Origin of the sequence: Bartonella rattimassiliensis 15908 (assembly GCF_000278215.1) — a bacterium.
Classification (GTDB): Bacteria; Pseudomonadota; Alphaproteobacteria; order Rhizobiales; family Rhizobiaceae; genus Bartonella; species Bartonella rattimassiliensis.
Genome location: NZ_JH725064.1, coordinates 301258 through 416600, shown reverse-complemented (window position 1 = coordinate 416600; position 115343 = coordinate 301258). Strand labels below are relative to the sequence as shown.

Here is a 115343-nt window from a genome sequence, read left to right as displayed (position 1 = left end):
GCGAAGATAATTGGTTAAGCGCTCTCGCAATTCTTCCACATCTACTTGGCATGCCTGAATAACGGAATTTGCATCGGCATCATCTAATAGTGCAAGGAGAAGATGCTCTAATGTTGCATATTCATGCCGCGCTTGAGTGGCAATTGTTAATGCACGATGCAAAACCTCTTCAAGACTAGGTGTAAAAGATGGCATAATTCCTCACTTCCATTCCATTACACATTGTAACGGTTGTTTATTTTGACGCGCACACTCCCTCACTTGTACTATTTTCATTTCAGCAACTTCACTAAGTATAAGCTCCACATTCACCTATCCCCTTGTGATAAGCATTTAACATAATCCGTGTTTCTTCTTCGAAACTTTTTTAAAAAAGTTTTTCAAAATGAAAACAAAAAAATCCATAGATGCATAATTATCATTGAGTAAAAGAACTTGATATAATCTAGTTTTTTTGAGTTTTGCTCTAGCCTTAGACATTCTAACCGCACCATGCCTCCCTTCGTTCTAATTCTTGCCCTTTTCATTATGCATAATACTTCATTATGCATAACATGAAGTCTAGAGCTTATTATGAGCGTTTGTTCCATTATAGTGTTCCATGCAGCACATATTTTATTAATTTTAAGTTCTTTCTTAACTATTGCAATACCTGTTAGTATAAGAAAAAAGCTTTCCCCCTAATGATTGGCTTCAAGTCGCTCATAAAATAACTTCTGTAAATAAATTAGTAATACCGTTCGTCTAAACTGCATCAACAAGTTACAAAAAAGGAAACTTTATAGGTCCTTAAAATAAATGGAGAAATAGGATACTGCAAGTGTATATTAACTGTAAAAAAATTATGCGCTGCTATAAAAAAATAGCAATTTCTTTTGTTATGTTAGTTTTTTCTTGTTGTTGGGCATTAGCTACACCTCAAGAAGCATATCCTGATAAGTATGCTGCTATTGTCATAGATGCTATTACAGGAAAAACTCTATTTCAAGCTAATGCGACACTGAAACGTTATCCTGCTTCTTTAACAAAAATGATGACACTGTATCTACTCTTTGAAGCTATACAGATGCGTCGTGTGACACCAAATACACCAATTCCTGTTTCACATGATGCTGCAATGCGTCCACCAACCAAAATTGGATTTAAAGCAGGCCAAACGATCTCTGCAGAAGCAGCTGCTAAAGCACTCATTACAAGATCCGCAAATGATGTTGCTGCTGCCATTGCAGAATATCTTGGAGGTAATGAGAAAAAATTTGCTCAAATGATGACAGCAAAGGCTCATAAACTTGGTATGAAGCATACACATTTTGCAAACGCTTCAGGACTTCCGGATGTGCGCAATTATTCTACGGCGCGAGATATAGCTACTTTGTCATTAGCTTTGCGTAAACATTTTCCAAAACAATATAAGTTATTCAAAATAAAAAGTTTTAATTTCCGTGGACATACGATTAATAACCACAACAAACTCGTAAAAATGATGAAAGGTGTTGATGGAATTAAAACGGGATACACACAAATGTCAGGTTCTAATTTAGCAACTTCGATACGTCTTGAGGGACGCTCTGTTGTCGCTGTTGTTATGGGAGGTAAATCATCTACCGCACGTGACAAGCATATGGCTAGCTTATTAAATCAATATTTACCAAAAGCAAGTCAAATGAAAAATGATGGACATTTAATGGCCTCTGTACATTATCACTTACCCACTGGTGCAAACACTCCTATACCAACTATTAAAGCTGATTCAAGCAATTTTGATGATGAAATTTCGACTATGTTGACAGCATTTGCAGAACAACCTAAAAATTCTAATATCGCAATAACTGCTGTTAATAAAATAATTATACCAATACCTAATCCTCAAAAAGCTATACTAGTTAAAAATGATAAAATGGTAACTGTCTCTTTTTCCACAAATGCTGGATGGGCTGTTCAAATTGGTTCTCTTCCTAGTAAAGAACAAGCAAGAGCTCTGCTCTTAAAAGCAAAAAATACAGCATTTCCCACTTTAAAGTACGCATCTTCACAGATGCAACTATTTGAAAAAAATGGGCAGCATTATTATCGAGCGCGATTTACAGGATTTCAAACAAAAAAAGCTGCATTCGATGCTTGTTCTACATTGAAGAAAGCAAATTTTAACTGCTATACTGTAGCTTATTAAAAGTTCTTGAATTCTGCGTTAGGATAGTACTATGATAGATAATGCTTTTGCTTCATTCTATGAAAAAGAAATTTTATTGAAGCAATCATATCTCCTTTCATTGCGTTCTCTTCACGATGCTGCTGTAAAACTTACTGGTTTGAAATATAATTCAACTGCATTAGATACACAATCTCTCATTAATTTTCTCATTTGCCAGACAATGCGCAATCATCGCCTCATAATGCCTCCTGTACGCATACATTTACGCGTTGCGAGTCAAACCGGTAATGTGCCTATTAAAATCCGTCTAGGAGCAACAAATATTTAAATTCTACAAACTATCTAGAATTATTTCACTATTAACACCATTATCTAAAGTTCAAGACTTTGATAGACATACTTTTTTTCTTAAATTGTAGAAATTGCTTTAATGATTTTTCCAGTTATCCCAGTAAATACCTTTAAGATTCCAATCAAATCATTTTTTTAGAATATAAAAAATACCACATATTTTTCTACTTTTTGATTTAAGATCAAAAATTATCCTTGATACTTCTCTATACAAAATAAATGATTTAATTAGATGAAAACCTATCACGTTAGAGAGTATCATAAAAATTCAATAAAGAAAATTCGCCTTAAGAACGCATAAATTTACCTTGCAACTTCGTTTTATAAAAAATATTAAATGCCAAGAATTTTTATTATAAATTGAAAGCTGATAAACGAAGAATTGGTGTTGATTTACTATCTTCATCAATAAAAATGTCACTATTCAATAAATTTTGCACTATTCGCGCGCGTTATTGTGAAATAAATTTAAGATTGAGAGATATTTCTCTTTAAAGTTTTCTTTTTAAGGTATTTTTTTCATCATACCAAATGCTCAAAAGATTTTCTCGTCTAAAAACTTAAAATCTTTAATATCTTCTCTCACCTCGTCATAATCATTCAAATTAAAAAAAATTTTTCTTAGATACTGATTCATATCTTCTTTTACTTAAGGATATTGTTATGGCAAGCTTTTAAACGCAATAAAACCTAGAAAAAGTAATAGCAGATTGATCACTAATTTTACTTTGTACTTTTTTATTTTTTCCAAATTAAATTGTTTTGGCATTTGAGAGTCAAATTCAAACAGATATAGGCAAGACTCTTTCTTCAATTTCCCACACAAAAGTTACTCGTTAAGGAGACACTCCCCCCTCAAACTTATTTCATGCATGTTGCTAAATTAAATTTGAATTCCGATTTATATGTAACAAAAAATATAAGCTCTAGCAGGAAGACAAAATAATCCCTCTCCAAATAATTTAGTCCAAACAATCTTGTTATGGATTGACAAACGTTCTAGCTCTTAACAAGATATTGTATTGACTGCAAGGCCACCTTTACTTGTTTCTTTATAGCGTTCACTCATATCATGACCAGTTTGGCGCATTGTTTCTATACAAGCATCAAGAGAAACAAAATGATCTCCATTACCATATAATGCAAGAGAAGAAGCCGTTACCGCCTTAACAGCTCCCATTGCATTACGCTCAATACAAGGAACTTGGACAAGACCTGCAACAGGATCACACGTCATTCCCAAATGATGCTCAAGGGCAATCTCTGCTGCATTTTCAATTTGAGCTGGTGTCCCACCTAACGCTGCAGTCAATCCTGCTGCAGCCATTGAAGATGCCGTTCCAACTTCACCTTGACACCCAACTTCTGCACCAGAAATAGAGGCATTATGTTTGATAACACCACCAATAGCTGCTGCTGTTAATAGAAAATCATGTATTCCCTTTCGATTTGGATCATCATTAAATTGAATATAGTAACGCAAAACGGCTGGAATAACACCAGCAGCCCCATTTGTTGGTGCTGTAACAACACGACCACCTGCTGCATTTTCTTCATTGACTGCTATAGCATATACCGAAAGCCAATCATTTGCCCAAAGTGGATAATTACAATTTTTCTTTTGATTTTCCAAAAGCGTTTCATGCAATTTTTTAGCACGTCTTGGAACACGCAAGCCACCAGGCAACTCACCTTCTTGTGAAAGACCTCTATCAATACAATTCGTCATAGCTGAAAAAATCTCATCGAGTCCTGCATCAAGAGAAGAACGCTCTATCTTTATTTCCTCATTTAAGCGCTTCATTTCAGCAATTGAAAGACCTGACTTTTCTGCCATTGATAACATTGTACGAGCAGAATCAAAAGGATATGGCACCTCAAAAGCTTCTGGTTCTATATTACCATTCACCTGGCTTAATTCATCCTCAGTCACAACAAAACCACCACCGATAGAATAATAAATCTGCCGCAAAACAACACCCCCATCAGTATCAAGTCCTTCAAATGCTAGTCCATTCGTATGTCCAGGTAGAGTTTCCTTTCGTTCAAAAATAAGATCACGTTGCAAATCAAACAGATAAGCGAGATGCCCTTCTGGTTGTACTTTTTTTTCATGTATAACTTTTTTTAACAGGAATCCCACGTTATCAGGATCAACAGTAGAAGCTTTTTCTCCTAAAAGTCCTAATATGATGGCCCTATCTGTCGCATGACCAATACCCGTGAAAGCCAAAGAACCATAAAGATAAACACGTATACGAGAAACTTGAATATCAGACGTCTGAGAAAAATCTCGTATCTTTTGCAAAAACATATTAGCAGCTGTCATCGGCCCCATCGTATGCGAGCTAGAAGGACCAATACCAATTTTAAAAAGTTCAAAAACAGATAAAAACACGCACCACCTCAAAACTCTAGCATAGTTTGAGCACACGCTTTTCTATAATAGTTGCCTCGTCTAAAATCAAATTACGAGATAAACTAAAAAAATGACAGCAATAAACAAGAATGTTGCTCGTCTCGCCACCATCCAACACTTTCTTTCTATAGCGCTTTCCATTACCAACCTTCAAAATGGACAATGCCCCTAGAGCCATTACTTTCTTAATATTTTAAACGTAATAAAATGAATGTTAACATAACAGTATCAGAATTCAATAAAAATAAAAGATTCTTACCGAAAATATTCCTTTATAATGCACTAAGCTCTTCAAAGCATATGCTTAATTATATAAAATATTTTATGGATATGCTTCAATAAAGCGGACAAAGTTTTCTAACGGTTCTCGTTCTGTCTCAAAATTGTTTTCTGGAGCACTTATATCACGGTAACCAAGCGCCATACCGCAGATAATGTGGCGATCCAAAGGGACAGATAAAAGTGTACGAATCTGTTTATGATAATCAGCAAAAGCTGCTTGGGGACAGGTATCTAACCCAAATCCACGTGCTGCTAACATAATGGTCTGCATAAACATACCCAAATCAAGCCAACTCCCCATTTCCATGTCGTGATCCATTGTAAATAAGAGTCCTACGGGTGCATCGAAAAATAAAAAATTTCGCGCCCTTTGATAAAGTACTTTTTCTTCATCTCCTTTTTGAATTCCAAGACTCTGATAAAGTTCTAAACCAACTTTTCGGCGCCTTGAAATATAAGGCTCACGCCACTGACGTGGATAATAATTATATTCACGCTCTCCTTTTACACCTGAAAGCACAAGTTGTGAAAGCTCTTGCCCTACTTTCTGTAATACATTTCCTGTAAGCACGATCACTTGCCATGGCTGAATATTTGTTCCAGATGGTGCACGTGCCGCAAGTTTTAAGATCTCTTTGATTGTTTCCAGACTAACTGGCTGGCTGGTAAAAGCGCGAATTGATTTTCGTGATAAAATAGATTGAAAAATACTCATAGGAGAAACTGCCATTCTTTTTTCTTTCTTTATGAAAAATATTTTTTACTTATCAAGGCAATACATTGTGAAAATATCTTTGCTACTTTTTTTATACACACTACTGCTCCACATGACTTACATATTTCACGCAGTGTTAAAACCCCTCAAGTAGAAATACTAATACCTATCTCTTTTAATAGAAAGAAAATTGTCTAAAAGAAGATGAAATAAATTTCATAATTAACGATTATGCCTCAACTCCGCTAAGCTCATAAAAAAAGTCTCCTTCAATTCGCTCTAAATCCTATAGAAGATCATCAATATCACGCTACATCTTCTTTAAATCAAATTGTTTCTTATTCATTCCTTAAGCTTTTTCTCATTTTCAGGTGATTCAGCCATAAGCCAACATGTCCTATATTTTAAACAATAAAAATTTAACTCTTTTAGCATCTAATATTTGTTTTAACTGATGATAATCCATTTGTGTATAAAGCCGCGCACTTCCTATGCTGGAAAGAGATAAAAAATCTCCTCTTATTCATAATAACGAAAAATCCAAACTGTTATAAAAACTCACGTATCAATTTTTCAATTGAATAACATTTATACATTCTATCTTTATAGACTACATTATTATAAGAAATATACTTATTTTATAATACCTTAAGTCAACACTCTATCTTATATTTTCCTGAACTTTAAAATATAAATAAGTACATTGTCGTCATACAAGTATTATACAAGAAAAAGTCAATTATTTTTTTAGATACAAAAAAGATTGCTGACCGTTTATTATAAGACCTTTAAAATTTTTATAGAATATATCAATCAAAAATTTTTCTAGAATTCAAAATTTGTCATTATTTCACTTGAACCATTCTGTAACATAAAAACGCAAACGATCCATAATATTCTTTCTCTTTTCTGGCAGCATTATATTATATATTTGTCTCGTACTTTTACATAATAAAGGTGCAACTTTTACATTTGAAGAATTGCGCATCACCATATCCTTTATACCACTAATTATATGTTCTTCAAAATCTGAAACACTAAACACCATTATTTCTTCAAAGTGCCCGATTAATTTAGGATCTATTGAATTGATTGCATTTTTCGCCCAACTAAAATCTTCTCGCTTCCAACCAAAATCTTTCCGTAATAAATCCCCTATATCACTGTCTAATAGATTCTCTTCAATTTTACAACCAAGAACAAAAACGGGATACAATTGCACCATTTCATCAATATCATGATCTGTAGGAATCTCTCCATTTGCTGTATCACTATATCCTAATTCAAAAGCGCTTCGAGATTTTAGATATTCTTTTGTTTTACTTAATTTTTTTTCATACTCTCCTACTCTATACTCTCTTGCTTTATGCGCTCTATATGCTAATTCCGTTTTTTTGTTCGCTAAATCACCTAATTTTAAACTAAGCTTATAACGCTCATCATTAAGATCTCCTTGTTCTTGTAGAAGCCTATCATGCTCTATATTATGAGCGCGTATTTGCGAAAGCGTTAAATCAGCGAGTGTCTTTTCAAGAAATTTTATCCTTTTTTCAATAACTTGTAGTCTTTCTTTAATACGCTTATATTGCTCATCAAGCGTTAAACCAGAAAGCGATAACTCGGTTAAGTTAAACTCAGCATGAACGTTTTTTACGCCATATATTAAAGGGAGTAATAACAAAATTATCGTTAGTAACTTTTGTAATGAAGAAAGCATGTGTTACTTTAACCTAAATTTTTTAGAAAATTCTTATATACAAATTCTATTTATCGCGCTTATGTCATTTAAATTATTCTCTTCATTATATCAATACGTATATAATAAAGACCTATCAACAAATATTATGTAAGGTATTATTTCATTATAAACTTAAATTTTATTCTTATAAAAAATCAATAATAGATTATTTTAACAGAATAATTTTATAAAAATAAAAAATAGTTCTGAAAAGTAGAAAAACTGCTTTAAAACAAAATGTTGTTATATCATTTCTACAATTTGTGTCATAATCATTGTTGCATCAATAAGTCTGTCATCAACGGTAGCCCAATCTCGAATAAGAGCGATACTTTGATCTGGACGAATTTTTGCCATTGAACCTTGTTTTCCCACCCACTGAACAAGAGCAATACTATTGGCAAAATAGTTATTGCGAAACTGTATAACAATGCCTCTGGGGCCAGCATCTAATTTTTCTACATGTGCTTTTCGACACAATATTTTGATATGAAAAACTTTAAGGATATGTTGAACTTCAAGGGGTAAAGGACCAAAGCGATCAATTAACTCTGCCGCGAATTCATTAATCTGGTCTAAATTTTCAAGTTCTGTCAAGCGTCGGTAAAGCCCCATCCGTAATGATAAATCAGGTACAAAACTTTCTGGGATCATCACGGTTGTACCAAGTGAAATTTGAGGTGACCATTGCTTATGCTCACTTAGCTCTCCATCTTTTAATTCAGCAACAGCTTCTTCAAGCATTTTTTGATAGAGTTCAAATCCAACTTCTTTGATATGTCCTGATTGTTCCTCACCTAAAAAATTACCTGAACCACGAATATCCATATCATGGCTTGCTAATTGAAAGCCTGCCCCTAATGTATCAAGAGATTGTAAGACTTTAAGACGACGATCAGCTGCAGCCGTTAAAACTTTACTCGCTGGAAATGTAAAGAGCGCATAAGCACGCTGTTTTGAACGCCCTACCCTTCCTCGTAACTGATAGAGAGCAGAAAGACCAAACATCTCAGCACGATGCACAATTAATGTATTGGCTGTTGGAATATCAATGCCCGATTCAATAATGGTTGTCGATAGCAAAACATCATATTGCCCATCGTAAAATGCATTCATAATATCATCAAGTTGTCCAGCTGGCATTTGTCCATGAGCAACAACAAATTTGAGTTCTGGTACATGTGTTTTGAGATATTCTTCTACAAAAGCCAGATCAGAAATACGGGGACAAACATAGAAGCTTTGCCCACCACGATAATATTCTCGAAGCAATGTTTCGCGCACAACAAGTGCATCAAATGGTGAGATAAAAGTACGAACCGCCATTCTATCAATAGGTGGAGTTGTTATTAATGAAAGTTCACGGACCCCCGATAATGCCAACCCTAAAGTTCGTGGTATAGGGGTTGCTGAAAGTGTGAGAACATGAATATCGCTTTTAAGCTCTTTTAAACGCTCTTTATGTTTTACCCCAAAATGTTGCTCCTCATCAATGATAAGAAGGCCTAATCGTAAAAAATTAACTGCATCACTTAATAATGCATGAGTTCCAATAACAATATCAATTGTACCATCTGAAATACTTTTTTTAACTTGTGCAAGTTCTTTTGTTTTTACAAGCCTTGAAGCATGACCAATTTTAACCGGTAATCCTTGAAAACGCGAAATAAAAGTCTTGTAATGTTGACGTGAAAGCAAAGTTGTCGGCACAACAACAGCAACTTGATATCCATTTAATGCTGCAACAAAAGCACTTCGAATGGCTACTTCGGTTTTTCCAAAACCAACATCACCGCATATCAAACGATCCATCGGCTTGCCTGAAGCTAAATCGTCTAAAACAGCATCAATTGCATTTATTTGATCTTCCGTTTCTTCATAGGGAAAGCAAGCAACAAACTCATCAAACAGTCCAACTGGTGGAAATAAAGCAGGTGCGGCACGTGTCACGCGCTCTGCAGCTATACGGATTAATTGTCCTGCCATTTCTAATAAATGTTTTTTAAGTCGCGCTTTACGTACTTGCCAAGCAACACTTCCTAATTTATCTAAAGTTACCTCTGTTCCTTCTGAGCCATAACGTGAGAGAAGTTCAATATTTTCGACAGGTAAAAAAAGTCGATCACCTCCAGCATATTTAATTTCAAGGCAATCTCGTAAAATTCCAGTGGTTGTGATAGTTTTTAGACCAACAAATTGGCCAATACCGTGGTCGATATGCACAACAATATCGCCAGAATTCAGAGCAGAAACTTCAGAAATAAAATTTGTATTATTCTTATGCCGTTTTGGCGATCTTATAAAGCGATCACCAAGGATATCTTGTTCTGCTATAATTGCCAAGTCTTCAATCTCAAAACCATGTTCTATCATAATAACAGCTGCCAATATGCGATCTCGTGGTGTTGCTTTGACAGTCTGCAAAGATTTTGCAATATCTATTTTTTTTAATCCATACTCATCGAGAACTTGGATCAAACGATTAAGAGAACCTTCACTCCAACATGCTAAAAGCACTTTTTTGCCAGCAGCACGTAAAGATGAGATATGATCAATAACACTTAAAAAAACATTTTTTTCCTGCGCATGACGCTCTTTTACAAAATCATGTCCTTTTTTAACATTGGTATGAATAACTGTTTGATCCAAACTTTGTGGAATATTAAAAGGCGAGAAATCAATACGTTGTGAAGATTGTTGCACACATTCTAAAACACGCTCTGACGTTAAGTAGAGAAGACTAGGGTCTATTGGATGATAAGAAGTAGAATTTTCTTTATCATTTTCACGTTCTTTGCGCGCATTATAATAGTCTTCAATAAGGCGATAGCGCTCAATGAAAACTTCTTCTATGAGATGCTCAAAAACAAGTGGTAACTTACCACAATGATCAAAAAAAGTATCAAGGTTTTCATAAAAAAATGGAAGCCAATGTTCCATACCAGCAAAACGCCGACCTTGAGCAATTGCTTCATAAAGCATGTTATTTTTTTGTGATATACCAAATGTACGAGTATAATTGCTTTTAAAACGGCTGATGCATTCTGGTGTCAAAACAATCTCATTCATTGCATGTAATAAAAGTTCAGTTTTTTGCCTTGTTGTCCTTTGACTTTCTGGATCAAATACGCGGATGCTTTCTAGGATATCTCCAAAAAAATCAAGACGTAAAGGCTCAACATCCATAGGAGAAAAGATATCAAGTATTCCTCCTCTTACAGCAAATTCACCGACATCACGGACAACCGCAACGCGCTCAAAACCATTGATTCCTAGGAATTGAATTAAGTTCTCCATATTATTGCATTGGCCAACATGTAAATGAATAAGTTGAGCTTCTATCATTTCACGAGGAGGCAGCTTTTGCATAATTGCATTTGCTGTTGTTAATATAATTGCAGGATGTGGATTTTGACGTAAATTTGCTATGCGAGCCAATGCAGAGAGGCGACGGGCCATAACAGCAATTCCTGGCGATACGCGATCATAAGGCAAACAATCCCATGCAGGAAATTGAAGTACGGGCAAATTGGGCTCAATAAAATTTAAAACTTGTTGTAAATGCGCAATTTTTGTTCCGTCGCGAACAACATAAATGAGCGCTCTACCTTGTGCAATTTCTGAACTTAATTTAGCAAGCGCAAAAGCCTCAAATCCATCAGTAACTCCATCAAATATCATATGAACAGAACTGTTTTGGGGAATAACATTTTTTTTAAATATAGGCATCAGAATCAATAACTTAAGCAATTACGATAATTGACAATATCACGAAAAAGTGGACTATCAATTTTAGAGGGTGGTGAAATTTCTCCGGTAATCCATGTGAGTAAATCACGATCATCAAAAGACATAATATATTCAAGTTCAGAGAGCATTTTATCATTCATCTCAGTAATATGAGCTTCTACATAATGGCCAAAAATGAGATCCATTTCACGAATACCGCGATGCCATGCACGAAAAATCAATCGGCGACGACGCACATTCAATTGATTTTTGTCGTCGACAAAAACTGTCATAAAAAAATCTCCTTGAATTAAAGTAATATAAATTATTCAATTTGTAATATAAAATCTGTACCTTTCCTTTAAGGAAGTTCTATAATCTTTTGTTCTTTAAGTGTAATTCTACGGTGCATTTGCTTAGCCAAAGCGTAATTATGTGTTGCAATAAGAGCAGCAAGACCAGACTGACGAACCAGGATAGATAAAGCTTGAAAGACATAAGCTGATGTTACAGGATCAAGATTTCCTGTAGGTTCATCAGCCAAGAGAACTGAAGGAGCATTTGCAACTGCACGTGCAATAGCAACACGTTGCTGTTCTCCTCCTGATAACTCTGAGGGGCGATGGTTCGTACGATGAGAAACACGTAGATACGTTAATAATTTACGTGCACGATCCTCTGCTATGGATTTTTTTAAGCCTGCTATCATTTGTGGTATCATGACGTTTTCTAAAGCTGTAAACTCTGGAAGTAAATGATGAAATTGATAGACAAAACCAATATCATTTCGCCTTATAGCTGTTCGCTCGCTATCAGAGCGTTTTGCACAAGAAACGCCCCGTAACTTCACATCACCAGCCGTTGGTTTTTCTAATAACCCAGCAATATGAAGAAGTGTTGATTTTCCAGCTCCAGATGGTGCAACAAGTGCGACAAGTTCACCACGATTAAGAATAAAATTTGCTTTATTTAAAACAATGAGCGGCTTATGATTTTCGAAAAAGTGTCTTTCAATCTCTACAAGCTCTAAAATAGCTGTCATTATTCATACCTCAAAGCTTGGACAGGATCTAGCTTAGCGGCACGCCATGCCGGAATGAGAGCAGCAAGAAATGATAAGAATAAAGCCATTATAGCAACCAAAACAGTCTGTTTCCAATCAATTTGTGCAGGCAATTTTGTTAAAAAATAAAGTTGAGGATTAAAAACATCGACATTAAATAACCAAGATATAAACTCTTGAATACGATTAATATTTGCAGTCGCGATAACACCTAAAATTAAGCCTAATATCGTTCCAATAAAACCAATCATCATTCCTGTGATGATAAATATACGCAAAATTGCGCTCTGTTGGGCACCCATCGTGCGTAAAATGGCAATATCATGACTTTTATCTTTTACAAGCATAATCAGGCCTGAAATAATATTTAAAGCAGCAACAAGAATGATCAAGGAAAGAATGAAAAACATAACATTTCGTTCAATCTGTAAGGCTGAAAAAAAAGCCTGATTGCGTGTACGCCAATCAATTAAGTAGACCTGCTCATCAATCGTTTTTTCTACAACAGGTTTTATTTGATCAACGGTATCAGGATCATTTAGAAATAGCTCTAAAGACTGAACCTTATCTCCTAAATTAAAAAACATTTGTGCTTCATGAAGGGGCATAAAGATGAATATTGAATCATATTCAGACATACCAACTTCAAAAATAGCAACGACTTTATAAGCTTTCACACGCGGGGTAACGCCAAAAGGAGTCTCATCACCATCTGGAGTGATAATACGAATATCTCTTCCAATTGTAAGTCCCAATTTTTCTGCTAAACCACTTCCAATTGCAACACCTTCTTCCTTATCAAATTGAGTAATCGATCCTAATTTAATATTTTGAGAGACTATTTTGAGCTTTTCTAGATCTTGCTTGCGCATACCGCGAACTAAAGCGCCAGAACCTCCTTGAATCTCACCTTGAACAAGCGCTTGAGCTTCAATAACAGGCAAAGCAAATTTCACACCCTTTGTAGATTCTAAAGAAGAAATAAGAGTTTTATAATCAGAAAAACCAGAATCAATTGTTTGAACAATAAGATGTCCATTCATACCAAGAATACGATTGAGAAGTTCTGTACGAAAGCCATTCATCACTGCCATAACAACAACCAAAGCAAATACGCCTAACATAATCCCAATAAGAGAAATAATTGAAATTACAGATGCAACGACATGTTTCTTATTGGGAATCATATAACGAAAAGCAACCATCCACTCATAAGATGAAAAACTTTTATTTTTCAGCCTTTTCATAATATTTCCTATTAAATTATAGAAAGCTGGCTGGGGATATCTTCAACCTTTAAAATTTTTTTTACACCTGTTTTTCGATCTTTAATTTCAACTTCATTTTGTGCAATACTGTGAGGACCAACAATGATTTGCGTTGGTAAGCCAATCAAATCCATTGTTGCAAATTTTGCTCCAGGACGTTCATTTCTATCATCTAATAATGGATCAAAACCTGCATCCTTTAATCCCTGATAAAGAAATTCACATGTATGTGTACATTTTTCATCATTGGGTTTCATATTGATAATCCCGAAATCGAACGGTGCCATCGATTTTGGCCAAATAATACCATTTTCATCATGAGAAGCCTCAATAGCTGCTGCAACAAGACGTGAAGGTCCAATACCATAAGATCCCATAGAAACCACATGTTCTTTTCCATCTTGCCCCATAACTTTTGCTCCCATGGGAGCAGAATATTTAGTGCCAAAGTGGAAAATATGTCCAACTTCAATACCACGCGCTGAAAGACGATTTTTCTCAGAAATTTTAACCCATTCTTTTTCATTATGCATTTCTTCTGTCGCTGCATAAAAAGATGTCCACTGTTTGACAGTATCATCTAAAATAGCTTTATCACTAAAATCGATTGAATGATGAGGAACGGTGAGTTCAAGAAATTGTCTATCACAGAAAATAGTGCTCTCTCCTGTTTCAGCCAAAATGATAAACTCATGACTAAGTTCCCCCCCAATTGGACCTGTATCAGCACGCATGGGAATTGCTTTTAAACCAAGGCGAGAAAAAGTACGTAAATAAGCAACAAACATACGATTATATGATGTTTTAGAGCCTTCATAATCAAGATCAAAAGAATAGGCATCTTTCATTAAAAATTCTCTTGCCCGCATCACACCAAAACGTGGGCGAATCTCATCACGAAACTTCCATTGAATATGATACAAATTAAGTGGAAGATCTTTATAAGAACGAATATATGAGCGAAAAATATCTGTTACCATCTCTTCATTGGTGGGACCATAAAGTAAATCACGCTTTTGGCGATCTTTAATGCGAAGCATTTCCAAGCCATAATCATCATAACGACCACTTTCACGCCAAAGATCAGCGGATTGAATTATAGGCATCAATATTTCTATTGCACCAGCACGTTCTTGCTCTTCACGAATAATTCTACACACTTTATCAAGTACTTTTTTTCCTAAAGGAAGCCAAGAATAAATCCCTGATGTTTGTTGTTTAATCATCCCAGCACGCAACATAAAGCGATGAGAAACAATTTCTGCTTCTTTAGGATTCTCTTTTAAAAGTGGAAGGAAATATTGAGAAAGACGCATTGAAATAATTAACTCCTAATTAGATCTATCATATTGGAACAATTTAACACACCCTCTATTCATCTATAGCTGCATTCTGAATACTTGCAAATATTACGATCTTATTGTTTAAAAATTTATGTGCTCTATTCTCTATTTTCTTAATTGAGCAGTAAAATAAAAACCTTCTTTTCTCTTTTAAAACAACATAATATGAAAACTTTTTATTTTGACTGATGTAAAAAAACTGTACAGATGGGTTTTTTTTGCCAAATTTCATAAATAGCTGCTCTCACTGCACGTCGTATTGCTTCCCGCACAAGTTCATTATTTTTCCGTTTCATACGTGGAATACTATAAATTGTATTTTCAACAATATCTAAAAGAATGTCTTTCAAACTTTCCCCCTCTTCATTACTTTGAGGTAACCCAAATGTTGTTAGACCTATATCCCCTAATAATTCATACTTATTATTTATAAGAAGAGAAATAGTAACATGACCAGCGTAACTTAGTTTTCGTCGTTCACGAATCCCTAATTCATCTTCATCCCCAATTAAGCAGCCATCCTTATAAATGCGCCCAACAGGAACTTGATCAACAACTTTTATAGGCTCTGGTGCAAGACGTAACATATGGCCATTTCTGATATCCATAACAGTTTTAATACCTGCTTGACGTGCTAAAGTTGCCTGAGCTTTAAGATGCATTGCTTCTCCATGAACAGGAACAAGGATCTGTGGTTTTACCCAATCATACATTTGTAAAAGTTCCGAACGACGGGGATGACCTGAAACATGAACCAGTGCATCTTCATTCGTAATAATTCCAATACCCAAACTAATAAAACGATTTTGTACCTCAATAATCGCCTTTTCGTTTCCTGGAATACTTCGTGATGAATAAATAACTATATCACCAGCGGAAAGTGCAATATTCTTCATTCCATCACGTGACAGTTTAGCCAAAGCAGCACATGGTTCACCTTGGCTTCCTGTGACAATTAAAACAAGTTCTCTACGTGGGATGTAACCATAATCATCTTCCGTTACAAATGGCGCTAAACCATGCATATAACCAAGCTCTTGTGCAACCATAATACTTCGCTTAAGGGAACGTCCAATGACAAGCACTTTACGCCCAGAAGCTTCAGATGCAAGTGCAATAGAACGTATCCGACCAATATTAGAAGCAAAAGTTGCTACCGCAACGCGCCCTTCAGCTTTCGAAATAATCTCTGAAAGACTGGTTTGAACCTGCTGCTCTGATGGAGAGATACCATCCCGACACGCATTTGTAGAATCACAAAGCAAGGCTAAAACACCCTTATTGCCTAAAGCACGAAATCTTTTTTCATTCGTTAAATCCCCGAATGAAGGGGTATGATCAATTTTCCAATCGCCAGTATGAACCACTGTCCCTAAAGACGTTGTAATTGCCAAAGAGACAGATTCTGGTATTGAATGGTTAACAGCTATCGCCTCTACAGAAAAGGAACCTACCTGAAAACAATCACCAGCTTGAAAAATAGTAAGTGATATTTTGTGAGATTCAAAATCTGCTTGTTTTTTAATTTCCAATAATCCTGCCGTAAAAGGTGTACAGTAAATTGGAACTTGTAATTTTGGCCATAAATCAAGAACCGCCCCATAATGATCTTCATGAGCATGAGTCAAAATAAGACCGCGCACATTATGTTTTTCATCTTCCAGAAAACGGATATCAGGTAACACAAGATCTGCTCCTGGTAATTCAGGACCAGCAAAACTCACCCCCATATCAACAAGCAGCCATTCACGAAGATTTTGTGGCCCAAATCCGTAAGCAGCTAGATTCATCCCTATTTCACCTACGCCTCCCAGAGGTAAAAAAACAAATTCATTCTCATTGGCTACGGCCATAAACATCTCCCAAATCATTAAGATAATCTGATGGTGAAATAATTTTTTAATAACGGCCTGCATTAATAGAAGCAGCCGAACCAAAATGAACATCTCCAGCTGTTATAATGGCTATCTGACCATTTCTTTGTTTTATGATGCAGTTAAAATTACTATCAAGACCATCAAAAATACCCTCGATAACTTTCTCATCATTGATTATTTTGACATTCTGCCCAAGATGAGCAGAGTATAAAAGCCATTTTTCGCGAATTACATCGCTTCCTCCTGTTTGTTTCCAAAGAAGGTAATTTTTAGAAAAACACTCTGTCAAAACCGTAAATAACTGTTCTGCTTCAATATGCAAACCAATATTCTTTAAGCTTGAAGTGGGATAGGGTGCTTCTTCATAATTATATTTCACATTTATTCCAATACCAATAACCAACGCATATTGTTGTGATGACAATTTAAAAATTTCGAGCAAAACTCCAGAGCTTTTCATTCCTTTGAGCAAAATATCATTTGGCCATTTTAAACTCACAATATCATTTGCTTGCTTTTCATCTTTTATAAATTGTTTTATTGCCTCTGCCACACTTACGCCAGCAACAAAACCAAGTTGGGCAGCAGTTTGATGGACAATATCATCAATTAACAAAAGACTAGAATAAAGATTCCCTTTTGGACTAGACCAAGTCCTCCCTCTTCTCGCTCTTCCCTGTAATTGTTCTTGTGCAACAATCCAAAGGTAACCTTGATGTCCAGTTTGTGCTTTTCGTTGTGCAATAAGATTGGTTGAATCAACAATTCTATGCGATTCAACAGTGTATCCTTGTTTTTGTGCAAAATCTGATAAAATATAAACCATATCATTAAAACAGTGCTGCTGCTGCTTTTTCTGCTAACTCAGCGAACCAAACTCCCAAAAGTATATAAAATAAAATAAATAACGCAGAAAGACCAAGACAAACTCGAAGTTCATTTGATAAAGCGACAAAATGCGCTTTTGCATCATCAAACCACATAATTTTAATGACTCGCAAATAGTAAAAAGCTCCAATAACAGATGCTATCATCCCAATGACAGCGAGCGGAGTAAGACCAGCATGGACAGCAGCAGAAAATGTATACCATTTCCCAAAAAAACCGGCCATAGGTGGTATGCTTGCTAGCGAGAAAAATTGTATTGTCATCACAACGGCCATAAACGGATTTGTCTTTGCTAACCCTGAAAGGTCATAAATATTTTCAACATTACCACTCCTAGACCGCATTCCAAGAATAAAAGCAAATGAACCGATTGTCATGCCAAGATAAATAGTCATATAAAGAATAACACTTTTTATTCCAAGCATATCTCCAGCAGCTAAACCAACAAGCGCATATCCCATGTGACCAATTGATGAATAAGCCATCAAACGCTTAATATTGCTCTGACCAATTGCAGCAAATGCACCAAGTATCATTGATGTCAACGCCATAAACACCAAAATTTGCTGCCATGCAGGCATAGAACCATCAAAACTACTGAGTGGAATAAAGGTCATAACCATAAGACGAATAATGAGTGCCATCGCAGCAATTTTAGGAGCACCAGCAAAAAATGCTGTAATAGGTGTTGGGGCTCCTTCATAAACATCAGGAGTCCACATATGAAATGGAACTGCAGAAATTTTGAAAGCCAAACCAGCTAAAATAAAAACAATTGAAAAAATAACCCCCAATTGTAAATTTTCACCTTTCAAAGCAATGGCAATTTCGTGAAAACCAATTTGACCAGTAAAGCCATAAAGCAAGGAAATACCATAAAGCAATAATCCTGAAGACAACGCCCCTAAAACAAAATATTTTATACCAGCCTCAGAAGATTTTACATTATCACGATTAATTGCAGCAAGGACATATAAAGCTAAAGATTGTAATTCCAACCCCATATAAAGTGACAGCATATTACCCGCTGAAATCATCAGCATCATGCCAAGAGTTGCTAAAAGAACAAGCACAGGAAATTCAAATATATCAGACTTTTGAGAACTATTAAAACCAACAGACATAATAAGAGCAAAAAGTGCACCAATAAGCGTTAAGATTTTCATATAACGACCAAAAGAATCAATAATGAGTGCATTGGTTTGAAATAAGCCAGTCTTTGGAAAAATAATAATCATAACAATGGTTGCCACAAAAAGAGCAATGGCTAGCCCCGTTACAGATAAAGAGGAACATACATTGGAATAAACACCAACCAAAAGCAATACTATTCCCCCTAATGCTATTAAAATCTCTGGAAGAATTAAGACTAATTGCGTTATTATTTCATTTTGCATGTGCATTCTTCCCTTATCTAGTGCAGTTTATTGATGAGGGCTTCTACAGAAAACGCCATTACTTTAAGAATAGGCGTTGGATAGATACCAAAAAATATTGTCAGAACAACCATTGGATAAAGAATGAATTTTTCTCTTGAAGAGAGATCTATAAGGACTTTTAAATTCTCTTTATCCAAAGAACCAAAAACCACACGTCGATAAAGATAAAGTGCATAAGCAGCTGATAAAATAACACCAGTTGTAGCCAAAATAACAACCAATTTATTTACTTGAAAAACACCTATTAAAGTTAAAAATTCACCTAAAAAACCTGAACTTCCAGGTAAACCAACATTCGCCATGGTGAAGATCAAGAAAACAACAGCATATTTGGGCATATTATTCACTAAACCACCAAATGCTGCAATTTCACGTGTATGCAAACGATCATAGATAACTCCAACACAAAGAAACAAAGCTGCTGAAACAATTCCATGGGATAGCATCTGATAAATAGCTCCTTGAATACCTTGTTCATTCGCAGCAAAAATTCCCATTGTCACATACCCCATATGTGCTATCGAGGAATAAGCAATAAGCTTTTTTATATCATTTTGAACAAGTGCAACCAACGACGTATAAATAATAGCGATAAGCGATAATATAAAAACTAAAGGGGCAAAATCTGCTGAAGCGATAGGAAACATGGGTAAAGAAAAACGAAGAAAACCATACCCACCTAATTTAAGTAAGACACCAGCTAAAATAACTGAGCCGGCTGTCGGTGCTTCTACATGAGCATCAGGAAGCCATGTATGAACTGGCCACATCGGCATTTTAACAGCAAAAGAAGCAAAAAATGCAAGCCACAACCATATTTGCATATGTACAGGAAACGGATGATTGAGTAAAGTAGGTAGATCAAGTGTTCCTGCATCCCAATACATAGCCATAAGAGCAACCAACATAAGCACTGAACCAAGTAAAGTATATAAGAAAAACTTGATGCTTGCGTAAACACGACGTGCTCCACCCCACACTCCTATAATGATAAACATTGGAATAAGGCTGCCTTCAAAAAAGACATAGAATAATATTGCGTCAAGAGCACAAAAAACACCAATAATCGCAACTTCAAGAAGAAGAAAAGCAATCATATAAGCTTTTAATTTTTCTTTAACATTCTCCCAACTTGCTAAAATACAGAAAGGCAAAAGAAACGCTGAGAGAACAACAAAAAGAATAGAAATACCATCAACCCCCATATGATAGCTAATACCATTTCCTAACCAACTGAATTTTTCAACCATTTGAAAATTGGGATTAGTAGAATCAAATCCTATCCAAATAATTAAAGAAATAATAAAAACAAATATCGTTGTAAAAAATGCGACATTACGTATATTATGACGCGCAACTTCACTATCATCTTTGATAAATAAAATTAGAAGCACACCAACAAGCGGCAAAAATGTAACCGTAGAAAGAATAGGCCAATCGATCATTGGTTTACGCCCCCGATCATCATCCATGTGATGAGCAATGCAACGCCTATAAGCATCGCAAATGCATAATGATAAAGATAGCCTGTCTGTATTCGAACAACTCTATTTGTAATATCAACAACACGTGCTGCAATACCATTCGGACCTAGACCATCAATAATTTTACCGTCTCCTATTTTCCAAAGAAAATAACCAATTCTAAAGGTAGGACGAACAAATAGAAAGTTATATAGTTGATCGAAATACCATTTTTGGTAAAAAAAGTGATATACTCTCGGCATAATACGAGCCATTCTCTTGGGAAGAGATGGAAAAGAAATATAAAATAAATAGGCCAACATAAATCCAAGAATCATTGCTATAAAGGGAGACCATTTTACCCAATTAAAGACATGGTGGGCATCATGCAGAATGTGATTGTGGCTGCTTGTAAACAATGCTCCCTTCCAAAAAGTATCGTATAAATCACCAAAAAAGTAAGGTTGAAAAATAACACCAGAAAATATTGCTCCGATAGATAAAATAAAGAGTGGGATCAACATCACTGGAGGCGATTCATGAACATGATGCATAACATCAACGGTTGCCCGTGGTTTCCCATGAAATGTCATAAAGATAAGCCGCCATGAATAAAAGCTTGTTAATAAAGCTGCAAAAACAAGAAGATAAAATGCATATCCTGAAGCAATATTATGGGATGCAAAAGCAGACTCTATAATTGCATCTTTTGAGAAAAAACCCGCAGTCCCGAAAAATGTTCCTGGAATTCCAACACCGGTCAAAGCGATAGTTCCTATCATCATCATCCAATAGGTGAGCTTTATATGTTTGCGTAATCCGCCCATTTTTCGCATATCTTGTTCATCAGATACAGCATGAATGACAGAGCCCGCACCAAGAAACAATAAGGCTTTAAAAAAAGCATGCGTAAAAAGATGGAAAACAGCAGCTCCATATGCTCCAACACCTAATGCCACAAACATATAACCAAGTTGAGAACAGGTAGAATAAGCAATAACACGTTTAATATCATTCTGTACCAATCCCACAGTTGCTGCAAAAAATGCTGTTGTTGCTCCAACAACAATAATCACGGTCAGCGCAGTCGAAGAAAGTTCAAAAATTGGCGACATACGGGCAACCATAAAAACACCAGCCGTTACCATTGTTGCAGCATGAATAAGTGCTGATACAGGCGTAGGTCCTTCCATTGCATCAGGGAGCCAAGTATGTAAAAGAAACTGTGCTGATTTTCCCATCGCGCCAATAAATAACAAAAGACATGTAACAGTAATTGCCGTCTGACCATCAAACTGCCCACCTAAAAATGTCATATTTTGTATAAAGCTATTGTCTGCAGCTTTTGCAAAAATAGAGGCAAAATCAACTGATTGGAATAAAACAAAAATACTAAATATTCCTAGGAGAAAACCAAAGTCTCCAACACGATTAACGACAAAAGCTTTCATTGCAGCTCTATTAGCAGAATCGCGCTGAAACCAAAAACCAATTAAAAGATAAGAAGCAAGTCCAACACCTTCCCATCCAAAAAACATCTGGATTAAATTATCGGAAGTCACCAACATAAGCATCATAAATGTAAACAAAGAGAGATAAGAAAAAAAACGGGATCTTGAAGGGTCATGGTGCATATAACCAATTGAATAAATATGTACCAATGCCGAAACACTATTTACAACAATAAGCATGACAGTTGTTAATGTATCAACATGTAAAGCCCAATTAAAACTTAAATCACCAACATTGAGCCAATGTAATATTAATATATCAATCGCTGAAGTATGACCAAGTGCAAGATTGAAAAATGCTACCCACGACAATATGGCAACAATCACCATAAAGCTACATGTTATCAATTCACTTGCACGATCTCCTATTGTTTTTCCACCTAGCGCAGCAATAAGAAAACCCAAAAGCGGAAGAAAGACAATCGTATAATACATCACTGGTTAGCCTTTCATCACGTTAACATCTTCAACTGCAATGGAACCACGATTACGGAAAAAGACGACAAGAATTGCTAAACCAATTGCAGCTTCAGCAGCTGCTACAGTTAAAATAAATAAAGCGAATATCTGACCAACGAGATCATGAAGAAATGCTGAAAATGCAATAAAATTAATATTAACTGAGAGTAATATAAGCTCAATGGACATCAAGATAATAATCACATTTTTTCTGTTGAGAAAAATTCCAGCAATACCAATTGTAAACATCAAAGCAGAAACAGTGAGATAATGCGTAATACCAATATACATATTCATAGCCCCCCTTAAATACCTTTACCTGATTCAACTTGCTTGATTTCAATGGCACTTTCTACTGTTCTAGAAACTTGCTCCGCAATAGATTGTCGCTTTACTCCCAATTTATGACGAAGTGTTAAAACAATAGCACCAATCATTGCAACTAATAAAATTATTCCAGCAATTTGAAAATAAAAAACGTAATCCGTATAGAGAATATCACCTAACGCCTGTGTATTTGTTCGCTGCGCTAAATCTGGCATTGGTTGCGTAACATGTATTCTCAAGACTGGAGAAAAATAACTACCTACAAAAACAACAATCAATTCTACAGCGATAATAACGCCAATAAGAGCTCCAATAGGAGCATACCGAAGGGTTCCACTCTTCAATTCAGCAAAATCAACATCAAGCATCATAACGACAAATAAAAATAAAACAGCCACAGCTCCAACATAAACAACAAGCAAAATAAGACCTAAAAACTCTGCTCCTGCAAGTAAAAATAAAGCTGCAGCGTTAAAAAATGCGAGGATTAAAAACAAGACAGAATGCACAGGATTGCGTACTGTAATAACAATAACTGCGCTTGCTAGCATAATAAAAGCAAACAAATAGAAAAACGCCGCCGCTAGATCTGTTAGCATAGGCTTCTCCTTAATCATCCGAACAATTGGTATAACTTTAATACCAGATTACAATTTATCGGAAAACTATCCGACACCTCATTTAACGATACACTTAACGATAAGGTGCATCCATCAATATATTTCGAGCAATTTCTCGCTCCCAACGATCTCCATTCATTAAAAGCTTTTCTTTATCATAATAGAGTTCCTCACGCGTTTCTGTTGCAAATTCAAAATTTGGCCCCTCAACAATAGCTTCTACTGGACAAGCTTCTTGACAAAAACCGCAGTAAATACACTTAACCATATCGATATCATACCGCACTGTTCTACGGGTACCATCATTACGTCGCGGACCTGCCTCAATTGTAATTGCTTGCGCAGGGCAAATTGCTTCACATAATTTACAAGCAATACACCGCTCCTCACCATTTGGATAGCGACGTAGTGCATGTTCACCACGAAAACGCTCCGAAACAACTCCTTTTTCATAAGGATAATTAATTGTAGGCTTTGGTGAAAAAAATTGACGCATAGCTAAGAAAAAAGCACTCAAAAATTCCAATAGAAGGAGTGATTTTGCCGCTTGCATAAAACCTGACATCGTAAAATCTCCTCTTAAACGAAATTCGTAAACTTTAAAAAAATCGCAGTTATCACAACCATTGCTAATGAAAGAGGAAGAAAAACTTTCCAACCAAGCCGCATGAGCTGATCATAGCGATAACGTGGCACAAATGCTTTAACTATAGCAAACCAAAAAAACACAAAGCAGACTTTTAAAACAAACCAAATGATACCAGGAATCCAATTAAGCCACCAAACATCCAAGGGAGGAAGCCAACCACCTAAAAATAGAATGGTTGTTAATGCACACATTAAAACAATAGCAACATACTCACCAAGAAAGAAAAGCATGTAAGGCGTTGAAGAATATTCTACCATATGGCCAGCTACAAGCTCAGACTCCGCTTCCACCAAATCAAATGGAGGACGATTTGTTTCTGCGAGAGCGGAAATAAAAAATATAATAAACATTGGAAAAAGAACGAGCCAATTCCAATCGAGAAAACTGTTAAAAGGAAGACCAATGGTTGTACCAAAACCATGACTTTGTTTAAGAACAATTGTTGTGAGATCTAACGAACCACTTACTAAAATGACGGTCACAAGTACAAAACCAATAGAAACTTCATAAGAAACCATCTGTGCCGCTGAACGCAAAGCTCCTAAGAAAGGATATTTTGAATTTGATGCCCATCCTCCCATAATAACACCATAAACTTCAAGAGATGAAACAGCTAAGATGTAAAGCAAGCCAACATTAATCTTCGCAATCTCCCAGCCTTCATTGACGGGAATAACAGCCCAAGTTGATAGTGCAAGTGTTGCAGAAACAAAAGGAGCCAAAAGAAAAACCCCCTTATTGGCGCCTGCAGGGATAATAGGCTCCTTAACAACAAACTTAATTAAATCTGCGAAAGACTGTAACAATCCCCACGGACCAACAACATTCGGACCACGCCGCAATTGTACCGCTGCCCAAATCTTCCTATCTGCGTAAAGAAGATAAGCAACCAAGATCAAAAGACCAACCAAAAGAAGAAGTGTTTTTCCGACAATAACAAGTAATGGTAACAGCCAAGTCATAAAGAAATCATCCATCATTATTCCTTTCCCTTTGCCCTTACTTTACAGTTTGTGTAGCACGGTTTTTTGCAAGAGATGAACATTCAGCCATAACGGCAGAAGCACGTGCTATCGGATTTGTCAAATAAAAGTCTTTAATCATAGACGTAAATGTTTGACTCTCGAGAGAGGCTGTCTTTGAACCAAGTGCCTTAAGATCATTTATATTAGAAGGCGCTATATCATCAACAGCACAAAGATGTGGATAATCATTAAACAAGCATTGTCTTAATTGAGAAAGAGAATCAAAAGGTAGTCTTTTTCCTAAAATATCTGATAAAGCACGCAAAATAGCCCAATCTTCTTTCGCTTCACCTGGCGCAAAACCAGCTCGATTTGTCATTTGAACACGCCCTTCTGTATTCACATAAAGCCCTGACTTTTCAGTGTAAGCAGATGCAGGTAAAATAACATCGGCAGCATGTGCACCATTATCACCATGACTACCAATATAAACTATAAAAGTTTTCGTATTGGCTAATTCTATTTCATCAGCACCAAGCAAAAATAAAATTTCACAGGTTTTAATGATATTTGCAACCCCAAACTTAGAAATAAAGCCTATGTCTAATCCTCCAACAACCGATGCTGCATTATGAAGAACCCCAAATCCATTCCAATTCTCACTAAGAGCACCAATATTATCAGCTAATTTAGCGAGGCTTTGTAAAACAGATAAACCTTCATTTCCTGAAATAGCCCCTTCTCCAATAAGAATAAGAGGCCTCCTTGCGTCTTTTAAGACATTTAAGAAAGCATTCTCTCCACGAATAAGCGCAGTTAATGCATCACTACCAGATCCAAGATAAGAATAAGGATAACGTAAATCGGCTTCCTCTCCGATTAATGCAATAGGAAAATTTCCCATCCGTTGACGCTTTAAAATACGGGCATTTAAAACAGCAGCTTCATAACGTGGATTAGACCCCACGATAAGTAGTGCATCAGCCTGTTCAATACCCGCAATTGTAGGATTAAAAATATAACTTGAACGTCCAAATTCAGGCGATAAAGCAACCCCTCTTTGACGACAATCAAAGAGCGTTGAACCCAATGAAATCAGTAATGTTTTAAGGGCATACATTTCTTCAACAGAAGCAAGATCCCCAGCAATTGCTCCAATTTTTTCTGGCGAAAATTGAGAGATCACCATTTTAATTTTTGTAAAAGCTTCTGTCCAGCTAACAGGTTGAAGCTTTCCATTTTTGCGCACATATGGTTTATCAAGCCGCTGAGTACGTAATCCATCCCAAATAAAACGCGTTTTATCAGAGATCCATTCCTCATTTACATCTTCATTGGTACGAGGCATAATTCGCATAACTTCACGACCGCGGCTATCAATACGAATAGCACTGCCAAGCGCATCCATTACATCAATTGATTCCGTTTTTACCAATTCCCACGGACGAGCATGAAACGCATAAGGTTTTGAAGTTAAAGCCCCCACTGGGCAAAGATCAATAACATTTCCTTGTAATTCAGAAGTCATAGCTTTTTCAAGATATGTTGTAATTTCAGCATCTTCACCACGACCGATTAAACCGAGCTCAGAAATACCTGCAACCTCTGTTGTAAAACGAACACATCGTGTACAATGGATACACCGTGTCATAACAGTTTTAACAAGAGGCCCAATATATTTATCTTCTACAGCACGTTTATTTTCTGTATAACGAGAACAATCCCGCCCATAAAGCATTGCTTGATCTTGAAGATCACATTCTCCCCCTTGATCACACACAGGACAATCCAAAGGATGATTAATGAGAAGAAATTCCATAACACCTTCACGTGCTTTTTTTACCATCTCCGTATTGGTAAAAATCTCAGGCGCTTCACCGTTAGGCCCTAAACGTAAATCACGAACTCCCATAGCACAAGAAGCTTGAGGTTTGGGAGGACCACCCTTAACTTCAACCAAACACATGCGACAATTTCCAGCAATTGATAAAAATTCATGAAAACAAAAACGCGGTATTTCTGCTCCAGCTGCCTCAGCAGCCTGAAGCAACGTATAATAATCGGGAACCTCAATCTCTTTTCCATCAACTTTGATATTTATCATCAGCCATCCAACCTGCGGACAATCCACTTAAAATTTGCATTTGGTTGCTCTTAAAAAAATCTTTTATCCCACTACTTCCAAAGCAATATTTTTTCTCTGCACGACATTTCGCGTATATTCATCAATTCTACGCTCGATTTCTGGACGAAAATTACGTATTAACCCTTGCACAGGCCACGCTGCAGCATCCCCAAGAGCGCAGATAGTATGCCCTTCAACCTGTTTGGAAACCTCAAATAAAAGATCAATCTCACGCCTTTGCGCTCTTCCCTCAACCATACGTCCTAAAAGGCGCATCATCCACCCCGTACCTTCACGACACGGTGTACATTGACCACAACTTTCATGTTTAAAGAAAGCAGCTATACGCCAAATTGCCTTTATAATATCCGTTGATTTATCCATAACAATCACACCACCTGTACCAAAAGAAGATCCAACATCTCGCATTCCATCAAAGTCCATAACTGCATCAACCATATCCTCTCCACGAACAACTGGACAAGAAGCGCCACCTGGAATAACAGCTAAAAGATTATTCCATCCACCACGAATACCCCCTGTATGTTTTTCAATTAATTCACGGAAAGAAATACCAAGAGCTTCTTCAAAGGTACAAGGAGCATTAACATGACCAGAAACCATAAACAATTTCGTTCCAACATTATTTGTCCGCCCAATTGATGAAAACCACGAAGCACCTCGACGTAAAATCGTTGGAACAACCGCTATAGATTCTACATTGTTTACTGTTGTTGGACACCCATAAACCCCCATATTTGCAGGAAATGGAGGTTTGAGACGAGGTTGCCCTTTTTTCCCTTCAAGACTTTCGAGAAGAGCTGTTTCTTCCCCACAAATATAAGCACCAGCTCCATGATGAATAATAATATCGCAAGCATGACCATATTTCGTTTTTTTGCCAAGCAAACCCGCTTCATAGCATTCATCCACAGCAGTTTGAAGCGCTTCACGCTCACGAATATATTCACCACGAATATAAATAAAAGCGACATTCGCTCCCATTGCAAAAGTAGCAAGCGCACATCCTTCAATCAAAGTATGGGGATCATGCCGTAAAATATCGCGATCTTTACATGTCCCAGGCTCTGATTCATCAGCATTGACAACCAGATAATGAGGCCGACCATCATTTTGCTTTGGCATAAAAGACCATTTCATTCCGGTAGGAAAACCAGCACCACCACGACCGCGTAAACCTGAAGCCTTCACCTCATCAATGATCCAATCACGACCTTTATCAATAATCTCTTTCAGACCACTCCAATGCCCACGCAACATTGCAGCCTTTAATGATTTGTCTTTCAAACCATAAATATTGGTGAAGATACGATCTTTATCAGCTAGCATACCCTACCTTTTTTTCTATTGCCTGTAGCATTTTTAGCTTTTCCTCAAATGCAGTCTTTAAAAAATTTCTTAAAACTTTCTATTTTTAATTAAATGTTGTTATAATATGACTGAAATTATTAAATATCTTTTCAAAAAAAAACTTAACTAAGATTCCATTTCCTTATTATTATTTTTTTTTAAAGACCTGAGAGATGTCCTTTTTTCTTCATCATCAATAAGAGATGTTAAACCACTAATTGGCTCTGACGATTTACGACTATTTTGCGGACCAACAGCTATCTCAGAACCTTTTCCCGCTTCAAATGCATCAATAATTTCTTCAAGACGTTCTGCTGTGAGATCTTCATAAGTATCTTTAAAAATCATAACCATGGGAGCATTAACACAGGCCCCAAGGCACTCTACCTCTTCCCATGACAATGTTCCAGCCTGATTGGTTGCAAAAGGTTCATGATGAATTTTTTTCTGACAAACTTTAATCAATTCATCAGAACCACGTAACATACAAGGTGTTGTACCACAAACTTGAATATGCGCTTTTGTTCCAACCGGCTTAAGTTGAAACTGAGTATAAAAAGTAGCAACTTCTAAAACACGAATATACGCCATAGAAAGAATTTGAGCGATATGTTCAATTGCAGCACGCGTCACCCAACCATCTTGCTCTTGCGCACGCATTAATAACGGAATAACAGCCGATTGCTCACGTCCTACAGGATATTTTTCTATAGTATTTTTTACCCATATCTGATTTTCTTTTGTAAAAGAAAACTCTGCGGGCTGATAAACATCATCTGCAAGACGGCGTACGGACATTAGCGATCAACCTCCCCAAAAACAATATCAATCGAACCCAAAATAGCTGTAGCATCCGCCAACATATGGCCTCGGGTTAAAAAATCCATAGCTTGCAGATGAGCAAACCCAGGAGCACGCAACTTGATACGATAAGGCTTATTGGTTCCATCAGAAACAAGATAAACACCAAACTCACCCTTTGGAGCTTCCACAGCAACATACACTTCTCCAGGAGGGGTATGAAAACCCTCCGTATAGAGTTTAAAGTGATGAATCAACGCTTCCATTGAGCTTTTCATTTCGCTCCGCTTCGGTGGTACAATTTTACGATCCAAACTTGAAACGGGTCCATTCTTTTCAACACCAAGTAATCGTTCTACGCATTGACGCATAATTTTCGCCGATTGACGCATTTCTTCCATACGAATAAGATAGCGATCATAACAATCACTATTTTTACCTATAGGAATATCAAATTCCATTTCATCGTAACATTCATAAGGCTGACTTTTACGTAAATCCCATGACACACCAGCTCCACGGATCATAACGCCAGAAAAACCACGGGCCCAAGCCTCATCAATACTTACAACACCAATATCTACATTACGCTGCTTAAAAATCCGATTTGGTGTCACAAGCGCATCAAGCTTACCAAGAGAAACAAGAAATGGATCAATAAAATCACCAATGTCCTCAACTAAAGATTCTGGTAAGTCTTGGTGTACACCACCAGGACGAAAATAATTTGCATGAAGACGAGCACCACAAGCGCGCTCATAAAAAATCATCAATTTCTCACGTTGTTCAAATCCCCAAAGCGGAGGCGTCAAAGCACCAACATCCATTGCCTGTGTCGTTACATTCAGCAAATGATTAAGAATACGCCCAATTTCAGAAAACAAAACACGTATTAATTGCCCTTTTTTAGGAACTTCAATATCCAATAACTTTTCAATTGCAAGAACAAAAGCATGTTCTTGATTCATAGGAGCAACATAATCTAAACGATCTAGATAAGGACCCGCTTGAAGATAGGTTTTTGTTTCCATTAATTTTTCTGTGCCTCGGTGCAATAACCCAATATGTGGATCTACACGTTCAACAACTTCACCGTCCAACTCCAGAACCATGCGCAAAACTCCATGCGCTGCAGGATGCTGCGGACCAAAATTGATATTAAAGTTTCGAACATTGACCTCAGCCACACTCAACCCCTTGCTTAAAAAAACTTTATATCAAATATAAAAAATCTTTATCATATTCAAAATATTTAATTATTAAGAAGTACACTATTCTAATATAATACCTTATCAAAACCAATATTATTTTTTCTCATCTGTTTTTCCATCACCTGGTAAAATATATTGCCCACCTTCCCAAGGAGAAAGAAAATCAAAATTACGCATCTCTTGCCGCAAAACTACAGGTTCATAAATCACCCTCTTTGCTTCATTATCATAACGGCATTCAACAAATCCTGTTACAGGAAAATCTTTGCGCAAAGGATATCCTTCAAATCCATAATCTGTTAGAATCCGTCTCAAATCCGGATGATTTGAAAACAAAATCCCATACATATCATACGTTTCGCGTTCATACCACTCTGCTCCAGGATAAACCGCACAAGCTGAAGCAACAGGAGTATTTTCGTCAGTACGAACTTTAACACGTAAACGTAGATTTTCGCGAGGAGATAACAACTGGTAAGAAACATCAAAACGCTTATCGCGAGAAGGATAATCTACACCGCTAATGTCTGTAAGACTAATAAATTGACAACGAGAATCATCACGAACAAACATTAAGACATCGGTAATTGCATCAAGACGTGCCACAATGGTCAATTCACCAAAAGCCAGAACAGTCTCTTCAAGTTTATTTCCTAACTTATTTTCCAAATAAGCAGCAAGCTCAACTAATGATTCATCCATCATGACAAGAACACTCTCTATCGTTCTATGGATCCGGTACGACGGATTTTCTTCTGTAACAATAATATGCCGTATAATAATGCCTCAGCTGTAGGGGGGCATCCTGGAACATAAATATCGACAGGCACAATACGATCACACCCACGTACCACTGAATAAGAATAATGATAATACCCTCCACCATTTGCACACGATCCCATAGAAATCACATAACGAGGCTCTGGCATCTGATCGTATACTTTTCTTAAAGCAGGCGCCATCTTATTTGTTAGAGTACCTGCCACCACCATCACATCTGACTGACGGGGTGAAGCTCGTGGTGCATATCCAAAACGCTCATTATCATAATGAGGCATTGAACATTGCATCATTTCGATAGCACAACAAGCCAAACCAAAACTCATCCACATTAAAGAACCGGTACGTGCCCAAGTAATTAACGCATCTGCCGAAGTAATTAAAAAACCCTTATCTGATAATTCAGCATTAATATCACGAAAAAACTCATCATCAGATCCTATCAACTTACCAGTATTGGGATCGATGACTCCTTTTGGTTTTGGAGCTATAATCGTTGAATTATTAGATCTTAATTCCATTCAAGAGCTCCTTTTTTCCATTCATATATGAACCCAATAGTCAAAATCGCTAAAAAAATAATCATCGACCAAAAGCCAAACATACCTATCGATTCGAATGAAACAGCCCAAGGGAAAAGAAAAGCAACTTCAATATCAAAAATAATAAATAAAATTGATACCAAATAGAAACGAATATCAAACTTCATACGCGCATCACTAAATGAATTAAACCCACATTCATAAGCGGATAACTTTTCAGGGTCAGGAGAGCGATATGCTACAATGTAAGGTATAATCAATAAAACTCCAGCAATAATTGCTGAAACAATAATAAAAATCAAAACTGGTAAATAAGAGCTCAATAAATAAGCCATAACCCTCTTCCCTCGTAAAAAAATGCCTGAGTTTAACACAATTACTCGATATTGCGAAATCAAACAGAAAAATTTAATAATCGCTCTATTAATCCTGCCCATACTGCTTCAAAGGCATATATAGAGCGATATTCCTCTTACTGGTTTAGGTAATGCAGAGCAAAGAAAGACGCAAGCCTTATTATCATAAACCACATATAAAAAGGAAAAAAACATAATTTACCCCCTCTCCTGCATGCAACTCACAACACACGGATATCTTAAAAAATTCTAGAAGAAAAAATGAAATGGCGCGAGTGACGGGGCTCGAACCCGCGACCTCCGGCGTGACAGGCCAGCACTCTAACCAACTGAGCTACACCCGCGCAATCTTTTGAACCAATTTATTTTTACAAACGGTCGTGTAAGGCGTTCATTTGTTTATGTCAAGAAGGATTATGCATTATTTTAAAAAAATTATCAAATATCATCTTTATCCTTGCGTTTAGAAAAATTATTCCTTAAAGAGGATTCATTCGATTGCTAATCATGACATTGGGCGATTAGCTCAGCTGGTAGAGCGCCTCGTTTACACCGAGGATGTCGGGAGTTCGAGTCTCTCATCGCCCACCATTCAATTTTATGTCTTTATTAATTTATTGATTCTTCATATGTTCTTTGAAGTTAAGGGATTTGTAAATAAAAGTTTGGGAATAGGATTTTGTGACATGCTTCTACAAAGGGCACACTTCATGGAGTTGTTTATAATATTTCTTTTAGGTTTGCTAACGCTTGGATAAGATACTATTGCTCTAAACAATGTGCTAACAGTTTTACGGCTCAATAAATTAGGAAGATTTAGTTGTAAAGTTTTTTCAACAAAAAAAGCGTTATTAATATATCTAATTTCTAATCACCTCTATAAGAGATTTTAAACTGTTGATACAAATTTTACTCATTTTAGCTAAATAGTGCATTATCTAAATAGCGCAAAATATTACTAGCTAACAGATATTTCATCGTAATTCTAGCTGGATTTTTCAGTTTTTTCTATGTCTGCAAATCAGCCATTCTTTTCAAGCTATCCTTTAGCTGTACTAGACATCTAAATATTTTTTATTAAAAAATTAAAACCTTTCAAATTTTAGCCTCAACACAAAATTACCTTGAATATTCTTGAGAATGCATACAATTCTCGCAAGTTTATCTCCCATAAACTGCCAGAACAATAACATTTTCTGTACGAAAATGATTTTCAGAAATTTTAAAAATATTGCTTTGTCAAAAATTTTTAGACAGAAAAATGAAATGATAAATACCATATTTGCCGTTCATTTTTTCAGAAAGAGTTATTATGTTTAAAAGCAAAGTTATTAGATAAGACACTAAAAGAATTAATTTATCAAAAATTATTTTGCTTAAAACTTAAATAATTTTATAAAAAAACGCTTTAGAATGTGTATTAAAATGATTGACCTTTTGCAAGAAGTTTGTCAAAAAGCATATCTGATTTGGAGGGGTGGCCGAGCGGTTTAAGGCACCGGTCTTGAAAACCGGCGTGCAGGAGACTGTACCGTGGGTTCGAATCCCACCCCCTCCGCCACAGCACTTTTATCATGCTTGTAACTTGTCTGTAGCTTGTTGTAGCTTGACGCCAGGTTTTGTATATTTTGCCACTAGGTTTTGTACCAATTTATTTTTTCTCAAAAAGTTTTTAAGGTGTTCTCAAAGGGTCTTCAAAGACCTTTCAAAGATCCTTTAAAGCCTCTTTTCTTTTCTGCTCAAAATCGCAATTTGAGATGATCAATCAAATTGACTGATGATTTTTCTGTATCCTAAGCACATTATTCAAGGATATTATTAAAAAGAGAAGCGTTTAAGGAATTCGGTCAACTTGACCCAATTGTTCTTCAGTCTACAATTGTGCAATGTTTGCACTATTGCTTCTTTCAGCAATTGGTGCAACTTGCACCTATTCCTCTAAATGCCCTTTATCATCGATCAAAGGGTCAACTTGTCCCTTTGATTTTCTGTCACTGAAGAGTTTTCTTTTCTCCTGTTTCCTTTCCTTCGATTGGTGCCTCAAAGGTGATTTCTGTTGTGTATCCGCTTTGTTTTTCATAGCTGTGGGTAACGGTTGCGGCTTTCCATGGTCCATTGATTTCTCCACGAAACCCTTGTAGGAGCAGAGGTTGATCAGCCATGATTTCAGGGCGTCCGGGAAGGGTCAAAGAACCACTGCCCACTGCATGGCAAAGCCTATCCGACTCAGAGGCAGCGGCAGCTCGTGCTTCCTCTTCACAAGGGTAGCAAGTCCGCAGACGACGCACAGGACCGCTAAAACCTGTTTGATGCTTGACTTGGCACTGTTGCCCTTTTGAACGATCAAAATAAGAAGCTTCAATGATGCCGTATTGCGTGCGTGGCTCTAATGTGAATTCCCAGCTTGAACAGTCATGTTTATGGAGGGTGAGGTCTGGTAAATTGTCCCCGCTTAAAAATAAAAACTTATGGTCTTTGATTAAAAAACGCGCACGCATGCGGTCCGCAAGACGGGTTAAAAAGTCAACCGCCGATTGATCGGTGCGCACCACATAAGGAAGAATTTGTTTGGTAAATTGGGGACTGACCTTTGCTTGATAGCCATGGCGTTTGGCAAGTGTCTCGACGATCTCGCTAATGGTTTGGTGGTCAAAATGTTCACTCGCCTGTTCTTTGAGTTCTTTCTGCATCGAAGCGCTTTTGCCACAAAGGCGTAAAATCTCTCCATCACTCCCACCAAAACTGATAACCGCCTCAACAACAAAACGCCCCATAAAGGCACGAATACTGTTCTCATAGCCAAAGATAACCTGTAGAGTACTGTTGCTTGCAGGAACTTCTAAATCATGGCCACTATCATCAAACTCGGCTTCAAATGTATCGGTTTCATTGCCTGCATGATCGGTGATGGTTGCCGTTAAAAGACGCTGGTAAAAAACCTCATGAACAAGCCTCTCCCCCACCCTCACCTCAATAAAGGGATGTGTACGCATTAGTCCCATAGCCTTTTCACCACGCTGTTCTTTTCTTGGCAGACAAACTCAGGCAGAATGACTTTTAAGCCTCGTGGCAAAAGAGCTCCATATCCTGCAATACCCGGATTGGTTTCAAGTGTAGCTTCTAAATACCCTTTAAGGAAACCAACTTGAGATTTAGCTCCTAACACAGCCATGGCATGTTGAAAGCAGAGGAGATCAAGACTCATATCCTCTAGTGTTACAACAAGGTGCTTTTCTGGTATCTTCATAGCGTTTGCCCCCTTTGATCATAGCCCACTTGGAATTGCCCTTGCGGTTTTCCGCCATCAAAAAAGGGCAAGAGACTGATCGCATAGCGAATGCGTTGTGATTGACCGGAGCGGCTAATATAGTCGTGGTCTTTCGTGATACTGGTGATCACCACAGATCCATGGAGAATAGCACTATAGCCATTATCACTCAGCCAACGAATCATCTGAACGGGCCTGGCGGCATGAATGGTTCTGGTGATGGCATCAAGAGCTGCACGGTCTCCAAATTCTTCTGGAAACAATACCCCGTGGATGGTTTTGGGATCATTACCATAACCAGTAAATTGCAAACCGGGCGGCCTGCCAAAACGCTCTAGGCAAACCCATGAGGCAGAGAACTCTTCCTCAAAGGATTGGAAATTCAGCCAGTCCACATAAAAGAGATGGGGACCTAACATCATCAAAGGATCTCTCATAAGCTCCCTCCCCTCATTTTGTCATTATTCTGTCCCGCCATGCAGCGCATTGGCGCGTGCCCGTTGTAAAGCATGGGCAACCGCACGACCGGTGGCAATGGGATCACGCGCCCCATTAACATGCACTGTGACATTTTGATTGTGGGTGATGGGGGAGCGGTCTTTGTTTTTTGCTTCTATGAAAGGAACATTTGCACGCCCCGCCCCCGCAAATTGTGCTATAGGCTGGATTGACGTTTTGCCCCCCAAAAAACTTGGCAAAAGCTCTCTTACATCAATGGATCCAATCCACCCCTTAATGCGGCTGGGCAACGATTTACAAAAATCTGTCAATTGTGAGATGGATGACATAAAGCCATCGACAATCCAATGGGCCAGATCTTCGCCAGCTTGTTCCATACCAGCCTTGGCATCTTCAGAGAGTTTTTCGCGGGCAAAAAAGCCACTCAACCATCCCCAAAAATCAGAAAGCCTTTGTTTAAAACCCTCCCATAAGCTTGCAAAGCTTTGGGAAACAGAGGCAAGCCCTTGTTTAAACTTTTGCCAAGCTTGAGAAAAATCAAAAGCAGCAGCAATGATGTTTTTCCATTGGGTGATGGTAGTGGGATCAGCACCAAAAAAACGCATAACGGCTTCAAAGGCACGCCCAAAAGCCCGCATGATCCCCCGTGCAAAACCTTTAACAAAAGAAGAGAAACGATCCCAATATTTCCACAAAGCAAAGCCAGCCGCCATAATGACAGCCACAACAGCTGCAACCAAAGCCCCTATTGGGCTAAAAACAGCCCCCACAACGGCGGCAATACCGGCCCCAACCATTTCTATTGCTGTTCCAACAAAACCAAAGCTACTCACCAATGCTGCACCTGAGACGGCTACTCCCCGAAACGCAGCCACCAGTAAAGTCATGGGGCGTAAGAGTTTGAATGAACTTGCCCCAAGCCCTGCCATCAATAACTTCAAGGAACGCCCTGAAGCTGCTAAGCCCCGCCAACTTGCCTTCAGCGTGCGGCTCACACCACCAAGTTTAATAAAAGAGCTAATTAATTGAAGAAGCCCAAGGCGCGTCCCAGCAAGAGTAAAACGCAACACACGCAGAGCAATATTAAAAGCCATCAGGGCGGCAATGGTTTTGAGAATGACAGCCGTTAAAGTTGGGTGCGCATTGGCCCACGCCATTAGCCCATTGACAAAACCACCAACACTGTCCATGAGACTGTTCACATGGGGCAAGAGCACTTCACCAATGGTGACGCCTAAAGCCACAATACGGTTTTGCAACAGTTCAAATTGCCGCATGGCACCGGTTGCTTGTTTGTCGGCTTCTTGTTCTACAGAGCCTTTAAAGACTTGTGGATCTTTTACAAACTCTAAAGCTTGCCCTAACAATTCGGGGTTCCCCACCAATTTGGCAAAATCGCCGGTAAAATCCCGCCCCGCAATGGCAATCAGGGAACGCATCCCTTGTTCGGATTGACCCAATACATTAAAAAAGCGCACCAAAGTACCGGTGGCATCTTTCTCCAAATCTTCCATGAATTTCTGGCGGGAAAGCCCAATATTGGTAAAAGCATCCTCAATATGCTTACCTCCTGCCTGAATACGGGCACTCATCGCATTGAAACCACGTGCAGCACTCTCTGGAACAATCCCAGCAGAAATCATCGCTGTACCAAAAGCTGCAGTTTCGCGAGCTGTCAGTTTAAACATGGTTGCCGCACCGGTGGCACGATTGGTAAAATCAGAAACTTCACTGGCCTTTGCTGCCATGTGATTAGAGAGATGATTGATAGCATCCCCTAAATCTTCAATGCCTGCTTGATTAAGCTTAAAGACATTGCGCAATTTGGCAAAGCGCTCACCAATCTGCTCCCCAGTCATATCAAAAGCCACGGCCGCTTTGGCAGCATAAATGCTAAAAGCCTCGAGATCTTGTTCACCAATGCCTGCTTGGCTAGCACTGGTCATCAATTCTAAGACTTCACGCGCAGCCAAGGGGATTTTTGTGGAGGTCTCAAGGGCAAAACGACGCAATTCTTTTAAGCGATCAAGAGAGGCATCCAGAACTTTTTCCAAGCCCTTCATCGATTGGTCAAATTGCATGGCTTTATAAAGAGGGGCAATCAAGGTGGCGGTTTGCGCAATCGCCCCCACCATGCGCCCACGCGCATGGTTAAAAGCATTTTCTGCATTGGCTGTTGCTTCGGCAAGATGCTCAGGGTCAAACCACCCTTTAAAATGTTTTCGTGTTTGTTGTTGGAAATGCGCAACATCGGCACTAAAGGCTCTTAAGTCTCGTTTGGCAGAAGCGATCCCCTCTTGCAGATGATTGACAAAACGTACAACAAGAGAAACATCCATGATCGCATCTTATCCTAACATTTGGCTTTCATATTCTTGGGCTTTTAAGCGCGCGAGTTCTTCTCGATAAGCAATCACATCAAGCCAATCCATCTGATTAATCTCTGAAGGCGCCCAGTGATAATAAAGGGCTAGTTCTGCTCCAAATCGTCTGGCAGAGAGGATTGGCGTGTGGGAAAAAAAGCAAAAAAAGCCTTCAACACCGCAACAATATCGATAACATCAAGACGATTAATGAGTTCAACAGATTCATGAGACATATCGGCTAAAAGCACGGCTATTCCTTCCATCGCCTCATGGGTAAGCAATGCCTCACAAAGCTTGAGAATGAGAACATCATTGCTCAATGTTGTTTTATCCTCTTCTAAGCTAGGCAGAACAAGCTTTGCCAACTGCGGTCCAATCAACACGGCTAATTGGCGTGCTTGCTTGAAGTTTGGGCGATAAAAGGTCAATTTTTGCCGTATCACTTCTTTGCCATCACTCTCCTTATAAACAAGGGGCACTTGGAGCTCTATATCAAGGCTGGTTTGTAAACTTGTCATGATCAATTCCTATAAATTGAGAATAGAGCGGCGCCGTTCACCGATCTCTTGCCCGTTGCGCACAAGCCAACCACCCCGTTTAAAAGAAAAGCGGTGCAAAACAGAACCATCCCAAAATTCCGTATAGTCCCAAATATTTTTGATCTCGCAATCATAGCCTGTGGCCTTTCCAGCCGTTAAGCCTTCGCTATCCACCTTGACCAGACGCCCTGTCACATCAATGGAATGTTCATGCTCGCGCCCGTCTTCTTCAGACACCACATGCTTTTTACCGGTAAATTTATGACGAAGCCCAGGAGAACCACCAAAGATACCAATCACTTCTGGAGTGTGACTGCGGATTTTCATTTGCATGCTCAAAGCTTTGACACCAAGACCAGCAACATCAATTTGCATATCAGAGCCCCCTGGTTGATAGGTTTCTGTGATTTCTTCCAACGTAGGCAATTTGAGGGTTTCAAGATCAAGATGGAGATTGACATCATCATCAACAATCAGGGTAAAACCACGAACAATTCTTAAAGTCATATGTTGCTCCTTGCTGCTTTGCGATAACCCTCAAGCGTATCGCCAAAGGCATACGTCATTTTCTTTTGGATATCTTGCGCCAGCCGATTAAAGTAAGCACCATTGCGCCGGCTGCCAAAGCTTAAATCTTCTAGAGGAAGCACTTCTTCTGCATCAAATTCCACCCGCAACTTGCCCAGTTGTAAATTGCTGTTTGAATTTAAATCACGATCAAACCAAACCCGCCCACCAAGCAGTGCACCACGGGCAATCATATCATCAAGAAACTGTGTGAGGCTGCGGGTAATGGCAATAACATGTTGACCGGTCAAGTTTTCATCATTCGCCCAAGGGCGTAAATTGTTAATGATAGTTTTTTCCAAGGCCGCACGGGTGCGCACCACATTGACAAAACGCCAAAGCGGATCACTGGAGGTGGTATGATTGCCCCATAAAATGCGTCCATTGGCAGCCATGTTTTCTTGCGCATTTTGGCTAAGCCGTGCGGGAATAAAGGTCGCAATATCGGCTTGATTGAGACGGTTTGCCTCATGATCAATTTCCCCATCAAAGTAGCTAATCGGGCGCGCTGTCCCTAAAATACCTTTCACTTCTTGGTTGGAAGGAGACCAAAAAACACCGCCCCTTTGCTTATCACGTTTGATAAACATCGCCGCAGCAAAAGGACTTGCGGGTTTTATACTCACACCCCCATCACCATTTGCCACCCGTACAAAGGGATCAATCAGATAACAAAAGCGTGAGGAGAAATCTGCACGATAGGCAAGGCTTTCTTGCGTATTTTTACCCCCCGTATCAAACACAGCAATGGCTTGTAGCTTTTCAGCAACCTGTTCTAAAGCGTCTGCTAGCGGGTTTTTGCCATTATCAATCCGCCCTGCACTATAAGCCGGCGCTAAGAGAATTCCAGGTTCCACACCCAAATGCCCCCGCGCATGGGTCAAAGCATGTACACCGGTCAGGTGAGCATGAGAGCCCACCATTTCAGCTTGCGTTTCAGCAATAGTTGACTTTTCTTCCACCCGCACAAGGATAATTTGTGCCTCAATTCCTTGCGCACACACGGCGTTAATGACATCAAGGGCGGTGCCCCTTCGCCCAAGCTTTTGGATTTTCTCTGTCTCATGGGTGAAGACCAACACGGGCTCATTAAGGGGATAGGTTTGTGCATCCGCATCAGGGGCTGTCACAACCGCCCCTATGGCAGTTTGGCTAAACATCTCTAAAGGTCGAGAAGCTTGACCATCCTCAATGAGGCGGATACCATGATTAAATTCTATTGCCATTTTGCTCTCCAAATCAATGAAGAGACCATAACAACAAGAGCTCCCTTTCATAAGTCTGACACTGTCAGTCAAAAAGCCCTTTAAAAGGGCTTTGAAAGATCTTTAAAAAAGACTTTAAAGAAAGAAAATCATATAAGCTCGTTTATACAATAAGCACCATTTGAAATGTGCTCTCTTTGGTTATGTAATTAATCTTTCCACAATCTTATGAGAACAGCGCCATCGGCTCCAGCACCACTTGGAGAAGAATCAGAGTGAGCACCAGCACCGCCACCTCCAAAACCACGCCCTGCTTTTCCTGAACTATAGGAACCTTGTCCCATCCCACCAGAGCCACCTCTTGATGTATCGCCTCCAGCATCACCACCGTTACCACTTATACCGCTTCTTCCATTCGTTCCAGCATAACCATTGCCGCCTTTGGCAAGTCCTGGATGTTCGTCTGTTGCTAAACCCAAATTTCCACCAACTCCTCCAGCGCCACCAGAGCCTGAGTAACCCGTTCTTGATGATGTGTTATAATAAGCAGCAGTTCCATTACATCCTCCTGTAGCGGTAATAAAATTTTTGCCAATGATTGTTGTTTCTCCAGATTTACCTTGTACACCCCGCCCTGAAACAGAAGCTCCTCCCTTACCAATTGTGATATCTTCATGACCGTTTAAACTTGTTTTATAGCCATACCACACGCTGCAACCGCCACCGCCGCCACCGCCTCCCAAATATGGAGTATCCGATCCACCGCCACTACCCCCACCACCCCAAGCTTGGATCTCAACCTTGGTTTGGTTCGTTACCCAAGCTGGCCATTGAATTTTTCCATTTTGTGTATACAGCAGTTCAGCATCAGCAAGTGCAGGCCAGTTAATGATATTCTCAATCAAATCTTTTTTAATTTTTTCTCTTTCTGCCAAGATAGCTGCATCTACTTGCGCTTTCGTATAAACAAGATCACCATCGATTTTCAAAGGTCCTTTAAGCAAGCTTCCGCTTGCGCTTAGATGGGTGACCACTTCACCATTCTGAATAAGGCTAAACAGCGAATTACCCAAAAGTTCTAAGCCACCACTCATTGTGACTTTGCTGGTAAATTTATTGTAATTTTTCCATTCATTTGGGCTGGCTAAGCGCCCATAGCTGGTCAGATCTTGATTGATCTTAGCTCTAAAATCATCAAGCCCTACGATATCTTCGGTTTTATGTTGATGTGCACCTAACAATGAGACAGCACTGCCAAAGGTAAAATTATTGTTGCTTGATTTATAGAGAACATAATTGTTGGCGGCATCTTTTGCTCCCTCGATATCGCTTAAATCGGCAAAAGTGAAGGTTTTATCCGCTGCCATCTTGCTTTTAAGGGCTGTTTCAAGACCACTGACTTCGCTGATCGTATGCGTGTGTTTTGTGGGCGCTTTTCCCTTCGCCTTTTCCTCAACATCGGAAAGAGCTTGATCAAGTTTGTTGAGGTTTTCACGCAAGATTGGAAATTCAGAACTGATAAAACGTCCTTCTTGTGGCAATTCCATGTCGAGATTTTTGGTTTTGGTCATCTCTCATTCTCCCCTCATAATATACCGGCGCCAAAATCGCTCACCATGGACCGTGCGGCTGGTCCACCGGTAAGGGTCAATTTTAAGCGCGCTTGTTTGGCTGTTTTGTCACCACTGATAAATTTTCGCTCTGTCCAGAGAGGCTCCGATAACTGTTCTGTCTCATCCAGTTTTAAAGGGACAAAGGTACCATCATCCAGTTGCATCTCCAGTGAAAAGGTTGCACCGCCTGGTAAAAATGTTTTGATATAGCTCGTCAATCTTGCCTTTTCCCCAAAAGCAAAAGCCCTTGTGACATAGGTTGCTGTTTGATGGATTTTTCCTGCAATCAATTGCACAGAAGCAAATAAGACAGGCGAGAGTTTCTTTGTGCCTTTAAGAATGGCGCGAAGCCTTACCTTTTCACTGATATATTCGCTAAGGCTCAGCAATTGAAAGGGCAACAGTTGATAAATCGTGCCATTGTTTCTTTCAATTTCAAAGAGAACAGAACAATCGCTTGAAGGAAGTTCAACGGCTGCACGTACTTGCAAATCAGAGCAGTCCACAAGATCAAAGGTGCCTAAATCAACCGTCTTTTCTGTTTGTGTATAGCGGGCAGCAAGCACCCGAAAGGCTAAAGCCTCATCTTGATGAGCTGTCCAGCTCTTGGCATTAACCGAGGAAAAACGAGGACCCGTCACATAAGGGTGACTTGAGACATATCTCTGGTGTTCCTCATCAAAATCACCAAGTTTAGCCAAGGAGACGGCATGATCAGCATCATCGGTTTTAATGACAAAGGCGGTGAGACGATCATCAGGCACAAGGAGTGGCACATCATAGCGTGCTCCTGCCCATCCTTTCTTTGCTCCCTTCATAGAATAGGATGTTTGCGCTTGAATATCGGCAGTGGGATAACCGTTTTCAGTGGTGACCAAATCAATCACCAGATCATGGTTCTGATTGCCAATTTTACAAAGGTGGAAGTCAATACCGGTGATTTGCCGTGTTTCATCAGGGGTAAAGACTTGGGCTTGTGGATCATAGGCAGTCCATATTTTTACCGTTGTGGTGCGTCGCATTACCTTTACATCAATCACACCTTGACCGGTAAAAAGCCCTGTTGCAATCGTTCCACCTTTTCCTCGTGCCACAACATTTTTTGTGCCCGCAGTAATGTTTTTAGGAATCTTAAAGGTGCCTTCAAGGATGCCATAGGAATTGGCAAAAAGGGAACTATTGGGTAAAATATTGACACCATCAAAGGTGAGGGTCTCTAGTCTTTCGCCTTTAGCAAAGCCTTCAATTTTAAAATTCAACGTAATTTGTCTTAAAAAATCGATTTGTTCTTGGGTTGCATTGACCAAATTATCACGCACTTCTGTTTTAACGATTCTTCTTCCACGGTTCCAGCCCATAGTGAGTTGATTGGTGACACCAGAGAGCCAATCGGTACGCTGTTCATGCCAAAAATCTGTTGCGGGGGTAAGGGTGACTGTTCCAGGTAAGGGCGCAAAATTTTGATAAGGATTGATCTTTTCGCAAGCGGTTGTCAATTCTTGCGCAATAATCACTTCATTTGTCCAGTCAAGCGTAACGGGTGCGGTTAAGCGAGCGGTATAAAAGGTTGGATCAATGGCCAGCTGCAAAAGACCATTGCCGATAGCCCCTGTTTGCGGAAAACCTTCATCTCTCAAACTGTCATCCAGAAAAGGGTCTGCAAACATGCCTTTTTTGGCAATGGGTTCTTTAGAGTCAACATTGCTTTTAATGCGTTCTAATTGCATCAGCCGATCAAGGGAGAGCACCCGTTGAAAATAACGCCACATCTCATCATAAGGAGCAACACGTGTCCCATCATTAACCACAAGGGGGGTACTAAGCCAATTGTTGGTAATGGTGGCAAGGGATAACACATCATCAGGGACACTGGGGGCCATAGGGTGGTCTGCCGAGATGCCTTTGATATAGACGACATTGCCTTTCGTATTGAAACCAATACGGTCAATGCGGGGGAGTTTGTAAGTGTAACTGACAATAATATCACCGCCTTCAGCACCCCCTGAGACGATGATTTCTTGCTCTGTGATTTTATCAGCGCTTATGCGTGCACGGTAGCGGTAAGTCACTTTATAGCTGCTTCCTGGTAAGGGTTCGTCACCCACCGGCGCCCAATCAATGGTGTCTCCGGTTTTTTTGAAGTCTGTGCCTTCTTTAAATTCTTTGCCACCTTGAACAATTTTGATAAAAGCGGTGATGCTTTTGTCAGGAACGCCATCACGCCCTGAGGCAACTGCACCGCGGGTGACTGTGACGGTTTTTTCTTTTGTCAACAAAAGAGACTGAATATCAGCAATGGGCGCATAATAAGTTTTAAAGGTAAAGCTTGTTTTTCCTTTTTGAGGGGCAAAAATATGGGTTTCACTAGGAATAGCACTTGTCGAAAAGTCTTCCACCTCTTCATGGCGCAAAGCAGCAAGGCGTTTGCGTTTGAAACCATTGATATTGGCTTCTCCCTCTTGAATACTGAATACTTGCTTTTGTCCCTCTTGTCCCAAAGCTGTGACACGGCAGCCCCCCACGATATAATGTCCATGGGCGCGGTCATACGTCGCAATGGCTTGCATAGCGGGTTCAAGCAGAGAGGGTGATTTCTGGTCAATCAAAACGCCATCTTGTAAGATATAGACCGGAAAGAAAACACCTTGCTGGTCATCATCTTTGAGAGCCCAGACAAGTTTTGCGATCTCGCGTGCCGCTCCGGGTTCTCCTTCTGCCAAGCTGCCAGGAACTTGTCCCAATAGCTCTGGATCATCCTCATGGGTTAGCCAGCTTTTTTGAAGCTTCACACCGATTTCCACCCGCCCAATCATGGAAATATTCTCCAAGACAGCATCAGAGACGGGAAAGATGTCGCCTGCAATATAAATCTTTCCCTCCGTTAAGGTGATGCTTTGATTATCTTTGTTGACAAAAGCATCGGCGCGTTCAACGCGGTCCCCTTCTTTTGCCACAAGGCGCCCCAAACGGTCATGACGCCCTCTGATGATGGTTTGAACTTCATTGAGTTCACCCGCTTGAAGAAAAGGACGTCTGCCATAAAACACCACGCTTTGTTGTTCATCTTTGCCAACAGATCTGTCAATTGCAAAGGGTAAACCACTTTCATGCTTCATGTTAAAACCTCAATAAAATTTTGAATTGTTCGCGAACATCTGCTCGCAAAGGAATGTTGATCGGTGTTTTGAGAATTTCCACACCGCCACGCAGTTCATCAGCCCCTAACCAAAGTTTACCAGGGGGTGTCTGTTCTGCAAGGGATCCATGAACGAGAAGGGAAACAGAGGCGGCTTGTTTGTCCTCAACATCCTCAAAATTTGTGCGGGCAGCAAGAAACAGCATGGTGCCAGTTGGGGAAGGGTTAAATCTGTTGCCACAATGGCTGTAAACACCCTCTAAAGCTTGTTCAACAGGCTGTACGCTACTGCATCTTCGATACCCAATCAGAGCATTGTTTGCGTCTCTTAAAGCCAAATAAAGCGTGCGGTTTTGGAACCATTCTGCCATCAACATGTCACGCTCATGCTTTTTAACAGAACACCAGGGAAAATTTGCCAAATCCCAAGGATAATCAATTTGGTTCCAGCTTAACTCCTCGTCAAGGTCATCAATCCAGTTGCCAATAAGTTTGCCTTCTTCTTTTGTGAGCGTGTGATTGATTTGTGTTGTGCGTCCAAAGGAAAACAGAGTGCCAAGAGCTGTTAAGTGCACGCCACTCTCAAAATCCAGCATACTGTCATCAAGGCGTGACATATTGCCTTCTGTGGCTCCCACATCATAACCATAGGTCCCACGACGAAAATCAGAGCGCAAGCTTTTGGAAAGGTCGACAATGGCTTCAATCGCCTCAAGATTACCTCGTTCAGGCAACCGGTCAAAATCAAGTTGAAAGGAATTCCACCATGCACGCCCTGACCATGCGGGCTTAAAACGCGCAGAAAGCTCTAACCATCTCAAACCCATCTCTATTGCCGCAAGGGAGCCGCGAATATTTTGCCATGCAAGCCCCTGATCAATTAAATCATAAGGATTTAAAAAATAAGGGCTTAATTCTTGTAAACCATATTCATCAATTAAGAAAGGCAACCAAGATGGGGGGCGCGTGATTAATTTGGCACGAGAAATATCTTCGAGTGCCCTTTTTACTTGAACATCAACAGCCATTGCATCAGCAAGGCAGCGTTCAAACAAGCTTGAATTTGGGGGCAATAACAACGAGACCATCAATAAGCGTGCCCCCGTAATGATAAGGCAATTTCCCCTAGTGCTATCGCCTCATGAGGGGCGACCAGAATATCCTTGCACGGTTGCGTTATTTCCACATGATGCACACCCTCAACCATCAGGCGACTGAGTATCCAACTTAAAGAGAGATCACGCCCAAGCTTTTGCGCACGCGCCCATTCTGCTCTTAAATTCTGCTCCGCTCTTTCCAAAACAAAGGAGCCTTCATCCGGTAATAACCAAAAATCAGCAGAAACATTGATTATCCGCTGTACCGCGCTTTTCACAAAGATGTGGTCATTGGTCATTTTAACATGAGGCTCATCAAGAGCTGCTTGCACCTTGGCAATTAAAGCCTCATCAGCCACCCCTGAAGGAGCGTCGCTAAAAAGCGCAACATGGATAAGCGGGCTTTTCCCCACACGATAAACAAAAGCATCTTTGACATGGATATCGCTTGAGAGAGCAAAATATTGGTAACGTGGCGCTGTGCCACCTGTGGAATGTCCTTGTCTATTCAAGCGAATGCGGCGGCGCAAACGCTCATCATCTTCATCCAAAAGGCGCGTGACCCCATGAAAATCCCCCAAATGGTCTAAACTTGTCCCACGCGCAAATTCAAGCAAATTATCCCGTGCCACTTCATTGATCCGTTGGCGCAACAGCAACTCTTCATAAGCAGCCGCTTGTAATTGTATGACCACGGGGTCATAGGCGGTGTTTTCCACATTATAAGGAATATGATGGGCTGCAAAAACATCCACCAAACGCGCAATCTTTTGCTCTAAAATTGCTTCAACAGAAAGCTCTTCAATAATTTGTGGCAAAGGGAGTTGTGGAAGTGGTAAATGTTCAAGCTCTGCCATAAAAAACCTCTAAAGGAAATTGCCTCTCTTGCCCATGAGACCAATCCCCCAAATGCCCATCGGGATAAAAAACACCCCTTAAAACAAAGTGGAATGTCCCCTCACGCGTTGCTTTGGTCAGATCAATCCTTTGCAATGAGAATCCAGGCTCTCCGCATTCTGGATCATCGAGCGCGCAAGCAATGGCTTGATAAAGACGTAAGATTGTTGCAGGATCAGCATTAGCGTCTTGGAATTCTCTGACATCACACCCATAATGGCGACGCAAAACCCGTGTTCCTATCCTTGTCATTAAGCATTTATGGAGTGATTGTTGGCAATGGTCCCAATCATATAAGAGAGAGCCATCCTTTTCGCTGATCCCGCAACGCATGATTTAAGAACCTTTGGTTGCTTTTCCTGAAGAAACGGTTGGGGCCGCAGAAACAACAGGGGCTGTTTTTTCAGCAATCTGACCAAGCAGCAAAGGGTATTTTGCTGCCTCTGCACTTAAACAAATTTCCTCACCCTTCCCCGGTGAACGCTTGCCTGCAACAAAATCGGCATTGGTTAAAATAACATAAGTGTTCTCACGCATGATAAAACTCCTTTAAAGGGGGGAAGAGGTTGTGGAAGGACCGATTTTGACCCCACCGTGTTTATGGCTTGCGCCAACAGATTTTTGATTGTGCTGTAAATCTTCTGCTTGAATCTGCACACTGCCCGTTAATTCAACACGGGTTGATTGATGAGAAAGCACAAGACCTTGTGCACTCAAACGAATTTGGTTTTCTCCATGGGAGAGAATAAGTTCATCTTTTGTCATCCGCAAAGCGCCCCCAGCATAACATAGCGCCAACTCTTGGAAAGAGCGTGCGGGGTTAGGCATATCCTCACTATAGCTATCGCGCACAACCAGAGAGGCAGAGCCAATTTCACCATGGGGGTTTAACAACCGCACCGGATCACCAACATTGAAAGGCATATTGCTGGAAACAGCCCCCGCCGCTTCTTGCGCTTGCAGCCAAGGCGATAAAACCGCCTGCCCATTGGCACTCTCAGAAAAAAGTTTCACCCGCACCCTATGGCCATCAACTTGCACAACCCGCCCGATCATGTGCTGGTTGGCAAGACAGCGTTCAAGCGCATCAAGACGCTTCATGATTTGCCGAAAAGTATCACTTAACAGATGTGCATCATTCATGCCCCCACCTCATTGTCCCCCCACCTCATTGTCTAAATAAATCAACCCAGCCTTGAGTTGTCCCGCATCAGCAAAAATATCTTTTCCCAAATGATATAAATCTTGGTGCCATTCCACCACACTGATCGACACACCACGCTGCTTAATCGCCGCAGAGATAATCGGTTCAATCTGGACATCCCGCGGGGCACTCAAATGTGTTAAGCCCCACAACTGCCCGCTATGGCATAAAACCGCAATAGCTTCTGACAAAAGCCAACTTTGGATATCACGCTCTTTACCCGTAGTAATAATAAAAGCCCCTAAATGGAGATCAGCACTCTGCTGCCCAGAAGCCACAGAAGTTAAGCGACTTTCTAAAACCGCAACACGCACAGCTGGTGCCACAAGCATTTGTGTTTCCAGTTCTTCTAAATTAAAGCGTCCAAATTGACAGGCGCAATCACGCAGATCCGGCAAAGCCCTTTTAAGGCTCCCTATCACCGCCTCACGAAAGACATTAATACGCCCCGCATTTTTGACCGTTTGACTCATGAAAACACCCTCTCAAGCCAATCTTCTGCTGCTTTGACAATTTCCACTTTATTGTATTCTGAAAGCCCTAAATAAGGGCGCGCCGGCATGGTCACTTGAGGCACACAAACAAAGCGGTGTGCTTTGCTGCTTTTCAGAAAAAAGCGCAGTGTCTTGCCATTTTTCGGGCGAATAACCCCACCCAATTGATGAATCCGTGCATAAACCAATCCACTCCCCACAATCACCTTTTCTGGTGAAGCCTTCATATCAATGGAGCGCGATAGCGCCCCACTGGCAAAAAGAATGGAGGTACGGGCATGATTGTTTTTCCACTTTTCTCCTTGGGCAGAGGTTTTTTCACTTTGAATCCGCCGCCTAGTACTTTCTTGAATGAGACGACCAACCCCTTGTGCTAAAGTTCCCATCGGAGCATGAGCACTCTTTTGTAAAAAGGATAAGGCAGCTTCAAGCCCTGTCTCTTTAATCTCAATATGGGTTGAAACAGACATGTTATCTTCCCATCAAACGCGGTTTGGCATGAAAAAAAGCCCCATCACGAACCGGTCCATCTTCACTCATAATTTTAGGCTCATCCACACCCAAACCCGCTTTGCCTTCGGCAATGCGTTTCAGCAAATCAACCGCCTGTTTGTAACGATCTTCAATGGTGGTGGTCAGTGCCGTGTGGCGTATGGCTAAATTATAAACAGCAATATTGACACAAATCATACCCAAAGCCGCTGGCTGTCCAACAATGGGGACACAGTAGCGATGAGACAAATGCACATCAATCTCACCACTTGCTTGTTCGAGCGCAAGATCAATAGCTTTTCTTAAAAGAACTGGATCAGAATGCTCATCCATCCCACATAAGTCGGTCAAAAAATCAGCACCCCACAGCTCTTCAATCAATCTTTTGCTTGCATACGCCATCTTTTAAAGATTCCCTTAAACAACATCCTGCAGCAACACACCGGCATCTTTTGCGGCAACCAATTCACACACGCGTTCACCAACACGCACCCGTTTACCGCCCGACAAACCGATATCTGGATCTTGGATCACTCCAGACAAACGCTCGCCCAACTGGGCGCTAAAGCCCCAACTGATCACCGAACCATCCGCCTGTTGTTTGGTAGGATCAATATAAAGCAGTGCAATCTTATTGCCCCACACGCGTGCCAATTGTGCCGAACGCCCTTTACGTGCCAAATTCACTTGCGATTCACCAATGAGTAAACGATCGGGGTGTATTTCCATCAGATCAGCAAATTGCGCCTTGGTGACAAAACCATCAGCAGTGCCACCCCCTTTAACGGCATTAATGATTTTGGGATGACGTTTGAGTTTTGACCAAACAACTTTGCCCATCACAATGGTGTTGGGCGTATAGACGAGACTTTTATCCATGGCCTCATCTAAAACAGCGTAAGGGTCTGATTTCTCATAATCACTAAACTTATCCTCGCCTTTAAGCGTCATCACCCGTTCTGGTGCATAATTTTTATTGTCTTGCACAAGGGCTGCAACACGCACTTCACGCCCCAATTCTAGCAAATTGGCAAGTCCCTCTACAGCTGTCTTTTCGGGGTTATAACGAGAGCGTCGCTCCGCCCGTGCGCGTGCCGCTGCTTCAATATCTGAATTGGGGATAAGATCATCAAGCCCATAATCTTTAACACTAGCTTCCCGTTCAAAGGCAGAAAATTCCACCACATTCGGGCGTCCTTTCCGCCCTATCTCAAGTTCAGGAACGGTAAAATTTTCCGCTAAGGGAAACTCACTATATTTAAACACTTCACTTAAAACACAAACACGGGGTAAAACTTTATCGCCAATAAGAGAGCCAGCTGGATTACGATACCCAATAGCAATGGCGGTGAGTGTTGGATCAATGGGAAAAGGTCTGTTCATCATAAGCCTCGATTAATTAATTTTAAAAGAAATAACATCACCAGCAGAACCATCACTCATGGCAATACCGATGGTGCGGTCTGCAACTTCAGCCTTTATGGCATGCCCTTTAGCGTCAGAGGTCAAACAATCACCAAAAGAAATATTGCCCCCACACATCACTTCGCCCCAGCCACATTGACCAACATCAAGCATCTCACCAGCCTTTGCTCCACAAGAGCCCGCAGTGCCTAATAATTTATCACCCTTTCCTGAAGCCGTTGCCACCATTCCATCGGTTCGTGCTGCAACAATGCAATAAGGTGAAATTTCTGCAGCAGCGCGAAAAGATTTTATCAAAATCATCGTACTCATAATGGACGCTCCTTTTGTTCACAAATATGCTCAACCGCTTGGCTAATGGTAATATCCCACCCTTTTTTCTTCTGCTCTTCTTGATAATGGCGCGCCGCAAGAGCAATCTCTTCTGGAGCAAGCTTTGGTTCTGGCACCAAGGCACACACTTCTAAAGAGCTTGTGGAGGCCAAAGCCGGCAGTTTCTCAACCAAACTTTTAAAATGCTCCATGCCCCCTTCAAGGCTACAGAGCGCACGATATTCCTCGCGGGCAGCCGGCAAAATCTTGCCCTCTTCAATGGTCTTGTCTAAAAGACTCTCAATGGCAGTATTTTTTTGCTCTTCTTGCAAAAGCGCTAAATCTTCTCGCGCTTTTTTTAATTGGGCATTTAATTCCACGCGTTCCTTTTCGCGCGCTTTAAGCGTTGCTAAAACCTCATCCGCTTTAGCATCTTCTGCCAGCGATAGTGCGCTGGCAATGGCTGTCAAATCCATCATTTTCTCCGTCAAAGTTATAGGGGAAGGCTGTTCACGGCTTAAAGCCGTCATGACAAGGGCTGGACGGTTCACCAAACCAGCACCAGCTAAATTCAAAATTTCACCTTTCTTAGAATGGCGAAACTCAGGCGAAAGATAGCGATATTCCCGGGCCACAATCTTTTTAGCTGCCATATCAGTCCATTTAACCCGCCCCCAAATCGCACCATCCCGCTCTGCTAATTCTTCAATCCAGCCGCTTGCCGGCGCTTCCAAACCATTTCTCGCTCGGTGATGTTGCCCATGCTCATAATCAATCACAAGCGGTCCTTTATTGGCTGCAAAAGCTTTTAAAATGGTTTGCGGGTTATAATGCCACTCTCGTCCATCACGTGCCTTCACATGGGGCGCTTTGGGCAAAAGCTCTACCCACTCAGGCGCTTGGCTAACGGTGGCGTCTTCACATGAAATGTCTTGGCATAAAACGTCTGGACAGAGATCTATTAACGCAGCATGAAATGTTTCTGCATGCCCATCTTCGCCATTTTCGTGAAATTCTTGCTCCATACACATTGCCTATTGCTTTACAATTGTCATTGGCAATACAATGCATGAAACTTGCTCACGCTATAAGTCTGACAGTGTCAGTCAAAAGGGCACTTCTTTAAATAAAGCACGTTTAAATAAAACACGCGTTTTTAAAAGTATGAGTTTTTAAAAGTATCGACACTCTTTTCTGTTCTTATGACCTGTAAGAGAAAACACCCGTTTCAAACTCTCTCATAAAATCGTTTTCAAAGGCACTTCAAAGGCGATAGAGCGCTGTTGTGAAGTTAAAGGTACAATTTATCACTCCACACAACAAAGCCTCTCTCAAGCCGTTTTTTTAAAGATTGCTTTTTGGCTTAAAAACATTATATCATTGGGTGTAAGGCGTGAGCCAGTTATACCAGGACGGTTTTACCGGATCTGCGAGGAGTTGACCGCCCTCCACGCCTTCTCTTTTTCCTTCACACCTTCTCTTTCCACAAAAGCCAACTGAGCTTTCCGGTGTTCTCTACAATAACCGTTCATCCTTCTTTTCGGCAGCGTCGAGAAGACGTTTAATTTCGCTAAAGTTCTTTTTATGCATAGAGGTCAACCACCATTCTTGTTTGCTTGCTACCCATTTGACCACAAAGCGCCACCATGCCCCATCACTTTCACCAAAAAACACAACGCTCGGCACACCTTTGCGCCTGATAACGCCATGGGGATGGATAAGTGTTTGAATGGCGCCACGAAAATCACTCAAATGAAGAGCACGCACTTGATGCTCTAACAAAATATGTTTCACACTGTCTGAAGATAAACGCACAATGGAACTTGCCATTCTAGGAGCATGGGGCATTTTCAATGAATCTGCCGGGACAAAAGCATCACGCACCTTTTGTGGTATCGGTGCAATGGGAATAAATCCACGCGGCATATATCCTTCAAACATCGCTTCCAAAAGTGGTGAACTCACAATATCTTCAATGGCAATGCGCTTGCGATTTTCCGGCATAGCGTCAATTTTATCACTCAAAAAATGGCTTAAATTTTGCGCACGATGTTTTCCAGGGTTCAAATGCCAACCAGGATCAATCCCCTTTGGTATCTTTTCAACTCGTCCCGTCCGCTTATTGTGCCAAACCTTCTGTTCCACTTGAAGCGGCGCTGTCCCCTCTTCATAGCCTAAATTGTCTGCCTCATAACGGCTTACTTGCCGCACACTACATTTACACCGCCAACCATTGGGCGGATAAAGCCAATCCCAAATGGGATCATCAACAGGTGCCGTAAACCCCACCCAATTTTCATGTTCTAAACGCTTATGTTCTGAACTAGACAAAGCATAGGTGAGATAGGGCAAAAACTCTTTATTATTTTGTGTACGCTCCCATTCACCTGCCGCATGCGCACTCATGGTATTGGCCCAATAGACTGTTTCTAAGCGTCGCGGGCTCCCCAAGTGCACCACGCTCTTTTCACCCGTTTTCGGATCACGAACTAATTTTTTCCCCCACCACCCTTTTTCCTGTAAAAGCGGCATCAGATTTTTTTGAAACTCTTGCAGAGGACGTTGATGCTTTATCGCTTCTCCAACCGCTTGCTTAAAATCTTCTAAAATATCATAGCCTACTGATTTTGCCACCGTAAAGGAAAAAGCATGTTCTTCTGGTGCTATATCACGCCAATCAAAGCTTGGAACAAGAGCCTTAGCTTCAAAATAACGGGTGACCTCTTTGGGAGCCGTTTTAAAAAGTTCCTCATCCATGATAACCCAACCCACGCGCAATCATTTGCACCTTTGCCAAGCGTGCTGCTAATGCATGATGATCCATCTTACCCAATAATTCATCTAAGCCTTTGAGAATATCCTCATAACTTTTAGCCTCTCTCACAAGCTTTTTAAAGGGTTCTAAAAGGGGTTCTAAATCCTCTTCCCAGTCGCTTAAAGCTTCTTCAGAAAGCCGGTCCAATTCGTCATGATGTTTTTCTCCCTGCTCTCTTGTCACGGAAACATCAAAAGCACCCCCGCAATCAGTGCAAATATGAGCCTTTTGTCCCCTCTCATCATCAGATGTAAGGGAAGGAGCCTTTAAAACATCCTCTCCCTTTTTTGGTTGCGAAAAACCAATCTTATTGCGCACTTCTTGGGCACCAACACGCAACCCCAAGGGAACAAGTTTTTGCAGCGCATCACTTATGGCTTTAATATCTTCATTTTCCGAAATCGGCCAATAAACAAGGGGGTAGCGCTCTTGGCGTCCAAAATTAATCTCAACAAAGGGAACAATCAAATCACGATTAGCCGTCAAAGCCAATTGGCGTGCATCAGCACGAGCAATATCATGGCGTACATTTTCATGAATGCGCGCTTGCGAAAAAGACGAACCATCATCCGTCGTCATGGTTTGCCCCAACACACCTTTAGAAATCTGCCGATCTAAATATTCAGCCTTCGCAGCAAAAACCCCATTGCCACTGCCCCCTGCTGCCTCAATAAACTCAATCTCCATCTCTTTAGGAATAATCGCTGCCGCATCACTCGATAAATCACGCACAGCTTGAATAAGAACCCGTCGTTCCTCATGGGAAGAGCCTGCCCCATATTTACCAACACGCAACGGCATGCCATAAACTTCTAAGAAGGCCATCCAATCTTTCAATGTATAAGACTTGAAGAGAAATGCCCAAGCCGCAAGACGCGCAAACCCAGAACGAATAGGCAAACCACTTTTCAACTTTGGGCGGTGAATAGAAAATTTATAAGCAGGCAATTCACTTCCATGCAAAGACCCCTCTTCTTTTAAACGCAAATGAAAACCATCCCGCCGATCCAATTGAAAAAACCGCTGGTCACGCCATTTCCAAGCAACCGGCCACCATTCCTTGGCACTCTTGTCCCACAAGGTTTCAACAACCGCATAGCCTTTTCCCAAAGCATCTAACAAATCCGTCACATAATCATCAACAAAAGTGGGCGCACTAATCACTTCCCGCACCGCATCTGCTATCTTTTTGTCCTGTGCACTGTTGCTTGCGGCAATCACACCAGGTTCCACCCCTGTAAGGGCATTTTTACGCATGCCAAGTACAGCACGATAATGCAAATCACGCTCTTCCATATCATCAGCAAGTTGAAAAAACGGGTCGGGTGCCCCCCGTGCTGCCTGCTGCAAAATATCAGCAAGTTGCGCAGGAGTCAGACCACTGACAACAGTTTGTGACCATACATCACGAACACCCCCAACAGTAGGGCTTGCAACTTCTCGCCCCAATCCTTTGATATTGAGAGCCCTACCCCATTGGTCTACAAGTTGTACCATCTCATCATCCCATCAATAAATCTTTGATCGCATCGTTGAAAAAAAGGCGTTTGAAAAAAACGGGTTCTCATCAAAGCTATCCCCATCCCGAACAGGTCTATATTCGTAAATTTCAGGCGTCTGGCGACTAGCAAAATAAGCCAAAGCGCAAGCAATAGCACTATCACCATGGCGCATAAAACCGTCACTGCCTTTAAAGCGATGATGATCGGGAATTTTTACAATGCCATTGACATAAGCAAGTGCTTGATGATCAGCAATAATGTCACAATCACGCGGCAAAACAATCGTCCCATCCCCAAAGGCTTCTAAATAAGCCGGCATTTCCTTGCCATACCAACTTTGTGACAATGGCACTTCCTTCACAATAGCTCCATAACGCTGCGCCGCTTTTTCAGCTAAATAAGCCCCATTGCCCCGCGCATCTAACGCACCGCCCATCAAACGCGGCAAACCATTCACCCCATAAAATAAAATCTCTCTTTGTTGATCAAACGGCGTATTGCGCAATTCTACCATAAACCGCACACGACGCACTAAATCTTGTCCCACTTCCATCACCACAATGGAGGTGGCATCACCAGACCTAGCAAAATCAACACCAAAAACATGGTGGCGTCGCCGGTCAAGCCCAGCATGAAGAGGTTTTACATGCTTCTCACACCAAGCAAAAGCAGCAACACTTCGTTGATGTTCCGATCGGTTTTTAAAATCATCCACACAGGCAAAACGCAACACCGCAATATCTGGTGCACAACAACTTTCAATTTGCAAACGCGTTAAAGCCGCCCCTTCTTGATCGGCTGGTATGGCATCTAATTCTTGCCGCATCGCACTCAACCGCACTCCATAAGACGCACGAATTTGCTCTTCCCATTGTTGTTCAGAAACTCGACTCCACACCTCCCCCTTCATAGCGCAAACCCGTTTAAATAAGCCATTTTTAACCGCCGTACCAAAAGGGTAACGATGCACCGAAAAAGGAACCTTGCCTGCTTTCGCTTCACGGATGAGTTCATTGAAAGGATTGAGCACACCATTATGGGTGGAGATCACACGGATTTTGCCCCCCCAAATGAGCAAAGCATTCACCGCATCCAAAACAGAGCGCACATCTTGATGAAACGCCGCCTCATCAATCACCACAATACCCTGCAACCCCCGAATATTTTCAGGGCGGCTAGAAAGGGCTTCAATGCGAAACCCCGAAGCAAAACGCACACGGTACGCAGAGATATATTTCGTTGAACCATCCGCCCTTTGATCAGAGAATAAAAATTCCTCTACATCACCACTATGGCTCGTAATTGCCCTAGCAAAATTGCTCACATAACCAATAAACTCACGACCCTTTTCTTTGGTATCGCCAATATAAAAAACATTATCGCCCCCCGCTTCACGCGCCGCCGCAGCAATCAGTGTATCATCCAAAGCTTCTGCAAAAGTAATGCCGGTGCGTCGCCCCTTTTCAACCAGTTTTAACGGGGACTTATCTTCAATCCATGCCCGTTGATGCGCCATCAAAACGCCATCCGCTAAGGGATCATTCTCTTTGGGAAAAATGCTTGCCTGCCAAATATCATAGGTATTTTGATGCGCATAGGCATGACTTTTAAAAGTAATCTGTTCAGAAGATTCATGCCCTTCAGCCATGCCTCATCCCCAACACCTGCGCACGAATAGCCCGTGCACGCTCTTCTGAAAGCCCCGCTGCTGCTGCTGCTACATCAACCGCTTTACTTGCTTTTGTGACAAAATCCTGTTCTAACTTTTGTCGTCTGGTGGTCGATAAATGTTCAGCCGCCAAAACCCCTTTGAGCGCATTCGCCAACTCTTGTGCCGCTTTTGGCGAAAGGTTCTTTCCACTGCTTAACGTTGAAAAAATAAGCTCTTTAATCGCTGCTGCCGTCAACAGAGTAATATTGTCAGAAGCTTTGGCATCAAAGCGCTGAGAAAGGCTTGCCGCAATTTCTCTTGTCTGTTCTAGACGCCGTGACATAACCGCTAAACGTAAAGAATAACGATTAAAACTGGAAAAGGAGGGAATAGAAAAGTTTAAACCCGTTTCTTTTTGTAAAGCCTTCAAAGACGCTTTAAACTCACCATAAATAGCCATTTGCGTCTTTTCGCGCCCATTTAAAGCCTCAGCCGCCACTGCAATAATGTGATCACAAGCTTGCGGCAATAAATCAATCGCTGTTAACCGTCCACGACCGACCCTGCGCATCCTTCACCTCGTCTTTTATTGATGAACGTTTGGGGCGCTTAATCCCCTCAATCGAAAAGCTACGATCTAAATGACGCGCTCCTCGTTCCGTTAAAGCCGCAATTAAAACAGAACCCATACATTTTAACGTAACAGCCCCTTGATCTTCCATCCAAGCCAGTTCATTACGGACAAAATCACCATCACGCCTGATGCCGTAACTGTATAAAAGCCGCTCAATCATCGCACTCGATAAGGTTTCGCTACGCTCACAAGCAAGCCCTTTTAAAATAATCAACCGCGCTTCTTCTCGGATGATTTTATCCATATCTGCTTTCATTTCTTGGCATTCTCCAGTAAAAACTCTTGCAAACGTTCACTAATCGCTGCAACCGGTTGTAATTGTGCAGAAAGCGTGTTGAGACGACCATTTAATTTCTCCATATTAACTTCCAATCTTTGCAACGCATCACGATCAGGCAAAAAATCCATCTCCGTTTCTAACTTTTGCACCCGCTCTTTAAGCGCCGTGACATCTTTCAGCATTTCCCGCGCACCAGAAGAAAAATAAGCTTTCAAAACACCACAAATGGCAACAAGCGATAACAACAAAGATAACCAACCATTTGCCACACTAATATCCAAGTTCACGAACCCCCTCCTCATTTCATCAAAACTGCTCTCACCACAGCTTTTCGACGTTGTTCACAGATCAATAAAGCAGCACGATCACGCCCCCAATAATGCACCACTTCTTGCTCATTCAAAGCACGTCCAGGCAACAAAGACGGGCGTTCACAAGCATCCCTTGCACTTGCCGGTAAGGCAACTGATAAAGAGTGATTGAAAAGGTTACCCACCGGCTTGCTTGTTGAGCAAGCGCACACGCTCAAGCTCAATGCCACAGCGATGAACCGGTAACTTCCCATTTGCTTCCTCCATGGTGATAAGCTCTTGTCTTAAAGCAGAAAGCGCTCCTTGAGCTTGATGTTCCGCTTTCCATGCTGCTTGCCTTTGCCGCTCCTGCTCAAATTGCGCACGTGCAGAAGCTTTGGCAAGCTCAAACTGCCAATATAAATCACGCGCCTTTTCTGCCTTTAAAACTTGCGCTTTCATAAAGCCAAAAGCCGCCAATATTATAATTGCAGAAAAAAGCATCCCTAAAGAGAGTTTTGAAACAGAGCTAAACATTGCGCTTATTCCCCCACCCCGTTATCTCCACGCCATCATAGAAATTGATATGCCGCTTATGAGAAGGCTTCCTATTGGAAAAATCCACAGAACCAAAACCACGGTGCACTCCTAAATTCCCAACAATAATTGCCACCATCGAAGGGATAGAAATCGCCGCCATATCAACAATACGCGGAGCACCAAACAAACCACCAGCAATCAGCAAAAAAATAACCCCCCAAGCAAACCAAAAAGACCACCATAAATAACGTCGAGAACCACGATAAGACGGCTTCATGCTTCCACCTCGCCTCCAATTCCCAAAAGCTTTTTGGCTCGATCCAAATAGGTCAAACGTTGCACAAGTCCATTTCTTCCCCCATTAATTGCCTTAGTAATCCTGAGACAATCATCTTGATCAGCAAGCTTATTCAAGCCTTTCATTTGCCAAAACCAAACAGCAGACCAAAGAGCAGCGGGAAACTTTTCTAACTCTTCTGGAAAGGCCTCACAATCAACCGCGTGTTCATCGACTAAGCGCCAAAACTGCGTAAAACGGCGATAATTATTGCGCCCCGTTAATTGGATCAAACCACGCCCCTTAAAACGCATCCCATCCCCGGGCTTAACATTGCCTAAATCTCTTCGCCCCTCATAAGCGCGCCCTGAGGCATATTCACAAACGGTAAAAAAACCATCACTCTCATGCGCACATTGGCTTAAAAAATGCGCAAGACGCAAGGGGGGCGTGAGGGATCCATAAGATAAAGCTTCAGGCAACACCCGTACCATTTCAACAATAATAAAATCTTGACGCGCATGATGGACCAGTTTAGGCGCAAGACGATGAAGAAAAGAAGCATCTATTGAAATCATAAAAAAAACCACTGAATGAATAAAAATCCATTCGCAGTTTATCGAATTTCCAAAAACCAATATAAGTCTGACACTGTCAGTCATTGGTGTCCTGTCCTCACCAATCTCAGGACGCTATGTTACGGCATAACAAGAAAACTGCCAGGCCATAATGAAGCGTTAAGAGGATGAAATTATAGACTCATTCAATTCTGGAAATAAAAAATCTTCTGAAGCTAAAGAAGATATTTTCTTCTTCAAGCGATAAGCTGTACGCACATGCATGCCAGAAACAGCCGCCGCATCATCCGCAGACCAGCCCTTTTGCAAGGCTTTTATCATTTTTTGCCGACGGGATACATAGGTACAAAGAGGAATAAGAAGACGCACCCCCGAACCATTAAAACAAAAGTAACGAATAAGTTGCTCCGCCTCCTCAAAACCTACAATTTCAATCAACCAATCCGCATTCTCAAGACGTCCGGGTATATAAACTTGTCGTCCACCAAAAGCCCGAACCATATTCCATGCTGTCTCACAACCAGCAACCTCAGCTATTTCACGTAATATAAGGGGAAAATGGTGATAATCTTCATCTTCCATGACCAGCTTACCCCTCGCTTTTAACACCTTTACGGATTTTCCGCCCCCAAACATTCATAACACGTATAAAATCGCCCCCACTCATCTTGCTCAAAGCTTGACCGCTCACCGCCATAACACTTTGATGAAAAGCTTCCACATCAAACAAGGCACTTTGATTTAAACCCTTCCATTGGGCACACAAAATACAAAGACTTAGGTTTCTACCCCATGAATCTTGGCGGTTTTTTTCTCTCCAGTCAACCCCACCCTCACGCTGCAACCAACCCTTTAACGCCTCAATGGCTTTGCTCGCATCATCGCTATCCCGTAAAAAACGAATATGATCAATCCCTGTCTGTCTTTTCACAAAGGCAAGCAACGCCTTGTCTGAACGATCACGAATAATGCCAAGATTCCACCCAGCAATCCAGAGCGCCTGGAGCTTCTTGGCATATTTTCCCTCTAAACGCTTCCCATTCGGCTCAAAACCAAACGCTTTCATTTCAGCGATAACCAAGTGCTTTTCTGAAAAATTCAAATCTTTCGCCGATTGCTTGCCCGTCAAGCGATAGAGCAGGGCGCGATAAGTCTCATCATCAAGACCTAACGCGCGTTTGCCCATATGAATAGCCGCTAAAGACATGGTATCCCTTTACTAATTCCCTTTATGTCTTGGCTAAATCAAGCGTCACAGCCCGCCAAGGGCTTTCCAATGTATCACGCTCATAAAAACGCACATATTCCTTAGATGTCGTCACACGAATGGCTTCGCGAATAGCCCGCATCGCTTCCTTCCAACGGGGATCATCAATAGCCAAACGCAACAGCATAAAGATTTCCCCTCGATTCACCTTGCCTTCTTTATCCGTGTTAAAAGCACGCGTAATAATCGCACGGATTTCAGGGCGCGCATCCGCAGACCATTCATTCAAACACTCATCAAGAAGGCTTTTGGCAATTTGCAATTGGGGTCCAAAATCAAAGCTTTCTTGTACCTGCACCTTAATGCGCTGCAAACCATCAAAGCTCGTATACGTGCAATTGCCCTTTTTACCACGACGCTCCACACCATATTCCTGCGCAAGTAAACGATCAAAAGCACTCAAATCCGCAAGCGTATGGCTGTTAAAACGCGCAATCCTTGCCGATAACTCCTTCGCATACCCCATGACCTTACGCACCGTTTCATCTTCGAGCAAATCCGCAGGACGAATCATATCCACCGGCACCAAGGCCCCTTTCGCATCTTTCATATAACGCTTACCCTCAAGCTCAATTTGTGGATTCACCATGATCTTCCTCCTTTTTTTCTTGAAACCGACGAAACGGCACAACTTCCCCTGAAGCAGGCGCACATCCCGCTTTTATTTGCCAACGATACCGCAAAAGCTCATGACCTAAAACATGGTTATAGCCCGCAAGACGACGCAAATAATCATTCAATTCTCGAACATCTTTCGCACTCAGAAAAATGCCATTCATTTCATGCTTGAGTAAAGCAGAGCGCAAAGCAACCAAGCAATCTCTCACCATATAAGGATTCCGTTCCATTATTTGCCTCCTCCAAAATCCATAGGAATAACTCTCCCTCTCTCACCATCATCACTCTTGGAATGAGACGCTTGGCTATAACGTAAAGCTTCCAACACTTGCCCCTCCAAAACTGCATCGGCTTCGCTTAAGCGGTGAATACTCAGTTCCAATTCAAGTGATAACGCCAAATCAACACACAATTTAAGCGGCTCTCCAATATCCAAACCCCGTTGATAATCATCATAAAGACCAACAAGCGTATTCGATAATTCTCTATTGCTTATCGAGCTCATGCCAATTCCTCCACATCGCGGTTTTTCCACGCCGCTTTGACATGTTTCAACGTCACCTCACTCCCATCTCCAAGCGCTGCCATACGTGCTAACATCATCGTCTTGTCAATTTGCCGCAAAGCACCAGCTTTTAAGCCAATACCAGTCAAAAACTTTATCGCACCAACATCTTCAATCCCCCAATCATGAATGCGCGCGGCAATATCTTCGCTATAAGGCTTGCGACGTTTTAAATGCATCGCCAAGCGGCTTTTAATTTGCGCATAAGAAGGACCATTTTGACGATGCACCAAACGCCCTGAAATCTCATCATTGCCCACCAAAGCCAACCCAGTACCATTGATATCAACAAAGTGGCGCAATTGATTAATGGCTTCATCCGTTAAATTTTGCGCTTCATCCACAATCAGCAGTGTCCCACCTCCCACACGCTCTAATCTCTTGCCAATCGCACGCGTTAAGCGGGTAGGATTATATTCCACCACTTCCAATTCTGCTGCCATATCATTCAAAATTCCATGAACACTACGCGTATGCGGGCTTGCCGTCACAAGGTAAACATGCGGGCGAGTTGCGCGGTAATGCCGGCAGGTTTCTGTCTTGCCATTGCCCGCATCAAGCGTAATCATCACCATGTCCCCCGTACTTTGTGCTAGTGTTAAAGTATCAATGATCTCACTCGCTATACGATTCTTTTGAAAGGCAGGCTTTTCAGGAATCTTCTCCAAAAACCCTGCTGTCTCTTTTAAAGCCTCAACCCATTGTTGAACCTTCGCATTCTGCTTACCCAATTGCCCCGCATAACTGCCCGCATACCACTGCGAAAACGTCCCATCAGGCATCCCTATGCGCCGCGCCACCTCTGCTTTCGTCCAATCATTCATTTGTGCCAAAGCTCTCACCGCATCCACAAGCTCATTCCATAAAGCAATATCATCACTATTGCGGTTTGGGGCTGTTACACTGGGCTGGATTTTAGGTCGCGCCCAAGGATTTTTATCGACCGTTGCATTTATCGCGTTTTTCATCTATAATCTCCCTCTCGTATTGATCTAGATTCGTATTAATTTTAGATTTTATTGAATGGGTAGGCTCCCACCTACCCATTTTTTACTCTAAAGCCGTACGCGATACAAAACCGGCTCCCTTACAAATTCCCCTCTCTTTCTCACACATCGGGGAACTTGCTAACTCCACGTATCTCACCCGATCAGGCAAAGATACCTAGAAACTTCATGTATTGATTAGACTTTGAAATGGATAAGATTCCTCCCCCCCCTTCCTTTCCTATCGTTTAGGAAACTTTATCACTTCACGCCCCTCATCAGAGGCAGAAAGCCGTCTTAAAGCTTTGTGCAAATGTTGACTAAATTCTCGAGCCCCCAAAGCTTCATCATCCCCTAAATCTTCACAGCTATTGGCTTTCAAAGCCAAATTCCCCGCATGGTTTGGCATCAAGCGGCTAACCTTTGGCTTAACAACAGGCTTGGATTTTGAACCATCTTCCTTTCGTTCAAGGCGCCTATAAACATCAGCCAAGTGATCAGGCGCAAGCTTTGCTGCCAACTGTTTTTCTGCTTTAACTGCCTTCACATATTCTTTACGCAAACGCCTATTCAAACGCGCTGCCTGCTGGTCATAAAAGCCCACATCCGCAAGACACGCTGCCATGCAAAGCAACCGATTGTTCAAATCATAAACCCGCAAATCTTGGTGCAAATGATCCGGATCAAAGCGTACAATCACCCTCTTCCCCGCATACTCATTCAACGCCCGCGCCCAATAACGGTTGCCATAAAAATGGATCTCCCCTGTGCCCTTTTGCGTGCGCAATGCTTCTGAAGTCAAAAGCCATAAAGCACGCTGTGCTGCCGTTGCCTGCCGAATAATCGTCCCCTCTGCTGTCAAACTTTCTGCAAAAGTCTCATCAAAACTGCGCCCCGCACAATTGAACGCCTTGCGCCCTGCTTGACCATTATGCGCCACAATCTGCGCCCCAACATGGGTTTTGAATTCTTCAAATCCTATCGCACGTTTTCCATAATCTTCAGGCTTCGCATCCGGCTTATTGCCCGTATAAGCCCCAGCACAAAAAGGGTGTTTAGAAATCGCTTCTGCCAAATCACGCCATGCCCGCTCAATCGGTTTCGACTGTCCACTATAAGGGGTCGTCCAGTGCAATTGCACACCCAAACTCGTCAAAAGCCCCTGCGGATCATCCGGCTTAATTTTAAAGCGAAAGCGATTTTGCACGCCCCCAGAAATCCACTTGCTGGTAAAAGCACGCCCATTATCCAAGGTCATGCGCTCCGGTATCCCATAAGCCTCTACCATGTCCCCAATCACCAAACGCACGATTTCCCAACTCTCCGCATCCGACAAACGCCACGATAAAATCTTGCCTGAATAAAGATCTTGTATCGCTATCAAATAAAGCCGCACAGGTTTTTGCTCCCAAGGAACGCTCACAAAAACATCCAGCTTATGCCCATCCATATTCACCGCTTGCAGTGCATGCAAACTCGAGCGATCACGCCGTTGTGCCGGATAAAGCTTCTTGGCCTTCTCCTCTCCCTCACGCGCCAACACCACAACCGCTTTGGAAACTTGCGCTTTAAAACGCCGGCGTAACGCCCGCTCTGAAGGAATGGGCGCCCACCCTTTCTCACGCGCCACCATCACCATACGTCGATAACAGGCCGAAAAAGCAGGGCGGGACGAACGCAAATAATCCGAACACAAAACCTCCCATGCCCCCTCATGACACGGCGCAAATTGCGAAACATTCTCCTCACCATAACAAGGTGCTAAGGCTGCCAACCAATCAGGGCGTTCATACCCTTCCACCATCTGCCGCCAATGAAAAAGTGATCTGCAACTCACACCAAATTGCACCGCACACAAACTTGCCGCATCATGCACACCCATACCTGCTTGAAGCAAATCATCCATAGAACAAAGTGCCTTCAAACGCTCTTCACAACGTCTTTTATGCGCCTTTGAAAGCCCTTCATAACGCTCCCAAACACTTGTCTTTTGATCACGTTGCTCAGCTTTCTTCTCACCTTGACTTTGTTGCGCAACACACCCCCCACCACAGCGCACCAACAATGCCGTCCGTGCCCCCTCCGGTAATAAGGAAATGTGATACTCCCAAACCGGCTTCGTTTTGCCTCCCACTTTCCTTGAAAGCTCAGCATTTTTTCTCCAATATGCTCGTCCATGGTTTTCAAGACTTTTATAGGTCGATGGCAACCCTGGCAAAGCCGCCTCAGCTAATTCAGCAATAGTAAACCATTCCTTCATGACTGCCCCCGTTTAATTTGCACCGGCGTTGCACGCATGGCTTTCAATTGCGCCGCAATCTCACGCTGTTCCTGCTGGAGGCGCGCAATCTCTGCTAAACGCGCCTCATCCCCTTGCAAAAGCAACAATCCATCTTCACTCACCACCTCATCCCAAAGCCAATAGGCTTCTGTTGCCCGCACAAAGGCTTTAAAACGCGGCAAAGAAATATCAACCTGCTTACTTTCTGCCACATAAGCATCCAAACTCGCCTTACTTAAACAAGCAATCCCTAAATAATGCGCCATACGCTCGGCTATCACACTGCGCTCATGCCGGCATTCTCTCAAAGCCCGTGCCATAGCGCGCTTGATACGAGAACGAAACCGCCCCAAATCAATCTGCGCCACCGGTTCACGACAAGGAAAAACGGGCTTTTGAAAAAAATCAAGTTGATGGGAACCACGCGTCTTCATGCCTGCTCTTCCCCCCGTTCTCTTGCAAGGTAATCACAAAACCGCGCCTTTGTCTGCGCATCTGCTCTCTGCCACACACCCAACAATTGAGCAAAAATCCGTTCCTGTTCATTGATTTGCGGTGGCGTATTAACCCCATTGATCAAATCAACAGCCCGCCGCAAATTCCCCTCAACCTGTTGCAAAGCAATCGCCACCCGCCGTTGCGAAACCGGCTCCATCTTCGCAAGCTTTAACAACTGCGCTTGATTATCTGCCAAGGCCGTCCCACGCAAAACAGACCGCAACTCCGGCTGTAAATGCTTAGAAATACAGTTGAGACGTTTCACGACATCTTGAGAGAAACCAATGCGGTCCGCCACATGTTTGGCAAAGTGCAAACTTTGCACTTTACCATTTAAAGCACCATCATTTGGCAAAGAGTCAACTTGACCCTTTGCCACTTCGTTCCCTTCACACCCAGTTTCATGATGCCCTGAAGAACCATCTTTTGGCAAAGGTGCAACTTGCACCTTTGCCACTTTGTCCTTTGTATATTGATTACCGTGGTCACCGCCACGTTTAATTTCCCCATACTTCTTTTCCCACAACTCGCGATACGTCTGGACAAAAAGCGCACGATCAATCACTGATAATTCATTGCGAAAGAGGTTTTCCGCAACCTCTAAAAGCGCAGCATTGTCCTTATCCGCTTTCACCACAACCGCATCAATTTTGCTATAACCCAAAAGCTCTGCAGCCCTCAGCCGATGCGCACCAGCAATCAGCGTGTAATTGCCTTCCTTAGCATTGGGCGTATGGCGCACCGTAATCGGATTCATCAATCCCTCCCGCGCCATCGATTGCGCAAGTGCCTTGGCATGCTCATCATCCACAGGGCGTATACACTCCGGCACCACAATCAAATCTAAAGCAATCTCTTGAAACTGTGCCATCACCCCGCTGCCTTTCTGATCTCTTTAAAGAACAAATCCATCGCACGTCCTGCCCATCTTCGATAGGCTTTCGCGAAAATAGGTTCTTCCAAACGCCGATTAATTGTACGCAAAGAACGAGCAACAGCCGTGCGTTCACGCTCTTGCATGGCAACAAGACGCCGACGCGGCACCTCAAACTGATAATGCAAAATATGAATAACAATCTGTCGTGCTAACGCCGCATCAAATAAGCCATGCGGAGGGTCTATAATATACCGGATCGGCAAATGTTTAAATCCGCCACTCACCGCCTTAAAAGAACAGGCAAGCATGGCTTCCAAACGTTCAGCTTCTGAATAAGGATTAAGAATTTCTCTTTTTGCCTCGGGAGCCCATAAATTATAAGCAGCAACCATAACCACCCCCGATAAAGAAAACTTGACCAGCTAATCTTAAAAAACAACCCATCCAATCGGCTGCTCCATGATGCAACGCTATGCAATTTATCTTGCCTATTTCGTATTGATCTTTAGACATTGATAAACCTTTTTATCTTATGGTATTTAAATTCATGGCAAATGCGTATGACACACGCAAAGCCGTGTAACGAAGTTCAAGCAGCATTACCGCGCAATGCGGACTGTGTTACCGAATCTGTATGAGCGTGTTTTGCTGCTTTAAAAATGCGACGGCGACTTTTGGGGTAGCGGTCGGAGAAAACCTGCTCAACGGGCAAACCGATAAAGTCGGCAATAGCGCGTTCGGCTTTCTCGTTGGGTCGTGTCCAGATATGTTGAACGCTGGATGACGGGAGTTGATAAGCTTTCGCGAGCTCCGCCAAGGTCATGTTACGGCGGCGTAGCTCGGCTAAAATACTATGGCGATCCCATACTTGCATGCATGTTTGTGTGGTTGTCATAACTTTCGCTCCTGCTTTAAACGGATGCTCAAACCATCCGTTTTTTGTGGGGTTAAATGTACAATAAACGCCCTCAATAGCGGGCGGTAATTAAAGATATATATACAAATGGAACATTAATCAACCCCATTTGTAGACATTTATAATATGACACGACAAAAAAATGAGCCAAAAACCGCATTAGCAAAACGACTCACAGAGGTTAGAAAGCTTGTGGGCTTATCTCGTGATATATTTTCTCTTAAAATTGGTATCAGTATTCAAGGGCTTGGAAATTACGAACGCGGTGATAGAACTCCAGATGCAACCGTTTTATCATCATATAAAGAAAAATTTGGAGTGAATCTGAATTGGCTTTTGACTGGTGAAGATGGAATGTTTGTAGACATGATGATGACTCGGACTTTCAATATCTCTCCACCCACCATTCCTGCTGGACTGATGAAAAAACTTGGTCGCATAGCTTATACAACCTATCGCGATGCAAATATAAAACTCCCCCCTGAAGATATAGCGGAATTAGCGGCAGAGCTTTATGGAAAACTGCAAGAGCTTGTTCAAAACATCAACGACACAGAGGAAGTCGAACTTACTTTGCCTCTTCTAAAATTGCATTTAAAGCGTCAAATCGAGGCTGAAAGTGCACATCTAGAAACCACACAAGATACGGCTTAATGCCCCTCTAAAATCAAAACTCGATATGAAAATCTTTTTACATTAGAAAAATTATATAACTATTTGATTTATAATTATATTTTACCTATAAAAATAGATAATCATCAATAGGTGAAAATCTTTTTTGCTTTTTGGGTCATTTTTATTTGATTTTGGAATCAATTGAACTTTTGGATTGATTTTTTTCAAAGGGTCTTCAAAGGCGGTTTTCTGGGCTTTCACAGACTTTTTAAAAATCTTCAAAGGATTTTCAAAGACCTTTCAAAGCTTTCTCTTACTTTTACCATGAAAACGCGCTTTTTACCATTTTTCGCGTTTTTTGACCATTTTAGGTGTCAAAATCTATTTTGACAAAACGCGCTTTTAATGCTAAATTTTGTACATAAAAACAATAAATTATCACGTATTCCTAACTAATCCCACCTATTCCCACTTAATGCAAAACCTACTGTCAAACTACAATTAGCTTTCTTGCCAAGGATGGAATTTCTGAAGACTCAAGGGCTGCAATCAATGGTTCCCAGCTTTATTCGATGAGTAATAAGCTTGCCACGTATTTTGGTGGTCGTGCTGAATATAAAGACGGAAAACGGATAGCCCCCAAATTCCATGTTGCACAATTCAATAGTGTTACGTTGAGTGGTTTAAATTAGAATGAGGATGAAAAAGCATATGACGCACATTATCAGGGGTAGGACAGTAAGATTACACATGTAGAAGATGATAAAATAAAGAAAGATTCGAAAGATGCCATCAATAGAAGCTAACTTTGGCTAACAAATGATAGGGTTAACAAGGTTGAAAACAAGGTAGAGGGTATTGATAGGCGTGTAAAAGATATTGCCAGTGTAGTGGATGGAGCAGTTAAATATGATAAAGATGAGAAAGGCAATAAGACCAATAAAATCAGCTTAATTGGTGGAAATGAAAGTGATCCCGTATTAATAGACAATGTTGCTGAAAGGCACATTGAAAATGGTTCAAAAGAAGCTATCAATGGTGAACGATTGTATGATTACCCTAAAGAGCAGATGAAGACAGTTCTTGATGACACAAAAAAATACACAGATAAACGTTTTGATGATGTCATAGATAATGCGATGAGTAATGTTATTAATGAGGCAAAATCTTACACGGATACGAAATTTGAAGCATTAAAATATTGATATTAAGGCAATTCAGAAAGAGGCCAGACGACAGGCAGCAACTGTTGGTTTAGCAGTATCGAACTTAAGTTATTTTGATACCCCTGGATCTTTAAATTTCTCTCTTGGTATGGGTATATGGTGTGGTGAATCTGCCTTTTTATCGGTGCTAGTTATATGATAGAAGATAGTAAGATGCGTTCTAATATATCAGCAACGAGTTTTGGTGGACATTGGAGGATAGGTGCAGGCTTGAGACTAAAGCTAAATTGACGATATAGCAAACAATTTTTTTATCGGTACGTATATCCACCCTTATTTTATTGAGATAAGGGCAAAATTTCACAGCTAGACAGTACGTTGTCTAGAGATGAGTGCAATACTTAATGGTGCTGTAACAAGCCGGCACCATCATTATATTTGCCAGCCCCCAATGTTGCGACAGATCTTGCATTAAGACGGTTCATAAGAGCCATTTTTAGTCCTTTCTTATATAAATTTTATCCACACACTCATCCCGCTTTTGACGTGCAAGAAAGTGATATTAATTGATTCAATCTGAGAGGGTTTAGAATAAGAAAATCTTACTATATTCGGGGCTTTAATTCAATATGCAAAACAGTGAATTATATATATAAATCAATGTGTTGCTAACCTTAGGAGTTTACAGTATACCTTTCTGCGCTCTTGTTGAAAAAAAAGCACAGTAGAATCCCTATTACTAAAAAGCTATATTTTTATCTTGTCATTTTCGTGAATAGTCTATAGGGGTATAAAAAGGCGTGTTGATAAGACTCATTTTGATTGTATAAGTATTTCAAAGGGGAATAAGTAATGCGTAGAAGACAACAACACACCACAAAGATGTATACATATCACTATATGCCATTTAAACAGGAAAAATCACATCTAACAAATAAAACACCTCAGGGAAACTAAAATCCTTAAATATTACAATCTTTTTTACTTTACTTATTGTTAAGAAAACAATACTTTTTAATAAAGTAAAAAACATACATGCAAAAAGACATACAATATAATATTCCGCAAAGCATTTTATAGCAATCACCATCAAGTAAAACGGTAATATTAAATATGCAAAACCCTTTTTAAATTACACGACAAAACAAAATACCAACCTCTACTAGACTCTAAATATGTCACATTTATGTCCACGAAACATAAAAGTAGAGACAAAAATTTAGGTCTCAACACAGGAAACACAAACAAAACGAAGATAAAAGACTCAAAACGCTCACACCCTAAGCAATTACCCTCTACTTCAAATTTCAATAAAGTTTATAATGCTAAAATATGTCTTTTTTAAGTTTTGGAGGTGTTTTTAAATTTTTTCATCGGAGAGCTTATTATGAAAAAATTACATGCCACACAAACAGCGAGTAAATTAAAACTTTCTCGTTTTTCTTTCGTTAAAGTTTTTTCGTTGGCTACGGCAGCTATATTTCTATCGAATGTATTTCCTATTTTTTCAGCAAATCTTGATTTTAGAAATGCGTTTCTTGAAGGTGTTAAGAGTGCTGGTGTGTCGTATCCACAAAGTATTATCTCTGTTGCTGGTTTGAATACTTCTCGTATATCCAAAAACAATTATTTAACGGTACTCAATAAAGCAGGTGCAGAAAAAGCTAATGCTAGGAGCGACTATGGGAATTTTCTTATCAAAATCCTTTCTGAGGTGAGTAATGATCGTTCGGTTGTGAATATTTTAAAAACCGATAGGAATAAGTTATCAAAAAATACATTAAATACAGAGGGCCAATATAAGCAATTGATTGTTGATCAGAAGTTATTGGCGGATGGTGGCTTATCTCCCCAGTCATTCCCTCAAACTAGCCAATATACAACGATGATTAATGTATCCAATTTTTCGCAAAATAACCTTATCAGGAACATGATACGTAGTGAGGACAAACAAGAAAAAAATGGTGATCATGTTGTCATGTTAGGTCAAGACATTAATGCAAACGTTAGTCATAGTGTTCTTATTGGTGATGATTTGACGGCACGGTTTGTATCTGCTAGTGAGACTCGGCATTTGGGATGGACCACTGTTATCGGTTATAATGCGCAAGTCCGTAGAGGTGGTAGCGTTGCCATTGGTAACCATGCACTAATAACAAAAGATGGGGTTCAGGGGATTGCTATTGGTCCTTATGCACGAGTAGAGCAGCGAGGTGCTCTGGGATTGGGTTATGGGGCAAATGGGGTAGGAGAGACGAGTATTGCTATAGGTTATGCATCACAAGCTAAGATGAAGGGTTCTATTGCAATAGGCTCTCCGCAGAGTTTGAATCCTATAAAAGATGATGATCCAATTAGCGAGTTCGGAGGCCTTAAGCACACCAAGGCACTCGGTGAAAATGCGATAGCTATAGGTACTGAAGCATCTGCACTTGCTAATATGTCTATGGCATTGGGGGTAAAATCACAAGCAGAGGCGGAATCAGGAATTGCTTTAGGAGCACATTCTTTAGCTTCAGTTAAATCTGGTATTTCCGGTTATGTTCCTGTCAAAAAAGATATTAAAGGTGATAAAGAGCATGTATGGAAAAGTACAGCAGGTGCCGTTAGTGTTGGTAATGTTTCAAACGGTATGACCCGACAAATTGTTGCAGTAGCGGCTGGTACTGAAGATACTGATGCGGTCAACGTTGCACAATTAAAGGCGGTACAAGAAGCAGCGATTATAAAAGGTTTAAAAATTAACACGACTGGCAAAGATTTTGCAGATGCTACAGCTGATGCAGAAAACTCTATTGCTCTTGGTAGCAAAGCCAGCGTTGACAAACTTTCCAGCGGAGCGCTTGCTTTTGGTTATGGCGCATCCGTAAAATCGTTGAGTTCTGATATTCAGAATGGCTCTTTAAACGGCATTGCCTTAGGTACAAAAGCATCCGTCTTTGCTGATGATGGGGTTGCTCTTGGTCATAACGCACAAATTAACGGTAAAGGTTCGATTGCTCTTGGTGCCAATACAATAGCTAAGAGCGTCTCTTCAGTTGTTATTGGTACCGATGCAAAAGCTTTGTCTGGGTATGCGGTTGCCCTTGGTTCTGGTGCCTATATTGATGCAAATGCTCGATATGCAGTTGTTTTGGGTGGAGAAGCAAAAGTTGAAAACGGTTCCCACAGAGCGGTTGCTTTTGGTGACCGTGCCAGCGTTGGCAAAAACGCTGAAAATGCGCTTTCTCTTGGTAGTTCCACAAACGCCTTAGTTGATAGCGGTATTGCTTTGGGGGCAAATTCTTTAGCTAATGTTGCTGCTGGTGTTGGAGGATATGATCCTAGTACTGGAAAAAAGTCAGATAAAGATGACAGCATTTGGAAATCTAAGTATGGTGCGCTCAGTATTGGTGATTTTAAGAATGGTAAAACCAGACAGATTGTAGGTGTTTCCGCTGGTACGAACGACACTGATGCCGTAAATGTTGCGCAGCTGAAAGCTGTAGAAACTCTCAGCAAAACAGGTTGGAATCTTGCTGTTAACAATGGAGATGCAAGGCAGATTGGACCAAACAGTACAATAAATTTTGTAGCAGTTAGTCATCAAGATAAACAGAATATCAAGCTCAAACAAGAAGATGACTCTGTAAGCTTTGATTTATCGGATGATATTACTGTTAAGAATATTGAGGCACACCAATTAACGTTTCAGGATGATAATAAATCATCACTTACCCTCACAGCTGACGGGCTTAGGCTTAGTAATGGCCCACAAATAACTACCGGTGGTATTGATGCTAGCGGTAAAAAGATAACAGGCTTAGCAAAGGGTACTGAAGATACTGATGCGGTTAACAAAGCACAACTTGATGCAAGTTTGAATGATCTTTCCAACAATCTTCAGTCTGAAGATTCATCTGTTGTCCATTACGATAAAAAAGATGGTAAAACTGATTATACGAGTGTGACTTTGGGTGGTAAAGAGAAGAGCTTAGTTGGCCTCCATAATGTTGCGAATGGTCAGATTAATGAGAGTTCACATGATGCAATCAATGGTTCGCAGCTTTATTCGATGAGCAATATGCTAGCGTCATATTTTGGTGGTGGGGCTCGGTATGAGAATGGCCAATGGATAAATCCAACCTTCAAGATTCATATAGTCAAAGAAGATGGTAGTACAATTGAAGAGCAAAGTTATGATGATGTAGCGAAAGCGTTTGCTGGTGTAGGTACTTCTATCACGAATATTCATAAAGAACTTAAGAATGAGATTAGCCAAGTTTCTTGTGACAGTCTTGTTAAGCAAGATGCTGATACAGATGTTATAGCGATTGGTGGTGAAAAGAGCGGTACAGAAGTTACGCTTTTGAATACTAATGGAGCATCTCGGACTTTGTCCGGTGTGAAATCAGGAATGCTTTCTGCAGTTTCGACAGAAGCTGTCAATGGCTCGCAGCTTTATTCGATGAGCAATATGCTAGCGTCATATTTTGGTGGTGGGGCTCGGTATGAGAATGGCCAATGGACAGGTCCGACATTCAGAGTTACGCAATTTTTTGATGATGGTACTTCTAATGAGAAGACGATCTATGATAATGTAGCAGCAGCGTTTGATGGTATAAGTGGAAGTATGTCGCGTATCAATGATCGTATTACTGATATTTCCAAGAATGTTGCGCCGGATGGTTTAAATTGGAATTCATCTGAGCGTGGGTATGATGGACGTCATAATGGAGAAGATAGTAAGATTAAGCATGTAGCGGATGGTCTTATAGAAGAAGGTTCGAAGGAAGTTGTTAATGGAGGCCAACTTTGGAAGACGAATGATAGGGTTAGCAAGGTTGAAAACAAGGTAGATAGTATTGGTCAGCAACTAAAAGATATTGCGGTCTCTGCGGATGGAGCAGTTAAGTATGATAAGGATAAAGATGGTCATAAGACGAATAAGATCACGTTAGTTGGTGGAAATGAAAGTGATCCTGTAGTGATCAATAATGTAGGTGATGGAAAGATTGAAGGAGGTTCGAAAGAAGCCATCAATGGAGGTCAGCTGTATAATTACACAGAACAGCAGATGAAGATAGTTCTTGATGATGCGAAGAAGTATACGGATGAGCACATCAAAGATGCTGTACACAATGGTGTTGCTGAGGCAAAGTCTTATACAGATATAAAATTTGAGACGTTGAACTATGCTGTTGAGGATGTCCGCAAAGAAGCAAGACAGGCAGCGGCTATTGGTTTGGCAGTGTCTAACTTACGTTACAATGATACACCAGGAAAGTTAAGTGTTGCAATCGGTAGTGGTATGTGGCTCAATCAGTCTGCATTTGCCGTTGGTGCTGGTTATACATCTGAAGATGGAAATATTCGCTCTAATCTATCTGTGACAAGTACCGGAGAGCGGTGGGGGGTAGGTGTAGGATTAAGCTTAACGCTAAATTAACAATAAAATTTAAAAAACCCCCGCTTGCCCTTACTTTTTGAAGTAGGGGCAAAATTTTTTAAACATATGAACACAATAAAAATATAAATTCTACAACTGCAAAACTTTTCAGCAACTGTTACAGAAAAACTATACTTTCATCTCTACGGTGAATTATTTCTCCTAAATACTTTAAAAGAACCACTTCCTGCTGCATGGCAAAGCCTATCCGAATCAGAGGCAGCGGCAGCTCATGCTTCCTCTTCACAAGGGTAGCAAATTTGCAGACGACGCACAGGACCGCTAAAACCTGTTTGATGTTTGACTTGGCACTCTTGCCCTTTTGAACGATCAAAATTAAGAAGCTTCAATGGTGCCATATTGCGTGCGTGGCTCTAATATGAATTCCCAACTTGAACAATCATGTTGATAGAGGGTGAGGGCTGGTAAATTATCCCCGCTTAAAAATAAAAACTTAAAGGAGACTTGCGAGAATAATATTATCCGCCGATGCAATAGTTTTTACAAACTATCGTACCACAGAACTTGGATTAATCTCTACCTGATGATGATAATCTGGATTTGTCATGGGCAAAAAATTATCATGCAAATCAACCCAATGAAAAGATGCACTACATTTTACGAGATAATCCGCTAAATAATTGGCTAAAGTTTTGTCAATGAGGGTTTACATATAAATCCCAAAACAATCGCTATATTCAATAGGATTTTCCTTTATCTTTCATTCCATAGTTCACAAAAATGGTGAAGTGGTCCTCGTCCTTTACCTACTTGCAAAACAATTGAAGCCGCCAAAGCATTATTGAGATAAGATTTTGCTTTTTTTACTGCGCAAATCAAGGGAATTGTTGGCAAAAGTGCTGCAACTGCAGCTGCAAGAGTACAACCCGTACCGTGATCATTGGTCGTTATGATACGTGAAGCTTCAAGAGTTACGATACCCTCACAATCACAATAAAGATCTGGACTAGAACAATCATAATTTTCTGTACTGTTTCTGGTAAGCGTCTTCAAATGTCCCCCTTTTAACAAAACAGCATGACAACCTAACGTTAAAAGCTGTGGACCATATTGATACATAGCCTCTAAAGACCATTTTACTGCACATCCCAATAACAGTTCTGCTTCAGGCAAATTGGGCGTGATCAAAGTTGACATTGGCACAAGAACATCACGCATAATTTCAATTGCATCGTGTTCTAAAAGAACATCACCACTTTTTGCAACCATAACTGGATCAAAAACAATAAAGCGTGCTTTATGATAAGCAAGACGTTCTGCAACAACCTGTGCAATCTGAGCATTTGCTACCATACCAATTTTAACAGCATCAACATGAATATCTTCAAAAACAGAATCGATTTGATCTGCAACAAAAGAAGCATCTAATGCTTTAAAAGAACGTACGCCTTGAGTATTTTGTGCAACAATAGCTGTCACCACACTCATACCATAAGTTTTCATAGCTGAAAAAACTTTCAAATCCGCTTGCATTCCAGCGCCCCCAGAAGGATCTGTTCCCGCGACAGATAAAATCCGTGGAATAAAAAATTTATCTTTCTGTGATTCCATCACCCTCTTTCCTTATGTTTTTAAATATTAGAAAATAACTTACCGAAGAAATAGATACTTGAAAAAACATAAAGAAGATGTTTTTTCATCTGAATTATATTATATACCAAAACCTTCTTGTAGCTATAAAATGGAAAATGTGGTGCTTATCCTTCGTTCTGTTCTTTTTACATTCGCTTTTTATACAACAACTTTCATACAAATGATTCTTTATGCTCCTGTTTATTTTTTAATGCCACGCAAAAAAGCATGGATTGTCCCTAAAACATGGGCACGCGTCACGCTTTTTTTGCAAAAATACATCGCTGGCACAAGTTATGAAATTGAAGGTTTAGAAAATCTTCCTAGAGGGGCCTATATCATTGCTCCCAAACATCAATCCGCATGGGAAACCTTTAGTCTTGTTCCTTACTTTGAGGATCCTACTCTCATTCTAAAACGTGAATTGATGTGGATTCCATTGTTTGGCTGGTATATGGCAAAAACACAAATTATCCCCATTAACCGAACAACGCCCATAAAAGCCTTAAAAACGATCATACAAAAAGCAAAAGAGAAAGCAAAACAAGGGCGTCAAATTTTAATCTTTCCTGAAGGAACGCGCCGTCAACCCGGTCAAGAACCAGACTATAAGTCAGGAATTGTCGCGCTCTATAATGAATTAGGACTTCAAGTTGTCCCTATTGCGCACAATGCTGGTTTATATTGGCCACGCAATAATTTCCGCCGCTATCCCGGAAAAATTCGTGTCCGTATTCTTCCCCCAATAGAAGCCGGCTTAAACAAACGTGATTTTCTAGATCAACTTGTTCAAAAAACTGAAAAAGCGTGTGATGAACTACTTCTCTTAGCAGCTCAAGATCCTACCCCTCCTCCTATGCCACCAACTGCTATTCAAAAACTTCAAAAATTCAATCATCATGAAACAATAGAATGATTAATCAAAATAGCACATTGCTTTGTCTATTGAGTGGAGCTGGAAAAAATATAAGGGAGATATTTCAAGCTTTCTAATTCGAAATTATAAAAGACAATCTATATATAATTTTTGAAAAATAATTCTTTCTATCTTTAAAACCCTTTAAATAACAAATACAACATTGATAGTGAATAATGAATGCTAACATCTTTCTTGATAAACATACAAATGAAGTTTTCTATAATGTTATTCCTCTTACGGGCACTATCTTAAATAGAGATATGATGACTGATAAATATTTTTTTAAATAAGCATGTGAAACAGCAACAGAACAATATTCTATTTTGAGAATTGTGTCTTGATAAGGAACATATGCTCTTTTTTAAGAGATATATCTTAAAATGGAGCCGCCTATTTCATGATGGTTTCCGTGAAGAGTATAGCGATAAGGTCCTTCAGAAAAAAGATAAATTATAGAATGAATAATATAAAATTTATAGAATGCTTTCATCTTTACGCTTAACAAGCGAGCAAACCGGCATACTATTACACACTTTGCCAGCTTTTAGCTGTCGCAACGCTCTTGGATATTGGGATAACCTTTGAGTATTGCAACAACCTTTAACACGTGAGAGTGTTCATAAAAGGCATTTTTCGCCTTTTTTTGTCGTGTTTTCATCCCTATACTACCCCAATTAGTACGTATTAGAGTATGATTTTGATTGATGCAATATAACCAGATTTGAAAGACAGAAGATCTTACAATATTCAGAGCTTTGATTCAGATTAAAAATGATTGGTTATCATTATAAGTTAATGGGTTGTTTTATTCAAGAAAATACATAAATAAATAATAGAGTAGCATGTTGTTGTTCATGTGTAATATATTGATTTATAATTATAAATAATTCTTTAAATAATAGCCCCTAATATAATAAAATTGTCCCATTCCCCTCCTTTTTATATTAAGTCTCATTAAAACCACTTCCTTGTCTATCTCAAACAAAGTTCGTATGTAGGTAAGAACTTAGATAAAAAAATTATTGCAATTAGGAAAAAATACCTCTTATAGATCATCTCAAATACCAAGAGCACACCTAACAGGAGAGCGAGCAAAATATATGATTATACCATTTTGTTTCCTCCTGGGAAATATCAATCTTCCCAAAAATCTAAAATTTAGAAGAATCTTCATTATTTAAAAAGTATTTCTTGAGATACTTAAGCCATCAAACCAAATTCAAGGGGAAAATAAAGATGAGTGTTGGTTTTTATTCCTGAAACACAATCTAATACAGCAATTAACCATCTGTCCTGTTTATCCTGGATCCCAAAGCTTTGTGTGCTACATTAAAATAATTCTAAATACTGAATAAAAAGGAACTCTATTTAAATTAATGCAACGTATCTTCTATAATTTATTTTTTTCTTTCGTTTTGAGTCTGTATAGCGCAGCTGCTCTCGCACAGCCTTTTATTTCTGTTGATGTTACAACGGGACATATCTTAAAACATAACCAAGCCTTTGAGCGTTGGTATCCAGCCTCCTTAACAAAATTAATGACCGCTTATGTTATTTTTCGCGGCATGAGTCGAGGAGAAATTTCACCAAATAAACATATCACTATCAGTGAATCTGCCGCAAAAGCTCCAGCGTATAGTTCAGGCTATAAAGCTGGTTCTGTCCTCACACTTGATACAGCCTTAAGTATTACCATGGTTAAATCTACCAATGATTTGGCCATTGCCATGAGTGAAGCTGTTGCTGGTTCCCAGAAGGCTTTTGTACGCAAAATGAATAGCGAAGCTAAACGTTTAGGTATGTTTGGAACCCATTTTGCCAACGCAAGTGGTTTACCAGACCCTCAAAACTATTCCACGGCACGTGATATTGCGCTTTTAGCTGTCCAAATACGTCGAGAATTTCCACAATATGCTCATTATTTTTCTATTCCAGCCATTGATTTTGGCAATAACCAAAAAATCCAGCATAACTCAAACAATCTCATTGGCCGTTTTTATGGTATAGATGGTATGAAAACAGGTTTTATTTGTGCCTCTGGTTTTAATCTCGTTGCCTCCGCCACCCGAAATAAACGCACAATTATTGCTGTCATTCTAGGTGCTAACAACATAAGTGAAAGGGAAGAAAAAGCTGCACAACTTCTTGAAATAGGTTTTTTGCATCAAGGAAGCCCTCTATTAACACTAGCAACACTAAAACCTTATGGTAACAAATTAACACAAGCGAGCAATATGAGAGAACAAACATGCACCCCGGAAGCCATAAAAATGCATGCAAATTCATATGATGATCAAGGAAATATTATTCTCACCTCACCTTTTATTACTGCTCCACCTTCTTTTTCTCATCCTTTACCAGTACACCTCATTCATACGCCAAAAACACCTAAAAAAAAACATATTCCTTATAAAAGACGCGTAAACCATTCTTATAAAAAAGCTGTAAGCCATAATTTATAATTAATTTCAACACGTTGATTTATAATCATAATTAATTACTTTGTACCTTGAGTAAAAACTACAAATATCGGAAGATTTTCTCATTCCCAATTTGTATCTGTTGAAGAAACTAAAACCTGTCTCTTGGAGATCACAAAGTGGATTAGCATGAAGATAAAATAACTAAAACAAAGTATAAAAATTTCTCCTATAGGTTCTGCTCAGAGCCAAAAGTTATTGTAACATCGGCGCTAAAGAGATGTGTGCTAGTGCCTACAAACACCTTTATAAGCATAAGAATAGTGCTACAATAGATTTCACGGAGAATTTACTATTATATCCTTCACAATAACCATTATAAATGGATTTGGATGTATTGCAGGTATGTTTATTAAAACAACACCACGATTGATGATTAACATGAAAATAAATCGAATTCCTCTCACTCTTATTACGGGTTTTTTAGGCTCTGGCAAAACAACTTTGCTCAACCGTATGTTAAAAGACCCTCTCTTAACGGAGTATGCTGTTATCATCAATGAATTCAGTGAAATCAGTATTGACCATCTTCTGATTGAAAAAACGACAGAAGGAATTATTGAGCTTCCCAATGGTTGCTTATGCTGCAATTTACGCAGCGATCTCATCGATACATTAATTGATTTAATAAATCGTGTTCAAACAAGACAGATCAAACAACTCCATCACATTATTATTGAAACAACAGGGATGACTGACCCCACCCCCATTTTACAAATGCTTTTAAGCCACCCACGATTTATGCAAACATTGTCCATCAATGCTGTTCTTACAACATTTGCTACATTAAGTACGCTTTCCATATGCAAGCGCTATCCTGAAATATATAAACAATTAATATTTGCTGATAAAATTATTCTCACCAAAACAGATCTTACAAACTCACAAACGCTTTCAAATAGGCTCTTTAACACACTTAAAGCAATTAATCCTACAGCACAAATAATTGACGCCCATTCTGAAGATTTCTGCTCAAATCTATTAATAAATAACACACTATGGAATGAAAAAGAAGAAAACACACAACTTAAACAAAATCTTACAATTGCATCACACGATCATGTACAATCATGCCCCCATAAGACCATTTACATTTTTTCGCTGAACTGCAAAATTCCCATAAACCACAGCACCATTAAAGTTTTTTAGATCTCCTACAAAACCTTAGGTAAAATTATTACATATTAACACAATACAGCACTAACATATTAACTTTACTTGAAAAATAATCATACCCCTCACAAAAAATAGAAAAATTATTGTACGACAAACTCACGCACTTGTTTAAAAAACGTTTCTCAAAACTCATTGCCTCCATTTCAAGAAACTACCTATATATATTGTAAAATTCTCCATCAAATACATAAAAAATTCACCATCTTTACTCTATAAATATTATGCAAGCTGACAAGCATCATACGCTTGAAAGTTTAGCGTATTTTGAAAGCACTTGGCACTGTAAAGCGTTCATAAGAGACATTTTACCCCTTTCTTTAAGAGTTGTATTGACACATCAATCCAATCCATAGGATGTAAAAAATGGTTTTGATTACTTTACCACAATCAGATTTTAAGATAAAAGAAACAAGCTTTGATTTAAACTGGACCATTAAAAATCAAATTATTATTATAAGCATTTTTAATACTTACTAATCTATAATCGGATTGTTTTCTTTTGAAATTCATCTAAAAATCACTTCAGATGCTTCATTTCATAACTTCATTGGACAAATTCTTGGTTCTGAATATTCTGCTCAACCCTATATTTCTCTAATGGATTGAAACAAAATTCACGTAAGTTGAGACAAAAAAGCAAAACCAGCCAGAGGTAACATCGTATTTTAAGATGTGTGAATATATCTTATAAATAGCTCTACAAAACGACATCTTATAGCATATAAAAAAATAAAACGAGACGTGCATTTTATGTTAACTTACTTTCTACTTAAAAACGAAGATTATTACCGGTATTAATTTGCAAACCATATAACTTATTTGAGAAAATTCCTCTTGGCTTCCTACTTCATCTTATTTAGTTACATAATGCTCTATGAATAAATCCAATGCTGTAAAATATTAACCACGCAACTTTCATGTGATCACGTCTCTCATACAAAACACAATGCCCTAAAATAGAATAGATTTTGGTTACACATTCGCATGCTTTTTAAAAAGACATATTTTAAAACTCATCACACCTTTTTCGCAATAATGTACCCATGAAGGGTACACGATAAAACTCCCAAGAATAATATAAAATCTATAGAAGAGCCCCATCTTTATGCTAAATAGGCACCATCACACACTTTATCATCTCTTGGGTATTGCAATAGCCCTGCATTCTGACAGCCTTTGACACTTAAGAGCATTCATAGCACCCAAGTGCATTTATAAGAAGTATTTTTACAGCTTTTTTTCTCGTATCGCCTTCACGCTAATCCCGCCGCTTATGACATCACAAACAAAGGATTTAAATTGATTTAATACGAGAAAGTTTATGATAAGAGAGTCTTACAATTTTCAGAGCCAGTGACTCAACATGCAAAAAGTAAATTTACTATTATAAATAAAATATTTGAGCTATGACAAAAACACTTTATGCATAAAGTTTCTATACGTCCTAATATAATCACCATAAGCAATAGTGTTTTACGATGCATCAGGTTAAAATAATACTCACCGCATTAAGGAAACTGAAGTTTTACCCATATCGCGATTAAAAATATAACGTTTTTCATAAACTTCAACGATTGGAGGTTTACGATTTTCTTCAAAAAAATCATACCCTTTCTTAAGCATAACCCAAAATTTATAATTAGGGTCATTGCGATGACGTAACATATTATCCTCAGTCATACGAAAAGGAAAAGCTTGCAACTGAAATGCTCTTTGTCCTCCTTTAAAAGCATCCCGTGCAAACGCATAAATCTGAGCCATATTCTTATCACTCATAGAATAACAACCGGCAGAAAAGCAAGACCCATGCACCATAAGATTGCTTCCAGTACGACCGTTTTCTTGATCATATAGGTTAGGAAACCCTATATTAAAAGAAAGATAATATTTTGAATAAGGATTCATTTGGTTTGCGCTAATAGTATAAAAACCCTCTGGTGTCTGAAGATCCCCTTCTTTATATTTAGGTCCAAGCTTACCAGACCATTTGCAAATGCCATAGCGAGCAATCAAAATAAAAGGTCCTGAACGAGATTGTTTCCAAATTTCAGCAATATTTTCTTCCTTGAAAAACCGCATTAAAATTGGTGCATAAGGATCAATATCGTATAAAACCATTCTATTCTGGATTTCTTGCGGAAGCGGTTGCTCAACTTTAGCACGAATAGAAGCTGGTAATCTTCCTTCACATGCCGTTAATATTCCCGTTATAAACAAAACACATACAGCAAGGAATCTGTTAAATATCATTGAATAAAACTCCAAACCATCACTCCTCAAAAAAATGCCTTATGTTAGTGAGCGACCAATTTGAAGGTATTTTTCTCTTCGTTCTTGTTTAAGAACTTGACCATCTTTTCCAGCCATATCTCTTAAAGCCTCTGAAATAACCTCACCCGTTGCATCAATGGCAATCTCTTTGGCGCGATGTGCCCCTCCTAAAGGCTCTGAAATAATACCATCAATAATCTCTAAGCGATACAAATCTTGAGCAGTAATACGCATATTCATTGCAGCATCTTTTGCACGAGCTGGATCACGCCATAAAATAGAAGCAGCTCCTTCTGGAGAAATAACAGAGTAAATCGCATGTTCCAACATATAAACTTTATTGGCAGCCGCAATTGCTATTGCCCCGCCTGAGCCACCTTCTCCAATAACAACCGAGACAACAGGAACCTTCAAACGTAAAGTTGCAGCTGTTGATTGAGCAATTGCTTCTGCTTGCCCACGTTCTTCAGCGCTTACACCAGGGTAAGCACCCGCCGTATCAACGAAAGTGAGAAGAGGCAAACCAAAGCGGTCAGCCATTTCCATAATACGTACAGCTTTACGATATCCTTCTGGACGTGCAGAACCAAAATTATAGCGCAAACGCGTTTGTGTATCATGACCTTTTTCTTGACCGATATAAGCAACTGCTTCTCCTTTAAAGCGTGCAAACCCGGCTTGAATAGCCTCATCTTCAGCAAACTTGCGATCTCCTGCCAAAGGTGTCATATCACTCAATAGGCGTTTAGAGTAGTCCATAAAATGAGGACGATCAGGATGACGAGCGACTTGTGTTTTCTGCCACGGCGATAATTTTCTATAAATATCGTGCAATGCCGTTTGGGAACGTTTTTCAAGACGAGCAATCTCATCACTCATATCAAGACTGCCTTTTTCCTGAAAAATCTTTTTTAATTCAAGAATTTTCCCATCGAGATCAGCAACTGGTTTTTCAAAATCAAGATAATTATGCATTGTACCAACTCATTCAGTATCACTTATATTATAAAGTATTTTTCAAAAACATCACCTTTTCTTTAACGAGCCTTTTGCCCATCAGCAAGCGGATGATGCTCACTGACTAAACGATAAAGCCCTTCTTCCAACACATGGGTATAAATCTGAGTAGTAGAAATATCAGAATGACCTAATAAATGTTGAACAGCTCGCAAATCTGCCCCATTTTGCAAAAGATGGCTAGCAAAAGCGTGGCGCAACATATGGGGAGAAAAGTGATTACTTTTTATTCCAGCTCTTTTAGCAAGACTTTTCAATTCCCTTGCAACAACTTGACGCGCAATATACCCTGTTTCTGAATGCGCTGGAAAAAGATAAGGAGTTTTCGCATCTTTTCCTTGATCACGCAAATCCAACCACTGTAAAAGAACTTGATATGCTTTTTTTGATAATAGCACCATTCGTTCTCTCTTTCCCTTACCGCAAACCAAAATACTGTATGATTTCCCCCGCACAGCCTGAACTGGCAGACTCACCAACTCACTAATGCGTAATCCTGTTGCATAAAGCATTTCACTCAACAGCTGAAGACGCAATGCACGCAGATAATTCTTAGACCCATAAACAGCTTGATTAACCTCCAATTGCGCCGAATCAAGAAATTTTGTCACCACATCTTCACTGATAATTTTAGGCAAAGGACGCCGTTGACGAGGTGCATCAATATCATTGGAAGGATCATCTTCTCTTAGTCCTTCTGCATAAAGAAACTGATAAAATTGACGCAATGTCGATAAACGACGTGCTTGTGAAGATGCAGCAAAACCAAATGTATGCATAAGCGACAAAAGGCCAATTAAATCTTTCTTTTGTGCTGAAAGGAGCGCAACAGAATACGAAGATAATTCGTCTTGCGCCCACTGTAAATCATGTTGATAAGCTGCAAGTGTATGGGCAGAAGCGCCTCGTTCAGCACTCATCATTTCAAGAAAACGCTCTATCACCATATTATTTTTCATTAATCCATTCTCAAGGAAAGACTCAGTGAATCCAAAGGGACATCCACAGACATATCCACCGTTACGGGCTCAACAAAAATCACAAGAATGATCATTATACTAAAAAGAATAGTAAGCAAAATAGCAAGAATCATCAAAAATCTGGTCAATGTTGGCATAAAACAATAAACTTTTTCAAAATACTCTATCTCTTATTCTACTTTATAAAGATTAACAGGAATTGACTTTAAAGCAGATAAATGCCGAAATAAGCTATGAAAAATAATCGACCTCATCCTCTCCCCCTGTCACAAATAAAAAGACAAATCTTATCATCTATCGACAACCAAGCTCTTGTGTTTGTTGGTCTCATGGGAGCAGGAAAATCAGTCATCGGAAAACGTATTGCTAACATGCTTGGTTTACCCTTTTATGATTCTGATCAAGAAATCGAAAAAGCAGCACAAATGTCTATCAAAGAAATCTTTCAAATTTACGGAGAAGCGGAATTTCGTATTCTTGAACAGCGTATTATTCTCAATCTCATAAAAAAACGTCCTCTTGTTTTAGCAACAGGTGGCGGCGCTTATATGAATCAAGATACACGACAAGCCATCCATCAAAATGGAATATCCATCTGGCTGAAAGTAGATCTTGATATCCTTATGCAACGAGTTTCTAAGCGTCCAACACGCCCCCTTCTTCAAACAGCAAATCCTAAAGAAACGATGCAAAAACTCATGGAACAGCGTTATCCTATCTATGCAAAAGCAAACTTAACAATTAACAGTTATAAAGAAAGTCCCTACAGCTTGGCAAAAAATGTCATACGATCTTTACAGCACTACCTCCATACGGAAAAATAACAACAGAAAGAACAAGCATGAAAGTCAAAACCGTCACCGTTAAATTGAACACGCACTGTTATGATATCATCATTGGTCCAAATCTTATCGCACAAGCTGCTTTACAGATTAATCATTCTTTTAAGCAGAAAGATTTTCATCAAACACGTTTGGCAATTGTTACAGATACAAATGTCGCATCTCTCCATTTAGATTCGCTACAAGCAGAGTTAACAAAAAATAAAATTCACACTGTCCCTATTATTGTAGAAGCAGGAGAACAATCAAAATCATTTTCAACCCTGCAAGTTGTCATCGATAAAATTCTTGCTACGCATTTAGAAAGAGGTGATTGTGTTATAGCTTTTGGCGGTGGTGTCATTGGCGATCTAGCAGGATTTGCAGCAAGTATGATCCGCCGTGGTATGAATTTTATTCAAATGCCCACAACACTTCTTGCACAAATTGATTCCTCTGTTGGTGGAAAAACGGGCATCAACAGTCGATATGGCAAAAATCTTATTGGTGCTTTTTATCAACCGCAATGTGTTATTGCTGACACGTGTGTCCTTGATACCCTACCACTGCGTGAATTTCGTGCTGGTTACGCAGAAATGGTAAAATATGGACTCATTAACCAGCCTGATTTTTTTGAATGGCTTGAAAAAAATGGACAAGAAATTTTTTCTAATGGCCCTCTACGAACAGAAGCCATTGTTCGCTCATGCCAATTTAAAGCTGCCATTATAGCACATGACGAATACGAAACAGGCGAGCGCGCACTCTTAAACCTCGGTCATACATTTGGACACATGCTTGAAACAGCAACCGCTTATGACTCAAAGCGTTTAATTCACGGTGAAGCTGTAGCAATTGGAATAGTTCTTGCACACCAATTCTCTGCGCAACTGAATTTAATAGACTCCACACTCATAAATCGTATCGAAGTACACCTTAAAGCCATAGGGTTACCTACGCGATTAAAGGATATCCCAGGAGGTCTACCAAATGCTGAAGCTTTAATGACTCTCATTGCCCAAGATAAAAAAGTTTCACAAAATAATTTGACGTTCATTTTAACACGCGGGCTTGGTCAATCATTTATTGCAAAAAATGTTCCATCAGATGCAGTTTTATCCTTTTTGGAACAAAAATTAACAGAAATTCGTTAATTCATATTGAATATAATTGATTCGTTTTTATACTTCTATTAAAGGAATAAATATGATGATGTCTGCGTAGCTCAGCAGGATAGAGCACAGGATTCCTAAAGGAATTGGGCATTTTGAAGAGAAATCTTTAAAATGGATTTGCTCAAATTCGGGGAAAGCTTCATGGGTAACTATATGCCAATCCCGAGCCAAGCCTCTTTCCACATGAGAGGAAGGTGTAGAGACTGAACGGGCAGCACCTAAAAAGCACAAGCTTCAAGGTGAAGAGACAGTCCAGACCACGAACAGCTTATAAGGCTGGCGGTGAAAACCGAAGTGGTATGAATCCTGGGGTCGCAGGTTCGAATCCTGCCGTGGACACCATCATGCTAAGACAAATTACTTTTCATATAGGGAAGCATTATGAAAAAAACTCTACGTATTTTAGGATTTTTTTCCTCTTTATTATTTTTCAATGTAAGCTGTGCTTTGGCTGCTTCTTTAATTATTGAGGTATCAGACAATCCAGAAACAGAAACCATAACCTATCAATGTAATATGGGAGCGAATAAAGAACGCATTGAAGCAACCTATCACAACGCTGATAATATTTCATTGGTTAGTTTCAAATGGAAAGGCGATCGTATTATCGCAGCTAATGTTATTGCTGCTTCTGGAGCAAAATATGTGGGGGAGCAATATATTTGGTGGGAAAAAAATAAAGAAGTAACTCTTTACGATCTTATTCAAGACCCAGAAGAAAAAAATCCCATCCTCTGTAAGGATGAATCACTGTTATTATTTTAAATAACTAAGGAAATATCATGAAAAAAGCTTTTATTATAGGATTTTTTGCTGCTTTAAGCTTATCGCTGTTCAGTTCACTCAATGCCTTTGCTGGCTCTTTAGTGATTGAAGTACCAGATGATCCAGAGCCAACAACAGAAATTGTTTCCTATCAATGTGATACAGGCACAAGTAAAGAGCATATTGAAGTAACCTATCTCAATGCTGGTAACATTTCGCTTGTTGATTTCAAGTGGAACGGAAAACGTATCATCGCTTCTCGAAGCATAAATGCTTCTGGAGTAAAATATATGGGAGGATCCTATATATGGTGGACAAAAGGAGATGAAGCCACGCTTTCTGATCTTATTAATGATCCAGAAGGAAAAAATCTCATTCAATGTGTAGAAGAACAAAAAACAGAATAAAAAAAGCTCACTGCGTTTCAAAAATCGCTCTGGCTCGTATCACATAATATTTCTTCTGAAGCAGATGTTTGTTCTTCAATCTGACGTGATAAAAGAGCCAGCGGTTTTTCTAATTTGTTTCTTGCATAATGTCGATAAGCAGCTGCTTGTGAGACGAGCATAGAAGCAACAGGTATTGTTACAAGTAAAAAAATCATCAATAAAAATTCATGAAAAACAAAATGATGATCTACAAAAATCGAATAAAGAAATGATGCAACAAGAACACTGCCAGCGCCCCAGCTTGTACTCAATGAAAGCATATGTAAACGTTTATAAAAAGTGGGAAGGCGCACCAGCCCTATCATTCCAATTAATGTGAGACCAGAGCCTAATATCAAAAAAAATGTAACAGCAATAGCAACAACAAGCGATACATCATCATTCATTCAATAATCTCTCCTCGCATTAAGAATTTTGCCAACGCAATACTTGATACAGGTCCCAATAATCCAATAATGAGAGCTGCAACAAAATAAATGGTTGTTCCTGAACGGATATCAAATGTAAGAAACAAAAGAATAGTAATTATATAAAGGGCATCCAAACCAACAATCCGATCTTGTGCCCGTGGACCACGAATCAACCGAAACAGTGCAAGAATCATGGACAAACTTAAAAAAAACTGTGAAACGTAAAGCCCCCAATAAAGGATCACCATACTCATTAAAAAATCTCCAAAAGTAATTGCTCATAGCGTTTTTTGATCAATTGTTGGTAATCATATCCATTTTTAAAATTTAAGACATGAAGCAAAAGTTCACTATTCTTTCTACTATAGGCAATCCAAGCAGTCCCTGGAGTTGCTGAAAGAATACATGCTAAAACAGCTAAAGCTGTACGACTTTCAAGTGAAATGGGCACCACAATAAAACCAGATTGATGTTTTCGAAATTTTTTGGTTAAAATAAAGTAAGCTACTGCGATATTTGACACGATAGAATCGATAAACACGCGAAAAGACAATTGCAAAACAGCACGCCAACTTTTAATTTTTATCTTTTCCGACTCAAGAAGTCTCATCATCCATCCCCCAAACACAGCAATGATAAACCCTAAAAGCAATTGGCCGAAACTAAAACCATTTAAAATCAGCCACATAAAAACAATTGCTACGCTAGAAAAAGAATAACAATATTTCACCGGTTCATCCCCTTATTTTCAAGAGAAAAATCATCTAAAACGCTTCTGATATAATTTTGAGGTTCATACAAAGTTTTGGCTGTTTCAAGCATATAACGACTAATAGGACCAGCAACAATTGTAATAAGAAAACACAAAGCAATGAGCGCAGTAACAGAGGCAAATTCAATCACTTGCACCCGTGGAATCTTCTCTTCAAGAGAAACCCAAAAAGTCCGAATACCCGTTCTGGTCATTGCAATCAAAGCAGCAAAACTAGATAGAGTAACAAAAGTTATAAAAAGCCAATCATGATAAACGGGTAAAGCAGTAGAAAGATTTTCTCTACTATGATTTAAGAGTGCCACGAACATCATAAATTTAGCAACAAAACCAGAAAAAGGTGGTAGACCAATAATCAAAAGTGCACAAAGCCCAAAACAAGCTCCAAGAATTGCCAAATTTACCGGTAAATACGTCCCCACTTCATCTTCTTCTTGCTCTTCATCGTCACCATAAACCTCCATTGTAACCGTCAAAACATTTGCTGCTACATCTTGACAACGTTCCACCAATTCCACCAAAAGAAAAAAAGCACCAAGAGCCAAAGTTGAGGAAATAATATAAAAGAGTGCCCCTGCAATCAGGGCTGTATTGCCAATTCCAATCGCTGTCAACAATGTGCCAGAAGAGACTAAAACACTATAAGCCACCAAACGTACTAAAACTTGGCTTGCCAACACCCCAATAAAACCAAAAGCCATAGTGGCAAGGCCACCGTAAAACAAAACCATTTGACCAAAATGGCTAAAATGTCCACTTTCAGGTCCAAACCATAGCAATGTTAAACGTAGAATAATATAAATACCCACCTTGCTTAAAAGTGCAAAAGAAGCTCCAACGGGCGCGACTGCTGCACTGTAAGTTGGCATCAACCAAAAATTCAATGGCCAGATCCCTGCTTTTAACAAGAAAGTAATTCCCAAAAGAGCTGCACCTATTTCAAATAAAATCACATCACTAGAGGCTATATATTTTATTTTTACAGCCAAATCGGCCATATTGAGCGTGCCTACGATTCCATAAATGAGTGCCGCACCAATGAGAAAAAACAATGAAGCAACCAGATTAATCACGACATAATGCAATCCTGCACGCACACGTAACGGACCAGAGCCATGCAACGCAAGCCCATAAGAAGCTGTTAACATCACTTCGAAAAATACAAATAAATTAAATAAATCACCTGTCAAAAAAGCGCCATTTATTCCCACCATAAAAAATTGCATCAATGACTGAAAATGAGGACCTGCTTTATACCAATATGCTCGTGCAAAAATCAATGCTGCAGTAATCAATAGACTAGAAAGTAAAAGCATCATAGCGCTTAAACGATCCAACACTAAAACAATACCGAAAGGGGAAGACCAATTCCCAAGCCGATAAACATCTAAAGCTGGCGCAACTTCAAGAGTGCGTCTCACCAATAAAGCAGACACAACAACTAACACAGCAGCAGAAAAGATACTTATGAGTGATTTCAATTTTGAACGACGTTCATCATAGAAAAGGAGAAGTGCTCCTGTACTTAACGGCAAAAGAATAGGAAAAATAAGAAGGTGATGCACGCAAGCTCCCATCACTGTACCTCACGTCCATCAACGTGATCTGAGCCTGTTAAACCGCGCGAAACCAGAAGGATAACCAAAAATAAAGCTGTCGTTGCAAAACCGATCACAATCGCAGTTAAAACCAAAGCCTGAGGAAGAGGATCCACATAATTTGCTGTATTAATCACCGTAGTAGGATCAACAATTGGGGCAGCATTACTGCGGGGTCTACTTATTGCAAGCATGAAAAGATTAACACCATAGGAGATCAAAGACAAACCAAGAATGACTTGAAAAGTTCTGGGGCGCAAAATGAGCCAAATTCCAGATCCCACCAGAACACCAATAGCCAAAGAAAGAATAATTTCCATTAATTTTCCTTCTCTTTCAAAGCAGGTTTTTTACCGATTCGGTAACTACGAATTGATTGATGCGCAAGTGCAATTAAAATGAGAACTGTTGCTCCCAAGACAAGAGAAAACACACCAAAATCAAATAAAAAAGCAGATGCTATAGGCACCTTTCCAATCAACGGCACATGAATATATTGGAAAAATGATGTTAAAAAAGGATACCCAAAAAATAAAGCCCCTATTCCCGTTAGAGCCGATAATAACAAGCCAAAACCCATCCAACGTAGCGGCAAAACTTTCAAATGGTTTTCTACCCAATGAATATCGCGTGCAAGATATTGTAAAATAAATCCTATCGCTAAAGTCACTCCCCCGACAAATCCTCCTCCTGGAAGATCATGCCCTCGTACGAATAAGTAAAAAGAAAAAGCAATAATAACAGAAAAGAGCCATCCCATAATAGCAGAAGGAATAGCGAGATAATTCAACACTGTATCCCCTACATTTCGATCTGGCTGTGCCTTATCAAAAGCTTCCTGAATACGTTGTTGAAACGGTGCATCAATACTTTCAGGAGCAGGGCGGAATCGACGCAAAAGGGCAAAGACAGTCAGCGAAACAACCCCCAAAACCACAACTTCTCCCATAGTATCAAAACCACGGAAATCAACCAACAATACATTCACAACATTGCGACCACCAGCACCAGAATAAGCATTTTCCAGAAAAAAGTTAGAAACAGTCGTCCCTTGAGGGCGTGTCATCACCGCAAAAGATAACCATGAAACACCTGCACCTCCCATAATTGCTATGATGAAATCACGAGCACGACGTAAACGTACTCCAAAATGAACAGACGTTGGCGCAGAATTATACACACGCTTAGGCAACCAACGCAAACCAAGCAATAATAAGACAGTTGTCACCACCTCAACAACCAATTGCGTTATTGCCAAATCGGGTGCAGAAAGCCATAAAAAGGTTGCGCAAGTCATCAAACCTGCTCCCCCCAATAGCATGAGTGATGCAAGGCGATGAAACTTTGCTTGCCAAGCGACTAAAATAGCACATAATCCACCGACTAACCAAAGAGCAAGAAAAGGAATATCAAGTGGGAAAAGTGGTAATCCTCCTGCGACAATTAAACCATCACACCAAAGCAAAGAACCAACAAAAATAAAACACACACCAAAGATCCAATGCAACTGTATTTGCAAACGACGTGTTGACAAAACAGCTTCCACCGCACGCGCCCATTTCCAAGAAAGAATCACAAGAATGCGTTCAAAAATACGTGTTCCTTTCAAGTGACGAAAAAAGGGCGCTCCATCATCACAAGATAAGAAATAACGTCGCCCAGCAATATAAAGCAATCCGCCTCCTAATAAAGCCACTAAGCTCATCACTAATGGTGTATTAAACCCATGCCAAACAGCCAAACTATAAGAGATTGTCATTGGTCCTAAAACAGATACAACAGCATTATCTAAAATAGGTCCTATTGTTAAATTAGGAAAAATACCAACTGCCAAACAAATAAACACTAAAAGCTCGATTGGCAAACGCATAAAATGCGGTGGTTCATGGGGAGTTTTGGGTAATTTGTCTGGTTTTGGTCCCCAAAAGACACCATGAATAAAACGTATAGAATATGTCACACTAAAAAGGCTAGCGAGTGTTGCTACATAAGGAGCAATCCAATCGAGCCATGATTCCATATGCGTTTCAACAGCTTCAGCAAAAAACATTTCTTTTGATAAAAAACCATTAAGCAAAGGAACACCAGCCATCGCTGCACTTGCGACTAAAGCAAGAGTTGCTGTAATGGGCATAGAGCGATAAAGTCCTGTCAGTTTACGCATATCACGTGTCCCAGTTTCGTGATCAATAATGCCAGCAGCCATAAATAAAGAAGCTTTAAAAGTAGCATGATTAGCCATATGAAAAATCGCTGCAACACATGCAAGGGGACTTCCAAGACTTAAAAGCGTGGTAATCAATCCAAGATGACTAATCGTTGAGTAAGCAAGCAATCCCTTTAAATCTTGCTGAAACATAGAAAAATAAGCGCCAAGAAGAAGTGTTGAGAGTCCTGAAAAGCCAACCAGCCAAAACCAAGACTCCGTCCCAGAAAGCACGGGCCATAAACGAACCAACAAAAACAATCCTGCTTTCACCATCGTTGCCGAATGCAAATAAGCCGATACAGGTGTTGGAGCAGCCATCGCATTGGGCAACCAAAAATGAAAAGGAAACTGTGCACTTTTTGTTAATCCACCCAATAAGATACAAATAAGAGCAGGGCAATAAAGCGAACTTGACCGGATCATATCTCCAGACTGCAAAATCTTATCCAGATCAAAACTACCAACGATATAGCCAATCAATAAAACCCCAATAAAAAGGGTAAATCCACCAAAACCTGTAATCGTTAAAGCCATACGCGCCCCTTCACGCGCACTAGCATTATGATACCAATAGCCAATCAATAAAAAAGAAAAAATACTGGTAAGTTCCCAGAAAATAACTAAAAAAACGAGATTACCTGATAAAACAATTCCTGTCATAGACCCCATAAATGCCAGAAAAAAAGAAAAAAATCGTGGTACAGAATCTGCCGGATTCATATAATAACGCGCATAAACAACGATAAGCAGCCCAATTCCTGTAATGAGTAAGCAAAAAAGCCATGACAAACCATCCATTCGAAGGATTAAATCTCCTCCCCATGCTGGAAGCCAAGAAATATCTAAACGTATAGTGTGATTTTCACGAACCGACGGATAAAGCATGATTGTAAAAAGAAGACTAAAAAGAGCAATGCTTCCAGCAAACCACGCTTCATTATTTTTTGCTGTCGAACGAAAAAAACCAATAACAGAACTTCCACCAAAAGGAAGCAAAACGAGCAATATTAACATTGCTTCCCGTATTGTCATTCTTTCAGCTCCATACTGCTCTTAATATTTTATCATCGACAAAACAAAAATTTATATTTTCACACCCCCCATTCTACACTTCATGATAATAAGATTTAATAAAACTTAAAAGCATTTAAATTTTTCAAAAAACAATATTCCATGAAAATACTACGCACCGCACAAGCTTTCCCTTTAATTGTAAGAACAATAACGCTCACGACAAGAAGCAATTAAAATTTTATTTAATAATTTCTATCCTTTAAAAAAGCGCGATAAACACTGTTTACGAGCCCCATGAAAAGGCTGAAAACTATTATCATTTTTATTATAAGAGCGATAACGCGCACGACAAGATTCAATATGTTGTTTAAGCATCCATGGCTCTTTTTTTTCTAATTTTTCTGAATAAGACGTCAAAAACGTCCTTTTAGCATCTGACACAACTTTTAATGATGCGTCTTTTGCGCTTAAATGCGGTGATGCAACAAATGCTGTTTCAGGATACCACCAATTATCTTTATACTTAATATAACCACGCCGATAATTATGATAACCCTTAAAACCATTAAGTTCTCTACGTCCCGTAAAAATCAAAGGCACCGAACTCTCTTGGATAGATGTCTGAAAAGTCGATTTTGCTTTAGCATCACTTCTATTTTGCACCAAATTAACAAGCGTAGTTGTTATAATGAAAAAACTGCAAAAAAATACAAAAGCCAGAGCATAATATAATTTTTTTTTCATACGCATAACGCAAAACTCAAAATAATAAACGACACTAGGTACAGAGAAAGCCTTTCTCTTGCTAGACAGAAACAGATTCTTTTCTTAAAATTCTTTTTTATTGAGACATTCTGTTACTCTTTGTACTAAACGTTTATCTTAGCAATAAGATCCTTCAAAAAAGAATGAATGAATGATGATAAAAACCCCCTATTATCTTATAGATAAATTGAAGCTCATTAAAAATATGCAAACGATTTTTCGTTTACGGGAAATGTCAGGAGCAAAAGTTTTGCTTGCCTTGAAATGTTTTGCCACATGGAGTGTTTTTGATTTAATGTCCGAATTCATGGATGGAACCACATCATCATCCCTTTATGAACTGCGTTTAGGAAGAGAAAAATTTGGCAAAGAAACTCATGCCTATTCAGTTGCTTGGGCAGATCATGAAATTGACGAAGCCTGTGGTTATGCAGATAAAATTATCTTTAACTCAATCCAACAACTTCAACGCTTTTCTGATGCAACAAAAACCATTCAACGAGGTTTAAGATTAAATCCAGGAATGAGTGCATCGAATTTTGATCTTGCCAATCCATCTCGTCCCTTTAGTCGCTTAGGAGAAACAAATCCAAATGCTATTAAAGAAGTTTTGCCACTCATCAACGGTTTGATGATCCATAACAATTGTGAAAATGCTGATTTTAATCTTTTTAACCAAATGCTTGAGCATATGGAAGAGAAGTTTTCAGAACTTTTTTCTGCTGTTGACTGGATAAGCCTTGGCGGTGGAATCCACTTTACAGCTGAAAGTTATCCTCTAGAAGCTTTTGCAGAACGCTTAAAACATTTTTCCAAAACTCATGGTGTCACTGTTTTTCTAGAACCAGGAGAAGCCGCTATCACCAAAAGTACTACCTTAGAGGTCAGCGTTCTTGATACATTGTATAACCAAAAAAATCTTGCCATCGTTGACAGCTCTATTGAAGCACATATGCTTGACCTTCTCGTTTATCGTGAAAATGCCAAATTAGAACCCAATAAAGGAAAGCACGAAATTATGATCTGCGGAAAATCTTGTCTTGCCGGCGATATTTTTGGAACATTTCAGTTTCCAGAACTTCTTAAAATAGGGGATAAACTATCTTTCCAAGATGCAGCAGGTTATACAATGGTCAAGAAAAACTGGTTTAATGGCATTACAATGCCTGCTATTGTTCTAAAAGAGTGCGATGGCACACTAACACTGCAACGTCAGTTTAGCTATAACGACTATCAGGAAAGTCTTTCATAAAGATAACCATAAAAAACATCATATAACAGTATTACAAAGGAGATGAACCTACAATGAAGAAAAATGTTCTCATTATTGGTGCTGGAGGTGTTGCACAAGTTGTTGCACACAAATGTGCTGAAAACAACGATATTCTTGGTGAAATTCATATTGCTTCACGAACACTCAAAAAATGTGAAGCCATTATTGTTTCTATAAAAGAAAAGAACACAATGAAAAAACAAGGTGTTCTCAAAAGCCATACACTCAATGCCATGAATGTAGAAGAAACTGTAAAGCTCATCCAAAAGACCAAATGTGAAATTGTCATCAATGTCGGTTCTGCTTTTCTTAATATGTCTGTTCTTTCAGCTTGTATCAAAACCAAATGCGCTTATATTGATACTGCTATCCACGAAGATCCTCTTAAAATTTGTGAGACTCCACCTTGGTATGGCAATTATGAATGGCCACGACGTCAAGAATGCCAAAAAGCTGGTATCACGGCTATTTTGGGCGCAGGCTTTGATCCAGGTGTCGTTAACGCTTATGCGGCATTAGCCCACAAATGTTATTTTGATAAAATCACAGATATCGATATTATTGATATTAATGCTGGCAACCATGGGCGTTGGTTTGCTACAAATTTTGATCCAGAAATTAACTTCCGTGAGTTTACAGGACAAGTATGGTCATGGCAAAATAAAAAGTGGACTTCCAATAAAATGTTTGAAATCAGTCATGAATGGGATCTTCCTGTTGTTGGAAAACAAAAAGCCTATATGACAGGACATGATGAAATTCATTCACTCTCGAAAAATCTTGATATTCAAAATATTCGCTTTTGGATGGGATTTAGTGAACGTTATATCACTGTTTTTACTGTTCTGAAAAATCTTGGTCTCTTATCTGAACAGCCCATTAAAACAGCAGAAGGACAAGAAGTAGTCCCTTTAAAAGTTGTAAAAGCTGTCTTACCTGATCCTTCCTCTCTCGCTCCAGACTACACAGGAAAAACCTGTATTGGAGATCTTATTAAAGGCGAAAAAAATGGAAAACCAAGAGAAATTTTTATCTATAACATAGCCGATCATAAACAAGCTTTTCATGAAACCGGAGCTCAAGGCATTTCCTATACAGCTGGTGTACCAGCAGCCGCAACTGCTTGTCTTATTGCCACAGGCGAATGGGATGTTAAAACGATGGTCAACGTAGAGGAATTACCACCCCACCCTTTCCTTAAACATATTGATCATATGGGGCTTCCCACTTTTATAAGAGAAGAACAAGAGGATAAAAAATTACAGTTTTAAATTTATCCCAGAGAACATATGCTTGATTTCTTTAAGTTATCACAAAACTTCCCTTAAATTGTTTAATGAAATGAAAACAAACTTAATATTCTTATGAAAGGATATTTTTTCAAAAATTTTAGTTATTCGTTATTCACTTTTGGCAACATTGCGATTTTTTAACAACCTTAAAGGATAAATTATCTTTCTAAAAATGATCAAAAAAACAGAGAGGCAAAAAGAACTGATTTAATCACACTGTATGAAAAGTAGTGTCATCAGTAAAAGATATGAAAATACCGCTCTAAAAAAGAGCGGTATTTTATAAAATATTTTACACCCTCTTCACCTTAAAAAAAGATTCTTAACCCTTGCAACCATAAAATAATTCAACTTCTTTGAGAAAATTTCACTCGGCTTCCCATTTCATATATTTCATCATCCTATATAAAATATTTTATTTATAATTATAAATTATCGTTTTATCTGTGGAATCAGAGCCTTGAATATTTTAAGATTTTCTTATCGTCTCCTTTCATATTAAATAACTTAAAGCCCTTTGCTTATGACATCACAGGCAGAAGTTGGAATGAAGGTGAAAATACGAAAAAAAGCGTAAAAATATCTCTTATGAATGCACTTAAGTGTCAAAAGCTATGTCACATACAGAACTATTGCAAGATCCAAAAGTGTCGTCATACCGCGCAACGCGTCCGCATGTTTACCTTGTGACAGCAAGCCCACATACGCGTAGTGTTCATGGTATTTTGAACAATATGGCAGCAGAATTGGAAGTGGTGGAATATAATCCCACTTGCTTAACGCGTGCGATTGGCAAGAAATTAGAGCGTGTGGGAAGTGGGACACTGCTGATTATTGATGAAGCGCAAAATTTAACGGATGAAGCCATTAATCAATTGCGCCACTTTGTTGATATCAATGGTACTGGGTTGGCTTTGGGGGGCAATGATGAGATTTCGGGACGTCTCGTGCATCGTCAAAATGGTCCCTCTTATGCGCAAATTAAAAGCCGCTTGGCGATGCATTTAAAACGTCGCAAGCCTTATAGCGAAGATATTGCCGCGCGCATTCATGATTGGGGGATTGAAGATGTTGGTGCGATAAAGTTTTTGACTGGTATTGGCTTAAAAGCTGGTGCTTTGCGTCAAATTGACAAGACGATGATGTTAGCACGTATGGCAGCGCTTGGAGATGGGAGTGAGGTGACGCTAAAACATGTCAAAGCGGCATGGAAAAACCGCGATGTGGAGGAATTGGCATGCAGGCGCGTTTTTTGATCAAAGACCATAAGTTTTTATTTTTAAGCGGGGACAATTTACCAGACCTCACCCTCCATCAACATGACTGTTCCAGTTGGGAATTCACATTAGAGCCACGTACGCAATATGGCATCATTGAAGCTTCTTATTTTGATCGTTCAAAAGGGCAACAGTGCCAAGTCAAGCATCAAACAGGTTTTAGCGGTCCTGTGCGTCGTCTGCGGACTTGCTACCCTTGTGAAGAGGAAGCACGAGCTGCCGCTGCCTCTGAGTCGGATAGGCTTTGCCATGCAGTGGGCAGTGGTTCTTTGACCCTTCCCGGACGCCCTGAAATCATGGCTGATCAACCTCTGCTCCTACAAGGGTTTCGTGGAGAAATCAATGGACCATGGAAAGCTGCAACCGTCATGCATCGTTATGAGAAACAAAGCGGATACATCACACAAATCACCCTCAAAGCTCCAAACAAGGGAAAGGAAAGAAACAAAGAATAGAGGCTGGGCTGGTGGTCACCCAGCCAACGGGAACGGTTTAGCAACAAACCCGTCCGATGCCACTCAACTTAACATCGCAGCCGCTTCTTCTCACTTAAAGTAATGAGAAGACGGCTAACATAGATGAAAGAATGTTAAGAAATTATGGATATACTTCACAAAGAAAAATTAAAATCTGTTGATCCTATAGAACCAGCTGCTGCTTATGTTGGTGGCAAAATCAAGTTGGCGAAGACTATTATCAACATCATGGAAAACATCCCTCATCGCACTTATGCTGAGCCTTTTGTTGGAATGGGTGGGGTGTTCTTTAGGAGAAAATTAATCCCCTTATATGAAGTTATCAATGATCGTTCAGGTGATGTGGTGAATTTTTTTCGGGTGTTGCAACGCCATTATCACTCTTTTATAGAATTGTTAGAGTTCCAGATTAGTAGCCGTGAGGTGTTTGAACGATTACGCACACAAGATCCAAAGACGCTGACGGATTTAGAGCGTGCTTTGCGGTTTTTAGATCTGCAGCGGTTGAGTTTTGGTGGGCAGGTGGTAAAGCAGACGTTTGGCGTTGATCCTAATCGTGGTGCCCGGTTTAATCGTTTGAAACTTGAAGCTTCATTAAAGCTCATTTACCGGCGTTTAGCAGGTGTAACCATTGAACATTTAGATTGGTTTGAGTTTATCAGACGCTATGACCGGCCAAGCACCTTGTTTTACCTTGATCCACCGTATTGGGGTGTTGAGGATTGCTATGGAAAGGATTTGTTTAAGCGAGAAGATTATCAGACGATGTCCACCCTGCTTGCACAATTAAAGGGAAAGTTTCTTCTGTCTCTCAATGATGTGCCAGAAGTTCGGAAAACCTTCAGCCAATTTAAGATAAAAGAGGTCACCACATCTTATACATGTGGTTCAAATAAGCCGACTCCGGCTCAAGAGCTCATCATCTCAAATTGTGATTTTTAGCAAAAAAGAAAAAAGTGGCTTAAAAGGGTCTTTAAATGATCTTTGAAAGGCCTTTGAAGACCCTTTGACCCTCCCCTTAAAAACCCTTCGAAAAAAAATAAATTGATGCAAAATATGCTGTCAAATTGTGCAAAACCTGGTGACAAGCTACAACTAACAAATAAATCATTGGAGCGGGCGATGGGATTCGAACCCACGACCCCAACCTTGGCAAGGTTGTGCTCTACCCCTGAGCTACACCCGCTCACCGATTCGATATATTGTTTGTATGGCGTAGGATTCTATGAATTGCAACAAAAAAATATCATTTCAGTTTAATTTATTTTGTCTATGTTTTGATAAAATAAAGATTGATTTTAGAAGATTTTTCAGTAGCTAATTGTCCTCTTTTAATTTTTTATGGAGAGGGGTGGAATATAATGTTGAAAAGAATAGGTACATTGGGGGGGTATTATTACAGCTGTTTTTATGATGAACAGTGTTGCAAAAGCGGATGATAAAGTTAAACATGGTTGCAATAACATAAATTATGGTTCATCCTGCTGCGGATACCGTTCGTAAAGGTGTGGAAGATGTTCTTGCAGAAAATGGTGATAAGCAAGGTGAAAATTTTCAACTTACTTTTTTATCAGCGTAGGGTAATATTTCAACAGCAACGCGAATTGCACGTAAATTTGTTGGTGATAAACTCGATGTTATTGTGGCAATTACTACGCCTTCAGCACAAACAATGTTTGCGGCAAAAAAACAATTCCTATCGTCTTTGCGGTAATTTCTGATCCTATCGGAGATAAAATAGTTTCTTCGCTTACTAAACCTAGTGGTAATGTGACAGGGAGTTCTGATCGTATAGATATTGCAAAAAGTATTAGATTTTTGCGAGAAGTAAAACAAGATTTGAAAAGAATTGGTTATCTTTATAATGCTTCTGAAGCAAATTCTGTTTCAACACTTAAAGTGTTAAAAAATGTAGTTCGAAAAGTTGGAATTGAAATAATTCCTTCATCGGTTCCAAAATCTTTAAATGTTCAGGCAGTAACACGCGCTTTAATCGGTAAGGTCGATATTATTTTTGTTCCTGCTGATAATACGATTTTATCTGTTTTAGAAGGTGCAAGAAAGGTTGCAGAGGAAGCTAATATGCCTGTATTTGCTGTTGATACTAATGCTATAGGGCGCGGGCCTTTTATGACGCAGGGTGTGAATTTTTATGAGGTAGGAGTTGATGCTGGAAAATTGGTTGTGCGTATTCTAAAGAGTGAAAAAACTAGTGATATTGATGTTGGGTAGGCAGTTAATAATGACATTCGAATTGATATAAAAGCAGCCAAAAAAGTAAGGATTATTATTCCACAGGCTGTTATTGATCATGCGACAAAAGTGATTCAATAATTTTTACTGATAAGGTTTTGATGCAATAAAATACGTTAAGTTTTCATGGGGATTGTTTTTACATGAATATATTGGCGTTTTCTGGCGCTGTGGAATTAGGTCTTATTTATGCGTTTGTTGTTATAGGGGTTTATCTCTCATTTCGCGTTTTGGATTTTTCTGAATTGATTTATTTTGGTATGGTGCTGTCAAATGCATGGGTTGCACTTGGTGGTTCTCTTTATATTCAAACTGCAATCGCAACGGATATTATCGGTGGAATTGGAACAATTATTTTAGGGTTGGACGCCGTGATTATCGGTGAAGCTCTCTTTCGTACGCGCAATATTTTTGGGATTATAAGCAGCTGTATTGTGGGATCTGTACTTTATCGTGTGGCGGTGTAATTTGCTTTGAGGCAAATAGCATTGGTATTGATACATCGACAGATCTGCAGTTGATTACTTCATTGTTGGTTGTGTTAACTCTTATTATGCCACGCTATCGGAGGAGGCGTAAACGTGATTGAGTTTTTTCATGTTGGTGTTACATTTAAGTTGCAAACGCCTTTGGAAAAAAAGGCTTTAATTTATATTAACCTCAAAATTGATCAGGGTAGTTTTGTTACGGTTATTGGTTCAAATGGTGCTGGTAAATCAACTTTGCTTAGTAGTTTTGACGGGGGTAACGCTTCCCTCGATAGGAGGAGTAATTATCAATGGATAAAATGTTTCTAGGAAATCAGTCAGCGGACGTATCGGAAAGATTGCTTGTGTTTTTCAAGATTAGTTAATAGGCAGTTGGGGTTCTTTAATAATTAAAGAAAATTTAGCTATTGCTGCTCTTCGAGGAAATCGTCGTAGTTTACGTTCAGCTTTAAACCATGAAAAAAGGCAATTTTTTCGAGAGAAAATTGTTCAATTAGGCATTGGCCTTACAGAATATATTCATTATCCTATGGACAGTTTATCCGGTGGACGACGCCAAGTCCGTTTGTATTGTGATGACAACGTTAGCTCATGCAGCTGTTTTATTGCTTGATGAACATACCTCAGTATTTGATCCTAGAATGGCTGATTTTGGGATGCGCTTGACTGAAAAAATCGTTGAAGAGAAAAAATTAACCACTATTATGGTAAATCACTATATGCGTCAGTTTCTTGACCATGGCGATCGCACATTGATGTTGTATGGTGGAAAAGTAATTTTGGATGTCTGTTATGAAGAGTGCAGGAGATTGGATGTAAATGATTTAATTAGTATGTTTCAGAAAGTTTGCGGGGAAGTTTTTGATGATGGTGAACTGTTAATGGGTTAATAATGTGGCTCAGAAAAAAGCACATGAAGTTGATCAATTTCTAACACGTTTTTCACGTGCTTTTCCTATTGTTCTTGTTTATGGGACAGATCGTGGTCTTATTTGTGAACGTGCACAACGTTTTGCTAAACTTACGCGGGTAGCAATAGAAGATCCGTTTTCAACAATTCGTTTGGATGCTGCTGAAATTGACAAAGATCCTGTACGTTTGGAAAATGAAGCACGTACGTTATCGCTTTTTGGTGGAGATCGTTTGATATGGATTTCTAATGCTGCTAACCAAAAAGCTTTTCTTACAGCCTTGAAACTTTTAATTGAGAAACCACCAGAAGCCAGTTTTATTCTCATTGAGGCTGGAGACTTAAAAAAAGGAACAGGGTTACGCAATGTTGTTGAAATGGCAGCAAATGCAATGGCTTTGCCCTGTTTTGCTGATGATATGCGTTCTCTTGATGGTTTGATTGATGAGGTTTTAGGGCAGTTTAAGAAGACTCTTTCTTTGGATGCACGTAGATGGATGCATGAAAGTCTAGGGGCAGATCGCCTCGTATCACGAGGTGAATTAGAAAAGCTTTGTCTTTACGCCGAAAATGTTCATATTACTCTTGAGGATGTGAAAGCTGTTGTAAGCGATGTAAGTGCTCTTTCTCAAGATGAAGTTATTGATGCTCTTTTATTAGGCGATATATCAGGTTTTGAAATGCATTTTAACCGACATGCAGCATTGCATGGAACGCTTTTTTTTATTTTGAGTACAGCACAGAGGCATTTTCAGCAATTACAGCTATTGCGTTATCAAGTAGAGGTTGAAGGAAAATCGTCTTTTACGGTGGTTTCTCAAGCACGTCCCCCTATTTTTTTCCAACGAAAAAAGACTGTTGAACAAGCTTTAAAATATTGGAAGTTAGAACAGATTTCTTATGCAATGGAAAGAATTCAGAGTGCTGTTTTAGACAGCCGTAAAAATCCGCTTTTGGGTGAAGCTATCATTCGTCAAGCTTTGTTAGGACTTACAATTGTTGCACGACGCCAGATGGCAGCTTAACATTTTAAAATATTATGATTTTTTATTTGGAGGACGCTACAGAGGAAATTTTAGAAATTACAGTTTTTGCCTGATCAGCTAGATGTTGAAGGAGTTGTATTTTTGAGAATGCACTTTAAGACCTTAAAAGATTGATAAAAAAGAAAATTTTACGTATTTGGTGTAATAAGCGAATCCTTCCTCTGTAAAACAGAACATTGTAAACTCGATATACTTTGTGTGGCAAATTCATACGCTTTTTTAAAAGCATATTTCAATGTGTGTTATATTTATTTTGTGATCGGTGCTTATGAATGGCATAATGGTAAAGTTCTTTGTGAAGAATATAAAACCCATGGGACATTCTTCTCTTTACGTGTAATAAAAGTGTAAGCCAGAATTCATTATATACTTTCGTTATCCTCTAATGTTGTTGCAATTCTTGGCATTAGAGAGCATGAGGTTTTTTATTATTTTCTTATAATCGTTTTTGTTCATACATTAATTTTGCTTGCGATGGGCAGAAAGGAGATTTTAATTGATTCAATATAAGAAGGAGTATGATGGAAGAGTTTTACAGTCTTGGGCGTTATGATTTAAAATGAAAAACTACTATTATTTATAAATTAATGTCTTAATAGATTAATTGGTTTATATAAAATGATGATCCAGCAGAATCTTCTAGACAAGAAGATGAATTATTTACAGACTGGTGTGAATTAAGAATCTTTTTCCTTTGGGGTGAGAAGAAAGTCATAAGATATTATGATGAAAACGATAGTATCTATGAAGAGATTTTTATGCTTGATACAGAAATGAATATTTTAGCAATAAATGTGTATTAGGCAGTGGCATATGTGCTAAAAATGTTAAATCGTTACTTGCACGTTTAAAAGACGTATCGCATTGACTTATAAAGAATGTTCGTTATTTTGCATGTTGGATGAAAGCTTTGAGTATTGTGAGATTCTCTTATATCAAATTTGCTTATATTAAATTAATTAAAATAATTCTGCTTGCGCATTATAGGCAGGGAGGGGTGCTTGTGTGGATAAAAACTGTACAAGAAAGCGTTAAAAATGCTTCTTATGAACGCTCTCAAGTGTTGAGAGTTATCGCAACGCACAAGAGTATCGCAAGACTCAAGAGTTGACAAAGGGTATGATGTTTACCAACTTGTTGCACCACGAGCGTAGAGATGGTAATATCTAATGGCAAAAATGCGTTCTATAGTGTAAAAATGCCTCTAACTCATATGCAAAATATTCTACACACTAGGAGCTATCTGCTTTTCGGCAAACAATCATAAAAGGAATAAAAGTTTATTTTTTAGAGACTCTCTTTTTTAATTTTTCTTGCATGAAATCTCATTTTTTATGAAAATGTTCTTTACCAATCAGTGCATTAACATGCCTAGAAGGAAAAACATGAACAACTATACTCTTTTAATCGTTGAAGATGATGATATACGCCCTGTTTTGGTAGAACAATTGCAAATGCATCAAGAGTTTGAAATTGTCCAAGCAAAAACAGCGAAAGCAGGAATAAGAATAATCCAAGAAAAAAATATTGATCTAGCTATTTTAGATATTGAACTTCCTGATCTTAATGGTTGCAAAGCCGTTAAACAATTACGCACTCAAGGATTTCGTGCTCCCATTATTATGATAACGAATGATGAGACAGATTGCGATGCCATTTTAGATCTTGAAACAGGTGCCAATGATTATGTGATAAAACCCTTTCGCTTTGCAGTGTTATTAGCGCGAATTCGAACACAATTGCGCCAATATGAACAAAATGAAGATGCGACCTTTAATATGGGGCTTTATACTTTTAAACTAGGACAAAAACTCCTTCTTGATCAGAATAACAACACAATTCGTCTCACAGAAAAAGAAGCTGCAATTCTTAAGTGTCTCTATTATGCTAATGATAAAATTGTTAGCCGTGAAACATTGTTAGAACAAGTTTGGGGTTATAATGAAAATATTGTTACCCATACTTTAGAAACCCATATCTATCGCTTGCGACAAAAAATCGAAAAAGATCCCTCCAATACACAAATTCTCATAACAGATCCAAATGGTTATCGTTTAAACCTCTAATTTAATTTGATATTTATTGTTTTAAAAATAATTTTAATATCCTCAATTAAAATGCAAGTGAAATGATAAAATACAATGCAAATGCAATGAAAAAACGTTCATATACAATTTTGATGATACCCTATAGAACTTAACCTTATCAAGCATGTTCATGATAAAATAATTATTTCTCCATTATGAATGAAGAACCGAAATATCCAATACGAGAGAACCAGCAACAGAAATGCTTTAAAATCTCATGATATATTTGGTAATTTCGGCTTATATGCTTTTGTTCTCTTTAAAATTTTTAATATATTCGTCATACAAACAATCGTGATATCTTTTAGAAACATTCTTTATCATAATCATCCATATTTAATATATTGATATTTAGATTATTTTTTCAAAAACACCACTCCATTTACTGTTTTATTTCACATTCACTAAGCTTAAGCTAAATTGAGAGATGCTTTTTATCTTTATTGTTTTTCTCTATCGTATATGATTTTATCTCCGCTCAGAAAATAAGATAATTAATGGTAGAACGCTTAAATGATCGTCCAAAAATTTTATTTAAGAATATGACGTATTTTCGAAAATAACCTTCTCATAAGTGAAAAATTATTTAGGATCATAAATAAAGATTCACTTTTATCTAAAGTGCTTAAAGCTTCCTCCATAGAGATAAAGCAGCTATTTTTTATAAGACTTTTTGATTTACTATTATAGGATGATAGAAAACCATTGAAAGAATATTCTTTCCTTAAAAAGATATTTCGTTTTTCTGTCAAATTCACTTTAGGGTATTTTATTACGAAGCATAATATTTTTCTCTTGAACGCTACCATTTTTACATCTACTGAAATATCAGCATTGTTTCTAGCTTAAATATTGTCTCTATTCATGCAAAATGGTGTAATATATCGATATTTGAGATTTTTTAATTGTGATTACAAAAATTTAAAATAAGAGAAGTCTTCTATAATTTGCAGTTCTGATACTAATGGAAAAATGGTTAATTATCTTTATAAAGTAAAAAATTTCACATTTGTGGTGATAAAGCAGGAATAAAAATACGTCGAGACTGACGACGCTGTAGCAGACCTTGATAAACACGTTTTTGTGCTTGACACATTAAGAGTCCACCAAAATAAGGTAAAAGATGATGCGCAAATGGCTCATAAAAAAATGAGAAAAACCGTGAAATATAACTCGTAGAGGGCATATAATGGATGATTTCTTGTATTGATCCAGAAACAAAATTTGTTTTTTCAAACAAACGAATAATCTGTTGCTGACTATAAGGTTCGCCATAACCAAAGGGTGTAGTGGTATTACGTGCCCAAAAGCCAGAGCGATTAGGAACAATCACAATCAAATGGCCATTGGGGACTAAAACACGCCATATTTCATTCAATGTTTCAAATGAATTTTCTGTATATTCTAATGCATGGACCAATAAAATACAATCAACTGAAGCATCAGGAAGTGGCAAATCTTCTTCAAAAACAAGCGCTGTCGCAACTTGCTTAGCACAAGGCCAAGGAGAAGCACCCTGAGAAGCTGGCATAAAAGCAAAACATTGTTGGGCGCGTTCACGCAATGCAGAAAGATAAGGAAGAGTATAACCCATTCCCATAATCCGTTTATCCGTAAGATCAGGCCACCATAAATTCAATTGGTCACATAGCGTCTTTTGCACACGCATCCCAAGTGTAGAAGCATAAAAACCTTTCAGGGTGACGATATCCAATTCAATATACCATATAGAAACAAATTTCAGACATTACAGATTTTCATATACCCAACTTATATGGATTTTTGCTTTTTCTCCGCAATAGCAAATATTTCGATATTTCATATTTTAAACTTAAATGGTTAAAAAAGAAGTACAACATGATGATTATTGCGTTACGAGCATTTTAATTATTTTCTTTGGAGATAGGCTTCATAGAGGTTTTTCATATGCTATTTCTAATATCACTTAAAAAAAGATCCAATGCTGGTTAATGAAAATGAAGTAATTTTTCAAGATAGTTCTTTTCTTCTTCTGAAATATGCTCTTTACCAAGGCGTTTGCGGATTTCATCTAAAATCTGCCGCGTACGCATTTGATCGCTTTCTTGTGGGACTACCTCATCTTCTTGTCCTTCATCTGTTTTTGAAGAAAGTGGACGTCCTAACGGATCTTTAGGATCAGAATGAGAATTTTTATCATTTCCCATTTTTTTGAGTGTTTCATGCATTTTTTGTAAAACATTTTGGGCTCCTTGCCGTAAAGCTTCCAAGGCATCAGATTGATTTTGTATAGATGCCTGATGATTTCCATGATCAAGAGCATTTTCTGCAGAATTCATTTTTTCTTCTGCTTTTTTCAATGCATTACCTGTTTCAAATCCCTGTTCTGCTAATTCTTTTTTTAATGTTGATAATTCAGATCGCAATTCAGCTTGACGTTTTTTCAAAGATTTTTTTTGTTGTTCCGGTATATTTTCTCCACGTTTTTGTTCCATTTCCAACCGATGTGTTTCATTGAGAATTTCTTGCTGACGACGCATTAAATCTCCAAGCTGGTCCATCTTTTCTTTCATTTGTGCAGATTGTTTTTTTTCTCCCTCGTTTTGATTGCCTTTTTGCACATGTAAATGATCAAGCATCTGTTCAACTTCTGATAAGAGCTGTTCAGCGGCTAAGGAAGAACCTGTTTTAGCCATTTCCTCAATGAGATTCAGCTTTTCTTGTAATGTACTTTCAGAAAGATTACGAGTCTTTGAGTTTTTAAAATTTTTGGAAACTTGATTATCTTGCGTTTTTTCAGCCAAAGCATGAATATGTTCATCCATAGTTTGACGGAAATCTGCTATAAGCCGTTCGATTTCTGCCTCTGGAGCACCGTAACGGAGTGCATCCCGTAAAGCAGCTTGTGCTTGTTTTAACTTTTTTTGCACGGATTCAAATTGATTATTCTCAATGCCTAAAGCAATTTGCCATAAATAATCCACCATACTGTGTAAGTCTTCTTCTGTTTGTGCGAAAAAAAGCCTTGTCCATGCACTCTGTAGAACAAGAAAATGCGCTGCATTTTGCAGCCCTTTTTCTGGATGCACAAGTAAAGCAGAAAGCATATCCAATACACGCTCTTTCATCGAAGCATCAAGCGCTAATAAACGACGCAATTCACTCACAGAACGCGCAACAGGATTTGAAAAAACACGCTGCGGTAATATCATAATAAAAGTTTTGCTACGCCCTTTCTGCCCCGCTCCATCTTCTGCTATCAAAGTAATTTTAACTTGCGAACCTGCCCATGGATGCGCTGATACATCTTGCACTGTTCGCATTTTACCCTTGCCACTACGCGGAAGAAGAAGCTTTATTTCCGGAGCCTTATAAAGAGAAGGAGCATTTTTATTCTGAGGAAAAAAAGGCTCTATTTCAACAAAAGCCTTTGTCACACCATAATCATCATCCACTTCATATCGTGACTCTAACGAACCCGTTAAAATCCGCCCTGGTTTTTCCAACCAACGAATTGTTGGAGATGTGTCCTTAATCATCTGCAAATGCCATTGCTGCTTTTTATGACGTGATGATACAAACAAATCCATTGAATGTTCTAAATGTGTTTCAAAATGAGCAATTGGGTCATTCAAAGCTGTTTTTTCATTTTTTTTTGAAAATGAAATTCTCTGTCCATTTTCTACAGACTTTGCGTGTACTGTAACGCCAGCACTATTGGCAACACGTACAACAATATTACTCCCCTCAGGGATTTCCAGTTGTGTTTTTTCATCTTTTGTCAAATAAATAGGTGCCACACCGGTATAAACAGGTGGTGTTATCCAAGCATCAATCCGCATGAATTTTTCATCGACAATAGGGCGAAAATCAAAGGCATCAGCCAAACGCCCCCCTCGTGAACCAAAAGAAAAACTAAAAGCACACACAAAAAGGAGAATACACAAAGTCCTCAAAGCCAGAGGATCATAAGCTGCACTATTAAGAGAGATAAATCCAGTTTTTAAATGATATAATTGTTTAGCCATTCGGCGTTGATGTTCACGCCAAATAACAGCACTAAAATCTTCGTTGTTTTCATAACATAAATGATCTGTCTGAATAGTCAAAGGCTGGTGTTTAAGATCATTGATACGTTCAAGACGGTGATCTACTTCCCGCATTGTGGGGAACCGAAAACGAATAAGAAAAAATAAACTCGCCCCCGCACAAACAAACAGAATTCCAAGTAAGAGCAAATGAAACCAATATCCTAAAACGCCAAAAAGTCCTAACCAGCTCAATGAACAAAAGAGACTAAGAACGAGGGAAAATGGCAACAACCGCACCCATATCCGTTCAAACGAAAGGATCCCCCACATCAAAATGCGCACACACAAAAGCTTTATTGCAAAGCTTTTGATGTTTTTATTTTTCATAAACAAGCATTTTTCCCCTTTTACCGCGGTGCATTAAGATCATAAAACCCATACAAGACAATTTCCAGAAAATAAATTGTTTCATCAAAGTTTAGTAAAAATAAGACCAAAAATATTTAAGAATGTTCGATCCAATCAGGAATATGATCACATCCCATTAATTGCGCATAATCAGGACGTGGACGAATAACCGCATAACGCGTATTTTGAACAAGAATTTCTGGTACCAAAAGTCTGCTATTATAAGTGCTCGCCATCACAGCCCCATAAGCTCCAGTTTGCGTAATTGCCAAAAGATCACCTGATGCTAAAATCGGTAAGCAACGGTCTAATGCTAAATAATCGCCAGTCTCACAAATAGAACCAACAATATCTGCACGAATAAGAGGAGCATCTTTGGGGGCTTGTTTGATAAGCACAACATTCTGCCAAGCATCATAAAGCGTTGGACGCATCAGATCGTTCATTGCTGCATCCACAATAACAAAATTCCGTCCTTGTCCCCTTTTTAAATAGAGAACAGATGTCATGAGCACACCAGCTTGTCCCACAATACTACGTCCCGGTTCTACAACAATATTAATCCCTAAAGGAGCAATATGCTTCTTTACTAGCGCAGCATAATCAAAAGGAGAAGGGACGGTATGTGTTTCACAACCATAGGCAATACCAAGTCCACCACCAATATCGATATGCGTTATTGTATAACCATCGCTCCACAATTGACGTACCAAATCGGCAATAATAATAAATGCTTCTTCAAATGGATTTAAATCACAAATCTGACTACCAATATGCATATCGATACCGCAAACCTGCAATCCAGGTAAAGAGACAGCCTTTTTGTAAGCCTCTCTTGCCAATAACAATGGAATACCAAACTTATTTTCAGATTTTCCTGTTGTAATTTTCTTATGAGTCTTTGCATCAACATCTGGATTAATGCGCAATGAAACACGTGCTGTCTTTGAAAGCGCAACAGCGCGTTGCGACAGCTGTTCAAGTTCCGATTCTGATTCAACATTAAAACAATAAATATTTTGAGAAAGAGCAAAATCTATTTCTCTCACAGTTTTACCAACACCAGAATAAACAATACGATGCGCTGGAATACCAACTGCAAGGGCTCGTCGTAATTCACCTTCTGAAACTACATCAGCTCCCGCCCCATTTATCGCTAGAAGCTGCAAAATCGCTTGATTAGAATTCGCTTTAACCGCATAAGCAATCAGACTGGACATCCCTTGAAATGCTTTTTGATAGTCCTTAAAACGTGTAACCAATGCATTGGCCGAATAACAATAAAAAGGAGTTCCTACCTTCTGCGCAAGAATAGCAAGTGAACAACCTTCAGCATGGAGTATACCTTTATGGTAGGAAAAAAAATCCACAATCCCCTCCTACTTTATCAAACGATCAAGAATAAAAGGTTTATCATCTTTACTTTTAGCAACAGATGTATCTTGCATAGGCTTATCCACACTTGTAAGAGGCATCTCCAATGATCCTTTACGTCCACACCCAACGATACCTACTCCCCCAAAAAGGATAATTATCAACACCTTTACTATAATTTTCATTTGTCTTATTTCCTCATTTTGCTCTCTTTTTTATCTTTAAAACACAATCATTCATGCTGTCATAAAATGCTTTTTTCAACACGTAATTTGCCGAAGAATCTATAAAGGTGCTATCCTTCCCCAAGCTTTTGTGACTTTCAACAGATTTGTCAACGGCCAAAACATCAAAAAGTGTTGCATTAATATCAGGATAAATTTCTTGAAGTTCGTCTAATGATAAATCTTGCAGGAGGCACTGTTTTCTTGCCGCTATTACAGCATGTTCCGTTATGTGATGCGCTTCACGAAAAGGAATCGTTAATTTGCAGACGGGCCAATTAGCAAAATCCGTAGCTGTTGCATACTCTAAATCTGCTATTTGTTTCATGACTCTTTTATTTACGTTTAAATCAGAAATCATCCACGCCATTGTTGTTGGTGATAATTTTAAACTCAAAAATCTATTGTAGTCTTTATCTTCTTGCATATCCTTTGAATAAGCAAGTAGTAATTCTTTCATTACTGTTAACAATCCTATAAGCATACAATCGATCTGCTTTTGCTCTTCTGTATCAGGATTTCTCTTTTTGTGGCATGAGAGATGAAACAGTTGAAAAGGCATCGGATAAATAAAACAAAATTGTTCACTTGACTAAAGAATTGTTTCTTCTACTAAATGCGAAAGATGGTGGCACCAATGAGCACCAGAACTTAAAAACTCCAATGCAAAGCTACACTCAGAGACACTATCAATTGAATTGTTTGTAGATTTCAAAAAAAGCTAGCGCTTGTGCTATTTTTTGCAATGCTTTATCCAACTATAACCGAAAGTTAACAGCCACTGAATCATTGTGTGAATGCGCTGTATGTAAATGTCTAGCAACAGGACCAATCAACGCATTCAATCGTGCTTTAGTATACATATGAATATCTTCAAGTTTTCGTGAAAAAGCAAAAGTATCCTTTTTAATTTCTTTAAGAATAATTTTTAAACCATGAAAAATTTTTTGTAATTAGACTATAAAATAATCTTTATTTGCGTTAATATTGCAGCATGAGAGAGCGAACCTTTATTATCTTGTCGGTAGAGTTTTTGATCAACATCAATTGAAGTGTTAATTTTTTCCATAACTGTGGCGGATCTCGCGATAAACTGCCTCTCAATGTTTGGTTCTTTAACTTCTCATTTGTTATACTCTAAAACAGCCATACAAAGGATAGAAATTATGATTCCTCAAAAATTTAATAGTCCAAAGGAAAAAAATAAAAAGCGGCAAATTTTTATAATATCCTTTTTTGTTATCATGATTTTAGCTGATGTCGGTTTATATGTAATCAAAAGCTATTATTACAATAGTGGGGCTTCTTTTGCCAACTCTATTTCAAAAGAAGATACTGAAAAAATACACGAAAAAAAAATGGTGGCAATCCAAAAAGCTGCAACAGGCTTGTTTGTTCATATGCGATTTACTGATACACTCTTAGATATGAAAAATCTTTCTTTTAAGGATATTCAAGGAAAAGATCATACACTCGCTGAATTTATCGGAAAACCTATACTCATCAATCTATGGGCTAGCTGGTGCGCACCCTGCCGCACAGAAATGCCTGAATTGGGGCAATTAAAACGCGAATTGGGTGGAGAAAACTTCGATGTAATAGCGATTAATATTGATAAAGCAGTTTCTCCTGAAAGAATTCAGCAATTTTTGCAAGATATTCATGCTGATAATTTAGTCTACTATCGCGATGAAACAATGAATATTTTCAACAATATGAGAAGAAAAGGACTTGCTTTAGGATTACCCGTTACACTTCTCATTGATAAAAATGGTTATCTCATTGCTTCCTATAATGGTGCAGCGCCATGGGCCAATGACGATGCCAAAACACTTATAAAAGCTGTCATGAAAGAAGCGCAATAACCTAATAACCACGCTTTTAAAAATGTTAGATTGCCAAATTCAATGCTGACGAAAAAGCAGAACGATCTTTACCACAAAAAGGGCGTGGTTCTCTTGTGATATTCTCTTGCTCTCACAAATTTTCTATCAAATTGCACATGATGAAGGATTAACTGATTGAATTTATATAAAAAATATGCTCTGTTGGTGAAAGGCAAATACCTCCAGACCATGTAACCCTTGCGGCTAAAGGGATATCATTGGTAAGAACAACACTCGCTTCATGTAGATGTTTTACAATCCAATTATCAGCACTATCAAGCCTACCAGAAACAATGATTCTTTCAATGAGTGTTTCATCGAAAGGAGAAAGAAAATAATTTGCAACAATGAGTATTTTAAGCTGCTAACGATTTATAACACGATAAATTTCAGTTTTTATAGGACAAGCATTTGTATCAATCAATAGAGTCATGGCAGGTCTTATTCTTCTATCCATCTTTTGGCATTCATACAATCTACAGTTTTCTCCATTCAGTTAAGAGATCACCAATGATTGCGATAAAACATTATTGCAGCGTTTATTTCACCTCCCAAAATAAAAATTGCACTTAATATGTAAAGAAAAATAATGGCAACCATAATAGATGCTAACCCCGCATAAG

Annotated in this window: 99 protein-coding genes, 4 tRNA genes and 10 pseudogenes (2 of these 113 only partly in view); 25 read left to right on the top strand and 88 right to left on the bottom strand. The window is 39.4% G+C overall.

Features of this window, described 5'->3' with window-relative positions; all coding sequences use genetic code 11:
* Both clpA and MCY_RS01730 read right to left on the bottom strand, forming a co-directional pair.
* Window positions 1–195, bottom strand: the 5' end (the start) of a protein-coding gene (gene clpA, locus MCY_RS01735; RefSeq protein WP_007346648.1) for an ATP-dependent Clp protease ATP-binding subunit ClpA. The gene continues 2157 nt to the left of window position 1, outside the view; only the first 195 of its 2352 coding nucleotides appear in the window; the start codon lies at window positions 193–195; the stop codon falls past the left edge of the window.
* Window positions 196–201: 6 nt separating this feature from the next.
* Window positions 202–480: pseudogene (locus MCY_RS01730) on the bottom strand (ATP-dependent Clp protease adaptor ClpS).
* Window positions 481–820: 340 nt separating this feature from the next.
* On the opposite strand from MCY_RS01730, the gene MCY_RS01725 reads away from it, so the two are divergent.
* Both MCY_RS01725 and MCY_RS01720 read left to right on the top strand, forming a co-directional pair.
* Window positions 821–2170 (top strand): D-alanyl-D-alanine carboxypeptidase, encoded by a 1350-nt coding sequence (locus tag MCY_RS01725; protein ID WP_007346647.1) that lies wholly within the window; start codon window positions 821–823, stop codon window positions 2168–2170.
* A gap of 31 nt (window positions 2171–2201) precedes the next feature.
* Window positions 2202–2480 (top strand): hypothetical protein, encoded by a 279-nt coding sequence (locus MCY_RS01720; protein WP_007346646.1) that lies wholly within the window; start codon window positions 2202–2204, stop codon window positions 2478–2480.
* A 1029-nt stretch (window positions 2481–3509) separates the two neighbouring features.
* On the opposite strand, the gene MCY_RS01715 is transcribed toward MCY_RS01720, so the two are convergent.
* The 25 genes from MCY_RS01715 to MCY_RS01595 form a co-directional block, all read right to left on the bottom strand.
* Window positions 3510–4901, bottom strand: a complete 1392-nt coding sequence (locus MCY_RS01715; protein ID WP_007346645.1) for an L-serine ammonia-lyase — start codon at window positions 4899–4901, stop codon at window positions 3510–3512.
* A gap of 343 nt (window positions 4902–5244) precedes the next feature.
* The gene (locus MCY_RS01710) at window positions 5245–5934 is read right to left on the bottom strand and encodes a nitroreductase (RefSeq protein WP_007346644.1); all 690 of its coding nucleotides are present in this window, start codon (window positions 5932–5934) and stop codon (window positions 5245–5247) included.
* Between the two features lie 835 nt (window positions 5935–6769).
* A complete protein-coding gene (locus MCY_RS01705) occupies window positions 6770–7636 on the bottom strand; it encodes a hypothetical protein (RefSeq protein WP_007346643.1) in 867 nt (288 codons plus the stop codon).
* Window positions 7637–7900: 264 nt separating this feature from the next.
* Window positions 7901–11386: a transcription-repair coupling factor gene (gene mfd / locus MCY_RS01700; RefSeq protein WP_007346642.1), complete on the bottom strand. Its 3486-nt coding sequence runs from the start codon at window positions 11384–11386 to the stop codon at window positions 7901–7903.
* Window positions 11387–11391: 5 nt separating this feature from the next.
* Window positions 11392–11679 (bottom strand): FAD assembly factor SdhE, encoded by a 288-nt coding sequence (locus tag MCY_RS01695; protein ID WP_007346641.1) that lies wholly within the window; start codon window positions 11677–11679, stop codon window positions 11392–11394.
* Window positions 11680–11747: 68 nt separating this feature from the next.
* Window positions 11748–12428, bottom strand: coding sequence for an ABC transporter ATP-binding protein (locus MCY_RS01690; RefSeq protein ID WP_007346640.1), 681 nt, complete (start codon window positions 12426–12428; stop codon window positions 11748–11750).
* The gene (locus tag MCY_RS01685; protein ID WP_007346639.1) at window positions 12428–13696 is read right to left on the bottom strand and encodes a lipoprotein-releasing ABC transporter permease subunit; all 1269 of its coding nucleotides are present in this window, start codon (window positions 13694–13696) and stop codon (window positions 12428–12430) included. Before MCY_RS01685 ends, MCY_RS01690 begins: the two co-directional genes overlap by 1 nt.
* Window positions 13697–13707: 11 nt before the next feature.
* Window positions 13708–15033 (bottom strand): proline--tRNA ligase, encoded by a 1326-nt coding sequence (proS, locus tag MCY_RS01680; RefSeq protein WP_007346638.1) that lies wholly within the window; start codon window positions 15031–15033, stop codon window positions 13708–13710.
* A 203-nt stretch (window positions 15034–15236) separates the two neighbouring features.
* Window positions 15237–16913: a ribonuclease J gene (locus MCY_RS01675; RefSeq protein ID WP_007346637.1), complete on the bottom strand. Its 1677-nt coding sequence runs from the start codon at window positions 16911–16913 to the stop codon at window positions 15237–15239.
* Window positions 16914–16959: 46 nt separating this feature from the next.
* A complete protein-coding gene (locus MCY_RS01670) occupies window positions 16960–17763 on the bottom strand; it encodes a biotin--[acetyl-CoA-carboxylase] ligase (protein ID WP_007346636.1) in 804 nt (267 codons plus the stop codon).
* A gap of 4 nt (window positions 17764–17767) precedes the next feature.
* Entirely contained in the window at window positions 17768–19222 is a 1455-nt protein-coding gene (gene nuoN / locus MCY_RS01665; protein WP_007346635.1) for an NADH-quinone oxidoreductase subunit NuoN, read from the bottom strand.
* Between the two features lie 17 nt (window positions 19223–19239).
* Entirely contained in the window at window positions 19240–20709 is a 1470-nt protein-coding gene (locus tag MCY_RS01660) for an NADH-quinone oxidoreductase subunit M (protein ID WP_026088015.1), read from the bottom strand.
* The gene (gene nuoL, locus MCY_RS01655; RefSeq protein WP_007346633.1) at window positions 20706–22673 is read right to left on the bottom strand and encodes an NADH-quinone oxidoreductase subunit L; all 1968 of its coding nucleotides are present in this window, start codon (window positions 22671–22673) and stop codon (window positions 20706–20708) included. The genes MCY_RS01660 and nuoL overlap by 4 nt, the downstream gene beginning before the upstream one ends.
* 6 nt (window positions 22674–22679) lie before the next feature.
* Window positions 22680–22988, bottom strand: a complete 309-nt coding sequence (gene nuoK, locus MCY_RS01650; RefSeq protein WP_007346632.1) for an NADH-quinone oxidoreductase subunit NuoK — start codon at window positions 22986–22988, stop codon at window positions 22680–22682.
* Between the two features lie 14 nt (window positions 22989–23002).
* Window positions 23003–23623 (bottom strand): NADH-quinone oxidoreductase subunit J, encoded by a 621-nt coding sequence (locus MCY_RS01645; RefSeq protein WP_007346631.1) that lies wholly within the window; start codon window positions 23621–23623, stop codon window positions 23003–23005.
* A 94-nt stretch (window positions 23624–23717) separates the two neighbouring features.
* Window positions 23718–24209 carry an NADH-quinone oxidoreductase subunit NuoI gene (gene nuoI, locus MCY_RS01640; RefSeq protein WP_007346630.1) on the bottom strand — a complete coding sequence of 164 codons (492 nt, stop codon included), beginning with the start codon at window positions 24207–24209 and terminating at the stop codon, window positions 23718–23720.
* A gap of 14 nt (window positions 24210–24223) precedes the next feature.
* On the bottom strand, window positions 24224–25270 hold the full coding sequence (nuoH, locus tag MCY_RS01635; RefSeq protein ID WP_007346629.1) for an NADH-quinone oxidoreductase subunit NuoH: 1047 nt from the start codon (window positions 25268–25270) through the stop codon (window positions 24224–24226).
* A 22-nt stretch (window positions 25271–25292) separates the two neighbouring features.
* Window positions 25293–27362 carry an NADH-quinone oxidoreductase subunit NuoG gene (gene nuoG / locus MCY_RS01630; RefSeq protein WP_007346628.1) on the bottom strand — a complete coding sequence of 690 codons (2070 nt, stop codon included), beginning with the start codon at window positions 27360–27362 and terminating at the stop codon, window positions 25293–25295.
* 63 nt (window positions 27363–27425) lie between these two features.
* Window positions 27426–28733, bottom strand: coding sequence for an NADH-quinone oxidoreductase subunit NuoF (nuoF, locus tag MCY_RS01625; protein WP_007346627.1), 1308 nt, complete (start codon window positions 28731–28733; stop codon window positions 27426–27428).
* Window positions 28734–28880: 147 nt separating this feature from the next.
* On the bottom strand, window positions 28881–29552 hold the full coding sequence (gene nuoE, locus MCY_RS01620; RefSeq protein WP_007346626.1) for an NADH-quinone oxidoreductase subunit NuoE: 672 nt from the start codon (window positions 29550–29552) through the stop codon (window positions 28881–28883).
* On the bottom strand, window positions 29552–30742 hold the full coding sequence (locus tag MCY_RS01615) for an NADH-quinone oxidoreductase subunit D (protein WP_007346625.1): 1191 nt from the start codon (window positions 30740–30742) through the stop codon (window positions 29552–29554). Before MCY_RS01615 ends, nuoE begins: the two co-directional genes overlap by 1 nt.
* Window positions 30743–30859: 117 nt before the next feature.
* Window positions 30860–31471 carry an NADH-quinone oxidoreductase subunit C gene (locus tag MCY_RS01610; RefSeq protein ID WP_007346624.1) on the bottom strand — a complete coding sequence of 204 codons (612 nt, stop codon included), beginning with the start codon at window positions 31469–31471 and terminating at the stop codon, window positions 30860–30862.
* Between the two features lie 14 nt (window positions 31472–31485).
* Complete coding sequence (locus tag MCY_RS01605) at window positions 31486–32067, bottom strand: NuoB/complex I 20 kDa subunit family protein (RefSeq protein WP_007346623.1); 582 nt, start codon at window positions 32065–32067, stop codon at window positions 31486–31488.
* Window positions 32058–32423, bottom strand: coding sequence for an NADH-quinone oxidoreductase subunit A (locus tag MCY_RS01600; RefSeq protein ID WP_007346622.1), 366 nt, complete (start codon window positions 32421–32423; stop codon window positions 32058–32060). Before MCY_RS01600 ends, MCY_RS01605 begins: the two co-directional genes overlap by 10 nt.
* Window positions 32424–32711: 288 nt before the next feature.
* A tRNA-Asp gene (locus tag MCY_RS01595) sits at window positions 32712–32788 on the bottom strand.
* A gap of 171 nt (window positions 32789–32959) precedes the next feature.
* On the opposite strand from MCY_RS01595, the gene MCY_RS01590 reads away from it, so the two are divergent.
* Both MCY_RS01590 and MCY_RS01580 read left to right on the top strand, forming a co-directional pair.
* Window positions 32960–33035, top strand: a tRNA-Val gene (locus tag MCY_RS01590).
* Between the two features lie 880 nt (window positions 33036–33915).
* Window positions 33916–34005, top strand: a tRNA-Ser gene (locus MCY_RS01580).
* A gap of 430 nt (window positions 34006–34435) precedes the next feature.
* Here MCY_RS01580 and MCY_RS01575 read toward each other — a convergent pair.
* The 41 genes from MCY_RS01575 to MCY_RS01375 all read right to left on the bottom strand — a co-directional run bounded on the left by MCY_RS01575 (window position 34436) and on the right by MCY_RS01375 (window position 68072).
* Window positions 34436–35446 carry a phage late control D family protein gene (locus tag MCY_RS01575; RefSeq protein ID WP_050979853.1) on the bottom strand — a complete coding sequence of 337 codons (1011 nt, stop codon included), beginning with the start codon at window positions 35444–35446 and terminating at the stop codon, window positions 34436–34438.
* A complete protein-coding gene (locus tag MCY_RS01570; RefSeq protein WP_007346620.1) occupies window positions 35437–35691 on the bottom strand; it encodes a tail protein X in 255 nt (84 codons plus the stop codon). Before MCY_RS01570 ends, MCY_RS01575 begins: the two co-directional genes overlap by 10 nt.
* The gene (locus MCY_RS01565) at window positions 35688–36149 is read right to left on the bottom strand and encodes a phage tail protein (RefSeq protein ID WP_007346619.1); all 462 of its coding nucleotides are present in this window, start codon (window positions 36147–36149) and stop codon (window positions 35688–35690) included. Before MCY_RS01565 ends, MCY_RS01570 begins: the two co-directional genes overlap by 4 nt.
* A 24-nt stretch (window positions 36150–36173) precedes the next feature.
* Window positions 36174–38510, bottom strand: a complete 2337-nt coding sequence (locus MCY_RS01560) for a phage tail tape measure protein (RefSeq protein WP_007346618.1) — start codon at window positions 38508–38510, stop codon at window positions 36174–36176.
* 131 nt (window positions 38511–38641) lie between these two features.
* The gene (locus tag MCY_RS01555) at window positions 38642–39055 is read right to left on the bottom strand and encodes a hypothetical protein (RefSeq protein ID WP_007346617.1); all 414 of its coding nucleotides are present in this window, start codon (window positions 39053–39055) and stop codon (window positions 38642–38644) included.
* 9 nt (window positions 39056–39064) lie between these two features.
* Window positions 39065–39583: a phage major tail tube protein gene (locus MCY_RS01550; protein WP_007346616.1), complete on the bottom strand. Its 519-nt coding sequence runs from the start codon at window positions 39581–39583 to the stop codon at window positions 39065–39067.
* The gene (locus tag MCY_RS01545; protein ID WP_007346615.1) at window positions 39580–40869 is read right to left on the bottom strand and encodes a phage tail sheath subtilisin-like domain-containing protein; all 1290 of its coding nucleotides are present in this window, start codon (window positions 40867–40869) and stop codon (window positions 39580–39582) included. Before MCY_RS01545 ends, MCY_RS01550 begins: the two co-directional genes overlap by 4 nt.
* Before the next feature lie 188 nt (window positions 40870–41057).
* Window positions 41058–42419 (bottom strand): Bgr_08870 family protein, encoded by a 1362-nt coding sequence (locus MCY_RS01540; RefSeq protein WP_007346614.1) that lies wholly within the window; start codon window positions 42417–42419, stop codon window positions 41058–41060.
* Between the two features lie 14 nt (window positions 42420–42433).
* Complete coding sequence (locus MCY_RS01535; RefSeq protein WP_007346613.1) at window positions 42434–45577, bottom strand: DUF4815 domain-containing protein; 3144 nt, start codon at window positions 45575–45577, stop codon at window positions 42434–42436.
* A 1-nt stretch (window position 45578) separates the two neighbouring features.
* A complete protein-coding gene (locus MCY_RS01530) occupies window positions 45579–46685 on the bottom strand; it encodes a phage tail protein (RefSeq protein ID WP_007346612.1) in 1107 nt (368 codons plus the stop codon).
* Window positions 46685–47551: a baseplate J/gp47 family protein gene (locus MCY_RS01525; protein WP_007346611.1), complete on the bottom strand. Its 867-nt coding sequence runs from the start codon at window positions 47549–47551 to the stop codon at window positions 46685–46687. Before MCY_RS01525 ends, MCY_RS01530 begins: the two co-directional genes overlap by 1 nt.
* Entirely contained in the window at window positions 47538–47924 is a 387-nt protein-coding gene (locus MCY_RS01520; RefSeq protein ID WP_007346610.1) for a GPW/gp25 family protein, read from the bottom strand. The genes MCY_RS01525 and MCY_RS01520 overlap by 14 nt, the downstream gene beginning before the upstream one ends.
* A 3-nt stretch (window positions 47925–47927) precedes the next feature.
* The gene (locus MCY_RS01515; protein WP_007346609.1) at window positions 47928–48128 is read right to left on the bottom strand and encodes a hypothetical protein; all 201 of its coding nucleotides are present in this window, start codon (window positions 48126–48128) and stop codon (window positions 47928–47930) included.
* 12 nt (window positions 48129–48140) lie between these two features.
* The gene (locus MCY_RS01510; RefSeq protein ID WP_007346608.1) at window positions 48141–48734 is read right to left on the bottom strand and encodes a phage baseplate assembly protein V; all 594 of its coding nucleotides are present in this window, start codon (window positions 48732–48734) and stop codon (window positions 48141–48143) included.
* A 9-nt stretch (window positions 48735–48743) separates the two neighbouring features.
* On the bottom strand, window positions 48744–49268 hold the full coding sequence (locus MCY_RS01505) for a hypothetical protein (RefSeq protein WP_007346607.1): 525 nt from the start codon (window positions 49266–49268) through the stop codon (window positions 48744–48746).
* The gene (locus tag MCY_RS01500; protein ID WP_007346606.1) at window positions 49265–49759 is read right to left on the bottom strand and encodes a phage virion morphogenesis family protein; all 495 of its coding nucleotides are present in this window, start codon (window positions 49757–49759) and stop codon (window positions 49265–49267) included. Before MCY_RS01500 ends, MCY_RS01505 begins: the two co-directional genes overlap by 4 nt.
* 1 nt (window position 49760) lies before the next feature.
* Window positions 49761–50183 carry a DUF1320 domain-containing protein gene (locus MCY_RS01495; RefSeq protein WP_007346605.1) on the bottom strand — a complete coding sequence of 141 codons (423 nt, stop codon included), beginning with the start codon at window positions 50181–50183 and terminating at the stop codon, window positions 49761–49763.
* Between the two features lie 15 nt (window positions 50184–50198).
* The gene (locus MCY_RS01490) at window positions 50199–51164 is read right to left on the bottom strand and encodes a major capsid protein (protein WP_007346604.1); all 966 of its coding nucleotides are present in this window, start codon (window positions 51162–51164) and stop codon (window positions 50199–50201) included.
* Window positions 51165–51176: 12 nt separating this feature from the next.
* Window positions 51177–51518: a DUF2190 family protein gene (locus MCY_RS01485; protein WP_007346603.1), complete on the bottom strand. Its 342-nt coding sequence runs from the start codon at window positions 51516–51518 to the stop codon at window positions 51177–51179.
* Window positions 51515–52543 (bottom strand): phage protease, encoded by a 1029-nt coding sequence (locus MCY_RS01480; RefSeq protein WP_007346602.1) that lies wholly within the window; start codon window positions 52541–52543, stop codon window positions 51515–51517. The genes MCY_RS01485 and MCY_RS01480 overlap by 4 nt, the downstream gene beginning before the upstream one ends.
* A 490-nt stretch (window positions 52544–53033) precedes the next feature.
* Entirely contained in the window at window positions 53034–54275 is a 1242-nt protein-coding gene (locus MCY_RS01475; protein ID WP_007346601.1) for a phage head morphogenesis protein, read from the bottom strand.
* Window positions 54268–55830, bottom strand: coding sequence for a DUF935 domain-containing protein (locus MCY_RS01470; RefSeq protein ID WP_007346600.1), 1563 nt, complete (start codon window positions 55828–55830; stop codon window positions 54268–54270). Before MCY_RS01470 ends, MCY_RS01475 begins: the two co-directional genes overlap by 8 nt.
* Window positions 55831–55842: 12 nt before the next feature.
* Window positions 55843–57483, bottom strand: coding sequence for a hypothetical protein (locus tag MCY_RS01465; protein ID WP_007346599.1), 1641 nt, complete (start codon window positions 57481–57483; stop codon window positions 55843–55845).
* The gene (locus MCY_RS01460; RefSeq protein WP_007346598.1) at window positions 57476–58057 is read right to left on the bottom strand and encodes a phage protein Gp27 family protein; all 582 of its coding nucleotides are present in this window, start codon (window positions 58055–58057) and stop codon (window positions 57476–57478) included. The genes MCY_RS01465 and MCY_RS01460 overlap by 8 nt, the downstream gene beginning before the upstream one ends.
* Window positions 58020–58376, bottom strand: a complete 357-nt coding sequence (locus tag MCY_RS01455) for a VpaChn25_0724 family phage protein (protein WP_007346597.1) — start codon at window positions 58374–58376, stop codon at window positions 58020–58022. Before MCY_RS01455 ends, MCY_RS01460 begins: the two co-directional genes overlap by 38 nt.
* Window positions 58373–58687, bottom strand: a complete 315-nt coding sequence (locus MCY_RS01450) for a DUF2730 family protein (protein ID WP_007346596.1) — start codon at window positions 58685–58687, stop codon at window positions 58373–58375. Before MCY_RS01450 ends, MCY_RS01455 begins: the two co-directional genes overlap by 4 nt.
* Before the next feature lie 11 nt (window positions 58688–58698).
* Window positions 58699–58896 carry a hypothetical protein gene (locus tag MCY_RS01445; protein ID WP_019224454.1) on the bottom strand — a complete coding sequence of 66 codons (198 nt, stop codon included), beginning with the start codon at window positions 58894–58896 and terminating at the stop codon, window positions 58699–58701.
* On the bottom strand, window positions 58889–59227 hold the full coding sequence (locus tag MCY_RS01440) for a hypothetical protein (RefSeq protein ID WP_007346594.1): 339 nt from the start codon (window positions 59225–59227) through the stop codon (window positions 58889–58891). The genes MCY_RS01445 and MCY_RS01440 overlap by 8 nt, the downstream gene beginning before the upstream one ends.
* Window positions 59220–59507 carry a hypothetical protein gene (locus tag MCY_RS01435; RefSeq protein WP_007346593.1) on the bottom strand — a complete coding sequence of 96 codons (288 nt, stop codon included), beginning with the start codon at window positions 59505–59507 and terminating at the stop codon, window positions 59220–59222. The genes MCY_RS01440 and MCY_RS01435 overlap by 8 nt, the downstream gene beginning before the upstream one ends.
* On the bottom strand, window positions 59504–60169 hold the full coding sequence (locus tag MCY_RS01430) for a glycoside hydrolase family 19 protein (RefSeq protein WP_007346592.1): 666 nt from the start codon (window positions 60167–60169) through the stop codon (window positions 59504–59506). The genes MCY_RS01435 and MCY_RS01430 overlap by 4 nt, the downstream gene beginning before the upstream one ends.
* A 75-nt stretch (window positions 60170–60244) precedes the next feature.
* Window positions 60245–60667, bottom strand: coding sequence for a helix-turn-helix domain-containing protein (locus tag MCY_RS01425; RefSeq protein ID WP_007346591.1), 423 nt, complete (start codon window positions 60665–60667; stop codon window positions 60245–60247).
* A 7-nt stretch (window positions 60668–60674) separates the two neighbouring features.
* On the bottom strand, window positions 60675–61292 hold the full coding sequence (locus MCY_RS01420) for a regulatory protein GemA (RefSeq protein WP_007346590.1): 618 nt from the start codon (window positions 61290–61292) through the stop codon (window positions 60675–60677).
* A gap of 22 nt (window positions 61293–61314) precedes the next feature.
* A complete protein-coding gene (locus MCY_RS01415) occupies window positions 61315–61941 on the bottom strand; it encodes a DUF3164 family protein (RefSeq protein WP_007346589.1) in 627 nt (208 codons plus the stop codon).
* Window positions 61922–62200 (bottom strand): hypothetical protein, encoded by a 279-nt coding sequence (locus tag MCY_RS01410; RefSeq protein WP_007346588.1) that lies wholly within the window; start codon window positions 62198–62200, stop codon window positions 61922–61924. Before MCY_RS01410 ends, MCY_RS01415 begins: the two co-directional genes overlap by 20 nt.
* Window positions 62200–62475, bottom strand: a complete 276-nt coding sequence (locus MCY_RS01405) for a hypothetical protein (RefSeq protein WP_007346587.1) — start codon at window positions 62473–62475, stop codon at window positions 62200–62202. Before MCY_RS01405 ends, MCY_RS01410 begins: the two co-directional genes overlap by 1 nt.
* Window positions 62472–63503 carry an AAA family ATPase gene (locus MCY_RS01400; RefSeq protein WP_007346586.1) on the bottom strand — a complete coding sequence of 344 codons (1032 nt, stop codon included), beginning with the start codon at window positions 63501–63503 and terminating at the stop codon, window positions 62472–62474. Before MCY_RS01400 ends, MCY_RS01405 begins: the two co-directional genes overlap by 4 nt.
* A 259-nt stretch (window positions 63504–63762) precedes the next feature.
* Complete coding sequence (locus MCY_RS01395) at window positions 63763–65781, bottom strand: transposase domain-containing protein (protein ID WP_007346585.1); 2019 nt, start codon at window positions 65779–65781, stop codon at window positions 63763–63765.
* Window positions 65778–66236 carry a hypothetical protein gene (locus tag MCY_RS01390; protein ID WP_007346584.1) on the bottom strand — a complete coding sequence of 153 codons (459 nt, stop codon included), beginning with the start codon at window positions 66234–66236 and terminating at the stop codon, window positions 65778–65780. The genes MCY_RS01395 and MCY_RS01390 overlap by 4 nt, the downstream gene beginning before the upstream one ends.
* Window positions 66233–67171 carry a ParB/RepB/Spo0J family partition protein gene (locus MCY_RS01385; RefSeq protein WP_007346583.1) on the bottom strand — a complete coding sequence of 313 codons (939 nt, stop codon included), beginning with the start codon at window positions 67169–67171 and terminating at the stop codon, window positions 66233–66235. The genes MCY_RS01390 and MCY_RS01385 overlap by 4 nt, the downstream gene beginning before the upstream one ends.
* Window positions 67171–67569, bottom strand: coding sequence for a hypothetical protein (locus MCY_RS01380; RefSeq protein WP_007346582.1), 399 nt, complete (start codon window positions 67567–67569; stop codon window positions 67171–67173). Before MCY_RS01380 ends, MCY_RS01385 begins: the two co-directional genes overlap by 1 nt.
* Before the next feature lie 197 nt (window positions 67570–67766).
* Window positions 67767–68072, bottom strand: a complete 306-nt coding sequence (locus MCY_RS01375; RefSeq protein WP_007346580.1) for a helix-turn-helix domain-containing protein — start codon at window positions 68070–68072, stop codon at window positions 67767–67769.
* Between the two features lie 147 nt (window positions 68073–68219).
* Between MCY_RS01375 and MCY_RS01370 the strand changes: the two genes are divergently transcribed.
* The 3 genes from MCY_RS01370 (at window position 68220) to MCY_RS01355 (ending at window position 75302) form a co-directional block, all read left to right on the top strand.
* A complete protein-coding gene (locus MCY_RS01370) occupies window positions 68220–68747 on the top strand; it encodes a helix-turn-helix domain-containing protein (RefSeq protein ID WP_007346579.1) in 528 nt (175 codons plus the stop codon).
* Between the two features lie 851 nt (window positions 68748–69598).
* Window positions 69599–69913, top strand: coding sequence for a hypothetical protein (locus MCY_RS01365; RefSeq protein WP_007346578.1), 315 nt, complete (start codon window positions 69599–69601; stop codon window positions 69911–69913).
* A gap of 1348 nt (window positions 69914–71261) precedes the next feature.
* Window positions 71262–75302 carry a Vomp family autotransporter gene (locus tag MCY_RS01355; RefSeq protein ID WP_007346576.1) on the top strand — a complete coding sequence of 1347 codons (4041 nt, stop codon included), beginning with the start codon at window positions 71262–71264 and terminating at the stop codon, window positions 75300–75302.
* 158 nt (window positions 75303–75460) lie between these two features.
* On the opposite strand, the pseudogene MCY_RS08990 reads toward MCY_RS01355, so the two are convergent.
* Together MCY_RS08990 and thiD are read right to left on the bottom strand one after the other, a co-directional pair.
* Window positions 75461–75758 (bottom strand): annotated as a pseudogene (locus MCY_RS08990) (phage late control D family protein); the annotation flags it as partial.
* 258 nt (window positions 75759–76016) lie between these two features.
* Entirely contained in the window at window positions 76017–76874 is an 858-nt protein-coding gene (thiD, locus tag MCY_RS01350; protein ID WP_007346575.1) for a bifunctional hydroxymethylpyrimidine kinase/phosphomethylpyrimidine kinase, read from the bottom strand.
* A gap of 130 nt (window positions 76875–77004) precedes the next feature.
* Between thiD and MCY_RS01345 the strand changes: the two genes are divergently transcribed.
* From MCY_RS01345 to MCY_RS01335, 3 genes and pseudogenes are all read left to right on the top strand, one after another.
* Entirely contained in the window at window positions 77005–77811 is an 807-nt protein-coding gene (locus MCY_RS01345) for a lysophospholipid acyltransferase family protein (RefSeq protein ID WP_050979854.1), read from the top strand.
* A gap of 1379 nt (window positions 77812–79190) precedes the next feature.
* Complete coding sequence (locus tag MCY_RS01340) at window positions 79191–80276, top strand: D-alanyl-D-alanine carboxypeptidase family protein (protein WP_007346573.1); 1086 nt, start codon at window positions 79191–79193, stop codon at window positions 80274–80276.
* A 390-nt stretch (window positions 80277–80666) separates the two neighbouring features.
* Window positions 80667–81460: pseudogene (locus MCY_RS01335) on the top strand (CobW family GTP-binding protein); the annotation flags it as partial.
* A gap of 1510 nt (window positions 81461–82970) precedes the next feature.
* On the opposite strand, the gene MCY_RS01330 reads toward MCY_RS01335, so the two are convergent.
* From MCY_RS01330 to MCY_RS01320, 3 genes are all read right to left on the bottom strand, one after another.
* Entirely contained in the window at window positions 82971–83720 is a 750-nt protein-coding gene (locus tag MCY_RS01330; RefSeq protein WP_007346571.1) for a L,D-transpeptidase family protein, read from the bottom strand.
* Window positions 83721–83759: 39 nt separating this feature from the next.
* A complete protein-coding gene (locus MCY_RS01325) occupies window positions 83760–84716 on the bottom strand; it encodes an acetyl-CoA carboxylase carboxyltransferase subunit alpha (protein ID WP_007346570.1) in 957 nt (318 codons plus the stop codon).
* Window positions 84717–84778: 62 nt separating this feature from the next.
* The gene (locus MCY_RS01320; RefSeq protein ID WP_007346569.1) at window positions 84779–85717 is read right to left on the bottom strand and encodes a site-specific tyrosine recombinase XerD; all 939 of its coding nucleotides are present in this window, start codon (window positions 85715–85717) and stop codon (window positions 84779–84781) included.
* A gap of 254 nt (window positions 85718–85971) precedes the next feature.
* On the opposite strand from MCY_RS01320, the pseudogene MCY_RS09380 reads away from it, so the two are divergent.
* The 4 genes and pseudogenes from MCY_RS09380 to MCY_RS01300 all read left to right on the top strand — a co-directional run bounded on the left by MCY_RS09380 (window position 85972) and on the right by MCY_RS01300 (window position 88906).
* Window positions 85972–86605, top strand: a pseudogene (locus MCY_RS09380) (shikimate kinase).
* A complete protein-coding gene (gene aroB / locus MCY_RS01310) occupies window positions 86580–87713 on the top strand; it encodes a 3-dehydroquinate synthase (RefSeq protein ID WP_007346567.1) in 1134 nt (377 codons plus the stop codon). Before MCY_RS09380 ends, aroB begins: the two are co-directional and overlap by 26 nt.
* A 402-nt stretch (window positions 87714–88115) precedes the next feature.
* Window positions 88116–88499 (top strand): MliC family protein, encoded by a 384-nt coding sequence (locus tag MCY_RS01305; protein WP_007346566.1) that lies wholly within the window; start codon window positions 88116–88118, stop codon window positions 88497–88499.
* 17 nt (window positions 88500–88516) lie between these two features.
* Window positions 88517–88906, top strand: a complete 390-nt coding sequence (locus MCY_RS01300) for an MliC family protein (RefSeq protein WP_007346565.1) — start codon at window positions 88517–88519, stop codon at window positions 88904–88906.
* 17 nt (window positions 88907–88923) lie between these two features.
* Here the strand turns inward: MCY_RS01300 and mnhG are convergent, their stop codons facing one another.
* The 7 genes from mnhG to MCY_RS01265 all read right to left on the bottom strand — a co-directional run bounded on the left by mnhG (window position 88924) and on the right by MCY_RS01265 (window position 95701).
* Window positions 88924–89334: a monovalent cation/H(+) antiporter subunit G gene (gene mnhG / locus MCY_RS01295; protein ID WP_007346564.1), complete on the bottom strand. Its 411-nt coding sequence runs from the start codon at window positions 89332–89334 to the stop codon at window positions 88924–88926.
* Complete coding sequence (locus tag MCY_RS01290; protein ID WP_007346563.1) at window positions 89331–89612, bottom strand: K+/H+ antiporter subunit F; 282 nt, start codon at window positions 89610–89612, stop codon at window positions 89331–89333. Before MCY_RS01290 ends, mnhG begins: the two co-directional genes overlap by 4 nt.
* Window positions 89612–90088, bottom strand: coding sequence for a Na+/H+ antiporter subunit E (locus tag MCY_RS01285; RefSeq protein ID WP_007346562.1), 477 nt, complete (start codon window positions 90086–90088; stop codon window positions 89612–89614). Before MCY_RS01285 ends, MCY_RS01290 begins: the two co-directional genes overlap by 1 nt.
* Window positions 90085–91707, bottom strand: coding sequence for a monovalent cation/H+ antiporter subunit D (locus MCY_RS01280; RefSeq protein ID WP_007346561.1), 1623 nt, complete (start codon window positions 91705–91707; stop codon window positions 90085–90087). The genes MCY_RS01285 and MCY_RS01280 overlap by 4 nt, the downstream gene beginning before the upstream one ends.
* A complete protein-coding gene (locus tag MCY_RS01275) occupies window positions 91707–92048 on the bottom strand; it encodes a Na+/H+ antiporter subunit C (RefSeq protein ID WP_007346560.1) in 342 nt (113 codons plus the stop codon). The genes MCY_RS01280 and MCY_RS01275 overlap by 1 nt, the downstream gene beginning before the upstream one ends.
* The gene (locus MCY_RS01270; protein WP_007346559.1) at window positions 92048–94969 is read right to left on the bottom strand and encodes a monovalent cation/H+ antiporter subunit A; all 2922 of its coding nucleotides are present in this window, start codon (window positions 94967–94969) and stop codon (window positions 92048–92050) included. The genes MCY_RS01275 and MCY_RS01270 overlap by 1 nt, the downstream gene beginning before the upstream one ends.
* A 234-nt stretch (window positions 94970–95203) precedes the next feature.
* A complete protein-coding gene (locus MCY_RS01265; protein ID WP_007346558.1) occupies window positions 95204–95701 on the bottom strand; it encodes a BA14K family protein in 498 nt (165 codons plus the stop codon).
* A gap of 169 nt (window positions 95702–95870) precedes the next feature.
* On the opposite strand from MCY_RS01265, the gene MCY_RS01260 reads away from it, so the two are divergent.
* From MCY_RS01260 to MCY_RS01240, 5 genes and pseudogenes are all read left to right on the top strand, one after another.
* A complete protein-coding gene (locus MCY_RS01260) occupies window positions 95871–96968 on the top strand; it encodes a carboxynorspermidine decarboxylase (protein ID WP_007346557.1) in 1098 nt (365 codons plus the stop codon).
* A gap of 53 nt (window positions 96969–97021) precedes the next feature.
* A complete protein-coding gene (locus tag MCY_RS01255) occupies window positions 97022–98260 on the top strand; it encodes a saccharopine dehydrogenase family protein (RefSeq protein ID WP_007346556.1) in 1239 nt (412 codons plus the stop codon).
* 635 nt (window positions 98261–98895) lie between these two features.
* Window positions 98896–99537: an AAA family ATPase gene (locus tag MCY_RS01250; RefSeq protein WP_007346555.1), complete on the top strand. Its 642-nt coding sequence runs from the start codon at window positions 98896–98898 to the stop codon at window positions 99535–99537.
* Window positions 99519–100013: pseudogene (locus tag MCY_RS01245) on the top strand (phage late control D family protein); the annotation flags it as partial. The gene MCY_RS01250 and the pseudogene MCY_RS01245, both read left to right, overlap by 19 nt.
* Before the next feature lie 144 nt (window positions 100014–100157).
* Window positions 100158–100976, top strand: a complete 819-nt coding sequence (locus MCY_RS01240) for a DNA adenine methylase (RefSeq protein ID WP_007346553.1) — start codon at window positions 100158–100160, stop codon at window positions 100974–100976.
* 169 nt (window positions 100977–101145) lie between these two features.
* On the opposite strand, the gene MCY_RS01235 is transcribed toward MCY_RS01240, so the two are convergent.
* Window positions 101146–101220, bottom strand: a tRNA-Gly gene (locus MCY_RS01235).
* A 175-nt stretch (window positions 101221–101395) separates the two neighbouring features.
* Between MCY_RS01235 and MCY_RS01230 the strand changes: the two are divergent.
* The 5 genes and pseudogenes from MCY_RS01230 to MCY_RS01205 all read left to right on the top strand — a co-directional run bounded on the left by MCY_RS01230 (window position 101396) and on the right by MCY_RS01205 (window position 106797).
* A pseudogene (locus MCY_RS01230) lies at window positions 101396–102368 on the top strand (ABC transporter substrate-binding protein).
* A gap of 158 nt (window positions 102369–102526) precedes the next feature.
* A pseudogene (locus MCY_RS01225) lies at window positions 102527–102876 on the top strand (ABC transporter permease); the annotation flags it as partial.
* A pseudogene (locus tag MCY_RS01220) lies at window positions 102869–103665 on the top strand (ABC transporter ATP-binding protein). The pseudogenes MCY_RS01225 and MCY_RS01220, both read left to right, overlap by 8 nt.
* A 4-nt stretch (window positions 103666–103669) precedes the next feature.
* A complete protein-coding gene (holA, locus tag MCY_RS01215) occupies window positions 103670–104710 on the top strand; it encodes a DNA polymerase III subunit delta (protein ID WP_007346547.1) in 1041 nt (346 codons plus the stop codon).
* Between the two features lie 1406 nt (window positions 104711–106116).
* A complete protein-coding gene (locus MCY_RS01205) occupies window positions 106117–106797 on the top strand; it encodes a response regulator transcription factor (RefSeq protein WP_007346546.1) in 681 nt (226 codons plus the stop codon).
* A gap of 1024 nt (window positions 106798–107821) precedes the next feature.
* Here the strand turns inward: MCY_RS01205 and MCY_RS01200 are convergent.
* The 5 genes and pseudogenes from MCY_RS01200 to MCY_RS01180 all read right to left on the bottom strand — a co-directional run.
* Window positions 107822–108562: a class I SAM-dependent methyltransferase gene (locus tag MCY_RS01200; RefSeq protein WP_026087983.1), complete on the bottom strand. Its 741-nt coding sequence runs from the start codon at window positions 108560–108562 to the stop codon at window positions 107822–107824.
* A gap of 223 nt (window positions 108563–108785) precedes the next feature.
* On the bottom strand, window positions 108786–111215 hold the full coding sequence (locus MCY_RS01195; protein WP_007346544.1) for a TIGR02302 family protein: 2430 nt from the start codon (window positions 111213–111215) through the stop codon (window positions 108786–108788).
* A gap of 116 nt (window positions 111216–111331) precedes the next feature.
* Complete coding sequence (lysA, locus tag MCY_RS01190) at window positions 111332–112606, bottom strand: diaminopimelate decarboxylase (protein ID WP_007346543.1); 1275 nt, start codon at window positions 112604–112606, stop codon at window positions 111332–111334.
* A gap of 9 nt (window positions 112607–112615) precedes the next feature.
* On the bottom strand, window positions 112616–112795 hold the full coding sequence (gene lptM / locus MCY_RS01185; RefSeq protein WP_007346542.1) for an LPS translocon maturation chaperone LptM: 180 nt from the start codon (window positions 112793–112795) through the stop codon (window positions 112616–112618).
* 118 nt (window positions 112796–112913) lie between these two features.
* Window positions 112914–113968 (bottom strand): annotated as a pseudogene (locus MCY_RS01180) (lyase family protein); the annotation flags it as partial.
* A 32-nt stretch (window positions 113969–114000) separates the two neighbouring features.
* On the opposite strand from MCY_RS01180, the gene MCY_RS01175 reads away from it, so the two are divergent.
* Window positions 114001–114699, top strand: coding sequence for a TlpA disulfide reductase family protein (locus MCY_RS01175; RefSeq protein WP_007346540.1), 699 nt, complete (start codon window positions 114001–114003; stop codon window positions 114697–114699).
* 25 nt (window positions 114700–114724) lie between these two features.
* Here the strand turns inward: MCY_RS01175 and MCY_RS08985 are convergent.
* Both MCY_RS08985 and MCY_RS01170 read right to left on the bottom strand, forming a co-directional pair.
* Window positions 114725–115177 (bottom strand): annotated as a pseudogene (locus tag MCY_RS08985) (DUF188 domain-containing protein).
* A 47-nt stretch (window positions 115178–115224) separates the two neighbouring features.
* Window positions 115225–115343, bottom strand: the end of a protein-coding gene (locus MCY_RS01170; RefSeq protein WP_026087985.1) for a YihY/virulence factor BrkB family protein. Its footprint extends 721 nt past the window's final position; the window shows 119 of its 840 coding nt (coding positions 722–840); its start codon lies off the right edge, out of view; its stop codon occupies window positions 115225–115227.

Bases quoted from the DNA above. Each gene is read 5' to 3' on its own strand.
- MCY_RS01455 (WP_007346597.1), bottom strand. From the start codon at position 58,376: ATGAAAGCAGATATGGATAAAATCATCCGAGAAGAAGCGCGGTTGATT.
- MCY_RS01240 (WP_007346553.1), top strand. From the start codon at position 100,158: ATGGATATACTTCACAAAGAAAAATTAAAATCTGTTGATCCTATAGAA.
- nuoN (WP_007346635.1), bottom strand. From the start codon at position 19,222: ATGCAAAATGAAATAATAACGCAATTAGTCTTAATTCTTCCAGAGATT.
- MCY_RS01695 (WP_007346641.1), bottom strand. From the start codon at position 11,679: ATGACAGTTTTTGTCGACGACAAAAATCAATTGAATGTGCGTCGTCGC.
- MCY_RS01390 (WP_007346584.1), bottom strand. From the start codon at position 66,236: ATGAAGACGCGTGGTTCCCATCAACTTGATTTTTTTCAAAAGCCCGTT.
- MCY_RS01660 (WP_026088015.1), bottom strand. From the start codon at position 20,709: ATGATCGATTGGCCTATTCTTTCTACGGTTACATTTTTGCCGCTTGTT.
- MCY_RS01570 (WP_007346620.1), bottom strand. From the start codon at position 35,691: ATGAAGATACCAGAAAAGCACCTTGTTGTAACACTAGAGGATATGAGT.
- MCY_RS01530 (WP_007346612.1), bottom strand. From the start codon at position 46,685: ATGGTCTCGTTGTTATTGCCCCCAAATTCAAGCTTGTTTGAACGCTGC.
- MCY_RS01495 (WP_007346605.1), bottom strand. From the start codon at position 50,183: ATGGCGTATGCAAGCAAAAGATTGATTGAAGAGCTGTGGGGTGCTGAT.
- MCY_RS01605 (WP_007346623.1), bottom strand. From the start codon at position 32,067: ATGGAATTAAGATCTAATAATTCAACGATTATAGCTCCAAAACCAAAA.
- aroB (WP_007346567.1), top strand. From the start codon at position 86,580: ATGAAAGTCAAAACCGTCACCGTTAAATTGAACACGCACTGTTATGAT.
- MCY_RS01275 (WP_007346560.1), bottom strand. From the start codon at position 92,048: ATGGAAATTATTCTTTCTTTGGCTATTGGTGTTCTGGTGGGATCTGGA.
- mfd (WP_007346642.1), bottom strand. From the start codon at position 11,386: ATGCCTATATTTAAAAAAAATGTTATTCCCCAAAACAGTTCTGTTCAT.
- MCY_RS01280 (WP_007346561.1), bottom strand. From the start codon at position 91,707: ATGGGAGCTTGCGTGCATCACCTTCTTATTTTTCCTATTCTTTTGCCG.
- lptM (WP_007346542.1), bottom strand. From the start codon at position 112,795: ATGAAAATTATAGTAAAGGTGTTGATAATTATCCTTTTTGGGGGAGTA.
- MCY_RS01535 (WP_007346613.1), bottom strand. From the start codon at position 45,577: ATGAAGCATGAAAGTGGTTTACCCTTTGCAATTGACAGATCTGTTGGC.
- MCY_RS01425 (WP_007346591.1), bottom strand. From the start codon at position 60,667: ATGGAAGATGAAGATTATCACCATTTTCCCCTTATATTACGTGAAATA.
- MCY_RS01380 (WP_007346582.1), bottom strand. From the start codon at position 67,569: ATGGTTGCTGCTTATAATTTATGGGCTCCCGAGGCAAAAAGAGAAATT.
- MCY_RS01430 (WP_007346592.1), bottom strand. From the start codon at position 60,169: ATGACTGACAGTGTCAGACTTATATTGGTTTTTGGAAATTCGATAAAC.
- MCY_RS01395 (WP_007346585.1), bottom strand. From the start codon at position 65,781: ATGAAGGAATGGTTTACTATTGCTGAATTAGCTGAGGCGGCTTTGCCA.
- MCY_RS01435 (WP_007346593.1), bottom strand. From the start codon at position 59,507: ATGAAGCCGTCTTATCGTGGTTCTCGACGTTATTTATGGTGGTCTTTT.
- mnhG (WP_007346564.1), bottom strand. From the start codon at position 89,334: ATGAATGATGATGTATCGCTTGTTGTTGCTATTGCTGTTACATTTTTT.
- MCY_RS01305 (WP_007346566.1), top strand. From the start codon at position 88,116: ATGAAAAAAACTCTACGTATTTTAGGATTTTTTTCCTCTTTATTATTT.
- MCY_RS01370 (WP_007346579.1), top strand. From the start codon at position 68,220: ATGACACGACAAAAAAATGAGCCAAAAACCGCATTAGCAAAACGACTC.
- MCY_RS01375 (WP_007346580.1), bottom strand. From the start codon at position 68,072: ATGACAACCACACAAACATGCATGCAAGTATGGGATCGCCATAGTATT.
- nuoF (WP_007346627.1), bottom strand. From the start codon at position 28,733: ATGCTAGCTGATAAAGATCGTATCTTCACCAATATTTATGGTTTGAAA.
- MCY_RS01465 (WP_007346599.1), bottom strand. From the start codon at position 57,483: ATGGCTGAAGGGCATGAATCTTCTGAACAGATTACTTTTAAAAGTCAT.
- MCY_RS01250 (WP_007346555.1), top strand. From the start codon at position 98,896: ATGTCACATACAGAACTATTGCAAGATCCAAAAGTGTCGTCATACCGC.
- MCY_RS01385 (WP_007346583.1), bottom strand. From the start codon at position 67,171: ATGGCACAGTTTCAAGAGATTGCTTTAGATTTGATTGTGGTGCCGGAG.
- MCY_RS01420 (WP_007346590.1), bottom strand. From the start codon at position 61,292: ATGTCTTTAGCGGCTATTCATATGGGCAAACGCGCGTTAGGTCTTGAT.
- nuoE (WP_007346626.1), bottom strand. From the start codon at position 29,552: ATGTCCGTACGCCGTCTTGCAGATGATGTTTATCAGCCCGCAGAGTTT.
- MCY_RS01505 (WP_007346607.1), bottom strand. From the start codon at position 49,268: ATGAGTCAAACGGTCAAAAATGCGGGGCGTATTAATGTCTTTCGTGAG.
- MCY_RS01355 (WP_007346576.1), top strand. From the start codon at position 71,262: ATGAAAAAATTACATGCCACACAAACAGCGAGTAAATTAAAACTTTCT.
- MCY_RS01600 (WP_007346622.1), bottom strand. From the start codon at position 32,423: ATGGCTTATTTATTGAGCTCTTATTTACCAGTTTTGATTTTTATTATT.
- MCY_RS01520 (WP_007346610.1), bottom strand. From the start codon at position 47,924: ATGCGTTGCGGGATCAGCGAAAAGGATGGCTCTCTCTTATATGATTGG.
- MCY_RS01260 (WP_007346557.1), top strand. From the start codon at position 95,871: ATGATAAAAACCCCCTATTATCTTATAGATAAATTGAAGCTCATTAAA.
- MCY_RS01610 (WP_007346624.1), bottom strand. From the start codon at position 31,471: ATGATGGATGAATCATTAGTTGAGCTTGCTGCTTATTTGGAAAATAAG.
- MCY_RS01560 (WP_007346618.1), bottom strand. From the start codon at position 38,510: ATGGATGTTTCTCTTGTTGTACGTTTTGTCAATCATCTGCAAGAGGGG.
- MCY_RS01550 (WP_007346616.1), bottom strand. From the start codon at position 39,583: ATGACTTTAAGAATTGTTCGTGGTTTTACCCTGATTGTTGATGATGAT.
- MCY_RS01475 (WP_007346601.1), bottom strand. From the start codon at position 54,275: ATGGATGAGGAACTTTTTAAAACGGCTCCCAAAGAGGTCACCCGTTAT.
- MCY_RS01510 (WP_007346608.1), bottom strand. From the start codon at position 48,734: ATGAATGATGCACATCTGTTAAGTGATACTTTTCGGCAAATCATGAAG.
- MCY_RS01400 (WP_007346586.1), bottom strand. From the start codon at position 63,503: ATGAAAAACGCGATAAATGCAACGGTCGATAAAAATCCTTGGGCGCGA.
- MCY_RS01300 (WP_007346565.1), top strand. From the start codon at position 88,517: ATGAAAAAAGCTTTTATTATAGGATTTTTTGCTGCTTTAAGCTTATCG.
- MCY_RS01670 (WP_007346636.1), bottom strand. From the start codon at position 17,763: ATGGTTTATATTTTATCAGATTTTGCACAAAAACAAGGATACACTGTT.
- thiD (WP_007346575.1), bottom strand. From the start codon at position 76,874: ATGGAATCACAGAAAGATAAATTTTTTATTCCACGGATTTTATCTGTC.
- MCY_RS01500 (WP_007346606.1), bottom strand. From the start codon at position 49,759: ATGTCTGTTTCAACCCATATTGAGATTAAAGAGACAGGGCTTGAAGCT.
- MCY_RS01515 (WP_007346609.1), bottom strand. From the start codon at position 48,128: ATGCGTGAGAACACTTATGTTATTTTAACCAATGCCGATTTTGTTGCA.
- MCY_RS01345 (WP_050979854.1), top strand. From the start codon at position 77,005: ATGGAAAATGTGGTGCTTATCCTTCGTTCTGTTCTTTTTACATTCGCT.
- nuoI (WP_007346630.1), bottom strand. From the start codon at position 24,209: ATGTCAGGTTTTATGCAAGCGGCAAAATCACTCCTTCTATTGGAATTT.
- MCY_RS01685 (WP_007346639.1), bottom strand. From the start codon at position 13,696: ATGAAAAGGCTGAAAAATAAAAGTTTTTCATCTTATGAGTGGATGGTT.
- MCY_RS01460 (WP_007346598.1), bottom strand. From the start codon at position 58,057: ATGCGCAGGGTCGGTCGTGGACGGTTAACAGCGATTGATTTATTGCCG.
- nuoH (WP_007346629.1), bottom strand. From the start codon at position 25,270: ATGGATGATTTCTTTATGACTTGGCTGTTACCATTACTTGTTATTGTC.
- MCY_RS01675 (WP_007346637.1), bottom strand. From the start codon at position 16,913: ATGGCCGTAGCCAATGAGAATGAATTTGTTTTTTTACCTCTGGGAGGC.
- MCY_RS01575 (WP_050979853.1), bottom strand. From the start codon at position 35,446: ATGGGACTAATGCGTACACATCCCTTTATTGAGGTGAGGGTGGGGGAG.
- MCY_RS01705 (WP_007346643.1), bottom strand. From the start codon at position 7,636: ATGCTTTCTTCATTACAAAAGTTACTAACGATAATTTTGTTATTACTC.
- MCY_RS01545 (WP_007346615.1), bottom strand. From the start codon at position 40,869: ATGGCAATAGAATTTAATCATGGTATCCGCCTCATTGAGGATGGTCAA.
- nuoK (WP_007346632.1), bottom strand. From the start codon at position 22,988: ATGTATATTGGTATTACGCATTATCTCACTGTTTCTGCTTTGATGTTT.
- MCY_RS01290 (WP_007346563.1), bottom strand. From the start codon at position 89,612: ATGAGTATGGTGATCCTTTATTGGGGGCTTTACGTTTCACAGTTTTTT.
- MCY_RS01320 (WP_007346569.1), bottom strand. From the start codon at position 85,717: ATGAAAAATAATATGGTGATAGAGCGTTTTCTTGAAATGATGAGTGCT.
- MCY_RS01330 (WP_007346571.1), bottom strand. From the start codon at position 83,720: ATGATATTTAACAGATTCCTTGCTGTATGTGTTTTGTTTATAACGGGA.
- MCY_RS01645 (WP_007346631.1), bottom strand. From the start codon at position 23,623: ATGCTAACAGATCTAGCGGCGGCGTTTTTCTATTTGTTTGCTTTTATT.
- MCY_RS01405 (WP_007346587.1), bottom strand. From the start codon at position 62,475: ATGAGCTCGATAAGCAATAGAGAATTATCGAATACGCTTGTTGGTCTT.
- MCY_RS01440 (WP_007346594.1), bottom strand. From the start codon at position 59,227: ATGTTTAGCTCTGTTTCAAAACTCTCTTTAGGGATGCTTTTTTCTGCA.
- MCY_RS01415 (WP_007346589.1), bottom strand. From the start codon at position 61,941: ATGGTGAATCCACAAATTGAGCTTGAGGGTAAGCGTTATATGAAAGAT.
- nuoG (WP_007346628.1), bottom strand. From the start codon at position 27,362: ATGATAAATATCAAAGTTGATGGAAAAGAGATTGAGGTTCCCGATTAT.
- MCY_RS01175 (WP_007346540.1), top strand. From the start codon at position 114,001: ATGATTCCTCAAAAATTTAATAGTCCAAAGGAAAAAAATAAAAAGCGG.
- MCY_RS01470 (WP_007346600.1), bottom strand. From the start codon at position 55,830: ATGGTACAACTTGTAGACCAATGGGGTAGGGCTCTCAATATCAAAGGA.
- MCY_RS01540 (WP_007346614.1), bottom strand. From the start codon at position 42,419: ATGACCAAAACCAAAAATCTCGACATGGAATTGCCACAAGAAGGACGT.
- MCY_RS01205 (WP_007346546.1), top strand. From the start codon at position 106,117: ATGAACAACTATACTCTTTTAATCGTTGAAGATGATGATATACGCCCT.
- nuoL (WP_007346633.1), bottom strand. From the start codon at position 22,673: ATGTATTATACGATTGTCTTTCTTCCGCTTTTGGGTTTTCTTATTGCT.
- MCY_RS01255 (WP_007346556.1), top strand. From the start codon at position 97,022: ATGAAGAAAAATGTTCTCATTATTGGTGCTGGAGGTGTTGCACAAGTT.
- MCY_RS01270 (WP_007346559.1), bottom strand. From the start codon at position 94,969: ATGACAATACGGGAAGCAATGTTAATATTGCTCGTTTTGCTTCCTTTT.
- MCY_RS01195 (WP_007346544.1), bottom strand. From the start codon at position 111,215: ATGAAAAATAAAAACATCAAAAGCTTTGCAATAAAGCTTTTGTGTGTG.
- MCY_RS01690 (WP_007346640.1), bottom strand. From the start codon at position 12,428: ATGACAGCTATTTTAGAGCTTGTAGAGATTGAAAGACACTTTTTCGAA.
- MCY_RS01720 (WP_007346646.1), top strand. From the start codon at position 2,202: ATGATAGATAATGCTTTTGCTTCATTCTATGAAAAAGAAATTTTATTG.
- MCY_RS01490 (WP_007346604.1), bottom strand. From the start codon at position 51,164: ATGAACAGACCTTTTCCCATTGATCCAACACTCACCGCCATTGCTATT.
- MCY_RS01555 (WP_007346617.1), bottom strand. From the start codon at position 39,055: ATGACAAGTTTACAAACCAGCCTTGATATAGAGCTCCAAGTGCCCCTT.
- MCY_RS01480 (WP_007346602.1), bottom strand. From the start codon at position 52,543: ATGGAGCAAGAATTTCACGAAAATGGCGAAGATGGGCATGCAGAAACA.
- MCY_RS01340 (WP_007346573.1), top strand. From the start codon at position 79,191: ATGCAACGTATCTTCTATAATTTATTTTTTTCTTTCGTTTTGAGTCTG.
- MCY_RS01525 (WP_007346611.1), bottom strand. From the start codon at position 47,551: ATGGCAGAGCTTGAACATTTACCACTTCCACAACTCCCTTTGCCACAA.
- MCY_RS01565 (WP_007346619.1), bottom strand. From the start codon at position 36,149: ATGAGAGATCCTTTGATGATGTTAGGTCCCCATCTCTTTTATGTGGAC.
- MCY_RS01710 (WP_007346644.1), bottom strand. From the start codon at position 5,934: ATGGCAGTTTCTCCTATGAGTATTTTTCAATCTATTTTATCACGAAAA.
- MCY_RS01265 (WP_007346558.1), bottom strand. From the start codon at position 95,701: ATGCGTATGAAAAAAAAATTATATTATGCTCTGGCTTTTGTATTTTTT.
- MCY_RS01485 (WP_007346603.1), bottom strand. From the start codon at position 51,518: ATGAGTACGATGATTTTGATAAAATCTTTTCGCGCTGCTGCAGAAATT.
- proS (WP_007346638.1), bottom strand. From the start codon at position 15,033: ATGCGTCTTTCTCAATATTTCCTTCCACTTTTAAAAGAGAATCCTAAA.
- MCY_RS01325 (WP_007346570.1), bottom strand. From the start codon at position 84,716: ATGCATAATTATCTTGATTTTGAAAAACCAGTTGCTGATCTCGATGGG.
- MCY_RS01410 (WP_007346588.1), bottom strand. From the start codon at position 62,200: ATGGAACGGAATCCTTATATGGTGAGAGATTGCTTGGTTGCTTTGCGC.